Source organism: Bordetella bronchiseptica, assembly GCF_900636925.1.
Classification (GTDB): Bacteria; Pseudomonadota; Gammaproteobacteria; order Burkholderiales; family Burkholderiaceae_B; genus Bordetella; species Bordetella pertussis.
Genome location: NZ_LR134326.1, coordinates 2,387,445 through 2,499,378, shown reverse-complemented (window position 1 = coordinate 2,499,378; position 111,934 = coordinate 2,387,445). Strand labels below are relative to the sequence as shown.

General features: G+C 69.7%; 111 protein-coding genes (2 of these 111 only partly in view). 57 read left to right on the top strand and 54 right to left on the bottom strand.

Translation table 11 applies throughout. The annotated features are described in order from the left end of the window. A protein-coding gene (locus EL288_RS11680) for a type II toxin-antitoxin system HipA family toxin (protein WP_126621935.1) crosses the window boundary here: on the top strand, positions 1–1,170 show its 3' portion. It extends 177 nt beyond the left edge of the window; 1,170 of the gene's 1,347 nt are visible here — the last part of the coding sequence; the start codon falls outside the window, past its left edge; its stop codon occupies positions 1,168–1,170. 46 nt (positions 1,171–1,216) lie between these two features. Here the strand turns inward: EL288_RS11680 and EL288_RS11675 are convergent, their stop codons facing one another. After that, a complete protein-coding gene (locus EL288_RS11675) occupies positions 1,217–1,909 on the bottom strand; it encodes a GntR family transcriptional regulator (RefSeq protein WP_003811568.1) in 693 nt (230 codons plus the stop codon). A gap of 159 nt (positions 1,910–2,068) precedes the next feature. On the opposite strand from EL288_RS11675, the gene EL288_RS11670 reads away from it, so the two are divergent. The 9 genes from EL288_RS11670 (at position 2,069) to EL288_RS11630 (ending at position 10,948) form a co-directional block, all read left to right on the top strand. After that, a complete protein-coding gene (locus EL288_RS11670) occupies positions 2,069–2,908 on the top strand; it encodes an alpha/beta fold hydrolase (RefSeq protein WP_010926606.1) in 840 nt (279 codons plus the stop codon). An 8-nt stretch (positions 2,909–2,916) separates the two neighbouring features. Next, positions 2,917–4,269, top strand: coding sequence for a metal-dependent hydrolase family protein (locus EL288_RS11665; RefSeq protein WP_010926605.1), 1,353 nt, complete (start codon positions 2,917–2,919; stop codon positions 4,267–4,269). A 56-nt stretch (positions 4,270–4,325) separates the two neighbouring features. Further along, positions 4,326–4,745: a RidA family protein gene (locus EL288_RS11660; protein WP_003811574.1), complete on the top strand. Its 420-nt coding sequence runs from the start codon at positions 4,326–4,328 to the stop codon at positions 4,743–4,745. Positions 4,746–4,769: 24 nt separating this feature from the next. After that, positions 4,770–5,654: a fumarylacetoacetate hydrolase family protein gene (locus EL288_RS11655; protein WP_003811576.1), complete on the top strand. Its 885-nt coding sequence runs from the start codon at positions 4,770–4,772 to the stop codon at positions 5,652–5,654. Between the two features lie 39 nt (positions 5,655–5,693). Beyond that, a complete protein-coding gene (locus EL288_RS11650) occupies positions 5,694–7,247 on the top strand; it encodes a sugar ABC transporter ATP-binding protein (protein ID WP_003811578.1) in 1,554 nt (517 codons plus the stop codon). Next, a complete protein-coding gene (locus tag EL288_RS11645; RefSeq protein ID WP_003811581.1) occupies positions 7,237–8,202 on the top strand; it encodes an ABC transporter permease in 966 nt (321 codons plus the stop codon). The genes EL288_RS11650 and EL288_RS11645 overlap by 11 nt, the downstream gene beginning before the upstream one ends. A gap of 40 nt (positions 8,203–8,242) precedes the next feature. Then, entirely contained in the window at positions 8,243–9,328 is a 1,086-nt protein-coding gene (locus EL288_RS11640; protein WP_003811583.1) for a TMAO reductase system protein TorT, read from the top strand. 100 nt (positions 9,329–9,428) lie between these two features. After that, positions 9,429–10,166, top strand: coding sequence for a hypothetical protein (locus tag EL288_RS24530; RefSeq protein WP_003811584.1), 738 nt, complete (start codon positions 9,429–9,431; stop codon positions 10,164–10,166). Next, complete coding sequence (locus EL288_RS11630) at positions 10,163–10,948, top strand: hypothetical protein (protein WP_003811586.1); 786 nt, start codon at positions 10,163–10,165, stop codon at positions 10,946–10,948. The genes EL288_RS24530 and EL288_RS11630 overlap by 4 nt, the downstream gene beginning before the upstream one ends. Before the next feature lie 7 nt (positions 10,949–10,955). Here the strand turns inward: EL288_RS11630 and EL288_RS11625 are convergent, their stop codons facing one another. Then, positions 10,956–11,858, bottom strand: a complete 903-nt coding sequence (locus tag EL288_RS11625) for a LysR family transcriptional regulator (protein ID WP_003811588.1) — start codon at positions 11,856–11,858, stop codon at positions 10,956–10,958. A gap of 175 nt (positions 11,859–12,033) precedes the next feature. Here EL288_RS11625 and EL288_RS11620 point away from each other — a divergent pair, with 175 nt between their 5' ends. From EL288_RS11620 to EL288_RS11585, 8 genes are all read left to right on the top strand, one after another. Continuing rightward, positions 12,034–13,029 (top strand): tripartite tricarboxylate transporter substrate binding protein, encoded by a 996-nt coding sequence (locus tag EL288_RS11620; protein WP_010926603.1) that lies wholly within the window; start codon positions 12,034–12,036, stop codon positions 13,027–13,029. A gap of 65 nt (positions 13,030–13,094) precedes the next feature. After that, the gene (locus EL288_RS11615; protein ID WP_003811592.1) at positions 13,095–14,078 is read left to right on the top strand and encodes an agmatinase; all 984 of its coding nucleotides are present in this window, start codon (positions 13,095–13,097) and stop codon (positions 14,076–14,078) included. 112 nt (positions 14,079–14,190) lie between these two features. Beyond that, complete coding sequence (locus EL288_RS11610) at positions 14,191–15,192, top strand: TRAP transporter substrate-binding protein (protein ID WP_003811594.1); 1,002 nt, start codon at positions 14,191–14,193, stop codon at positions 15,190–15,192. Positions 15,193–15,202: 10 nt separating this feature from the next. After that, positions 15,203–15,718 carry a TRAP transporter small permease subunit gene (locus tag EL288_RS11605; RefSeq protein ID WP_003817345.1) on the top strand — a complete coding sequence of 172 codons (516 nt, stop codon included), beginning with the start codon at positions 15,203–15,205 and terminating at the stop codon, positions 15,716–15,718. Between the two features lie 19 nt (positions 15,719–15,737). Beyond that, positions 15,738–17,024, top strand: a complete 1,287-nt coding sequence (locus tag EL288_RS11600) for a TRAP transporter large permease (protein ID WP_033452280.1) — start codon at positions 15,738–15,740, stop codon at positions 17,022–17,024. 14 nt (positions 17,025–17,038) lie between these two features. Then, positions 17,039–17,773, top strand: coding sequence for a GntR family transcriptional regulator (locus tag EL288_RS11595; RefSeq protein ID WP_232018728.1), 735 nt, complete (start codon positions 17,039–17,041; stop codon positions 17,771–17,773). A gap of 53 nt (positions 17,774–17,826) precedes the next feature. Then, positions 17,827–18,516 (top strand): dienelactone hydrolase family protein, encoded by a 690-nt coding sequence (locus EL288_RS11590; RefSeq protein WP_033458611.1) that lies wholly within the window; start codon positions 17,827–17,829, stop codon positions 18,514–18,516. A gap of 11 nt (positions 18,517–18,527) precedes the next feature. Further along, positions 18,528–19,307 (top strand): SDR family NAD(P)-dependent oxidoreductase, encoded by a 780-nt coding sequence (locus tag EL288_RS11585; protein WP_003811603.1) that lies wholly within the window; start codon positions 18,528–18,530, stop codon positions 19,305–19,307. Positions 19,308–19,317: 10 nt separating this feature from the next. Here the strand turns inward: EL288_RS11585 and EL288_RS11580 are convergent, their stop codons facing one another. Further along, positions 19,318–20,112, bottom strand: coding sequence for an IclR family transcriptional regulator (locus tag EL288_RS11580; protein WP_033454723.1), 795 nt, complete (start codon positions 20,110–20,112; stop codon positions 19,318–19,320). A gap of 148 nt (positions 20,113–20,260) precedes the next feature. On the opposite strand from EL288_RS11580, the gene EL288_RS11575 reads away from it, so the two are divergent. The 7 genes from EL288_RS11575 to EL288_RS11545 are packed head-to-tail and all read left to right on the top strand — an operon-like array spanning position 20,261 to position 27,996. Next, entirely contained in the window at positions 20,261–21,349 is a 1,089-nt protein-coding gene (locus EL288_RS11575) for an ABC transporter ATP-binding protein (protein WP_003811606.1), read from the top strand. Between the two features lie 25 nt (positions 21,350–21,374). Continuing rightward, positions 21,375–22,427, top strand: coding sequence for an ABC transporter substrate-binding protein (locus EL288_RS11570; protein WP_003811608.1), 1,053 nt, complete (start codon positions 21,375–21,377; stop codon positions 22,425–22,427). A gap of 10 nt (positions 22,428–22,437) precedes the next feature. Further along, on the top strand, positions 22,438–23,277 hold the full coding sequence (locus EL288_RS11565; protein WP_003811610.1) for an ABC transporter permease: 840 nt from the start codon (positions 22,438–22,440) through the stop codon (positions 23,275–23,277). 1 nt (position 23,278) lies between these two features. Next, a complete protein-coding gene (locus tag EL288_RS11560; RefSeq protein WP_003811613.1) occupies positions 23,279–24,070 on the top strand; it encodes an ABC transporter permease in 792 nt (263 codons plus the stop codon). 26 nt (positions 24,071–24,096) lie between these two features. Then, positions 24,097–24,405 carry a small subunit of N,N-dimethylformamidase gene (locus EL288_RS11555; RefSeq protein WP_003811614.1) on the top strand — a complete coding sequence of 103 codons (309 nt, stop codon included), beginning with the start codon at positions 24,097–24,099 and terminating at the stop codon, positions 24,403–24,405. Between the two features lie 56 nt (positions 24,406–24,461). Continuing rightward, positions 24,462–26,702: a N,N-dimethylformamidase beta subunit family domain-containing protein gene (locus tag EL288_RS11550; protein ID WP_126621934.1), complete on the top strand. Its 2,241-nt coding sequence runs from the start codon at positions 24,462–24,464 to the stop codon at positions 26,700–26,702. 7 nt (positions 26,703–26,709) lie between these two features. After that, positions 26,710–27,996: an NAD(P)/FAD-dependent oxidoreductase gene (locus EL288_RS11545; protein ID WP_126621933.1), complete on the top strand. Its 1,287-nt coding sequence runs from the start codon at positions 26,710–26,712 to the stop codon at positions 27,994–27,996. 73 nt (positions 27,997–28,069) lie between these two features. On the opposite strand, the gene EL288_RS11540 is transcribed toward EL288_RS11545, so the two are convergent. After that, positions 28,070–28,525 carry a MarR family winged helix-turn-helix transcriptional regulator gene (locus EL288_RS11540; protein WP_225665643.1) on the bottom strand — a complete coding sequence of 152 codons (456 nt, stop codon included), beginning with the start codon at positions 28,523–28,525 and terminating at the stop codon, positions 28,070–28,072. A gap of 229 nt (positions 28,526–28,754) precedes the next feature. Here EL288_RS11540 and EL288_RS11535 point away from each other — a divergent pair, with 229 nt between their 5' ends. The 5 genes from EL288_RS11535 to EL288_RS11515 are packed head-to-tail and all read left to right on the top strand — an operon-like array spanning position 28,755 to position 34,198. Beyond that, the gene (locus EL288_RS11535) at positions 28,755–29,735 is read left to right on the top strand and encodes a Bug family tripartite tricarboxylate transporter substrate binding protein (RefSeq protein ID WP_003811621.1); all 981 of its coding nucleotides are present in this window, start codon (positions 28,755–28,757) and stop codon (positions 29,733–29,735) included. A gap of 52 nt (positions 29,736–29,787) precedes the next feature. After that, the gene (locus EL288_RS11530; protein ID WP_003811623.1) at positions 29,788–31,320 is read left to right on the top strand and encodes an acyl-CoA carboxylase subunit beta; all 1,533 of its coding nucleotides are present in this window, start codon (positions 29,788–29,790) and stop codon (positions 31,318–31,320) included. 9 nt (positions 31,321–31,329) lie between these two features. Next, positions 31,330–32,694, top strand: coding sequence for an acetyl-CoA carboxylase biotin carboxylase subunit (locus EL288_RS11525; protein WP_003811625.1), 1,365 nt, complete (start codon positions 31,330–31,332; stop codon positions 32,692–32,694). Between the two features lie 20 nt (positions 32,695–32,714). Continuing rightward, positions 32,715–32,939, top strand: coding sequence for an acetyl-CoA carboxylase biotin carboxyl carrier protein subunit (locus EL288_RS11520; protein WP_003811628.1), 225 nt, complete (start codon positions 32,715–32,717; stop codon positions 32,937–32,939). A gap of 47 nt (positions 32,940–32,986) precedes the next feature. Next, on the top strand, positions 32,987–34,198 hold the full coding sequence (locus EL288_RS11515) for a CaiB/BaiF CoA transferase family protein (protein WP_003811630.1): 1,212 nt from the start codon (positions 32,987–32,989) through the stop codon (positions 34,196–34,198). 28 nt (positions 34,199–34,226) lie between these two features. On the opposite strand, the gene EL288_RS11510 is transcribed toward EL288_RS11515, so the two are convergent. The 4 genes from EL288_RS11510 to EL288_RS11495 form a co-directional block, all read right to left on the bottom strand. Beyond that, a complete protein-coding gene (locus EL288_RS11510) occupies positions 34,227–34,637 on the bottom strand; it encodes a VOC family protein (RefSeq protein WP_003811632.1) in 411 nt (136 codons plus the stop codon). A gap of 105 nt (positions 34,638–34,742) precedes the next feature. Further along, complete coding sequence (locus EL288_RS11505; protein ID WP_126621932.1) at positions 34,743–35,597, bottom strand: amidohydrolase family protein; 855 nt, start codon at positions 35,595–35,597, stop codon at positions 34,743–34,745. Beyond that, positions 35,590–36,552, bottom strand: a complete 963-nt coding sequence (locus EL288_RS11500; protein ID WP_003811636.1) for a tripartite tricarboxylate transporter substrate binding protein — start codon at positions 36,550–36,552, stop codon at positions 35,590–35,592. The genes EL288_RS11505 and EL288_RS11500 overlap by 8 nt, the downstream gene beginning before the upstream one ends. Positions 36,553–36,597: 45 nt before the next feature. Then, complete coding sequence (locus tag EL288_RS11495) at positions 36,598–37,722, bottom strand: mandelate racemase/muconate lactonizing enzyme family protein (RefSeq protein ID WP_003811639.1); 1,125 nt, start codon at positions 37,720–37,722, stop codon at positions 36,598–36,600. Positions 37,723–37,827: 105 nt separating this feature from the next. Here EL288_RS11495 and EL288_RS11490 point away from each other — a divergent pair, with 105 nt between their 5' ends. From EL288_RS11490 to EL288_RS24445, 5 genes are all read left to right on the top strand, one after another. Next, positions 37,828–38,706: a LysR family transcriptional regulator gene (locus EL288_RS11490; protein WP_033446846.1), complete on the top strand. Its 879-nt coding sequence runs from the start codon at positions 37,828–37,830 to the stop codon at positions 38,704–38,706. 125 nt (positions 38,707–38,831) lie between these two features. Then, positions 38,832–39,611 (top strand): SDR family oxidoreductase, encoded by a 780-nt coding sequence (locus tag EL288_RS11485; protein ID WP_003811645.1) that lies wholly within the window; start codon positions 38,832–38,834, stop codon positions 39,609–39,611. A gap of 153 nt (positions 39,612–39,764) precedes the next feature. Further along, positions 39,765–41,219: an MFS transporter gene (locus EL288_RS11480; RefSeq protein ID WP_003811647.1), complete on the top strand. Its 1,455-nt coding sequence runs from the start codon at positions 39,765–39,767 to the stop codon at positions 41,217–41,219. A 434-nt stretch (positions 41,220–41,653) separates the two neighbouring features. Next, the gene (locus EL288_RS11475; RefSeq protein ID WP_033446850.1) at positions 41,654–43,351 is read left to right on the top strand and encodes a sodium:solute symporter family protein; all 1,698 of its coding nucleotides are present in this window, start codon (positions 41,654–41,656) and stop codon (positions 43,349–43,351) included. 28 nt (positions 43,352–43,379) lie between these two features. Continuing rightward, positions 43,380–43,502 carry a putative transporter small subunit gene (locus EL288_RS24445; protein ID WP_003811651.1) on the top strand — a complete coding sequence of 41 codons (123 nt, stop codon included), beginning with the start codon at positions 43,380–43,382 and terminating at the stop codon, positions 43,500–43,502. Positions 43,503–43,577: 75 nt separating this feature from the next. On the opposite strand, the gene EL288_RS11465 is transcribed toward EL288_RS24445, so the two are convergent. After that, positions 43,578–44,519, bottom strand: coding sequence for a S66 peptidase family protein (locus tag EL288_RS11465; protein ID WP_010926590.1), 942 nt, complete (start codon positions 44,517–44,519; stop codon positions 43,578–43,580). A gap of 326 nt (positions 44,520–44,845) precedes the next feature. Between EL288_RS11465 and EL288_RS11460 the strand changes: the two genes are divergently transcribed. Next, positions 44,846–45,592, top strand: coding sequence for an aldolase (locus EL288_RS11460; RefSeq protein ID WP_003811654.1), 747 nt, complete (start codon positions 44,846–44,848; stop codon positions 45,590–45,592). A gap of 7 nt (positions 45,593–45,599) precedes the next feature. On the opposite strand, the gene EL288_RS11455 is transcribed toward EL288_RS11460, so the two are convergent. Then, a complete protein-coding gene (locus EL288_RS11455; protein ID WP_003811656.1) occupies positions 45,600–46,526 on the bottom strand; it encodes a LysR family transcriptional regulator in 927 nt (308 codons plus the stop codon). Between the two features lie 121 nt (positions 46,527–46,647). Between EL288_RS11455 and EL288_RS11450 the strand changes: the two genes are divergently transcribed. Genes EL288_RS11450 through EL288_RS11440 form a run of 3 tightly spaced genes read left to right on the top strand, consistent with a single transcriptional unit; the run spans position 46,648 to position 49,161 of the window. Further along, positions 46,648–47,565, top strand: a complete 918-nt coding sequence (locus EL288_RS11450; protein WP_003811657.1) for an NAD(P)-dependent oxidoreductase — start codon at positions 46,648–46,650, stop codon at positions 47,563–47,565. Between the two features lie 39 nt (positions 47,566–47,604). Next, entirely contained in the window at positions 47,605–48,558 is a 954-nt protein-coding gene (locus EL288_RS11445; RefSeq protein ID WP_003811660.1) for a Bug family tripartite tricarboxylate transporter substrate binding protein, read from the top strand. 24 nt (positions 48,559–48,582) lie between these two features. Further along, positions 48,583–49,161 carry an amino acid synthesis family protein gene (locus EL288_RS11440; protein ID WP_003811662.1) on the top strand — a complete coding sequence of 193 codons (579 nt, stop codon included), beginning with the start codon at positions 48,583–48,585 and terminating at the stop codon, positions 49,159–49,161. 14 nt (positions 49,162–49,175) lie between these two features. On the opposite strand, the gene EL288_RS11435 is transcribed toward EL288_RS11440, so the two are convergent. Beyond that, a complete protein-coding gene (locus EL288_RS11435; protein ID WP_003811663.1) occupies positions 49,176–50,768 on the bottom strand; it encodes a TerC family protein in 1,593 nt (530 codons plus the stop codon). 245 nt (positions 50,769–51,013) lie between these two features. Here EL288_RS11435 and EL288_RS11430 point away from each other — a divergent pair, with 245 nt between their 5' ends. Further along, a complete protein-coding gene (locus EL288_RS11430) occupies positions 51,014–51,445 on the top strand; it encodes a hypothetical protein (protein WP_023852951.1) in 432 nt (143 codons plus the stop codon). Between the two features lie 77 nt (positions 51,446–51,522). Here EL288_RS11430 and EL288_RS11425 read toward each other — a convergent pair whose 3' ends face one another. From EL288_RS11425 to EL288_RS11405, 5 genes are all read right to left on the bottom strand, one after another. Beyond that, the gene (locus EL288_RS11425) at positions 51,523–51,891 is read right to left on the bottom strand and encodes a YgiW/YdeI family stress tolerance OB fold protein (protein ID WP_126621930.1); all 369 of its coding nucleotides are present in this window, start codon (positions 51,889–51,891) and stop codon (positions 51,523–51,525) included. Between the two features lie 83 nt (positions 51,892–51,974). Then, positions 51,975–52,964, bottom strand: coding sequence for a M14 family metallopeptidase (locus EL288_RS11420; protein WP_003811668.1), 990 nt, complete (start codon positions 52,962–52,964; stop codon positions 51,975–51,977). 100 nt (positions 52,965–53,064) lie between these two features. After that, complete coding sequence (locus EL288_RS11415) at positions 53,065–53,502, bottom strand: universal stress protein (protein WP_003811678.1); 438 nt, start codon at positions 53,500–53,502, stop codon at positions 53,065–53,067. 193 nt (positions 53,503–53,695) lie between these two features. Further along, positions 53,696–54,487, bottom strand: coding sequence for a transmembrane regulator (locus EL288_RS11410; RefSeq protein ID WP_232018727.1), 792 nt, complete (start codon positions 54,485–54,487; stop codon positions 53,696–53,698). A gap of 126 nt (positions 54,488–54,613) precedes the next feature. Further along, a complete protein-coding gene (locus tag EL288_RS11405; protein ID WP_033448014.1) occupies positions 54,614–55,264 on the bottom strand; it encodes a DUF2325 domain-containing protein in 651 nt (216 codons plus the stop codon). A gap of 172 nt (positions 55,265–55,436) precedes the next feature. Between EL288_RS11405 and EL288_RS11400 the strand changes: the two genes are divergently transcribed. Beyond that, positions 55,437–56,648 (top strand): EAL domain-containing response regulator, encoded by a 1,212-nt coding sequence (locus EL288_RS11400; RefSeq protein WP_003811684.1) that lies wholly within the window; start codon positions 55,437–55,439, stop codon positions 56,646–56,648. 178 nt (positions 56,649–56,826) lie between these two features. Here EL288_RS11400 and EL288_RS11395 read toward each other — a convergent pair whose 3' ends face one another. From EL288_RS11395 to EL288_RS11380, 4 genes are all read right to left on the bottom strand, one after another. Continuing rightward, positions 56,827–57,549 (bottom strand): TerC family protein, encoded by a 723-nt coding sequence (locus tag EL288_RS11395; RefSeq protein ID WP_003811686.1) that lies wholly within the window; start codon positions 57,547–57,549, stop codon positions 56,827–56,829. 88 nt (positions 57,550–57,637) lie between these two features. Beyond that, the gene (locus EL288_RS11390; protein ID WP_225665651.1) at positions 57,638–58,444 is read right to left on the bottom strand and encodes an anti-sigma factor family protein; all 807 of its coding nucleotides are present in this window, start codon (positions 58,442–58,444) and stop codon (positions 57,638–57,640) included. Continuing rightward, on the bottom strand, positions 58,434–58,985 hold the full coding sequence (locus tag EL288_RS11385) for a sigma-70 family RNA polymerase sigma factor (RefSeq protein WP_003811690.1): 552 nt from the start codon (positions 58,983–58,985) through the stop codon (positions 58,434–58,436). The genes EL288_RS11390 and EL288_RS11385 overlap by 11 nt, the downstream gene beginning before the upstream one ends. A gap of 104 nt (positions 58,986–59,089) precedes the next feature. Then, entirely contained in the window at positions 59,090–60,592 is a 1,503-nt protein-coding gene (locus EL288_RS11380; protein WP_126621929.1) for a GGDEF domain-containing protein, read from the bottom strand. Between the two features lie 112 nt (positions 60,593–60,704). On the opposite strand from EL288_RS11380, the gene EL288_RS11375 reads away from it, so the two are divergent. From EL288_RS11375 to EL288_RS11365, 3 genes are all read left to right on the top strand, one after another. Beyond that, complete coding sequence (locus tag EL288_RS11375; protein ID WP_003811694.1) at positions 60,705–62,558, top strand: MFS transporter; 1,854 nt, start codon at positions 60,705–60,707, stop codon at positions 62,556–62,558. 405 nt (positions 62,559–62,963) lie between these two features. Then, positions 62,964–64,337, top strand: coding sequence for a glutamate decarboxylase (locus EL288_RS11370; RefSeq protein ID WP_003811696.1), 1,374 nt, complete (start codon positions 62,964–62,966; stop codon positions 64,335–64,337). A 104-nt stretch (positions 64,338–64,441) separates the two neighbouring features. After that, on the top strand, positions 64,442–66,139 hold the full coding sequence (locus EL288_RS11365) for an aspartate:alanine exchanger family transporter (protein ID WP_003811697.1): 1,698 nt from the start codon (positions 64,442–64,444) through the stop codon (positions 66,137–66,139). A 12-nt stretch (positions 66,140–66,151) separates the two neighbouring features. Here the strand turns inward: EL288_RS11365 and EL288_RS11360 are convergent, their stop codons facing one another. Next, positions 66,152–66,634 carry a c-type cytochrome gene (locus EL288_RS11360; protein WP_003811698.1) on the bottom strand — a complete coding sequence of 161 codons (483 nt, stop codon included), beginning with the start codon at positions 66,632–66,634 and terminating at the stop codon, positions 66,152–66,154. Between the two features lie 54 nt (positions 66,635–66,688). Between EL288_RS11360 and EL288_RS11355 the strand changes: the two genes are divergently transcribed. From EL288_RS11355 to EL288_RS11315, 9 genes are all read left to right on the top strand, one after another. Then, positions 66,689–67,072 carry a DUF488 domain-containing protein gene (locus EL288_RS11355; RefSeq protein ID WP_003811700.1) on the top strand — a complete coding sequence of 128 codons (384 nt, stop codon included), beginning with the start codon at positions 66,689–66,691 and terminating at the stop codon, positions 67,070–67,072. A 116-nt stretch (positions 67,073–67,188) separates the two neighbouring features. After that, positions 67,189–67,908, top strand: coding sequence for a FadR/GntR family transcriptional regulator (locus EL288_RS11350; RefSeq protein WP_003811701.1), 720 nt, complete (start codon positions 67,189–67,191; stop codon positions 67,906–67,908). A gap of 172 nt (positions 67,909–68,080) precedes the next feature. Continuing rightward, a complete protein-coding gene (locus EL288_RS11345) occupies positions 68,081–69,067 on the top strand; it encodes a TRAP transporter substrate-binding protein (protein WP_014905641.1) in 987 nt (328 codons plus the stop codon). Further along, on the top strand, positions 69,068–69,550 hold the full coding sequence (locus EL288_RS11340; protein WP_003811705.1) for a TRAP transporter small permease: 483 nt from the start codon (positions 69,068–69,070) through the stop codon (positions 69,548–69,550). Positions 69,551–69,553: 3 nt separating this feature from the next. Continuing rightward, positions 69,554–70,837, top strand: a complete 1,284-nt coding sequence (locus EL288_RS11335) for a TRAP transporter large permease (protein ID WP_003811706.1) — start codon at positions 69,554–69,556, stop codon at positions 70,835–70,837. Beyond that, positions 70,834–71,772: an HpcH/HpaI aldolase/citrate lyase family protein gene (locus EL288_RS11330; protein WP_003811709.1), complete on the top strand. Its 939-nt coding sequence runs from the start codon at positions 70,834–70,836 to the stop codon at positions 71,770–71,772. Before EL288_RS11335 ends, EL288_RS11330 begins: the two co-directional genes overlap by 4 nt. Beyond that, positions 71,769–73,478: a thiamine pyrophosphate-binding protein gene (locus EL288_RS11325; RefSeq protein WP_003811710.1), complete on the top strand. Its 1,710-nt coding sequence runs from the start codon at positions 71,769–71,771 to the stop codon at positions 73,476–73,478. The genes EL288_RS11330 and EL288_RS11325 overlap by 4 nt, the downstream gene beginning before the upstream one ends. A gap of 9 nt (positions 73,479–73,487) precedes the next feature. After that, positions 73,488–74,735 (top strand): Zn-dependent hydrolase, encoded by a 1,248-nt coding sequence (locus tag EL288_RS11320; protein WP_003811711.1) that lies wholly within the window; start codon positions 73,488–73,490, stop codon positions 74,733–74,735. Between the two features lie 49 nt (positions 74,736–74,784). Beyond that, positions 74,785–76,281: an aldehyde dehydrogenase gene (locus tag EL288_RS11315; protein WP_003811714.1), complete on the top strand. Its 1,497-nt coding sequence runs from the start codon at positions 74,785–74,787 to the stop codon at positions 76,279–76,281. A gap of 75 nt (positions 76,282–76,356) precedes the next feature. On the opposite strand, the gene EL288_RS11310 is transcribed toward EL288_RS11315, so the two are convergent. The 11 genes from EL288_RS11310 to mltG form a co-directional block, all read right to left on the bottom strand. Beyond that, positions 76,357–77,646: a Glu/Leu/Phe/Val family dehydrogenase gene (locus EL288_RS11310; protein WP_003811716.1), complete on the bottom strand. Its 1,290-nt coding sequence runs from the start codon at positions 77,644–77,646 to the stop codon at positions 76,357–76,359. Between the two features lie 192 nt (positions 77,647–77,838). Next, positions 77,839–78,792, bottom strand: a complete 954-nt coding sequence (gene hutG, locus EL288_RS11305; protein WP_033459856.1) for a formimidoylglutamase — start codon at positions 78,790–78,792, stop codon at positions 77,839–77,841. After that, positions 78,789–79,562 carry an amino acid ABC transporter ATP-binding protein gene (locus EL288_RS11300; RefSeq protein WP_003811719.1) on the bottom strand — a complete coding sequence of 258 codons (774 nt, stop codon included), beginning with the start codon at positions 79,560–79,562 and terminating at the stop codon, positions 78,789–78,791. The genes hutG and EL288_RS11300 overlap by 4 nt, the downstream gene beginning before the upstream one ends. Then, positions 79,559–80,227, bottom strand: coding sequence for an amino acid ABC transporter permease (locus EL288_RS11295; protein WP_003811721.1), 669 nt, complete (start codon positions 80,225–80,227; stop codon positions 79,559–79,561). Before EL288_RS11295 ends, EL288_RS11300 begins: the two co-directional genes overlap by 4 nt. Next, positions 80,224–80,967 carry a glutamine ABC transporter substrate-binding protein gene (locus EL288_RS11290; RefSeq protein WP_003811722.1) on the bottom strand — a complete coding sequence of 248 codons (744 nt, stop codon included), beginning with the start codon at positions 80,965–80,967 and terminating at the stop codon, positions 80,224–80,226. Before EL288_RS11290 ends, EL288_RS11295 begins: the two co-directional genes overlap by 4 nt. A gap of 74 nt (positions 80,968–81,041) precedes the next feature. Beyond that, on the bottom strand, positions 81,042–81,779 hold the full coding sequence (locus EL288_RS11285) for an IclR family transcriptional regulator (protein WP_003811724.1): 738 nt from the start codon (positions 81,777–81,779) through the stop codon (positions 81,042–81,044). 315 nt (positions 81,780–82,094) lie between these two features. Further along, complete coding sequence (locus EL288_RS11280; RefSeq protein WP_010926577.1) at positions 82,095–82,931, bottom strand: ankyrin repeat domain-containing protein; 837 nt, start codon at positions 82,929–82,931, stop codon at positions 82,095–82,097. A 50-nt stretch (positions 82,932–82,981) separates the two neighbouring features. Then, positions 82,982–83,752 (bottom strand): TatD family hydrolase, encoded by a 771-nt coding sequence (locus EL288_RS11275; protein ID WP_033448020.1) that lies wholly within the window; start codon positions 83,750–83,752, stop codon positions 82,982–82,984. Positions 83,753–83,801: 49 nt separating this feature from the next. Further along, complete coding sequence (holB, locus tag EL288_RS11270) at positions 83,802–84,854, bottom strand: DNA polymerase III subunit delta' (RefSeq protein WP_003811729.1); 1,053 nt, start codon at positions 84,852–84,854, stop codon at positions 83,802–83,804. Then, a complete protein-coding gene (gene tmk, locus EL288_RS11265; protein ID WP_003811733.1) occupies positions 84,851–85,477 on the bottom strand; it encodes a dTMP kinase in 627 nt (208 codons plus the stop codon). Before tmk ends, holB begins: the two co-directional genes overlap by 4 nt. Further along, positions 85,474–86,508 (bottom strand): endolytic transglycosylase MltG, encoded by a 1,035-nt coding sequence (gene mltG / locus EL288_RS11260; RefSeq protein ID WP_033446696.1) that lies wholly within the window; start codon positions 86,506–86,508, stop codon positions 85,474–85,476. Before mltG ends, tmk begins: the two co-directional genes overlap by 4 nt. 178 nt (positions 86,509–86,686) lie before the next feature. Here mltG and ygfZ point away from each other — a divergent pair, with 178 nt between their 5' ends. Continuing rightward, positions 86,687–87,703, top strand: a complete 1,017-nt coding sequence (ygfZ, locus tag EL288_RS11255; protein WP_010926575.1) for a CAF17-like 4Fe-4S cluster assembly/insertion protein YgfZ — start codon at positions 86,687–86,689, stop codon at positions 87,701–87,703. Between the two features lie 9 nt (positions 87,704–87,712). Here the strand turns inward: ygfZ and EL288_RS11250 are convergent, their stop codons facing one another. The 7 genes from EL288_RS11250 to EL288_RS11220 form a co-directional block, all read right to left on the bottom strand. Next, the gene (locus EL288_RS11250) at positions 87,713–88,402 is read right to left on the bottom strand and encodes a VIT1/CCC1 transporter family protein (RefSeq protein ID WP_003811740.1); all 690 of its coding nucleotides are present in this window, start codon (positions 88,400–88,402) and stop codon (positions 87,713–87,715) included. A gap of 59 nt (positions 88,403–88,461) precedes the next feature. Next, complete coding sequence (locus EL288_RS11245) at positions 88,462–88,899, bottom strand: PaaI family thioesterase (protein WP_003811741.1); 438 nt, start codon at positions 88,897–88,899, stop codon at positions 88,462–88,464. A 45-nt stretch (positions 88,900–88,944) separates the two neighbouring features. Beyond that, the gene (gene mmsB, locus EL288_RS11240; protein WP_033459854.1) at positions 88,945–89,838 is read right to left on the bottom strand and encodes a 3-hydroxyisobutyrate dehydrogenase; all 894 of its coding nucleotides are present in this window, start codon (positions 89,836–89,838) and stop codon (positions 88,945–88,947) included. A gap of 47 nt (positions 89,839–89,885) precedes the next feature. After that, on the bottom strand, positions 89,886–91,058 hold the full coding sequence (locus EL288_RS11235) for an enoyl-CoA hydratase/isomerase family protein (protein ID WP_003811746.1): 1,173 nt from the start codon (positions 91,056–91,058) through the stop codon (positions 89,886–89,888). After that, the gene (locus EL288_RS11230; protein WP_003811748.1) at positions 91,055–92,209 is read right to left on the bottom strand and encodes an acyl-CoA dehydrogenase family protein; all 1,155 of its coding nucleotides are present in this window, start codon (positions 92,207–92,209) and stop codon (positions 91,055–91,057) included. The genes EL288_RS11235 and EL288_RS11230 overlap by 4 nt, the downstream gene beginning before the upstream one ends. 196 nt (positions 92,210–92,405) lie before the next feature. Beyond that, positions 92,406–92,756 carry an RnfH family protein gene (locus EL288_RS11225; RefSeq protein ID WP_003811750.1) on the bottom strand — a complete coding sequence of 117 codons (351 nt, stop codon included), beginning with the start codon at positions 92,754–92,756 and terminating at the stop codon, positions 92,406–92,408. Beyond that, positions 92,746–93,180 carry a type II toxin-antitoxin system RatA family toxin gene (locus tag EL288_RS11220; protein WP_003811752.1) on the bottom strand — a complete coding sequence of 145 codons (435 nt, stop codon included), beginning with the start codon at positions 93,178–93,180 and terminating at the stop codon, positions 92,746–92,748. The genes EL288_RS11225 and EL288_RS11220 overlap by 11 nt, the downstream gene beginning before the upstream one ends. 65 nt (positions 93,181–93,245) lie before the next feature. On the opposite strand from EL288_RS11220, the gene smpB reads away from it, so the two are divergent. Continuing rightward, complete coding sequence (gene smpB, locus EL288_RS11215; RefSeq protein WP_003811754.1) at positions 93,246–93,713, top strand: SsrA-binding protein SmpB; 468 nt, start codon at positions 93,246–93,248, stop codon at positions 93,711–93,713. On the opposite strand, the gene EL288_RS11210 is transcribed toward smpB, so the two are convergent. The 3 genes from EL288_RS11210 to EL288_RS11200 all read right to left on the bottom strand — a co-directional run bounded on the left by EL288_RS11210 (position 93,694) and on the right by EL288_RS11200 (position 96,322). Then, complete coding sequence (locus EL288_RS11210) at positions 93,694–94,851, bottom strand: GGDEF domain-containing protein (RefSeq protein ID WP_033459852.1); 1,158 nt, start codon at positions 94,849–94,851, stop codon at positions 93,694–93,696. The two genes, smpB and EL288_RS11210, sit on opposite strands and share 20 nt — an antisense overlap. A gap of 65 nt (positions 94,852–94,916) precedes the next feature. Next, positions 94,917–95,843, bottom strand: a complete 927-nt coding sequence (locus EL288_RS11205; RefSeq protein ID WP_003811759.1) for an SPFH domain-containing protein — start codon at positions 95,841–95,843, stop codon at positions 94,917–94,919. Positions 95,844–95,896: 53 nt separating this feature from the next. Then, positions 95,897–96,322: an NfeD family protein gene (locus EL288_RS11200; protein WP_003811761.1), complete on the bottom strand. Its 426-nt coding sequence runs from the start codon at positions 96,320–96,322 to the stop codon at positions 95,897–95,899. 123 nt (positions 96,323–96,445) lie between these two features. Here EL288_RS11200 and EL288_RS11195 point away from each other — a divergent pair, with 123 nt between their 5' ends. Beyond that, a complete protein-coding gene (locus tag EL288_RS11195; RefSeq protein WP_003811762.1) occupies positions 96,446–97,165 on the top strand; it encodes a glutamine amidotransferase in 720 nt (239 codons plus the stop codon). 67 nt (positions 97,166–97,232) lie between these two features. Here the strand turns inward: EL288_RS11195 and ppsA are convergent, their stop codons facing one another. Further along, the gene (ppsA, locus tag EL288_RS11190) at positions 97,233–99,596 is read right to left on the bottom strand and encodes a phosphoenolpyruvate synthase (RefSeq protein ID WP_003811764.1); all 2,364 of its coding nucleotides are present in this window, start codon (positions 99,594–99,596) and stop codon (positions 97,233–97,235) included. Positions 99,597–99,756: 160 nt separating this feature from the next. Here ppsA and ppsR point away from each other — a divergent pair, with 160 nt between their 5' ends. Continuing rightward, on the top strand, positions 99,757–100,584 hold the full coding sequence (ppsR, locus tag EL288_RS11185) for a posphoenolpyruvate synthetase regulatory kinase/phosphorylase PpsR (protein ID WP_003811765.1): 828 nt from the start codon (positions 99,757–99,759) through the stop codon (positions 100,582–100,584). Between the two features lie 11 nt (positions 100,585–100,595). On the opposite strand, the gene EL288_RS11180 is transcribed toward ppsR, so the two are convergent. The 11 genes from EL288_RS11180 to EL288_RS11130 all read right to left on the bottom strand — a co-directional run. Next, complete coding sequence (locus EL288_RS11180; RefSeq protein WP_003811768.1) at positions 100,596–101,369, bottom strand: TrmH family RNA methyltransferase; 774 nt, start codon at positions 101,367–101,369, stop codon at positions 100,596–100,598. Then, positions 101,366–101,971: a ribonuclease HII gene (rnhB, locus tag EL288_RS11175; RefSeq protein WP_003811770.1), complete on the bottom strand. Its 606-nt coding sequence runs from the start codon at positions 101,969–101,971 to the stop codon at positions 101,366–101,368. Before rnhB ends, EL288_RS11180 begins: the two co-directional genes overlap by 4 nt. After that, entirely contained in the window at positions 101,958–103,139 is a 1,182-nt protein-coding gene (lpxB, locus tag EL288_RS11170) for a lipid-A-disaccharide synthase (protein ID WP_003811772.1), read from the bottom strand. The genes rnhB and lpxB overlap by 14 nt, the downstream gene beginning before the upstream one ends. Beyond that, on the bottom strand, positions 103,136–103,930 hold the full coding sequence (gene lpxA, locus EL288_RS11165; protein WP_033459849.1) for an acyl-ACP--UDP-N-acetylglucosamine O-acyltransferase: 795 nt from the start codon (positions 103,928–103,930) through the stop codon (positions 103,136–103,138). The genes lpxB and lpxA overlap by 4 nt, the downstream gene beginning before the upstream one ends. Beyond that, positions 103,931–104,386: a 3-hydroxyacyl-ACP dehydratase FabZ gene (fabZ, locus tag EL288_RS11160; RefSeq protein WP_003811776.1), complete on the bottom strand. Its 456-nt coding sequence runs from the start codon at positions 104,384–104,386 to the stop codon at positions 103,931–103,933. It abuts the gene before it with no gap. A 71-nt stretch (positions 104,387–104,457) separates the two neighbouring features. Beyond that, positions 104,458–105,549, bottom strand: coding sequence for a UDP-3-O-(3-hydroxymyristoyl)glucosamine N-acyltransferase (gene lpxD / locus EL288_RS11155; RefSeq protein ID WP_033449665.1), 1,092 nt, complete (start codon positions 105,547–105,549; stop codon positions 104,458–104,460). Positions 105,550–105,557: 8 nt separating this feature from the next. Continuing rightward, entirely contained in the window at positions 105,558–106,121 is a 564-nt protein-coding gene (locus tag EL288_RS11150) for an OmpH family outer membrane protein (RefSeq protein WP_003811782.1), read from the bottom strand. A 125-nt stretch (positions 106,122–106,246) separates the two neighbouring features. Then, positions 106,247–108,583 carry an outer membrane protein assembly factor BamA gene (gene bamA, locus EL288_RS11145; protein WP_003811784.1) on the bottom strand — a complete coding sequence of 779 codons (2,337 nt, stop codon included), beginning with the start codon at positions 108,581–108,583 and terminating at the stop codon, positions 106,247–106,249. A 52-nt stretch (positions 108,584–108,635) separates the two neighbouring features. After that, the gene (rseP, locus tag EL288_RS11140) at positions 108,636–109,970 is read right to left on the bottom strand and encodes an RIP metalloprotease RseP (RefSeq protein ID WP_003811786.1); all 1,335 of its coding nucleotides are present in this window, start codon (positions 109,968–109,970) and stop codon (positions 108,636–108,638) included. A gap of 39 nt (positions 109,971–110,009) precedes the next feature. After that, on the bottom strand, positions 110,010–111,209 hold the full coding sequence (locus EL288_RS11135; protein ID WP_003811788.1) for a 1-deoxy-D-xylulose-5-phosphate reductoisomerase: 1,200 nt from the start codon (positions 111,207–111,209) through the stop codon (positions 110,010–110,012). Continuing rightward, positions 111,206–111,934 carry the 3' portion of a phosphatidate cytidylyltransferase gene (locus tag EL288_RS11130; RefSeq protein ID WP_003811790.1) on the bottom strand. 129 nt of this gene lie beyond the right edge of the window, so 729 of the gene's 858 nt are visible here — the last part of the coding sequence; its start codon lies beyond the right edge, outside the window; it ends in the stop codon at positions 111,206–111,208. Before EL288_RS11130 ends, EL288_RS11135 begins: the two co-directional genes overlap by 4 nt.

The following is a 111,934-nucleotide window of genomic DNA, read 5'->3' as shown; positions in this document are numbered from 1 at the left end:
AGCCTGCCCGAGGGATTTCTTCTCATGCTGCTCAAGGAGCAGCTCGGTCCCCAACTGGGCGCCAGGCAGCTGGATCTGCTGGCAGTCGTCGGCCCGAACATGATCGGCCGCGTCCAGGTCAGCGCGGGCGCGACGCTCGAGCCCGCGATGGCACTCGAGAGCCTGGATCCGCTGCTGCACGGGCCGGCATCGCAACAGGTCTTTCTGGAACTGATGGCCCAATACGCCGCCTCCGGCGTCTCGGGCGTGGTCCCCAAATTCCTCACGCCGGCAACCCAGGCGCTCTTTCGCAAGGGCACCATCGCCACCGAGCGGCATATTGTCAAGGGCAGCTCCCAGCATCAACCCTTCGTGGCCCTCAACGAGCATCTTTGCATGACGGCCGCGCAAGGCACCGGCATCCCGGTGGCACGCACCAGAGTGTCCGACGACGGACAAGTGCTGGTGGTCGAGCGATTCGACATCGATCCGGCTACCGGCCGCCGCCTGGGCTTCGAGGACTTCTGCAGCCTGCTGGGCCTGTCGGCCGACGAAAAATACGACAGCACCTGGGAGCGCGTGGCCCGCGTGGCCAGCGATTACGTGCGGCCGGAAGGACGGCTGCAAGCCCGCACCCAATTGGCGATCACGCTGCTGCTGAGTTTCGCATTGGGCAACGCGGATTGCCACGCTAAGAATCTTGCCCTCGTCTATGACACGATCGACGACGTGCGCATCGCACCGGTCTATGACATGTTGACGATTCTTGCCTACGACCGCTATGCGGCCAATCCGCCCGGCATGGCCCTCGATGGCCGCAAGTCATGGACCATGTCCAAGGCCTTGTGGCGTTACCTGCAGCAGCACCTCGGTTTCGCGCCCGCTGCGCAGCGCGAGCTGGTCGACCGGGTGTGTTCGGCGATCGCCGACACCGTGCCGCAACTCAAGGCGCACATCCGCCATACGCCGGGTTTCGAGCCGGTCGGCTTGCGCATGCTGTGGGAATGGAACGAGGGTATGAAGCGGCTGAGCGAACGCCGGCAGATCGCCGTTCCCGACTGGGTCGCAACGGCGCGCGACGAGGGGCTGCCACGGCCCGCTCCCGCCGCGCACTTTGCCGCGCAACGCATCGGCGAGTCGCCGCTGCTGGCGCCACGCAGGCGCCGCCAGCCGGCGCGGCCGCCATCCTGAGCGGCGTTGCGGGTTCAATGCATGGAATGCCCGCCAGGCCGCTTTCTCAGGCCTGCCCGGCGACTTCCTGCTGGACCAGGAAAGGCAGCATGGCGTCGCGGGTCTGTTCCATGTGCTTGAGCAGCACGCGCACCGCGCCATCGGCGTCGCCGTCCAGGATGCGCTGCAGCAGGTCGTCGTGCTCGGTCTCGAGCTCCGCCGCCACGGCCGCCAGGGGCAACAGCGCGCGCTGGTAGATGGCCGAGGCCTCGGCCAGCTGGCGCACGATCTGCAGCAGCCGGGGGCTGCCGCAGGCGCGCATCATGACGAGGTTGAACTCCTCGTGGCGCGCCAGCCATTCCGGGTTCAGCTTCTGCGGGTCGTCGGGCGAGACCACGGCGGTGCCGCCCAGGCGATGGTGCGCGGCCACCACGTCCGACTGCCAGTTGAGGTCGCCGCGCGCGATCGACTGGCGCAGCGCCAGGCTCTCGACCACGCCGCGCTGCTCGAACAGATCCACCAGATCCTCGGCCGACAGCCCGCGCACCGCGAACCCGAATTGGGGCTGCAGCTCGACCAGTTGCTCGCCGGCCAGGCGATTGAGGGCCTCGCGCACGACATTCAGGCTGACGCCGTGCTGCTCGGATAGCTGGGAAACCTTGAGCCGCTGGCGCGGCATGAATTGTCCGGTAAGGATCTGCGCGCGCAATTGCGCGTAGACCTCGGCATTGAGTGTGCGCCCGTTCTTCGCGTTTTTCATGATGTGGCTGACCAATAGTGCGGCAATGGTAGCACACGCGGCACCCATAACTGATTTTCAATGCAAGTATAGATTCTACTGTACGGGTTTACGCGGTGTTGTTTTGATCGATTTGAATACATAGAATCCATTTTAATTCGAAACAACCATTGCCATGCCATGTCCCTACCCGACGGATACACCCTCTCGCATCTCCCCTTCGAAGGCACGCAATGCGCCTACCTGCGCGGCGGCAGCGGGCCGACGCTGCTGCTGGTGCATGGCTCAGGTCCGGGCGCGTCCAGCCTGGGCAATTGGCGCGCGGTGCTGCCGGCGCTGGCGCGCCGCTTCGACGTGGTCGCCATGGACCTGGTCGGTTTCGGGCAGAGCGGCCGCAAGCCCGCCGCGCCGTATTTCGATTTCGACATGTGGGTTCGCCAGGTACGCGCCATGATGTCCCACCTGGGCGAGGGGCCGATCGGGCTGGTCGGCCACTCGCTGGCCGGCGCCCTGGCGCTGACGGTGGCCAGCGGCAATCCGGCGGTGCGCGGCGTGGTGGCCACCGGCACCATGGGCATCCCCTTCGCGCCGAACGACGCGACGCGCCGCACCTGGAAGTGCCCGCGCAGCCGCCCGGAACTGGTGCGGGCGCTGCAGGGGTTGATCCACGACCATTCGGTCATCGACGAGGCCTATCTCGCCGTGCGCGAGCCGGTCATCTTCGCGCCGGGCTATGCCGATTACTTCGACGCCATGTTCGACGCCGCGCCCGCAACCTATATCGCCGCGGCCACGCTGTCGGAACGGACGCTGCGCGGCATCCGCTGTCCGGTGACGCTGCTGCACGGGCGCGACGACGCCGCCTTCCCGCCCGCCGCCTCGCAACGGATCGCAGAACAGCTGGCCGATGCCGACCTGGTGCTGCTGGCCGGTTGCTCCCATTCGGTGGCCTTCGAGCGGCCGGACGTTTTCCTCGCCATGGTGCACCAGCGGTTTGGCGCACTTCCCTACTTTCTCTGAATATCCCCATGAAAACAGGCTACGTACTCAAAGGCAGGGTCATCGACGGCACGCTCGGTCCGGCGCTGGAGCAAGGCGCCGTCGTCACCGAGGGCGAGCGCATCGCCTGGGTCGGCCCGCAATCGGGCTTGCCCGCGCAATACGCCGGCGACCGCCATACGGTGGTGGATCTGCCCGGGCGCACCATCATGCCCGGCCTGATCGACGCCCATACCCATATCTCCTTCGGCGAGTCCCGCTCGGAGGAAGAGAATGCGCTTTATACGCCGGTCGAGTTCCGCACCGCCAAGGCGCTGTGGTATGCCCGCAAGGTGCTGCAGGCCGGCGTGACCAGCGCCTTCGACGCGGCCACCAGCTACAACATCGCCCAGGCGGTGCGCGACGCCATCGACACCGGCATGTTCGAGGGCCCGCGCTTCACGGTCTCGGGCAAGCAGCTGACCAATCACCAGGGGCTGGAGGATTCGTTCCCCAACGAAATGGCGTTTCCGCCCGGGCAAAGCGCGGTGCTGGTCAAGACGCGCGAGGACCTGGTCGAGGCGATCCGCTACCAGGTCAAGGACGAGGTCGACGCCATCAAGGTATCGGGGTCGAACGACAACCTGATCACGCCCGATGCGCTGGGGTCGTCGGCGTTCACCTACGAAGAATTCAAGATCATCGCCGACGAGACCCATCGCCTGGGGCGCCTGTGCAGCGTGCACGCCCGCTCGCGCGACGCGGCGCTGTATGCCGCGCAGGCCGGCTTCGACAATCTGTTCCACGCTTCGTACATCGACGACGAAGGCATCGAGGCATGCCTGAAGAACGGGTGCGTGATCACGCCGACGCTGACCCTGCTGGTCAACCTGGTCGAAGCCAAGCAATCGCACGCGGGGGCGTCCAGCGCCCAGGCCTTCCGCCAAGAGATCGAGGCGGCCAGCGTGAATCTGCGGCGCGCCTACGACGCGGGCGTGCCCCTGCTGGCCGGCAGCGAGAGCGGCTGGTCGCCGGTGCCGTACGGCCACTGGCACGCGCGCGAGATGGAGATCTTCGTCAAGCTGCTGGGCCTGACGCCGCTGCAGGCCATCCACGCCAATACGCTGGCCTGCACACGCCTGCTGGCGCGCCACGGCCACGAGGTCGGCAAGCTGGAGGCCGGCCGCCTGGCCGACGTGCTGGTGCTGCCGGGCAATCCGCTCGAGGACATCACCTTGTTGCAGCGGCCCAGCCGCTTCGACTACATCTTCAAGGGCGGCACGCCGGTGGACCGCACCGCGCCGGCGCCGCGCGTGCGCAAGTGGTACGAACGCACCAAGATCTTCCTGGCCGGCGTCTATGAGTACGACCAGGAGAACGCCTGCGGGCGCCTGGTGCAGTGACCTTCCGATTCTTCCCAACCGGGCGCCGCGCGGCGCCTTCCCCCAAGGACATGAACATGAGTCAAGCAGCCGTGCAGTATCTCAACCCCGAAGGCGCCGCGCCGGCGCAGGGCCTGTACTCGCACGCCACGCGCGTGCGCGCGGGCGACCTGTACTTCGTCGCCGGGCAACTGGCGGTGGGCCGCGACGGCGCCGTGGCCGGCGTCGGCGATTTCGAGGCGCAATTCGACCAGGTGTTCGGCAACCTGCGCGATGTGCTGGCCGGCCTGGGCGTCGATTTCAACGACGTGGCCAAGTTCACGACCTACCTGGTGCACTCGCAGGACATCCCGCGCTTCATGCGCAAGCGCGCCGAACTGTTCCCCACGCTGTTCGCCGGCAAGGCCTATGCGCCCAACACCCTGCTCATCGTGGACCGGCTGGTCAAGGAAGAGTTTCTCATCGAAGTCGAGGCGGTCGTGCGCGCGCGCGACTGATCCCCACCCGCAACGGAATCCAACGTGAAATACATCAGCTTCGAACTGCCCGACGGCCGCCGCCATGCCGGCGTCATGACCGGCCCGGACACCCTCGTCGACCTCACCGACGCCATGGACCTGCCCGACCTGCTGACCTTGCTGCAACGGCACGGGCAACTGGCCGGCGACGTCGCCCGGCTGGCCGCGCAGGCGCGCCATACGGTGGCGCTGGACGCGGTGCGCGTGCTGGCGCCGCTGCCCAATCCGCCGCGCAATGTGTTCTGCGTGGGCAAGAACTACCACGAGCATGCCCGCGAGTTCGCCCGCAGCGGCTTCGACTCCAGCGCGGCGGCCGGCGCCGTTCCCGCCGCGCCCATCATCTTCAGCAAGCCGCCCTCGTCGGTCAGCGGGCCGGGCGACGCCATCGACACCGCGCTCGATCCGTGCGATTCGGTCGATTACGAAGCCGAGCTGGCCGTGGTGATCGGCAAGGCCGGGCGCGTCGCCCCGGACGACGACCCGTGGTCTTTCGTGTTCGGCTACACGCTGGTCAACGACGTGACCTCGCGCGGCCTGCAGAAACGCCATAGCCAATGGCTGCTGGGCAAGGGCATCGACGGGTACTGCCCGATGGGCCCCGCCCTGGTCAGCGCCGACGAGATCGGCGACATCGGCGCCCTGGAAATCACCTGCGAGGTCAATGGCGAACTGCGCCAGTCCGCCCGCCTGTCGGACCTGATCTTCGACATTCCCACCCTGGTGCGCGCCATCGGCGCATCCATCACGCTGCAGCCCGGCGACGTGATCGCCACCGGCACGCCCGTGGGCGTGGGCATCGGCTTCACCCCGCCCAAGTACCTGCGCCGCGGCGACGTGGTGCGCGTGCGCGCCGAACCGATCGGCGTGCTGGAAAACCCTGTCATCTGACCCTGCGCCGCCCCTGACGGCCATTCGGGAGTTGCCGCCATGATGCATTCCGAAGGCGCCGCCAGCGCGGCGCCCTCCCCCCAGCCGCCGCCGCTGTTGCGCTTGCGGCAGATCAGCAAGCGCTTCGGCGCCACCCAGGCGCTGGACGATGTGTCCGTATCGTTCGAGGCCGGCAAGGTGCACTGCCTGCTGGGCGAGAACGGCGCGGGCAAATCGACCATAGGCAAGATCGTCGCCGGGCTGTTTGCGCCGGACAGCGGCGCGCTGCTGCTCGACGGCCACGAAGTGCGCCTGGCCGACGCCAGCGAGGCGCGCCGGCGCGGCATCGCCGTCGTGTACCAGGAGCTGTCGCTGGCGCCGGACCTGTCGGTGCGCGCCAACCTGTGCCTGGGCGCCGAGGCCGGGCGCCGGCCCTGGTCGCCCTTGCGGCGCGGCGCCGAGACCGCGCAAGTCGGCGCCGTGCTGGCGCGGCTGGGGCTGGACCTGGACATGGAAGCGCCGGTGCGCCAGCTGCCCGCCGGCGTGCAGCAGCTGGTGGAGATCGCCAAGTCGCTGATGAGCAGCCCGCGCATCGTGATCTTCGACGAGCCGACCGCCATGCTGGGCGCGGCCGAGAAGCAGCGCTTCTTCGAGGTGGTGCGCGGCCTGCGCGCCGACGGCATCGCCTGCATCCTGGTCACCCACCACATGGACGACGTCGAAGCGGTGGGCGATTGCGTCACCATCATGCGCAATGGCCGGCGCGTCGACTCGTTCGACCTGCACGCCGGCATCACCAGCGACGCGGTGCTGGAGAAACTGACCGGACGCCGCGAAGTGCTGGCGGCCGCCGCCGAGGCGCCGCGCCGGCTCGGCGCCACCCGGCTGCGCATCGCGCTGCCGGCCGGCGGCGGGCTGGCCGGCATCGAAGCGCGCGCCGGCGAGGTGGTGGGCTTCTATGGCGTGCTGGGCTGCGGCGCGGGCGAACTGATGTACGGCCTGGTGGGCCTGGACGGACCGCCGCGCGCCGACTACTACCTGGACGACGCCCCTTATCGGCCGCGCAATCCGGCCGCGGCCTTGCGCCAGGGCGTGGGGCTGCTGCCGGCCGGCCGCCAGAGCCACGGCGTGCTGACCGGCCGCTCGATCCGCGAGAACCTGATGCTGACCCAGCTCGACCGCGTCAGCCGCTGGCAATGCATCGATCCGGCCCGCGAGGCCGCCTGGGCGCGCGAACAGCTCGAACGCGCCGGCGTCAAGCACGGCGACCCCGCCGACCCGATCGAAAGCCTGAGCGGCGGCAACCAGCAAAAGGCCTTGCTGGCCCGCGCCCTGGGCGCGGCGCGCCGGCTGTTGCTGCTGCACGAACCCACGGCCGGCGTGGACATCCTGGCCAAGCAGCACATCCACGAACTGGTGCGCGCGGCGGCCGCGCAGGGGTTGACCGTCGTGGTGCTGTCCAGCGACCTGCCCGAGGTGATCGCCCTGTGCGACACCGTCTACACCTTCTTCCACGGCGCGGCCGTCGCGCGCTACGCGCAGCCCGGCCCCGATTGCCAACCCCACATCCTCGCCGATGTCCTCGGCCAACGGGAGTCCCAGCATGCTCACTAAGACCCTGGCCGTATCCCGCGCCGCGCGCCCCGCGCCGGCCGCGCGCCTGGCCGACGCCATCCTGCCGCTGATCATCGCGTTGATCGCGCTGGTCGCCAGCCTGATCGAACCGCGTTTCGCCTCGCTGGACAACCTGACCAACCTGGCCTGTCAGCTGGTGCCGCTGCTGATCCTGTCGGTCGGGCAGGCGTTCGCCATCCTGCGCGGCGGCCTGGACCTGTCCATGTCGTCCGTGCTGTCGCTGGCGGGCGTGGCCGGCGTGCTGGCCATGCCCGCCTGGGGCGTCGCGGCGGGGCTGGCGGTGATGCTGGCCGTGGGGCTGGCCGCCGGCGTCGTCTCGGGCTTCATCATCGCGCGCTTTCGCACCACCCCGCTGGTGGTCACCCTGGGCATGCTGTCGGTGACCCAGGCCATCGCGCTGATCCTGTCCGGCGGCGTTCCCATCTACGACGTGCCGGCGCCCTATGTGAACGCGGTGGGCTTCGGCAGGACCCTGGGCCTGCCCAACATGGTCTGGATCGCCGCCGCCGTGACGCTGGCCGCCGCCTTCGCGCTCAAGCGCACCGTGTTCGGCCGCTACGTCTACGCGCTGGGTTCGAGCGAGTCGGCGGCGTCCAAGGCCGGCGTGAACGTGCAGCGCTACACGGTGATGGTGTATGCCGCCAGCGGCCTGTGCGCCGCGGTGGGCGCCGTGGTGCTGACCGCCTGGACCAGTTCGGCCCAGCCGGTGGCCGTGCCCGGCCTGACGCTGCAATCGATCGCCGCCGTCGTGCTGGGCGGCGTCGCGCTGACCGGCGGCAGCGGCAGCATCGTGCAGGTCTTTCTGGGCGTGCTGGTGCTGTCCGTGCTCTCCAATGCCATGAACATCACCGGCGTATCGGCGTACTTCCAGACGCTGGTCGTCGGCGTGGTCATCATCATCGCGGTCATCCTGGACCGCTTTCGTCGAAGCTGAACCGGGCCCGCGCCCGTCACACCACAAGGGGAATACAACCATGACACTCTTCGGCAAAACCTCGCGCAGGCCGGGCCTGCCGCGCCAGGCCGCCGGCCTGGCCCTGGCGGCGTGCGCCCTGGCCAGCCTGCCGGCGCAGGCCAAGGAATCCGACGGCGACCGCCTGCAGGGCATCGTCGAACCCATCGTCGCCAGGCAGCCTCTCAAGCTGGGCGTGACCGTGGTGCACCTGCTGGACAATTTCTACAAGGGCATCGCCTACGGCATCGTCGACGAAGCGCGGCGCAGCAACGTGGAAGTGGTGCAGGTGGCGGTGGCCGGCGCCTACGGCAACGTGCAGCAGCAGTTCGCGCAACTGCAGTCGTTCAAGACCCTGGGCGTGGACTACGCCGTGCTGTCGCCGGCGGCCTATTCGGGCTACGACCCGGTGGTCGCCGACCTGGCTAGGTCCGGCATCAAGACCATTTCCGCCGGCATCCCGGTCAACAGCGACAAGATCGCCTTCGGCGTGCTGCAGGACGACACCCTGATCGGCAAGGTGCTGGGCAAGGCGCTGTGCGACGACGGCGCGCAGGGCAAGCAGGTCATCGTCGTGCCCGGAGCCGCCGGGCTGGAATGGTCGCGGCTGCGCTACGAAGGCTTCAAGGAAGTGGCCTCCGCCTGCGGCGCCAAGCTGACGCCGGCGGCCTTCCGCGGCGAAATGAGCCTGGCCGACGGCATGGCGCAGACGCAGGACCTGCTGATGCGCACCCCGGACGCCGAATACGTGTTCACCCCGGTCACCTTCCTGGGCATGGGCGCGGTGCGCGCGGCCCGCCAGGCCAACCGCCCCGTCAAGGTGCTGACCTCGGCCATGGTCAAGGAGAACGAAGCCATGATCCGCGAGGGCCGCCTGCTCGCGGTCGCCTCCGAGCCGGGCGTCATCATGGGGCGCCTCATTGTCCAGTACGCCATCCGCGAACACGAAGGACTGCCCATGCCGCCGCTGGACAAGCCGACCCGCAGCGTGCCCTACCCGCACTTCAACGTCCCCATCACCGTGGTGGACAAATCCAACGTCGACACCCACCCGTACGCGTTCTACGACTATCCGCCGCAGGGCTGGAGCATCGAGACCGCCAGATAGCGGATGCGCCCGCCCCCCAAATGGGGGGCGCGCGCGCGCCGGCGCGGCCTCACAATCGTTCCCGAAAGCGTCGCGCCGGGCGCACATACGGGAGACGAACATGTGGACCTTGCTGCGCAACAGGCTGCCTGCGCTACTGCTCGGGTTCTGGCTGGCCGCGCCAGCGCAGGCCTTCGACGCCTTCGAATGCGATTGCGCGCAGCAGGTCGGCACCTGCAGCGCCACGGTCAGGATCCTGAAAACGGGGGGCAGCGCGCCATCCTACTCGGCCGAGCTGCTGGTGCAAAGCTCCGCCCCCGCCTGCTCGCGCGTGTCGTACCTGATCGACCAGACGCCCTACACCACGGTGCTGACACGGCGCAACCAGGACACCGAATCGACCTCCGGCACCTCGCCCATCAAGGCGGCCAACGTCAAGGTGCAAGGCTGCGCCATCTGCGCCCGCAAGAGCGCCTTCGCGGCCAGCGAGTCCGCCCCGGCGCCCGACGATAGCGGCGCGTCCCGGGCGTTCTCCGCCGGCCTGGCACCCGGCGGCTTCGACCCCGCATCGAAGCAGGCCGGCTTCGATGCGGCAGTGTCCGGTGGCAGGGCGCGCGACGCCTCCTTCAACAGCATCATCTCGGGCCTGGGTGCCGCAGCGGCGATCACCTCCGCCGCCGCGCAGGCGCGGCAGGCTGGCGCGCAACAGCCGCCCGCCACGCCGTCGAGATCGGGCTACTCGCCCCAGTACGACCTGCGCTCGGCCGGTCCTCAGGGCGGCGGGCGCTGCCCGGACCCGTCCGCGCCCGGCTGCCCCTACCACCTCGGCACCTACGATCCGCTGGGAGCGCCAAAGTGACCGCCGATCGCATGCGCCGCCTGCCCGGCGCCCTGATGCGGCTATGCGCTCTCTCGTGCGCCCTGCTGCTGGCAGCCTGCGCCGGGGCGCCGCCCATTCCGCCGCAAAAGGACGCCGCCGCCGGCATCTTCCCCGGCGAGCGCCCCAAGTCGCCGCTGGCCAAGGTGCCGGCCGGACCCGACGTCAAGGCGGTGGCGGTACTGAGCGAAAACACCCTGGCCAACGCGGCCTGGAAACGGAAAATCCACGATAACGCGCGCGCCATGGCGCAGGGCAAACGCTTCGGCGACGCCACGATCGCCAGCGCCGGGGCTGAACTGTTCGACCCCGATTACCCGCTGGCCTGGGTCGCGGCATCCCTGAAGCGCTATTTCGGCAGCGTCGAACAGGTAAGCCTGGCCCAACTGCCGCAGGCCAGCGGCGACGTGCTGGCGATCGTCGATGTCTATGCGTATCCGGCGGACGATTCGGTCGCCCGCATCAAGGTCGCCTTCTTCGACCGGGAGCTGCGGCACATTGCCGACGCCAGCGGCGAAGACGCGCAGCATTTCAACATGTGGGCGCGCACCGGCGGCGCCACCGCCATCGCCGAAGGCTATCGCCGCGAGAACGAAGTCCTGATGCGCGCGCTGCGCAAGTTCGATGCGTCGCTGGCGCAACAGGTCAGCGGCCCGCCGGCGCAAGCGGCCGGCGGCTACGACGCCTGCCTGCAGCGCGCCCTCGCCGCGCAGGATCCGCAACTGCGGGTGGCCGCCATGGCTGCCTGCGACGCGGCGCGCTGAGTGCAGGCTAGCCCGGCGCCATGCGCGCCTGGCGTGCGGCCACCACCTCCCGCACGCAGCGCGCGAAGCGGTGCGACAGGTGCGGATGCGCGTCGAACTCCGGATAGGCGACGCAGACCTCGAACCCCACCTCCGGCCGCAGCGCCAGGATGCGCACCCGGCGCAAGTCGGCGCCCAGCGCGGTGAGCGAATCCACCAGGGCCACGCCCAGGCCGGCGGTAGCCAGCTTGAGGGCCACATGGAACTGCTCGATCTCGACGTGGTTGTCCGCGTCCAGCGCCTGGCCGGCGCACAGCTCGGCCAGCCGGCGGCCCATGGGATGGCGCCGCTCCGGCACGAACACAGCGCTGTCGCGCAGGTCGGCCAGCGTGACGTGGTCGCGCCCGGCGTAGCGGTCGGCCGGCGCCACGCAGACCAGCATGCCGCGGCCCACCGTTTCCTGGCGGATCAGCGCCTGCGGCGCGCAGCGGTAGACCAGGCCGATATCGGCATCGCGCAGCAGCAAGGCGGCCAGGATGTCGCCCGAGTAGCCGGTCTTGACCGTCATGCGCGCATTGGGGCTGTCCGCCATGAAGGCGGCCAGCGCGTCCGGCACCACTTCCATCGCCAGCGCCGGCGCGGCCAGGATGCGCAGGCGCGCCGGCCCGTCCTGGCGCAGGTTGACGGCCATCAGCTTGACCGCATCGAGCTGGCTGTTGAGCTTTTCCACTTCGGCGTGCAGCGCGTGCGCCTCGGGCGTGGGCGCAAGCCGGCCCTTGACGCGCTGGAACAGCGCGAAGCCCAGCTGCAGTTCAAGACTGTTCATGGTCTGCGAGACGGCCGGCTGGGTCATGTTGAGCAGCCGGGCCGCCGCGCTCAGCGACCCGCCGACCATCACGGCGTGGAAAACCTCGATATGGCGCAAGCGCATGCGTTCCCCTGGCATGGTGCGGCGCGGCGGGCGGCGCGCGTATAAGCAAACCGCCTGCATGCCCCTTGAATGCTTATAACCGGCGCGCCGCACACCCTCCTACACTCGGTGCCACGGCCGGAGACTGCGCAAAGGGTACTACCGGCTGATGATTCGAACCAAGGGGAAAACCGTCATGCTCCGTACTATGCCCGCCGCCCGGCGCCTGTTCGTCCAATCCACGCTGGCCATCACCGGCCTGCTGGCCGCGGCCGCGGCCTGCGCCCAGCCGGCGACCGACTGGCCCACCCGCCCGATCGAACTGGTGGTGCCCTACCCGGCCGGCGGCAGCTCGGACGTGCTGGGCCGCCTGCTGGCCAAGCCGCTGGGCGAGATCCTCGGCCAGCCCGTGGTGGTCCTGAACAAGTCCGGCGCGGCCACCGCGATCGGCACCACGTTCGTGGCCCGCGCCGCGCCCGACGGCTATACGCTGCTGCTGGCCGACAGCCCGCTGGTGGTCAACGCGGCGGTCAACCCGGCCGTGACCTATGACCCCGTCAAGGACTTCGCCCCGGTCGGCATCATCGGCACCTCGCCCTCGTTCCTCTACGCGCCGGCCGGGCGGGTCAAGGACCTCGACGATTTCATCGCCCAGGCCAAGGCGCACCCGGGCAGGCTGAAGGCCGCCAGCGCCGGCGCCGGCACCTCGACCCACCTGCTGCTCGAACTCATGCAGCACGAAGCGGGCATCTCGCTGAACCACATTCCGTACCGCGGCTCGGCGCCGGCCTTGACCGACACCGTGGCCGGCATCGTGGACGGTTCGTTCTCGACCTATGCCTCGGCGCAGCCTTTCGTCGCCTCGGGCAAGCTGCAAGTGCTGGCCATGACCGCGCCGCAGCGGCTGCCGGCCTTTCCCGGCGTGCCCACCTTCGCCGAGGCCGGCATGCCCGGACTGACCTTCCTGACCTGGTGGGGCATCCTCGGTCCGGACGGACTGCCGCAGCCCATCGTGGACAAGCTGCAGCAGGCGCTGGCCCAGGTCATGAAGGACCCGGCCATCGGCGAGCAGTTCGTGCGCCTGAGCGTGGTCGCGCAGGCCGGCGAACCCCAGGCGTTCGCCCAGACGCTGCAGCGCGACCTGCAGCGCTGGCGCGACATCGCCCGCGCCGCCGGCGTCAGCATGCAATAACGGCGCGCCGCCGCCGCTTCCCCGAACCACCACGGGCGGCGCCACGCCGCCAGGAGACCTCCGCCATGCCATCCCCCAGCGCGCTGCATGACCTGTGCGACACGCCACCTACCTTCATGGGCGTGCCCCATCGCCATGCCATCGACGGCGCCAGGGCAGCCATCCTCGGCATCCCCTTCGATTGCGGCACGCACGCGTTTCGCATCGGCGCGCGCCAGGGTCCGCAGTCGATCCGCGAACAGTCGCGCCTGATGCGCACCTTCAACCCCGAACTGGCCGACTACAACCCGCTGCAGCGGCTCGGGGTGATCGACTGCGGCAACGTGCGCGTGGTGCCCAGCGACATTCTCGATGCCTTCGAGCGCATCGAGCAGGCGGTCGGGGCCATCGTCGATGGCGGCGCGGTGCCGGTCACCATGGGCGGCGACGGCAGCGTGTCGCTGCCGCAACTGCGCGCGGTCGGCAAACGCCATCCGGGCCTGGCCGTCATCCACCTCGACTCGCACACCGACACCAACACCTTCGTCAAGGGCAAGGAATACAACGCCGGCACGCAGTTCACGCACGCCGCCCTGGAAGGCCGCGTGGACACCTCGCTGGCGTTTCATATCGGCACGCGCGGCACCACCTTCACCCAGCATGTGTTCCGCCATGCGCGCCACTTCGGCTACCAGATCATCCCGCTCAACGAGCTGCTGGCGCGCGGCATGGCCGAAGTGCTGCAGGACCTGCGCGCGCGCCTGGGCGAACGGCCGGTCTACCTGTGCCTGGACATGGACGTGCTGGATCCGTCCTGCGCGCCCGGGGTATGCGCGCCCAGCTGGGGCGGCCTGAGCGCGCGCGAGGCGATCGCGTTCCTGCGCGGGCTGGCCGGCCTGAACATCGTCGCCATCGACGTCAATACGGTCAGCCCGCCGCACGACGTCAATGGGACCACGGCATCGCTGGCGGCCGCGCTGATGGTCGAAGGCCTGGTGCTGCTGTGCAAGCGCCTGGGGCTGGACCATCCCGACCCGGCGCCCGACTTCGCCGCCATGTACGCGCGCTGAGCGCGGGGCTGCCCCGCGCGGCCCGTGTTTTCCCTAGTGCCCGGCGGCGCCGTTCGCCAATAAGATTCGGACTTATTGAATAAGTACGAACTTATTAGCCAAGGGAAAACCTATGTCCGCCGCCGTCCGTTTCCTGCTTCGCGCCGCGCTGGGCGCATGCGCCCTGACCGCCGCCGCGACCGCCCATGCCCAGCAGCGCTGGGACATGTCGCTGGCCTGGCCGGCGGGCAACTTCCACAGCCGCAATGCCGAGGCATTCGCCGCCAAGGTGCGCGAGGCCACTGGCGGCCAGGTGCTGATCACGGTGCACGCCGGCGGCGAACTCAACGTCAAGGGGCCCGACACGCTGATGGCGGTGGAGTCCGGCATCGTGCAGGTGGCCGACATGCTGGTGTCGCAACAGGCCGGCGTCGAGCCGCTCCTGGGCATGGACGCCCTGCCCGGGCTGATCGCCGGCCAGGACGACATGAAAACCTTCCTGCGCCACGCCCGGCCGGTCTACGACCGCATCGCCGCGGCCCACAACCAGCGCATCCTGTACGCCGTGCCGTGGCCCTCGCCCGGGCTGTTCAGCCGCAAGGCCCTGTCCACTCCTGAGGACATGAAGGGGCAGAAGCTGCGCGCGCACGACAAGGCCGCCTACGAATTCATGGCCCAGCTGGGCGCGGCGCCCACCCAGATGCCGTGGGGCGAAGTGGTGCCGGCGCTGGCCGCGGGCACCATCGATGGCGTGGGCACCTCCGCGTCCTCCGGCGTGGACGGCAAGTTCTGGGAATTCACCCCGCATTTCCTGCCCCTGAACTGGGCCACCTCGCTCAGCCTGGTCACCGTCAACCTGGACGCCTGGGACAAGCTGAGCGCCGCGCAGCAACAGGCCGTGCAGGCCGCGGCCGCCGAGCTCGAGCCGCGCTTCTGGCAGATCAGCGCGGCGCAGGACGAGAAAGACCTGGCCATCCTGCGCGAGCACAAGGTCGCCATCGCCACGCCCTCGGAAGCGCTCGGCGCGCGCGTGGCCGCCGTGGGCCGCCCGATGTGGGACGCTTTCGCGCGCCAGGCGGGCCCGCAGGCGCGCCAGCTGCTCGACGCCTATCTGCAAGACCGCAAGCAGCCCTGAGCGAGCCGCCATGGACCGCCTGCTACGCCTGATCGACGCGCTGTGCGCCGGCGCCGAGCACCTTGCCATCGCCTTGCTGTACGGCATCGCCGCGCTGATGCTGGCCGAAGTGGGCGCGCGCGCCATGGGGCGCAGCATCCCGTTCTCGTGGGAGTACTGCGCCTACGGCATGGCCGCCGCGTTCTTCCTCGGCATGGGAGCCGCGCTGCGCCATGGCGCCCACATCCGCGTCCTGTTCCTGCGCGATGCGCTGCCCGCGCGGCCGGCCCGGCTGCTGGATATCGCGGCCAGTTGCGCCGGCCTGGCGCTGTCGGCGGTCATCGTCGTCGCACTGGCGCGCCTGACCGGCAAGTCGATCGCGCGCGGCCTGGTGTCGAACACCGTGATGCAGACCCCGCTGGCCATCCCGCAGGCCGTGGTGCTGGCCGGCGCCGCGCTGCTGGCGCTGGCCTTCGTCGCGCGCCTGCTGCGCCAGCTGACCGGCCGCCCGGCCGAAACCGACGGCGGCCGCGCCGCCGGCCATTGACCCGCGCCGCCCCGCCATCATGATCGCCATCACCGTCGTCACCGCCGCCTTGCTGCTGCTGTTCCTGGGCGCCTCGATATGGGTCAGCCTGAGCCTGTTCGGCGCGGCCTACTTCCTGTTGCTGCTGTTCAAGCCCAACCTGCCCCTGGACGTGCTGGCCGGCCAGATCGTCTGGACCGCGTCGACCAGCCAGGAACTGCTGTCGCTGCCGCTGTTCGTGCTGATGGGCGAGGTCCTGGCCAAGACCAGCGTGGGCCGCTCGCTGTTCGCCGGACTGGCGCCCTGGGTGGGACGCCTGCCCGGCGGCCTGACGCACGTCAACGTGCTGGGCTGCACCCTGTTCGCCGCCATCTGCGGCTCTTCGGTGGCCACCACCCAGATCGTCGGCCGCGTCACCCTGCCCGAGCTGCAGCAGCGCGGCTATGACGCGCGCCTGTCGATCGGCTCGCTGGCGGGCGCCGGCACGCTGGGGTTCCTGATCCCGCCCAGCCTCATCATGATCGTCTATGGCGTGCTGGCCGAGCAGTCCATCGTCGAGCTGTTCATCGCCGGCGTGCTGCCCGGCCTGGGCCTGGCGGCCGTCTACATGGCCTACATCGCGCTGCGCGCACAGCGCCCCGACGACGCCGGGCCGGGCTACACGCTGCGCGAGCGCATCGCCGCGCTGGCGCAGATCCTGCCGGTGATCGGGCTGATCGCCGCCATCATGGGCGCGCTCTACCTGGGCATCGCCGGCCCGTCCGAGGTCGCCGCCGTGGGCGTGCTGGGCGCGCTGGCGATCGGGCTGCTGCAGCGATCGCTGACGCGCGCCAGCCTGGTGGCCGCTGGCCGCAGCGCGGTGCGCACCTGCTCGATGATAGGGCTGATCCTGGCCGGCGCGGCGCTGATCTCGGTGGCCATGAGCTACCTCGGCCTGCCCAAGTATGTGGCCGCGCGCATCGGCGAACTGGGCCTGTCGCCGCTGCTGCTGATCGCGCTGCTGCTGCTGTTCTACGTGGTGCTGGGCATGTTCCTGGACGGCACCTCCATCATCGTGCTGACCCTGCCCATCGCCCTGCCGCTGGTGGTGGCGGCGGGCTACGATGCGATCTGGTTCGGCATCTTCCTGGTGGTGGTGGTCGAGATGGCGCAGATCACGCCGCCGGTCGGCTTCAACCTGTTCGTGATCCAATCGATCACGGGGCGTTCGCTCAGTTTCGTGGCGCGCGCCACGCTGCCGTTCTTTTTGCTGCTGCTGGCGTGGGCCATGGCCCTGGCCGTGTGGCCCGAGATCGTCCTGTGGCTGCCCGGCACGCTGCGCAACTGAGATCCTTGCCCGCCATGACCGATTCCGACAAGAAAACGCCGCTGTACCGCCGCGTGGCCCAGGACCTGATGGGCGACATCGCCACCATGCCGGTGGGCAGCATCCTGCCCACCGAGGTCGAGCTGGCCGCGCGCCTAGGCGTGAGCCGCGCCACGATACGCGATGCGATGGAGATCCTGGTCGAGCATCGCATGGTCGAACGCGTCAAGCGCCTGGGTACGCGCATCCTGCGCAATACCCCCGGTCACCGCTACGTGCAGCACATGGACGGCCTGGCGCACGCGCTGGAGTTCGCCGGCCAGTCGCTCATGCGCATCGAAGACACCGCCATCGTCGAGGGCTCGGGCGGCGAACCGGGCCTGGCCGCGCTGCCCAACGCCACTGGCCAATGGCTGCGCGTCACCGGCACCCGGCGCCTGGTCGACGACGACGCGCCCTCGACCTGGACGCGCGTGTTCGTGCCCGGCCGCTACCAGGGCATCGCGCCGCTGCTGCATGGCGAGTTGGATTCCGTCTATGCGGTCATCGAGCGCGTGTACAGTCTGAAGGTGGCTCGGCTGCGCCACCGCGTCACCGCCGTGGCCCTGCCCGGCTACGCCAGCGGCGCGCTGGGCCTGCCGGCCGGCGCGCCGGTGCTGCAGGTCAGCGCCTGGCTGCACGAGGCCGACGGCGCGCTGGTCGAATACGTGCGCTCGCTGCATCATCCCGAGAAAGTCAGCATCGATTTCTCGGCCGCCCAATCTTCGTGACGCCCGCCGCGCGGGCGTTGCCTGTTCCACCGCAACGCAAAGGACTATCCGACATGACCATGATCACGCTCAAGACCCGCGATGGCCAGACCTTCGAGGCCTATCACGCCCCGGCGCCCACGGCCGGCGCGCCGGGCCTGGTGCTGATCCAGGAGATCTTCGGCATCAACCTCGCCATGCGCGCCGCCGCCGACCAATGGGCCCGGCTGGGCTTCGACGTGCTGTGCCCCGACCTGTTCTGGCGCCAGGAGCCGGGCGTGCAGCTGGACCCGACCTCCGAGGCCGATTTCGGCCAGGCCGTGCGCCTGATGCAGGCCATGGACGAGAACCAGGCCATCGCCGACCTGGACACCGCCCGCGCCTGGCTGGCCGAACGCAGCGGCGGCAAGGTCGCCGGCCTGGGCTATTGCCTGGGCGGACGCCTGGCCGTGCGCCTGGCCATGGACACGCCGGTGCAATGCGCGGTCAGCTACTACGGCGTGATGCTGGACCAGCTGCTGCCCACCGTGGACGCGCAGGCCGCGCCCACGCTGCTGCACGTGGCCGAGCAGGACCGCTTCGTGCCGCCCGAGGCGCGCGCCGTCATCCTGGAGGCGGCCGGCAAGCTGCCGCAATGCGAGGCGCACGTCTATGAAGGCTGCGACCACGCCTTCGCCCGCCCCGGCGGCGAGCACTGGGACGCCGCGGCCGCCGCGCTGGCCGAGGAACGCTCGGTGGCGTTCATGCAGCGCCACCTCGCCTGACGCTGCGCGCCATGACGGCAGTACCGTCCATCGCGCCGGTCCTCGACCTGTCCGGCCGCAGCGCGGTCGTCACGGGCGCCGGCGCCGGCATCGGCCGGGCCGCCGCGCTGCGGCTGGCCCAGGCCGGCGCCGCCGTGGCGGTGATCGACATCAACGGCGAAGCGGCGCACGACACCTGCGCGCGCATCGCCGCGCTGGGCGGCGCGGCCGCCGCCTACGCGATCAGCGTCACCGACCAGGACGCCCTGCTGGCCGCCGCGCGCGACGCGCAAGAGCGGCTGGGGCCGTGCGGCGTGCTGGTCAACAATGCGGGGGTGCTGCTGCGCAGCGCCTTCGACGACCCGCGGGCGCGCGACTTCTGGGCCGCCACGCTGGACGTCAACCTGAACGGCCCGTACCTGGCCGCGCAGGCCTTCTATCCGCAGCTGCGCGCCACGCGCGGCTGCATCGTCAACATCGCCTCCATCCATTCGTTCGTGGCGGTGAAGAATTCGGCCGCCTACACGGCGTCCAAGGGCGGCATCAAGCAGATGACGCAGGCGCTGGCGCTGGAACTGGGCGCCGACGGCATCCGCGTCAACGCCGTGGCGCCCGGGCTGACCGTCACCGACATGACGCGCGCCACGGTGGCCGACCCCGAGGGGCTTACCCGCTTCCTGGCCCGCGTGCCGCTGGCGCGCCCCGGTTCGGTCGACGACGTGGTCAACGCCATCTGCTTCCTGGCCAGCGACTGGGCCGCCTACATCACGGGCGTGACGCTGCCGGTCGACGGCGGCTACGTGGCCAACTGAACGCGCCCGCTCAGGTGAAGGCGCGCACCGCGTTGGCGATGCCGCGCGCGCAATCGCGCAACGGCGGCGCCAGCCGCGCGAAGGCCTCTTCCTGGGTCCAGCGGCTGGTGGGCGCGACGATGTGCACGCAGGCCACCGGCGCGCCGCGCCCGCCCACGATGGGCGCGGCCAGCGTCATGTCGCCCAGGAACAGCTCTTCCTTGTTGTGCGCCACGCCGCTCACGCGCGCCTGCTCGATCAGGGCGCGCAGGCGCGCCGGATCGGTCTCGGTCCAGGGCGTGTGGCGCTTGAGCGCGGAGCCGTCGAGGATGGCCTGCACGCGGGCGTCGTCCAGCGCGCTGAGGTAGGCGCGGCCCGACGCCGTGCAATACATGGGAATGCGGCTGCCGATGGGCATGTGGATGGGAATGAACTTGGCCGCCACCACGCGCGAGACGTAGACCATCTCGCGCTCCAGCGGCTCGGTCAGGTTGACCGTCTCGCCGGTGATGTTCGACAGCTCGGCCAGGAACGGATTGGCCGCCTCCACCAGCGCATCGGCCGTGATGTAGTTGCAGCCCAGCTCCAGCACGCGCAGCGTCAGCGAATACTTGCGGGTCTTGGGCGACTTGCTGATCAGGCCCAGGCGCTCCAGCGTGAAGACGGTGCGCTGCACCGAGCTGATGCTGGCGTCGAGCCGCGCGGCCAGTTCGGACAGCGACATGGCGCTCTGGTGGCCCTGGAAGGCGAACAGCGCTTTCAGGCCCTTGGCGAACGACTGGTTGAACATGGCATTGCCGGCCAGCTCCTCGTCGTAATCAAGCATACGCACTCCTCGTTTACCCGAATTTCGGGTGATTATTATCGCTGTACGGTAATTCTAAACCGTTTTACGGGTAAACATTATTGTCAGCACATATCCGTTCCCCTATCCTGCCGACATCGCCTACCCGCAAACCCGAGGCTGTTCGAGCATGGAAGGTCACTCCCCGCAGCGCGACTCCCGGATCCTCGAGATATCCGGCGTCACCAAAACGTTCGGTCCGACCACGGCCCTGGCCGGCATAGACCTGGACGTGCGCGAAGGCGAATTCCTCACCTTGCTGGGCCCCAGCGGCTGCGGCAAGACCACGCTGATCCGCATCATCGCCGGCTTCGAGACGCCCACCGCCGGCGACGTGCGCATCGACGGCCGCTCCATCGTCGCCGCGCCGCCCTACCGCCGCCCGCTGGGCATGGTGTTCCAGAGCCTGGCGCTGTTTCCCCATCTCAACGTGGCCGAGAACATCGGCTATGGCCTGAAGATCCGCCGCGTGCCGCCGGCCCGGCGCCAGGCCAAGGTGGCGCAGGCGCTGGAGATGGTGGGCCTGGCCGGCTACGGCGAGCGCTACATCGGCCAGATATCCGGCGGCCAGAAGCAGCGCGTGGCGCTGGCCCGCGCCATCGTGACCGAGCCGCGCGTGCTGCTGCTCGACGAGCCGCTGGGCGCGCTGGACATGAAGATCCGGCGCCAGATGCAGACCGAACTCAAGCAGATCCAGGAGTCGCTGGGCACGACCTTCATCTTCGTCACGCACGACCAGGAGGAAGCCCTGACCATGTCCGACCGCATCGCGGTGTTCCGCAACGGCGCGATCGAGCAGGTCGACACGCCGGCCGCCGTCTACGAACGTCCGGCTACCCGCTTCGTGGCCGAGTTCGTCGGCGACACCAATTTTCTCGAAGGCACCGTCGACCGCCAGGCCGGCGGCGCGCCGCGCGTGCGGCTGGCCGACTGGGATTGCAGCCTGCAGCCGCCCGCCGCGCAGTGGGCCGAGGGCGCGCGGGTCGGCGTCTCGCTGCGCCCGCAACACTTGCGCATCGCCGCGCTCGAGCAAGGCCGCCTGCGCGCCACCGTGCTGCGCCGCGTCTATGCCGGGCAGAACACACGCCTGTGGCTGGCCGTGGGCCAGCGCAAGCTGCTGGCCGACTGGCACGGCGCCGAGGACGGCGCGCCGCCCGAGCCGGGCGCCACCGTCGGCCTGACCTGGGACGACCGGCGCGTCTGTGTCGTTTCCCTTTGACTCGCAGCACTCTCCAGGAGCCAACATGAACATCACGCAGCGATTTGCCAAGTGGGCGCTGGCCGCCTCGATGCTGGGGGCCTCGGCCGCCGTGCCCGCGCAGGACATCACCATGGCGACCTGGGGCGGCGGGGTCGGCAAGGCCTGGCGCGAGGCGTACGCCGAGCCCTTCATGAAGGCCAGCAAGCTGGAGGTGAAGATCGTCGAGGTGCCCACGCCCGAGGCGCAGGTGCGGGCCCAGAAAGGCGCGCCCAAGTTCAACGCGGTGCTGTCCTCGCTGTTCGAGGCCGCCCAGATGTACGAGGACGGCCTGCTCGAGGATTTCGACATGGCCGATTTCCCGGCGCTCAAGAACGTGCCGGACAAGTACCTGCTCAAGGCGCCCAATGGCCGCCTGATCGGCGTCAGCACCTACTTCGCCTACTACGGCATTGCCGTCAACACCGACCTGGCCAAGCCGGCCGACTTCGCCTCGTGGAAGAACCTCGCCGATCCCAAGTGGGCCGGCAAGCTGTCGGTCACGCGCCCGGTGTACAGCTCCGCCTACGACCTGACCATCATGTCGGTGGCCGAGGGCGGCAGCGAGCGCGACACCGCCAAGGGCCTCGAACTGCTGACCGCGCTGGGCAAGAACGCGCTGACCATGTACAGCTCGATGGCGCAGATGAACCAGCTGCTGCAGCGCGGCGAGGTGGCCGCGGCGCCCTATTACTCCACCCGCATCTGGCAGATGCAGCGCGACGGGCAGCGCAATGTCGAACTGGTGGTGCCCAAGGAAGGCGCGCTCATGCTGCCGTACCTGGTCGTGGTGCCCAAGGGCGCGCAAGGCCGCGAGCACTACATGAAGTGGCTGGAATACGTCGGCCAGCCCGAGGGCCAGCAACGCATCGCCGAGATCGCCGGCTACATGCCGCTCAACAGCCAGGCCAGGCTGTCGCCCGCGGCCGAGAAGGAACTCGGCCAGCCGCTGGACAAGCTGCGCGACCAGCTGTACCAGCCCGACTGGAACCTGATCGCCAAGACGCGCAAGACCCGCATCGAAGCGGTCGAGCGCGCCATGGCCGGCGCGGCGCGCTGAGGCGCGGGCCATGATGCGGGCGATCCGGCCTCCCCTGCTGCTGCTGGCGCCGCCGGCCCTGCTGGTGGCGCTGTTCGTGGTCGGCGTCGGCTACCTGGTGGTCGAATCGCTGCACACCGGCGCGGGCTGGGGGCTGGACAACTTCGTGCGCTTTTTCGAGCGCCCCGACTATGTGGCGGTGCTGGTGCGCACCATCGTCATCGCCGTGGCGGTGACGGCGTGCGCGGCCCTGGTCGGCTATCCGATCGCCTACGCCATCGCGCGCTACCGCGGCAACCGCAATTTCCTGATGATGCTGGTCATCATGCCCTGGCTGGTCAGCGTGGTGGTGCGCACGTATGGCTGGATGGTCATCCTCGGCCCGCGCGGCACGCTCAACTCCATGCTGCTGTCGGCCGGCGTCATCGATACGCCGCTGCGCCTGATCTTCAACATGACCGGCGTGGTCATCGGCCTGGTGCACGTGTTCTGTCCGTTCTTCATCGTGTCGGTGCTGGCGGTGCTGCTGTACCTGGACCGCTCGCTGGACGAGGCCTCGCAGACCCTGTCGGCCGGCCCCTTCAAGACCTTCTGGCACGTCACGCTGCCCTTGAGCATGCCCGGGGTCATCACCGGCGCCATGCTGGTCTACCTGCTGTCGACCGGCGCCATCGTCACGCCCCTGCTGCTGGGCGGCGTGCGCGACGGCATGCTGGCCACGCAGATCTACCAGGATGTGCTGCAGGTGTTCGATTACCCCAAGGCCGCCAGCATGGCCGTGGTGCTGCTGCTGACCGCGTTCACGCTGGTCATTCCGCTGCAATGGCTGGAACGGCGCGTGGCCGCCCGCGTATCGGGAAGGGGCGCCTGAGATGAAGACCGCCCGCCTGCTGCTGCTGTGCCTGCTGTTCGGCTTCCTGCCGCTGCCCATCGTCATCGTCGCCATCTCGTCGTTCACCCAGAGCGGCTATTTCTCGGTGCCGCTGGATGCGCTGTCGCTGCGCTGGTATGTCGAGTTCTTCACCGACTGGCAATGGATCTCGCTGCTGCTGGTCAGCGCCGCGGTGGCGCTGGGGGTGGCGCTGATCAGCACCACGGCGGCCCTGCTGGCCGCGCTGGTGCTGGCGCGGCGCCGCTTCGCCGGCAGCGGGCTGCTCGAAACCCTGATCATGCTGCCGCTGGTGTTTCCCAACGCCGCGCTGGGCGTGGCCTTTCTCGGCGTGCTGGGCCTGCTGGGCATCGGCGGCACCTACCTGGGTATCGTGCTGGCGCATTGCATCATCACCCTGCCGTTTGCCTACCGGCCCATCCTGAACGCGCTGCGCAAGCTGGACCCGGCGCTGGAGGAAGCCAGCATGAGCCTGAGCGCCACGCCGCTGCAGGTGCTGCGCACCGTCACGCTGCCCATGCTGCGGCCCGGGCTGATCACGGCCTTCCTGTTCTGCTTCATCGTGTCGTTCGACGAAGCCACGGTGACGATCTTCCTCATCGCCCCCGACGTCAACACCCTGCCGGTGCGCATCCTGACGCAGATCCAGGAAAGCGCCAGCCCGGTCATCGCCGCCATCGCCACCTTCCTGATCCTGTTCACGCTTTCGCTGGTGCTGCTGCTCGAGCGCACCGTGGGGCTGGAGCTGTTCGCCGCCCCGCAGCGCGAGCGCTGACATCGCCCCCCTACCGGAGACCGTCCATGTATGAGATCCAGCCCGAGGATGCCGAACTGCTCAGGCACTTCCGCACCACCACGACCAAGACGCGGCCGCTCAAGCTGAACCGGCTGCTCAACCGCCTGCGCATGGAGCCCATGGCGGGCAAGCAGGTCATCGTGTGCACCCGGCCCTACAGCGAGTACGCCATCGGCACCCTGGGCGAGCGGCGCGGCGACCCCGTGGCGCTGCACGCCGAACGCTACGCCACGCTGGCCGAGGCCCAGTGGGCCATTCTCAAGATCCGCTGGGCCATCCACTCGCCCTATCCCTGGCCGGTGGGCCTGGACTAGTCCCGGCCCGCCGCCGCCGCTGCGCCATCGAATCCAACGCCTCTTCCGGAACCCCTATGTACGAGATACTTGGCTACCCCAGCACCTGGACCGTCGCTCCCGGGGAAACCATCGAATTCAAGGTCAGCTGCGCCCGCGCGCTGCGCTACGACGCCGACCTGGTTCGCATCCGCAGCGGCGATGTCTCGCCGGGCGCGCCCGGCCTGAAGGAGACCGTCGCACTGGCCGGCATCGCGCGCGGCGTGCAAGGCCGCCCGCAACACACCGAGACCGGCTCGCGCGCGGTCGCGCCGCCCTTTGCCGAACCGGCGCGCGGCGCCAGGAGCTGGGTGCTGGCCATCATGCCCACGCTGCCGCAAAGCGGCCATGAGCAGATCATCCTGGCGCGCCACGACGGCGCCGCCGGCACCGGCTACGCCCTGGGCCTGGACAAGGCCGGCTGCCTGTTCTGGGAGCAGGCGCAGGCGGGCAAGGCTCGCCGCCTGACGCTGGCGCGCGCCGTGGTGGCCCGCCAATGGTATCTGGTGGCCGTCGACATCGACGCCGACAGCGGCGAGGTGACGCTGCGCCAAGTGCCGGCCAACCCGCTGCTGGCGGCCAACAGCCACGACCAGGCCAGCGTCCGCTGGAGCCCGTTGCCCGCTGGCGCCACCGACGCGCTGCCCGTGGTGTTCGGCGCCCGTCCCAGCGGCGGCCGCGCGCCGGCCTACCTGCACCACTACAACGGCCGCATCGATTCGCCCACCTTGCTGCCGTGCCGCGCCGGCGACGCCGACCTGGCCCAGTTGCGGGTGGAAGCGGCGCGGCGCCGCCACGGCGCGCCGCCGCTGGCCGCCTGGGACTTCGGCCTGCGCATCGACAGCGACGTGATCGTCAACACCGCCATCCCCTGGGCCGAGGGCCGCATCGAGAACCTGCCCGCGCGCGCCGTACCCGGCCTGCGCTGGGACGCCAGCATCATGCGCTGGCAGGACGGCCCCGACCACTACGGCGCGCTGCACTTCCATGACGACACGCTGGAAGACGCCAACTGGGACACCGATTTCAGCCTCGAGATTCCCGCCAACCTGCCCAGCGGCCTGTATGCCGCGCGGCTGACCGGCGCCCAAGGCGAACAGGAGCGCATCACCTTCGTGGTGCGCCCGCGCGCCGGCGCGCCGCGCAAGCGCATCGCCTTTCTCGCCTCGACCGCCACCTACATGGCCTACTCGAACTCGCACTACCGCCTGGACGAGGAAGGCATGGAAATGAAATCGGGCAACTTCATGGTGCTCTATCCCTGGGAGACCTACCTGGGCGAACACCGCGAGCTTGGCCTGTCCATGTACGACACCCACTCCGACGGCTATGGCGTGTACTACGCCACACGCCGCCGGCCGGTGTTCAGCATGCACCTGCAGTGCCGCACCTGGTCGCTCAACGGCGACACCCACTTCCTGGACTGGCTCGACGAAAAGGGTTTCGAGTACGACGTCATCACCGACGACATGCTGCACGCCGAGGGCCTGGCCGCGCTGCAGGGCTACCGCGCTGTCATGACCGGCGCCCACCCCGAGTACTGGAGCACGCGCATGTGGCAGGCCATGGTCGCCTACCAGGCGCAGGGCGGGCGCCTGATGTACATGGGCGGCAACGGCTTTTACTGGCGCTGCGCCTACCACCCCGAAAAGCCCTGGCTGATGGAGCTGCGCCGCACCGAAACGGGCGCGCGCTACAGCGAGACCCCGGCCGGCGAAAGCTACCACAGCTATAACGGCGAATACGGCGGCACCTGGCGGCGCATCGGCATCGCGCCGCAGACGCTGGTGGGCATCGGCACCACCGCCACCGGCTTCGACGCCTCGTCATATTACCGCCGCCGCCCGGAAAGCCATGACCCGCGGGTCGCCTTCATGTTCGACGGCGTGAGCGAGGAGATCATCGGCGACTTCGGCAGCAGCGGCGGCGGCGCCGCCGGCGACGAAATCGACCGCGCCGATTTCCGCCTGGGCACGCCGCCGCACGCGCTCATCGTGGCGCGCTCGGAGAAGCACACGCGCTACTACAACGTGGTGCCCGAGGAGACCACCTACCACCACCCCACCATCAACGGCGAGGAAGCCAAGTACTGCTACGCCGACCTGCTGTTCTACGAATGCCTGAACGGCGGCGCGGTGTTCTCCACCGGCTCGATCACCTGGGGCGCCTCGCTGGCCTGGAACGGCTACGACAACAACATCTCGCGCATCACCGCCAATGTGCTGAGCCGCTTCGCGCACGACACGCCTTTCGACTTCCCCACGACGCCACAGGCCTGATCCCGCCATGCCCCCGCCCCTGCCGTACGACGCCATGCGCTCCGTGTGGACGGACACTGCCGCGCCCGCGATGGCCACGGTGCCGCTGGCCGGCCACGCCGACTGCGACGTGGCCATCGTCGGCGCGGGCATCACCGGCCTGTCGGCCGCCCTGCACCTGGCCGAACGCGGCCTGCGCGCCTGCGTGCTGGAGGCGCGCGACCCCGGCTGGGGCGCTTCCGGGCGCAACGGCGGCCAGGTCATCCCGGGCATCAAGCACGATCCGGACGAGATCCTGGCGCGCCATGGCCGCGAACGCGGCGAGCCGCTGCTGCACATGGTGGGCACTGCCGCCGACACGGTGTTCGACCTGATCGACAGATACGGCCTGGACTGCCATCCGGTGCGGCGCGGCTGGATCCAGCCGGCGCACTCGCGCCAGGCGCTCGATGCCGTGCTGGCCCGCGCGCGCCAGTGGCGCGCGCGCGGCGCCGACGTGGCCGAGCTGGACGCCGGCGACGTGGCGCGGCGCCTGGGCACCGGGCGCTTCCTGGGCGGCTGGATCGACCGGCGCGCCGGCAGCATCCAGCCGCTGCGCTACACCCGCGGCCTGCTGCGCGCCGCGCTGTCGCTGGGCGCGGCCGTGCACGGCCAGTCGCCGGTGGTGGCCCTGCAGCGCGAGGGCAGCCGCTGGCTGGTGCGCTGCGCGCAAGGCGCCAGCGTGCGCGCCGAGCACGTGCTGATCGCCACCAACGCCTACACCGACGACCTGTGGCCCGGCCTGCGGCGCACCGTCATCGCCGCCAACAGCTTCATCGTGGCCACCAGCCCGCTGGATCCCGCCCTGGCGCCGGCCATCCTGCCCGGCGGCGAAGTCGCCTCGGACTCGCGGCGGCTGCTGCTGTACTTCCGCCGCGACGCCGACCGCCGCTTCATCCTGGGCGGACGCGGCCGCTTCGCCGACCCCGTATCGGACGCCGACTGGAACCATCTGGTGCGCGGCGCGCGCCTGCTGTATCCGCAATTGGCCGACACGCCGTTCGTGCACCGCTGGAGCGGGCGCGTGGCGCTGACGCGCGACTTCGTGCCGCACGTGCACCAGCCCTCGCCCAACCTGCGCATCGTGCTGGGCTACAACGGCCGCGGCGTGGCGCTGGCCACGCAGATGGGCAACTACCTGGCGCGCGAAATCAGCGGCGGCGAACCGCTGCCCTATCCCGTCACCCCCATCGCGCCGATCCCGCTGCACGGGCTCAAGCGCCTGTACATCGGCCTGGCCGTGGCCTACTACGGGCTGTGCGACCGGATTTCCTGAACCTGCCCCGGCGGTGTGCCTGTCCCAGCGGGGACAGGCACACCGCCGCGGCCCCATGCCGCCACGGCCGCGCTCAGGCTCCGTACGCGATGCGCGCCAGCGTGCGACGCACGATTTCCATGTCGCCCTCGCCGCTGGCCTGGGCGAACTCGTTCTCGACCCGGTCGATCACGTCGTGCATCTTGATCAGGTAGCGCACCCCGGCGTCGGTGAAGGACACCACCGCCGCGCGCTTGTCGGCCTCGTCGGGCCGTTTCTCGACCAGGCCCATGGCTTCCAGCGTGGCCACCACCTGGCCCACCGCCTGGCGCGTGGTGCTGGCGCGCTGCGCGATCACGGTGCTGCGGGTGCCTTCCAGGTCGATATAGGGCAGGATCATCACGCAAGCGTCGGGCATGGGCTGCAGGCCCGAGGCCGCCATGGCCTCGGCGACGCGCTCCAGGAACACCCGCCTGGCCAATAACAGCAGGCGGCTGAGTCCGCGCTGCCGGGAGGCCTGCAGGGTGGCGAACTGTTTTTTGCTGATCATGGGTATACGTGGGATGGCGACCGCGCCATTATCCCCCAAGCGGCGGCCAATCCCCGGCCCCACCCCCCTGCCCGGACCTGCGTCTGCCTCTCGCATGGGCTTTCTCCTTGGCGGCAAGAATGCCACAATAGTAAATCTGCTTTACTATTTTTAGTAAAGTAACTTGACTAATATAGCGAGGCTTCGTATTGTCTCCTCACCAGAAGAGCACATGACATGAGGAGACAACATGTCGGATCGCAGATTGGCCCGCTACGCGGGCACCCTGGCCTGCTTCCTGGCGCTGGCCACGCCCACCCCGCAAGCCGCCGCGCAGCCGCGCGCCTGGCCCGCCGAGCCGATCACGCTGGTCGTGCCGTATGCGCCGGGCGGCACCACCGACCGCCTGGCGCGCGAATACGCCGACTACCTGCGCGAGCATCTCAAGCAGCCCGTGCTGGTGCAGAACCGTCCCGGCGCTTCCACCAATATCGGCAGCGACTACGTGGTCAAGTCCAAGCCCGACGGCTACACCTTCCTGGTGGGCATCGACGGCCTGGCCACCAACCAGGCCACCGGTCCGGTGCCGCCGTTCGACCCCGCCATGGACCTGGCGCCCATCAGCCTGCTGACGCGGGTGCCCTGCCTGGTGGCCGCCGGCCCCAAGTTCAAGGGCGGCGACGCGGCCGAACTGATCAAGCTGGCCCGCACTGATCCCGAGAAGTATTCGATCTCCAGCGCCTCGCTGATCCTGCAGGTCGGCATGCTCAACCGCGGCTCCGAGATGAGGCTGTCGCACATCCCGTACAAGGGCGGCGCCCAGGCCGCCGCCGACGCGATGGGCGGCCAGGTCGACCTGGTCATCGCCAACGTGCCGGTGCTGGCCTCGTTCGTGCGCAGCGGCAAGCTGCGCGCCCTGGCTGTCACCTCCGGCAAGCGCAGCGATGCCTTCCCCGATACGCCCACCATGCTCGAGAGCGGCATGTCGAAGTCCGACTTCTCCAACTGGTATGGCGTCTTCGGCCCCAAGGGCACGCCACCCGAGGTGGTCGAACGCATGGCGGCGCTGTCGCGCGATTTCGTGCGCGACCCCGTCATCAACAAGCGCCTGAGCGACGAAGGCTACCAGCTGGAATCGTCCACCCCGCAGGCGCTGGCCGAGCTGATCGTCCGGGACGCCCACAACGCGTCCGAGTTCGTCAAGGCCAACCCGGGGCTGTTCAAGCAGTAGGCGGCCGCCGCGCGGCCGATCACGACACACGCATGGAAGGAAAGCGCAGAAGATGGCATTCGAAACCTTGATCGAAGAACTGGCCCAACGCGAGGCGCGCGCGCGCGCCATGGGCGGCGAGGAAAAACTGGCGCGGCGGCGCGCCGAAGGCGTGCTCAACGCGCGCGAACGGATCGACCGCCTGGTCGACGCCGACAGCTTCCTGGAGTCCGGGCTGCTGGCGGTATCGGTGCGCCCGGAGGTGCGCGACCGCACCCCGGCCGACGGCAAGATCGCCGGCTACGCGCAGGTCGACGGCCGCGACATCGCGCTGGTCGCCAATGACTTCACGGTCATGGGCGCCTCCAGCAGCTCGGTCAACACCAGCAAGATCGGGCACATGGTCAAGAACGCCACGCGGCGCGGCCTGCCCATGGTGTTCCTGGGCGAGTCCACCGGCGCGCGCATGCCCGACACCATGGGCGCGCGCGGCATCGGCAGCGGCGACCGTCCCACCCAGTACCGCCGCACCCGCGAGACGCCCTGGGCCTCGGCGGTGCTGGGACATTGCTACGGCTCGTCGAGCTGGTACGCGGTGCTGGCGGACTTCGCGGTCATGCGCAAGGGCGCCATCATGGCGGTCTCCAGCGTCAAGCTGACCTCCATGGCCATTACCGAGGCGGTGGACCCCGAGGAACTGGGCGGCTGGGAAATGCTGACCAGCGGCTCGGGCCTGGTGGACATGGCGGTCGACAGCGACGAAGAGGCACTGGACGCGGTGCGCCGCTTCCTGTCCTACCTGCCCTCGCACCACATGGAAGCGCCGCCGGTGCGGCCGGTTCCCGCCGGCTCGGGCGAACAGGGCCACCGCATCCTGGACATCCTGCCCGAGTCGCGCACCAAGGTGTACGACGTGCGCAAGATCCTGTCGCTGATCGTCGACAACGACAGCCTGTTCGAACTGAAGGCGCGCTACGGCCGTTCGGTGGTCACCGCGCTGGCGCGCATCGACGGCCACACCGTGGGCATCATCGCCAGCAACCCGCAGGCCAAGGGCGGCGCCATCGACGTCGACGCCTGCAACAAGGCCACCAGCTTCATGGTGCTGTGCGACTCGTACAACATCCCGCTGGTGTTCATGGCGGACCAGCCGGGCTTTCTCATCGGCGTGGAAGGCGAACGGCGCGGCGCGGTGGGCCGCGTGATGAACTGGATGAACGCCCTGTCGCTGGTCAGCGTGCCCAAGATCTCGATCATCATGCGCAAGACCTACGGCCAGGCGGTGCTCAACATGGGCGGCGCGGGCAACGCCGACGAAGTCATCGCCTGGGCCACCGCCGAAGTCAACTTCATGGACCCGCGCTCGGGCGTGACCATCGTGCACGGCCTGACCGCCCAGAGCGATCCGGACGCCTACGCGGCGCGCCTGGCCGAGATGGAGCGCGACACCTCGGCCTGGGAGATGGGCGGGGCCTATTCGGCGCACCACGTCATCAATCCGGCCGACACCCGCGACACGCTGATCCGCCTGCTGCGCGTGCACCGGCTGCGCCTGACCAACGGCGTGGGCGAGCACCTGATGCGCACCTGGCCCACCAGCTACTAGGAGCCCGACGTGAACAAGATCCTGATCGCCAATCGCGGCGCGGTCGCCGCGCGCGTGGCGCGCGCCGTACACGAGATGGGCCTGCGCTCGGTCGTGGTCTACTCCGAGGCCGACCGCGATCTGCCCTATGTGCAGATGGCCGACGAAGCCTATTGCATCGGGCCCGCGCCGGCCGCGCAGAGCTACCTCGACCAGGCCGCCCTGCTCGACGTGCTGGCGCGCACCGGCGCCGACGCGGTGCATCCGGGCTATGGCTTCCTGTCCGAGAACGCCGGGTTCGCCCGCGCCGTGGACGCGGCCGGCGCCGTCTTCATCGGTCCGGCGGCGCGCTGGATCGAAGCCATGGGCCACAAGACCCGCGCCCGCGAACTGATGGCGCGCCACGGCATGCCCATGTGCAAGTCGTCGGCGGTGCTGGGCGAGGACGAGGCCGGCGTGCTGGCGGCGGCGCGCGAAGTCGGCTATCCGGTGATGGTCAAGCCGGCCGGCGGCGGCGGCGGCATCGGCATGATCGCCGCCGCGGGCGAAGCCGAGCTGCTGGCCGCGGTGGCGCGCGCGCGCTCGCTGGCCGCGCGCAGCTTCGGCAACGGCGATATCTACCTGGAGCAGCTGTTCGAGCAGCCGCGCCACATCGAATTCCAGATCCTGGCCGACCGCCACGGCAACGCGCGCCACCTGTACGAGCGCGACTGCTCGGTGCAGCGCCGCCACCAGAAGGTCATCGAAGAGGCGCGCGCGCCGCGCGTGCCCACGGCCGAGACGCAGGCGCTGGGCGAGCGCATCGCCGCGCTGCTGGCCGAGCTGGGCTACGACGTGATCGGCACGGTGGAAATGCTGCGCGACCAGCAGGGCCGCTACAGCTTCCTCGAAATGAACACCCGGCTGCAGGTCGAGCACGCCGTCACCGAGGCCATTACCGGCCTGGACCTGGTGCAGGCGCAGATCCGCCTGGCCGCCGGCGAGCGGCTGGACCGCGTGGTGCCGGCGGACCTGCAGCCCTCGGGCCACGCCATCGAGCTGCGCGTGTACGCCGAAGACCCGGTGCGCTTCATCCCGTCGCCGGGCACGCTGGCCGTGTTCGAGCTGCCGCAAGGGCCCGGGGTGCGCACCGAGACCGGCTACCGCGCCGGCAACGCGGTAAGCCCGCACTACGACCCCATGATCGCCAAGATCATCGTGCACGGCGCCGATCGCGCCCAGGCCATCGCGCGCGCCGAGCAGGCCCTGGCCGACACCGAGATCGCCGGCGTCAAGACCAACCTGCCCTTCCTGGCGCGCGCGCTGGCCTTCGAACCCTGGCGCCAGGGCCGCCTGCACACCGGCATCGTGGCCCGGACCCTGGCCGAGCCCGCGCCGGCCGCGCTCACTGCTTGATAACCCTCTCAGGAATAGACATGAAGAAAATCCCCGTGAAATCCGAAGTCACCGGCAACGTCTGGGAAGTCCTCAAGGCCGGCGATGACCGGGTCGAGGAAGGCGAAACGCTCATCGTGGTGGAGTCCATGAAGATGGAAATCCCCGTGGACGCGCCGGCCGCCGGCCGCCTGGTGGAAATCACCGTGCAGAAAGGCGACGCCATAGGCGAAGGCGACGTGGTGGCGATGCTCGAAGTGCAGTAGCCCGCGCGCCGCACCGCCCCCCGATACCTGGCAAGGAGACACCACTCATGACCCAACCCGCAGCCGGCGCCGGACCGTTGGCCGGCTACACCGTGCTGGAGCTCGGCTCCACCATCGCCGGCCCGTTCTGCGGCCGCTTGCTGGCCGATTTCGGCGCGCGCGTCATCAAGGTCGAGGCGACCGAGGGCGACGCGCTGCGCTCCATGGGGCGCCACAAGGGCGGCCATTCGCTCTATGCGCTGTCCCTGCTGCGCAACAAGGAACTGGTCAGCATCGACCTGCGCCAGCCCGACGGCCAGGAACTGGTGCGCGAACTGGCCGCCCGCGCCGACATCCTGATCGAGAACTTCCGCCCCGGCGCGCTGGAGAAATGGAATCTCGGCTACGACGTGCTGAGCCGCGCCAACCCCGGCCTGGTGATGGTGCGCATCAGCGGCTACGGCCAGGACGGCCCCTACAGCGGGCGGCCCGGCTATGGCGTGATCGGCGAGGCCCACAGCGGCCTGCGCTCGGTCACCGGCGACCCCGACCGGCCGCCCTCGCGCGTGGCGACCTCGCTGTCCGACTACATCACCGGCCTGTATGGCGCGTTCGGCGCGCTGCTGGCCCTCGAATCGCGCCGCCGCACCGGGCGCGGCCAGGTGGTGGACACGGCGCTGGCCGAATGCGCCTTCAGCTTCATGGAGCCGCACGTCATGGCGTACGACCAGTTGCGCGAAGTGGCCAACCGCGCCGGTTCGCGCCTGCCCGGGTCGGCGCCCAACAACCTGTACCGCTGCGCCGACGGCGCCTATGTGCACGTCACGACGCTGACCAATGCCTTGTTCCGCCGCCTGGCCGCCGCCCTGGATGCGCCGGAGCTGGCCGACGATCCGCGCTTTGCCGAGCCCGGCCAGCGCGCCAGGCATGACGCCGAACTGGACGCGGCCATCCAGGACTGGTTCAGCCGCCACGACTGCCCCACGGTGCTGGCGCGCCTGACGCAGGCCGAGATTCCGCACGCCAAGATCTACGGCGTGGACGACGTGTTCGCCGATCCGCACTTCCAGGCGCGCGGCGCGCTGGCGCGCCTGCCGCATCCGCAGCTGGGCGAAGTCACGGTGCCCAACGTGGTGCCGCGCCTGTCCGAAACCCCCGGCGCCGTGCGCAGCCTGGGCAAGGACGCCGGCGCCGACACCCTGGCGGTGCTGCGCGACGAACTGGGCCTGGACGCCACGCGCCTGGACGCGCTGCGCCAGCGCGGCGCGATCCGCGCCTGAAGCGCCCGCCCGCCCCGCGCCGCCGCGCCTAGCCCGCGGCGGCCGGGCCGCTGCGATGCACGACGTGCAGCTTGTTGCCGTCGGGATCGCGCAGATAGGCGCCGTAGTAGCCCGGCCCATAGCGCGCCCGCGGTCCCGGCGCGCCTTCGTCGCTGCCGCCGGCGGCCAGGCCGGCCGCGTGGGCCTGGTCGACCTGCTCCGACGTCTCCGCCAGGAAAGCCACCATGGCGCCGTTGCCCGGGCTGGGCGGCCGGCCGTTGAACGGCATATAGGCGAAAAAGCGCGGCAGGCTCGTGCCGGCCCGCACCCAGCACAACGAAGGCGGCCCGCCATCGGGCTGCGTCTGCCGCTGGCGCAGCCCCAGCGGCTGCAGCAGCGCATCGTAGAAACGTCCGGCGCGCGCCAGATCGCTGACGCCCACGGTCACATGACTGAACATGGCATTCGCTCCATCGAAGCCCGCGTCCGCGGCGCAGGGCCGCGGCCGGGCGGGTGTATGTGCCGCTCCAGTGTAAACAACCCGTCTGCCGCGCCGCGCTGGCGCTCAGCGCCCGGCGGCGCGCGTCCCGCCGTACAGGCGCAGCGGATTCAGTTCCATGACCTGGCGGCGCAGTTGCGCGTCCGGCAGCCATTGCGCGATCGTCGCGCCGATCGCCGCCTGGTCCGGCGCCGGGAACGGATGCCGGTGATCGGGCGGGTGCGGCCAGTCGCTGCCCCACACGAGCTGGCGCGGATTGGCCTGTACAAGCTGGTCCACCAGCGCCTGCGCGCCCGGCCAGGCCGGGCCTTGCGCGCCCACCCGGTACGGCGCCGACAGCTTGACCCAGGCCGCCCCCTCCCGCACCAAGGCAAGCAGGTCCTGCCAGCCCGCGCTGCGCAGCAGCTGCGCATGCGGGTGGTGCCCGAAATGGTCGACCACCACGGGCACATCGCGTGCGGCGATGCGCCTGACCAGGCCGATGTCCTCGACGATGTCGGTCAGCACCTGGACATGCCAGCCGAAGGGCTTGACGCGCTCGACGATGCGTTCGGGATGTTGCGGCGCGCCGGGAAACAGGCGGTTGATCCGCGTGCCGGCGGTGCCCAGCAGGTCCCAGTGCTCGATCCGGGCGTCGGGCGTGCTCGCCTCGTCGGGATAGACCACCGCCACGCCGCGCAGCCAGTCGCCGTTGGCTGCCAGCGCGTCTTCATAACTGCTGTGGTCGGCGCCGTACACACTCGGATGGACCAGCACCGCCCGGCCGATCCCGCGGGCGCGGCACACGCCGCGAAAGGCGGCCAGGCTGGCGTCCTCGGGCTGGTACGCGCTGCCGGCCGCCAGCGTGTAGCGGCTGGCGTCGAAGACATGGAAATGGCAGTCCCAACCGCCGCCCTCGGCCAGGCGCGCGCGCTCAACCATCGATCAGCCTGCCCTGCTGGATCATCGCCTTGGCCAGGTCCTCGTCGGCCTGCAGGATCCGGGCGAAATCGGCCGGATCGGCGTAGAACGCCCCGCTGCCGATTTCCCGCAGCTTGCTGTCGAAGGCCGGGTCGTCGGCCACCTGCCGGATGACCGACGTCAGCTTTGCCACGGTCTCGGCCGGCACGCCCTTGGGGGCCAGCACGCCGATATAGGTGCTGGCGTCGAACTCGGGCAGCCCCGCTTCCTTGAGCGTGCGCACCTGCCCGATGCTCGGGTCGCGCGTCGGGCCCAGTATCAGCAGGGCCGACAGCTTGCCTGCCTTCAGATGCGGCAGGGAGCTGCTCACCTGGTCGAATATGACGTCGATCTGGCCCGACAACAGGTCGATCAATGCCGGTCCGGAACCCTTGTACGCGATGGGCGTGAAGCGCGTGCCCGTCGCGTTCTCGAACTGGAGCATGGCCAGGTGATTGGGCGAGCCTGGTCCGGCATGGCCCACGTTGAGCTTGCCCGGGTTGCGCCTGGCGTACGCGATGAACTCCTCCGTGGTCTTGAAGCGCGCGTCGTCGTGCTTGACGACCAGGGCGATCGAGGTCTTGCTCACCACGCCCACCGGCACGAAGTCCGCCGACTTGTAGCCGGTCTTGAACATGTGCGGCAAGGTCCCCAATTGGCCCGGCGTCGCCGAAAGCAGCGTGCTGCCATCCGCGGGCGCCTTGGCCACGATGGCCGTGCCGATCGCGCCGCCCCCCCCGCCGCGGTTGTCGACCACGACGGTCGCGCCGATCAGCCGGGCCATGGGAACGGCGTATGAGCGCGCCACGATATCGGCGTTGCCGCCCGGGGCGAACGGCACCACCAGGGTCAGGGGCTTGCCGCCCAGGTCCTGGGCCAGGACCGCGCCGCAGGCCAGGGCGGCGGCCAGCGCGCAGGCCGCGCGAAGTTTCATCATTTTCTTGTCTCCGATGAGGGTTGGGTACAGGGTGCGGCGGCCGGTTCAGGACACCGTCGTCCAGCGCCCGTACCTGGCGACCGCATTCTCGTCGAATCCGAAGCCCAGGCCGGGGGTTTGATGCAGGATGACGCGTCCGTCCTTGTGCTCGAGCTGGCGGTCCACCAGCCGGCGGAAGTTCAGCACCTGGTCGTCCCAGAAGAATTCCACGTACCGCGCGTTGGGCGTGGCCGCGACCAGCGGCGCATGCACATCGTGGAACCAGTGCGGGCACATCTGGATGCCGTAGCCGGCCGCCATCGCCGCGATGCGCTTCCACTCGGTGATGCCCCCGCAGACCGCCGCGTCCGTCTGCAGGATGGCGGCCGCGCCCATGTCCAGCAGCTGCTTGTGGTACCAGCGGCCGTAGCCGATCTCGGCGGTGGCCACGGGAATGCGGGTCAGCCGGGCCAGGCGCGCGTGGCTTTCCACGTCATCGGGGCTGAACGGCTCCTCGATGAAGTACGGGTTGTACGGCTCCATGCGCCGCAGGTATTCCATCGCCTGCACGGTATCCACCCAGCCGTTGTTGCAGTCCAGCATCAGCTCGACGTCCTCGCCGATGGCCTCGCGCGCGGCCCGCACGCGCGACTCCTCGCCCTGCGGCGACCAGCGGCCGGTCTTCATCTTGACCGCCTTGAACCCCAGCTCGACGTAGCTGGCCATCTCTTCGCCCAGCTGCCCGGCGGTCTTGCCCTCCACGTAATAGCCGCCGCTGGCGTAGGCCGCCACGCTGTCGAGCTCGACGGCGCCCAGGTACTTGTGCAGGGGCAGGTTCGCGGCGCGCGCGTTCAGGTCCCACAGGGCGATATCCAGCGCGCTGAGCGCGCGCATGACCGTGCCCATGCGGCCCTGCAGCAGCGCTTCCTGGTACATCTCGCGCCACAGCCCTTCCACGGCCAGCGAATCGCGCCCGATCAGCACCGGCCCGAGCAATTGCTCGACGGCGACCCGGAAGATCTCCCCGGCCTGGTTGCCGACGTAGCAGAAACCGATGCCTTCGACGCCGTCGGCGCTGCGCACTTTCACCAGCCCGTAGTGGCGGTCCACGACGGTGCGGTTGGACAGATAGGTGACCTTGTCCATCGGGACGCGCGCCACGCAGACTTCGATGGACTTGATGATGGCCATGATCGTCTCCTGATGCCTGTTGAATGGGAAAACGCGATGTTGCGCGTCTTCAATAAATAAAAAAAGGCGCACTCCCAAGTTTCATAAAACGTAAAATACGTGTTTATGGACATGCGATTCCTCCACAGCTTCGTCACGGTGGCCGAGTCCGGCTCGATCGCCGACGCCGCGCGCCGGCTCGGCCTGGCGCCCACGACGCTCGCGCAGCAGATACGCGCCCTCGAGGCCGACCTGGGCTCGCGGCTGCTCACGCGCGCGGGACGGACGGTCCGGCCGACCGTGGCCGGCGCGCGCATCGTGGACCGCGCCCGCGAATTGCTGCGCGGCGAGCGCGACCTGCGCTCGGCCGCCTCGGACACCGGCCTGCCGGCCGGCCCCATGCGGCTGGGCGCAACGCCCACGGCGCTGATGGGGCTGGTTCCGCCCCTGCTGCGCCGCTGGATGCGGGCGCATCCGGACATCCAGATCTACATCGAGCCCGGCACCTCGTCCGTCCTGCTGGAGCGCGTCATGGCGGGCCAGCTCGACGCCGCGATCCTGGTGCACCCGAATTTCGAGCTGCACAAGACCTGCGCCTGGAGCCTCATCCGGGAAGAACGCCTGGTCCTCCTGGCTCCCAGCGCCCTGCGCGTCGGGAACGCCCTGCGCGTCGCGGCGCGCGAACCTTTCATCCAGTACGACCGCAAGGTGGTCGCCGGCAAGATGGCCGACGAATACCTGCGCGCCCATGGGGTGCGCCCGAAGGTGCAATTCGAGCTGGACGGCATCGAACACATTTCGGCGCTGGTCGCCGAAGGCTTCGGCGTCTCCGTGCTGCCCGACTGGCCAACCCTGGGCCCCGCGGATGCGCGGGTCAGGCGCTGGCCGCTGCCCGATCCCTGCCCATCGCGGCAGGTCGGCATGGTCTGGCTGCGCTCGTCCGTGCGCTCCCCGCTCGCTCAGGCCTTCCACGCCTACCTCGGCGCCGCGGCCGGCGCGCCTTGACGGGCGCTGCCCCGACGATTTTGCCTGCTGTTCCTGCCCGCGGCGATGACAGGCCCGCGCTGGCGGGCGAGAATGTCCCCCGCATCGAACCGACACCCGCCAACCTCGCAACCGGAGCTCGCAGCATGAATCAAGTCGCCACTCAATCGTCCCTGGCCGGCAGGACCGCCCTGGTCACCGGCGCCAGCCGCGGCATCGGCCGCGCGATCGCCCTGGCGCTGGGCCGGCGCGGCGCGACGGTCGCGGTGCATTACAACGCGGCGCGGGAACAGGCCGACGAGGTCGTCCAGGCCATCGGCGCGGCCGGCGGCAGGGCCTGGGCGCTGCGCGCCGACCTGGCGCACCCCGACGGCGCCGGCGCGCTGGCCCGCGACCTGCGCGCCAGCCTGCGCGAACAGACCGGCGACGAAGGCCTCGACATCCTGGTCAACAACGCCGGCGTAAGCCTGCGCGCGCGCCTGCCCGAGGTCTCCCCGCAGGACTTCGACCGGATCATCCAGGTCAACCTGAAAACGCCGTTCTTCCTGATCCAGCACCTGCTGCCGCTGCTGCGCGACGCCGGGCGCATCGTCAACGTCTCGTCGATGGGCACGCGCGCCGCCTACCCCGAAATGAGCGTCTACGCGCCGGCCAAGGCCGGCCTGGAAGCGCTGACCCTGTTGCTGGCCAGCGACCTGGGCGCGCGCGGCATCACCGTCAATGCCGTGCTGCCCGGCGCCACCGCCACCGACATGAACACGCGCGCCCGCGATCCCGCCATGGCCGACGCGCTGGCGCGCGACATCGCGCTCGGCCGCGTGGGCCAGCCCGAGGACATCGCCGACATCGTGGCCTTCCTGGCCTCGGACCAGGCGCGCTGGATCACCGGGCAGCGCATCGACGCCACGGGCGGCCAGCGCCTGTAGCCGCCGTCGATCCCCGCAGGCATTGCCATACGCACTGGGCACGAGTGGGATTTTTAATTTCACGCGGGCAGCGGCGGCCGCTACCATGTGCCATCCCCCGGCCTTGCCGCTGCCCGCGCAGCCTCGCCAGCCCCGCGGCGGCGCCGCGGCCCGATGCCGCCGTCCCGCCACCTCCCTCCGATAACCGCTTTGCTCAGTTTCAGACTCAACCAGCTTGCGCAGGCCGGTGCCGGCCTGCCGCACCCGACCCGCGCCATCGCCGTCGCGGCCATCCTGATCAACGTCTTCATGGCGACGCTCGAATCGGCCATCGCCAACACGGCGCTGCCGGCCATCGCCGCCGACCTGGGCGTAAGCGAAGCCAGTTCGATCTGGGTCATCAGCGCCTACCACCTGGCCATGGTGGCGGCGCTGCTGCCCATCGCGTCGCTGGGCGAGATCATCGGCCATCGCCGCATTTCCATGGCCGGCCTGGTGCTGTTCACCCTGGCCTCCCTGGCGTGCGGCCTGGCGCCTTCGCTGCCGTGGCTGATCGCCGGACGGCTGGCGCAGGGCGTGGGCGCGGCCGGCATCCTGGGCGTGGCGCTGGCCATGACGCGCTTTGTCTATCCGCGCGAACAGCTCGGGCGCGGCCTGGGCCTGAACGCGCTGGTCGTCAGCCTGTCGCTGGCGGCCGGCCCCACTGCGGCTTCGCTGATCCTCAGCCTGGGCAGCTGGCACTGGCTGTTCCTGATCAACGTGCCGCTGGGCCTGCTGGGCCTGGCGCTGGGCGTATGCGCGCTGCCGCCCACCCCGCGCAGCGCACGCCGCTACGATGCCGTCGCGGGCCTGCTGTGCGCGCTGTTCCTGGCCTTGCTGGTCTATACGCTCAATGCCTACGCGCACGATGTCGGCGCCGGCGGCAACACCGCCTACGCGCTTGCCACGCTGGCAATGCTGGCGCTGCTGCTCAGGCGCCAATCGGGCCGCGGCGCGCCCATGCTGGCCACCGACCTGCTGCGCCGCCCCATCTTCGCGCTGTCGGCCGCCGCCACGCTGGGCGCTTTCGCGGCCCAGACGCTGGCCTTCGTCGCGCTGCCCTTCATGCTGCAAAGCCTGCTGGGCTACACCCAGGTGCAGACCGGCTTCCTGATCACGCCCTGGCCGGCGCTGGCCGCGCTGAGCGCGGCCAGCGCCGGCGCGCTGTCGGACCGCCATCCGCCCGGCCTGCTCGGCGGCATCGGCATGGCCGTGCTGGCCGCGGGCCTGCTGTCGCTGGTGGCGTTGCCGGCCGCGCCGGACGCCTTCGACCTGGGCTGGCGCATGGCGCTGTGCGGGGCCGGCTTCGGCTTCTTCCAGGCGCCCAACATGCGCGCCATGCTGGCCGATGCGCCGCCCGAACGCAGCGGCGGCGCCAGCGGCATGACCAGCTCCAGCATCATGCTGGGCCAGTCGCTGGGCGCGGCGCTGGTGGCCGGCCTGTTCACCCTGCGCGGCGCGGCCGCAGCGCCCGCCGCGCTATGGCTGGGCGTGGCCTTCGCCGTCATCGCGGGCATCGCCAGCCTGCTGCGTTTGCGCCATGCCGCAGCCGCCGGCGCCGGCGCGCGGCTGGACCTGACGCGCGTTTGACCCTATACTTGCGGTCTATTCTTACTGTCACCAGGCATCAAGACGTTCACCGGCCTTGATGTCCAGCACCAGGCTGCGCACAGCGGCCCGGCATTCGTGCCGAAACACCCCTCCCGGCCCCACGGCCGCGGAACCAACATGCCGGCCCACAAAGCCGGTTCATTGCTACACCGTATCGGGCAGCGCCAGACGCCCACAAATCCAACCCGATCCGGTAGCAAGACACCATTGCGGTGTGTCTTGATGCTTGCCTGACGCCGGGCCTCGCCGATCGCGACCCTGTCGGGCGTGCATGCGATCGCGCGTACGTCATCGATCGTCCGGTGTTTCGGTCTGCCATGGGTAATTGCCGCCCATCGCACTTCCGCGGAAACGGCACTCATGCGGCCATGAACGGTGAATCATGCGCCCAGCGGGGGAAAAGGACCCATAAGATGCAAGAGTCTGAATTTTTCCAACTCTCAGGGACCACAGCCGTCCTGCTCCTGGTGGCCTTCTACGGCGCCACTTTCCTGATGTCGTTGATGATCGGGCAGAAGAAGGAGAACGTCGATGGCTACATGGTCTCCAACAGCTCGGTCGGTTTCGGGCTGTCGGCGGCCAGCATGATCGCCACCTGGATCTGGGCCGCGTCGTTCTACGCCAGCGCCACCTCCGGCTTCAAGTACGGCCTGTCCGGCCCCATCCACTACGGTTTCTGGGGCGCGCTGATGATTCTGTTCATCTACCCGTTCGGCAAGCGCTTCCGCCAGCTGGCGCCCAAGGCCCACACCCTGGCCGAGGTCATCCACGCCCGCCACGGCGCGTCCAGCCAGATGATCATGGCCGTCTCCAACATCGTCGGCAGCTGCATCAGCCTGATGGTCAACTTCACCGCCGCCGGCGCGCTGGTCTCGGTGCTGAGCCCGCTGTCGTTCATCCAGGGCGTGCTGATCGCCGGCCTGGGCGTGCTGTCGTATACGCTGTGGTCGGGGTTCCGCGCCTCGGTGATGACCGACTTCGCGCAACTGGTGGCCATGATCCTGGCCGCGGTCATCATCATCCCGCTCATTTTCTTCAACGCCGGCGGCCCCGACATGCTGCAGGCCAACATGTGGCGGCTGAGCAGCGAGCAGGCCGACTTCTTCTCGACCACGGCCATCCTGGAGCAGGGCGCGCCCTACTTCGTGGCGGTACTGGCCTATGCCATCGGCAACCAGACCATCGCCCAGCGCCTGTTCGCGGTGCGCGAGGACCTGATCAAGCCGACCTTCCTGACCGCCACCATCGGCTACGGCGCGGTGGTGATCGGACTGGGCATGCTGGGCCTGCTGGCCTTGTTCGTCGGCCTGGAGCCGGTCAACGGCAACATGAACAACATCATCCCGCAGATGGCCTCGACCTACCTGCCGCCCGTCGGGATCGCGCTGTTCTTCATCCTGGTGGTGGGCTCGCTGTCCTCCACCGCCGACTCCGACCTGGCCGCGCTGTCGGCCATCGTGATGACGGACATCTACGCCAAGAACCTGGCCGGCGGCCGCCCCGATCCGCGCCGCATGCTGTGGTGGGGCCGCGCGACCATGATCGTGGCCACCATGGTCGGCGTGATCTTCGCCAGCCTGCGGCTGGACATCCTGGTCATGCTGGTGTTCGTCGGCGCGCTGTGGGGAGCCATCGTGTTTCCCGTCATCGCCAGCTTCTACTGGGACCGCGTCAGCAACAGCGCCTTCTTCTGGTCGGTGATCTCGGCGGTGGTGCTGTTTACCATCGTGCGCTTCGAACTGGTGCCGATCGAAGGCGCCGTGGCGGTGTTCTATGAAATCTGCGCGGCCATCGGCGGCGGCGTGGTGATCGGCCTGATGAGCTTCGCCTTCTTCGGCCGTGTCACCGCCCTGACGCTGGGCACGCTGGCGACCCTCATCCTGCTGCCCTGCTTCGTCGGCACGCTGCGCGAATACATCGTGCTGCTGGGTTCGCTGACGGCCTACGGCGTCAGCACCGTGGTCTGCGTGGCCCTGAGCCTGCGCAACCAGGAGCGCTTCGATTTCAGCCTGCTGGCCGAGCGCGTCACCTCGTTCCACTACGAGAAGGCGCGCATGATGGGCGCCAAGCCTGCGGCCCCCGCCGCCCAACCCCAGCCTGCCCGCGGCTGAGCCGCCGTTCCAATCAGGAGATTCCATCATGCTATTGACGCTTTACTTTCTGGCCTGGCCCGTCGTTTCGGCTGCCGTCCTGCTGGTGCTGATCGTCACCCTGTGGCGTGACATCCGCGACGCGCGCGCCACCGGCAAGTCCATGATCTAGGACCGCGATCACGGCTCATGCCCGTACTGCGAACGCCGCGCCCGCCGCGGCGTTCGCGCGTTCGGGCCGCGCGGCTCAGACGGCGACTGGCTGCTCCAGCCGCAGCGCGCCGCGCCCGGCATCGAGCGTGACGCGCGCGCCCAGGGGCAAGGTGAGATTGGGGTCGCCGTGGCCGCTGGGCCAGCCGGCCAGCACCGGAATGCCGCGCGCCTGGAAATGCTCGCGCACCAGCGGGTACAGCGCCGCCTGCGCCGCTTCGCCGTCGCCCGGCACGCCCAGCAGCCGGGTGAAGCTGCCCACCAGCACGCCGCGCACCCCGTCGAACGCGCCGGCCCGCCGCAGTTGCGCCAGCATGCGGTCCACGCGCGGCAAGGCTTCGTTGACGTCCTCGAAGAACAGGATGCCGTCGCGCGCATCGATGGCGTAGCGCGTGCCGGTCAAGGCGGCCAGCAAGGCCAGGTTGCCACCGATCAGGCGTCCCGTGGCCACGCCGCTGGCCAGGGTGGCCAGCCGCGCCTGCGGCGGCGCCGCGATCCATGAGCCCGCGCCCAGCCGGCCGCTCACCATGTCCAGCAAGGCCTGCTCGGTGGGCGCCTGGCGCCCGGCCAGCAGGTCCTGCGCCAGCATGGGCCCGTGGAAGGTCACGAAGCCGGCGTAGCGCTGGATCGCCAGGTGCAGCGCGGTGACGTCGCTGTAGCCGATGAAAGGCTTGGCGTGCCGGCGCAGCAGGCCGTAGTCGATCTGGTCGAGCACCCGCCACGAGCCGAAGCCGCCTTGCAGGCACCATACCGCGCCCACCGCCGGATCGGCGAAGGCCGCATGCAGGTCGGCCAGGCGCGCCGCGTCGTCGCCGGCCAGGTAGTCGAACGGCGGCGCCAGCCGCGCCCGCGCCGCCGGCATGACCTGCGGCTCGTAGCCGCGCTCCAGCAGCCATTCGGCCGCCTCGTCGGCCGCCCCGGCGATGGCCGAGGCCGGCGCCACGATGGCGATGCGCGCGCCGGCCCGCAGCGCCGGCACCGGCTGGCCAGCCGGCGGCGCGGCCGGCGCCGCAGGCGTGCCGCCGGCCGCAGGCGCGGCCGGGCCCGGCGCCGCGGGCCGGCGCGCGGCGCAACCGCCCAGCAGCGTGCCCGACAGCAGCAAGGCGCCGGCGCGCTGCAAAAAATCCCTGCGACGATGTATGGGTTCCATGGCGCCTCATCCGATGCGCGGGCCGGCGACGTGCCGGACGCGGTGGCGTGGCTGCATGGTAGCCAGCGCTTTCCCTTGACGCAACGCGCGCCGCCCCACGCAACTGCTAGACTCTGCGCAATCCCTCGTCCCCACCCGCTTTCGCCGAGACCGCCATGCCCCCCTCCGCCCCGACCGATTCCGCCCGATCGCTGTACCAGGACACAGCCGTGGCCGCGCTGCGCGACGACCTGGCCCTGGCGCTGCGCGCGGCGGCGCACCATGGCCTGGGCGAAGGCGTATGCAATCACTTCAGCGTCGCGCTGCCGGGCCAGGCGGGCGCCTTCCTGCTCAACCCGCGCGGGCTGATGTGGTCGGAGGTGCGCGCCGAGGACATCGTGCTGGTCGACGCCGCCGGCAACAAGCTGGCCGGCCGCCATGAAGTCGAACCCACGGCCATGTTCATCCATGCCGCCATCCACCAGGTCGCCGGCAAGGCCTGCGTGCTGCATACCCACATGCCTTATGCCACCGCGCTGACCCTGACCGAGGCGCGCATGCTCGACACCACGCTGTCGCAGAACGCCATGCGCTTCCATGGCCGCGTGGCCGCCGACCGCCGCTACAACGGCCTGGCCCTCGACGCGGCCGAAGGCGAACGCATCGCGCGCGCCATGGACGGCGCGGATATCGCCTTCCTGGGCAACCACGGCGTGGTGGTGTGCGGCGAACGCATCGACTACGCGTTCGATGACCTCTACTACCTCGAGCGCGCCTGTTGCGCGCAGGTGCTGGCCGAATCGACCGGCCGGCCGCTCGTGCCGGTGGACGCCGCGCTGGCCGCCAGCGTGGCCGGCCAGGCCCGGTCCGAACGCCTGCAATCGACGCTGTTCTTCGAGGCGCTGCGCCGCGCCCTGGGCTGAAGCCGCCTCACTGCACGGCGGCGGCGCGCCGCTGGGCGTGCTCCTTCAGCAGCTTGACGAAGCGCTGCGCCTGGCGGCCGGGCCGCTCGAAGCGCGAGCGCACCAGGCTCAGGGCCAGCGGAATGGGTTCGCGCAGCGGCCGCACCTCGATGCCCGGCCAGCCGCCGCCGGCCACCGAGAACTCGTCGACGATGGCCACTCCCACGCCGCTGCGCACCAGCGCGCAGGCCAGTTCCGCGCGCACGATATCGACCGTGGCGCGCCATGGCACATTGGCGCGCTGGAACGCCGCCGCCACCAGCTGGCCGAACGGAATATTGCGGCTGTACAGCACCAGCCGGTTGCGGGCCAGCTCGGCCAGCCCCACGCTGTCCTGGCGCGCCAGCGCATGGCCTTGCGGCAGGATGCAGACCATATGGCCGGTGGCGAACGGCTCGACCACCAGATTGGGGTTGTCGATGGGCAGCACCGAGACGGCCAGCTCGACCTTGCGCCCCAGCAACTCGTGCGCCATGTCCGAAAGCAGCGTGGTGTGGTATTTCAGGCGCACCCGGGGGTGCTCGTTCACATAGCGGGCGATCACCGGCGGCAGGAAATTCAGCGCCAGGCTGGGACTGGAACACAGCTTCAGTTCGCCCTCGGGACGTTCGGCCAGGTCGCGCGCCAGTTCGTCGATGCGCAATGCCTCGTCGAACAGCTGGCCCACTTCCTCGAACAGCCGCTGCGCCTCCGCGGTGGGCGTCAGCTTGCCCTTGTCGCGCTCGAACAGGCGCAGCCCCAGGCTTTGCTCGGCATGCGCGATCAGGCGGCTGACCGCCGGCTGCGAGACGAACAGCAGGCGGGCCGCGCCGTTCATCGAGCCGGTCAGCATCACCGCCCGGAACGCCTCCATCTGCCTGAGCTTGAAACGCACCCTTGCCCTCCGCATTTCCATTGAATCGATAATGGAATGTTATACCCCAGGGCCAACTAAGCATAAGTGCAAAAACCCCGTCATCGGTAGCATTGCCGGGTTGTGCCGGCGATCGATACGGCGCATTCGATAAGGAATATGCATGATGCAGACACTGGGGTTCGTCGGCTTGGGCATGATGGGCTTGCCGATGCTCGAAAACCTGGCCGGCGACGAGCGCTGGCAGATCCTGGCCTACGACCGCTCGCCCGCCCCGTTCGAGCGGCTGGCCGGCCACCCGGCCTGGGGCAAACGCCTGCGCGCGGCCGCCGGCCTGCAGGAACTGGCCGCCTGCGACGCGGTGATCACCATGTTGCCCAACAGCGCCATCACCAACGCGGTGGTGCTGGGCGGCGACGGCCAGCCCGGGCTGATCGACCTGCTCGAGTCCGGCGCCGCCATCGTCGACATGGGCTCGTCCAACCCGGCCGATACGCGGCGCCTGTCCGAACAGCTGGCCGCGCGCGGCCTGACGCTGATCGACGCGCCCGTCTCCGGAGCCGTGGCCAAGGCCTCCACCGGCACGCTGGCCATCATGGCCGGCGCCGCCGAGGCCGACCTGCGGCGGGTGCGCCCCATCCTGGAACGCATGGGCGCGGCCATCATCCACACCGGCGCGGTCGGCTCGGCGCACGCCATGAAGGCCCTGAACAACTATGTCTACGCGGCCGGCCTGCTGGCCGTCTCCGAAGCCATGGTGATCGCGCGCCGCATGGAGCTGGACCTGGAGGTCTTCACCGACGTGCTCAACGCCTCCAGCGGCCGCAACGTCGCCAGCGAAACCAAGCTCAGGCAGTTCATCATCCCCGGCACCTACAACGGCGGCTTCGCGCTGGCGCTGATGGCCAAGGACCTCGGCACGGCGCAAAGCCTGCAGGCGCTGACCGGCGTGCAGGCGGACCAGCTGGCGCTGTGCGCCGAGCTGTGGCGGCAGGCGCTGGCGCAACTGCCCGGCGGCGCGGACAACACCGAGATCCACCGCTTCCTGGCGCAGCGCACGCCAGCCACCGAGCCCGCCTGAAGGCGCGGCCGTCCAACGAATCCAAGGAGACAACCCGACATGTTCAAGCCCCTGTTCGCCACGGCGGCGCTGGCGCTGGCCATCGGCCAGGCCACGGCCGCCTATCCCGAACGCCCGATCCGCATGGTGGTGCCGTTCCCCCCCGGCAGCATTACCGACGTCGTGGCGCGCAGCCTCGGCCAGGGCATGGCCGCCGAACTCGGCCAGCCCGTCGTGGTCGAGAACAAGCCCGGCGCCAACGGCATCATCGGCACCCAGGACGTGGTCAAGGCGCAACCCGACGGCTACACGCTGGTGGTGGTCGGCGTATCGACCGCGGCCAGCGGCGTCAGCCTGTTCAAGAACCTGCCCTACGACCCGGCGCGCGACCTCACGCCCATCGGCGCGGTGGCCGAAACACCGTACCTGCTGGTGGGCGGGCAGGATGTCGCGGGCAAGACGGTGGCCGACCTGTATGACTACGGCCGCCAGCACCCGGGCAAGCTGACCTACGCCTACGGCTCGGGCAGCGCCCAGGTGTTCGGCGCCAAGCTGGCCGCCATGGGCGACATCACCGTCACGCCCGTGCCCTATCGCGGCGGCCCGCAGGCGCTCACCGATGTGATCGGCGGCACGGTGGACCTGACCTTCACCGACCTGGCCAACGGCCTGCAGCAGGCGCGCGCCGGCAAGGTCAAGGTGTACGGCGTCAGCACGCCCGGGCGCTTCGCGCTGACGCCCGACATTCCCACGCTCAACGAAAGCGGCGCGCCAGGCTTCGACCTGACCGTCTGGTTCGGCCTGATGGGACCCGCCGGCCTGCCGCCCGCGGTCACCGAGCGCCTGGCCGGCGCGCTGGACAAGGCGCTGGCCGCGCCCGAGTTGACGCAGACCTACGCGCGCCAGGGCCTGAGCGTGAAAACGCAAGGCCCCGCCGCCTTCGGCGCCTTCGTGCGCAGCGAAATCGACAAATGGGCCGGCATCGTCAAGGAAACCGGCATTGCGCCCCAGTAACCCCTCCGCTCACAGGATCACACCATGTCTTTGATCGAAATCCGCAAGCGCACGCTCATCGTCGAAACCACCTATCACGAGAACGGCCCGGCGCCGGCGCAGCCGCTCAAGCTGGCGGCCTCCTGCGCCGTGATCCGCAATCCCTACGCGGGCCGCTACGAGCCCGACCTGATGCCGTTCATGGCCGAGCTGCGCTCGCTGGGCACCCTGCTCGCCACCGAGCTGGTCGACACGCTGGGCAAGGACAACATCGAGGTCTACAGCAAAGCCGCCATCGTGGGCGTGGACGGCGAAATGGAGCACGGCGCGGTCTGGCACGAAGCCGGCGGCTGGGCGATGCGCAGCGTGCTGGGCGAACCCAAGGCCATGGTCCCGGCGGTCAAGGCCGTGGCCACGGCCGGCTATCGCATGATGGTGCCGGTGCACTACATCCATGCCTCGTACGTGCGCAGCCATTTCAACAGCATCGAGATCGGCATCCAGGACGCCCCGCGTCCGCGCGAAATCCTGTTCGCGCTGGTCATGGGCACCGGGGCACGCGTGCACGCGCGCCTGGGCGGCCTGACCAAGGAAGCCGTCTCGGTGCACGACGGCCAGCGCTGAGCCGGCCGGCGCGCCTACGCCGGGCCGGCCAGTTCGTCGGCCAGCGCTTCGACGCGGCGCGTGGCGCGCACCCGCTCGATGCGCGGCCCGACGCGGCGCTCGACCTCGAAGCGCCACTGCCGCCAATCCATGCCCTGGCCTTCCTCGGGGATGGCGCCGCTGGCGCGCAGCAGGCACCCGGCCAGCGTCGCGTCCGGATAGTCGCGCCGCAGGTCCGGCGCCTGCAGCAGGCGCGCCACTTCCTCGACCGCCAGCCGCCCATCCAGCGACCAGCCGCCGTCGGGCAAGCGGCTGGCGCTCGGCGGGTCGGCGTCGCCGGCATCGGGCAGTTCGCCGGCCACCGCCGTCAGGACGTCCAGCGGCGTGGCCAGGCCCACGCACACCCCGTGCTCATCGACCACCAGCAGCAGATGCTGGCGCAGGTCGCGCATCTGCTGCAGCAATTGCGGGATCGGCGTGGTCTCGCTCACGTAGGCGGCCGGACGCGCCGCGTCGACCAGGTCGACCGGCCCCGGCGCGGACAGCCGCGGCAGCAGGTCGCGCAGATGCACCACGCCCAGCACATTGCCCGGGTCGCCGGCGCACAAGGGCAGGCGCGCATGGCCCAGGGCGAATTTCTCCAGCACCACGTGGCGCGGATCGCGCACGTCCAGCCACACCATGTCGGCGCGCGGCACCATGATCGAGCGCACATCGCGCTCGCCCATCGCCAGCACCCGCTCGATCATGGTGCTTTCCTCCGGCGCGAACAGCGGCCCCTCGCCCGTATCGGCCACCAGCGCGGCGACTTCCTCGGGATGGGCCCGTCCCTCGCGGCCGGCCTGCAGCAGGCGCAGCACCGCGTGCGCGGCGCGCTGGCGCCGGCCCAGCGCATGGGCGCCGCGCGCCAGGTTGCGCCGCGCCAGCTGATTGCAGGCCTCGACCAGGATGGAAAAGCCGATCGCCGCGTACAGATAGCCCTTGGGCACGTCGAAACCCAGGCCTTCCGCGACCAGGCTGAACCCGATCATCAGCAGCAGGCCCAGGCACAGGATCACCACGGTCGGATGGCGAGCCACGAAGGCCATCAGCGGCCGGCTGGCCACCATCATCACGATCATCGCCACCACCACGGCGGTCATCATGATGCTCAGGTCCTGCACCATGCCCACGGCGGTAATCACCGAATCGAGCGAGAACACTGCGTCCAGCGCCACGATCTGCACGATCACCTGCCAGAACGCGGCGTACTGCGTACGCCCGCCGCCGCCCGCGTGCGCGTTGCCCTCGACGCGTTCGTGCAGCTCCATGGTGCCCTTGAACAGCAGGAACAGCCCGCCCAGGATGAGGATCAGGTCGCGGCCGGATATCTGCGCGCCCCACACCGTGAACAGCGGCGCGGTCAGCGTCACCACCCAGGCGATGCTGGCCAGCAGGCCCAGCCGCATCAGCAAGGCCAGCGTCAGGCCTATCATGCGCGCGCGGTTGCGCTGGTGCGCGGGCAGCTTGTCGGCCAGGATGGCGATGAACACCAGGTTGTCGATGCCCAGCACGATCTCCAGCACGATCAGGGTCGCCAGCCCCAGCCAGGCGGTGGGGTCGGTCATCCATTCGAACGGCATCGGCATTCCTTGCGGGCAAACGGCGCGCGCCGCGGCATGCCGCGGCGCGTCATCGAAAACGGGGAGACAAGCGGATGGGCCGGCGCGCGCGCCGGCCCGGGTCTGGACGGAGGTTCTTCGGTCATGGGGGATATGACCCCCGGCATGGCGATTTAATCCGCCTGCCTCTGCACTTTTACAAATTTCCCGCCGCGGAACTTCCGGGCGCCCGGCCCAGACCAACCCTGTACCGCCTGGCCTCGGAGCACGCCATGGAAATCGCCGCCCTCACCTGGTCTACGCCCCTGGCGCGCCTCGCGCCGGTGCCGCCGCGCACCCCGGCCGCGCCGCCGTCGCACGACTGGCCCCACGCGGCGCCGTCCGTCCGGCCGCACGGCGCCGCCGGCCCCGCGGCGGCGCCGGTGGACCTGCTGCGCGACCTGCACGCCCAGGCGCGCATGGCGCGCGCCGTGGCCGCTTACCAGGCGGAACAGGCCGCCAGGCAGACGGCGGCGCGCTCGCCCTGCGCCGCCCAGGACCTCGGCGACATCGATTGCCTGATGGTGCTGCAGGCCTACCGGGTGGCCATGCCCAATGCGCCGGTGCAGGACCTGCAGGGAATGCCGCCCGCGGCGCAACGCGGCAGCCCGGCCGTGGGCCCGATCGCGCGGACCGGCCCTGCCGATCAGCAAATACGTAGATAAATCAGGCAGCTACAGGCAAAAATTAAGGAATAATCTTAAGAAGCGAGACGCTGCCTGTAAGCCGCCGACCGTTGCGGCTATTTGGCCGCGCCGAGGATGCGCAGCGCCTTGGCCTCGACCTCGGAAGTGCCGATGACTTCCTTGTCGAACTCGCCCGACACCTCCACCAGCGTATTGGCGTCGACCGGCTGGTTGGGCGGGAACAGGTGCCGGTCGATCTCGACCTGAACGCGCCCCGTACCGTCATCCAGCAGATAGGTGTCGTCGCTGAGCTGCTTGACCAGCTTGCCGCGCAGGGTCACCACCGCGTCGTCGCGCGCCGTGTCCAGCAATTCCTTCACGCTCATCTGCTGGTTGCTGGACGGGCCGACATACTGGGCCTGCGCCAACCCGGCCTGCGTGGCCAGGGCCACGCAGGCCAGGGTCAGGACTATGGACTTGGACATGAACACCTCCTAGGGAAACCGGCGGCGGATCGCCGCCCACGGAAAAGTCTAGCAACGCATGCCAAGGCGTTCGCCGCGCCGTTTCAATTTCCTGCATCCTCGCCCAGGCGGTCGCTGGCCACGGCGAAATAGAACCACTCGTTGCCCGCCAGCGCGCGCGGGTTGGGGAACACCACATAGCCGTCGCGCGGCGCCAGCACCTGCCGGCCATCGGCGCGCGTGCCCACCAGCTCGCCCTGCCGCACCGGGTCGAAACTGGCCCAGGGCCGCGCGAAGGCGTCGCCGTCGGCCTCGCGGTCCACCACGTCGACCAGGCACAAGGTCTCGAAGTCGCGCCGCGGCGGCTCCAGCGCGATATCGGCCAGGCCCAGCAGCGCCAGCGTCTGGCGGATGGCGCGGTAGGCCACCTCGGGCGCGGCCGGGTCGTCGTGCTGGCCGCATTCCAGCGTCACGCCATAGCCGCCATGCGCGCGGAAATACTCCGTGGAGCCCACGCCATAGGCCGCGTCCAGCAAGGCCGCGGGCGCGCCGGGGTTCTGCTCGCGCCGGCGCCGCACGCCGCGCTCGTAGGCCTGCATCCAGCCCTCGACCACGCGGCGCGGCCCCAGGTGCGCCACCAGCCGCGCCTCCTCCCGGGCATGCGCGAAAGGCTCGAGCGCCTCCTGGTTGTCGCGCGGGCCCAGCATCGCGAAGGGCTGGCCGCCGGTGTGGAAGGAATGCAGGTCCAGCAGCACGTCGTGCGCCTGCAGCAGCGGGCACAGGGCATTGCCGATACGGTCCTCGTAATCGGTCGGCGTCGCGCATACGCGCAGGTTGCGATTGAGATTGCGGTCGCCCTGGCGCTCGCCTTTGCGGTAGGCCAGGGGATTGGTCACCGGCAGCAGCGTCAGCTGGCCGCGCGTGATCGCCAGCGCGCCGCTTTCGAGCTCGGCCAGGATGCGTTCGATGGCGCGCGTGCCACAGACTTCATTGCCGTGCACCGCGCCCAGCACCAGCAACCTGGGCCCCGGCTGCAAACCCAGGAACTGGTGCGCGCGCAGGTAATCGGTGGAAACGGGCGTGGGGGTATTCAAGATGCGGCCTCTGGAAACGACGAATGGGCGGCCCGTCCCGCCGGACGCGGGCCAAGCCGGCCATCATAGCAATGTCGCGGTCCGCCTGGCCGGCGCCGCGCTAGCGGTACACCAGCACCGGCACCTGCGAATGCGCCAGCACCTTCTGCGTCTGGCTGCCCAGCAGCACCGCGGCCACGCCGCCGCGCCCGTGCGAGGCCATGGCGATCAGGTCACAGCCCCGTTCGGCCGCCGTCTCCACGATGGCGCGAAACGCCATGTCGGCGTCGCGCTTGAGCAGCTCGCACGGCACTCCCGCGGCCGCGGCCTTGGCCCCCGCGGGCTCCAGCCATTCGCTGGCGCGCGCATGGACCTGCTTTTCGTATTCCTTGCGCAGGCCGCCCAGCTGCACGGCCTCGGCGGCCATGTGCGGATAGGGCTCGACCACCGTCAGCACCGTGACGCGGGCGCCCAGCGCTTTCGCGAGCGCCAGGCCCTTGTCGATCGCCGTATTGGCCAGGTCAGAGCCATCGATGGGAATGAGGATGTGTTGATACATGGCGAGCTCCAAAGTATGGCCGGGCATGTCGCGGCACGGCGCCGCCAGGCCCGGATGCACAACCATAACGCCCTGCCGGATCCGCCGGCTTGACCCGCGTCAAGCCGGACGGCCGGCATGGGGCTGCGTGTCCGGCCCGCCGCCTGCACGCCGGCCGGACCATCCCATTGTGCGCCGAATCGCGCTTGCTCGCCTACTCGTGCACCAGGGGGGCGTCGGCCAGCCGCTGCGCCAGCGGCCGCAGCGCCGCCTCCGGCAACGCGCCGATCACCGCATAGACCCAAGCGCCGCGCCGCCACCAGAACAAGGCCTCGGCGCCCGCGCCGCGCGCCATCCGCGGCGCGCTGTCGGGGCCTGCCCCGCCTGGCGCGCCATACAGCGAGATCGGGCCCGCGCGCCCGGCCACCAGCGCCACCTCCACGGCCGGCCCGCCGCGCGACGGAAAGACCTGCACATCGCGCGGCAGCCAATCCCACGGCCAGGCCGGCAGCGGCACGCCGGCCTGGCGCGCCAGTTCGGCGCGGTCCAGGCGCGGCGCGGCGGGCTGCGAGCGCATGCCGGCGCGCAACTGCGCCGTACGATGCGCGCGCATCGCCTCGTCCAGGAACACCTGCACGCCGGCGTCGCCGGCCGGCTCGGCCGGCGTCCAGGCCGTCAGGGCCGCATGTCCCGCCCAACCCGCGGCCACCAGGATCGCCACCGCCAGCAGGCGCCGGGCGCGGCGCGCGACCCGCCGCCGGGCGTGGGCCGCCTGCAGGCGGTCGGCCAGGGCCCGCGTATGCGCGTCGCGCGCGCCGGCGCCATGGCGCGTGGCGCCTTGCCGCAGGGCATCGCGCAGGCGCAGGTCGGCGCTTACGCGCGCCGCCGCGCGCGCGTCGCGCGCCAGGAAGGCCTCGACGTCGGCGCGCCGCGCGCTATCGAGCTGGCCGTCGATGTAGGCGTCCAGCTCGACATCCGCGATGGGGTCCGCGGGTCCGCCCTTCACGATCGGAGCCCGGCCGCCTGGCGGCACGGACTGGGCAAGATGTACGAATGCATACCGCAATAGACGCGCCAGCGGCGCGCTTAATCCCTGCGGCCGGCCGGGAAGGCAAGGCTACCGGCGCCGCGCTCAGTCCTGCGGCGCGTCGGCGGGCCTGCGCACCCGCACGATGTTCAGGGCGGCCGGCTGCTCGACCAGCACGCATTGCTTGCCCGTGCGCTTGCAGTGGTCCTGCACGCGCCAGTACGCGCCGTGGCTGACGCAGCCGGTCTGGCAGATGACCAGGTCGGCCGATACCAGGCTGGCTTCCAGCCCGGCGGCATCGCCGACTTCGCCGTCGTGATGCAGAAAGCGGCCGCCGGCGCGCTCGATGGCTGCGCGCGCGGCCCGCGCGGCGGCCCCGCCCGCGCCGACGCACAGCACCGACTTCGCGCTGGCATCGACCATCAGCGCGGGCCCGGGCGTGCCGCCGGAACGCGCGCGCAGCAGGCTTTGCACCCGTTCCATCAGGAAGTCGAGGCGGCGCGCCAGCACGCGGCGACGCGGCAGGCCCGGCAGGGACGCCTCCAGGGCAGCGCGGTCCTCGCGGGCCCAGGCCAGGGCGCTGGTCTGCGCCACCAGCGCGCCGCGCAGCACCATGACCTCCTGGCGCAATTGCGCGATCTGCTCGGCGTGCCGCGACAGCAGGCGGCTGCAGCGCGTCTGCGCGCGTCCGTACTGCGACAGCAAGGCGGCGTATTCCTGTTGCAGCAAGTCGTACTGGAGCGGGATGTGGGGCATGGCGCGAAATGGCTCAGGCGTAGCGAGGCGGCAAGGCCACGATGCATCGATTATAGATAATATCGATTCTCATTTGCAATGAAGGACTGAGCCGCCCAGGCTTGGAAAAACGCAGGCAAAGCGATATAAGCATCAGGGTTGCTCACGCCGATCCGGCGGCCCAGGGATACGCATGAATCTGCCCGACATTCTCGTCGTCGAAGACCATCCCGCCCACCGCCTGGTCGTGGTCCATGCGCTGCGCGCGCTCGGCTACACCCGCATCCTCGAGGCGGCCGACGGCAACGAAGCCTTGCGCCGCCTGGACGAGCACGGCCAGGTCGGCATCGCCATCTGCGACATCAAGATGTCCGGCATGGATGGCGCGCAGTTCCTGCGCGTGGCCGCCCGACGGCAGTTGCTCGGCGCGGTCATCATCAGCAGCGATGTCAGCAGCGACCTGATCGCGGCGGTGCTGGACATGGCGGCGCTGATCGGGCTGCGGGTGCTGGGCGACCTGGCCAAGCCGCTGGACGCCCAACGCCTGAAGGCCCTGCTGGACCGCCACGAGGCCGAGCGCCAGCGCGCCCGGGCCAACGCCGCCCCCACGGCCAGCCGCCAGCCGCCGGCGCCGCCCGCGCGCGAGGTCGCCCGCGCGCTGGCCGCCGGCCAGATCGTGCCCTACTTCCAGCCCAAGGTCGACCTGCTGACCCTGCGCCCCTGCGGCGCCGAAGTCCTGGCGCGCTGGCGCCATCCCGACCTCGGCGTGCTCGGTCCCGCCTCGTTCCTGGAGGCGCTCAAGGAGCAGGACCTGCTCGACCGCCTGATCTGGCACCTGACCGACGCCGCGCTGGGACAGGCCCGCCTGCTGGCCACGGCCGGCGCCACGCAGGACCTGGCGCTCAACTTCGAAACCTCGCAGCTCGGTTCGGCCGAGCTGTTGCCGACCCTGGCGCAGGCGCTGCGCAAGCACGCCCTGCCCGCCTCGATCGTGACCATCGAAGTCACCGAAAACGGGCTACTCGACGCGCCCGCGGCCACGCTCGAAAACCTGGTGCGCCTGCGGCTGATGGGCTGCACGGTGTCGATCGACGATTTCGGCACCGGCTTTTCGTCGATGCAGCGGCTGTGCCACCTGCCCTTCAACCAACTCAAGATCGACGCCTCGTTCGTGCGCCGCCTGCCCGGCGACGCACGCAGCGAAAGCGTGGTCGCCGCCACCCTGGCCATGGCCGAGCGCCTGGGCATCACGGTGGTGGCCGAGGGTATCGAGAACCCGCCGCAGCACCAGGCGCTGCTGCAGCTGCACTGCCGCCAGGGACAAGGCTACCTGTTCGCCCGCCCCATGAGCGGACCGGACTACGCGCGCTGGCTGGACGGCGCGGCATCCGCCGCGGCCGGGTGACACGCGGCGGCGCATTCATCCACAAGCGCGGTGGAAAAGCTGTGGATAACCCACCCCGCCGCCGCGCCACGCCTGCCCGCGCATCGGCATGGGCATTTCTTGCGCAATAAAGAAACCGGCGCCACCAGGGCGCCGGTTCGTTCGCCGGGCGGGCGCGCGCCCGCCCGCTGCCATGCCGTCAGGCGCTTTCGCGCGCGGTCTGCGGCGCGGCCGCGGCCTTGCGACGGGCGAACCAGCGGCCCAGGCCCACGATCAGCAGCGCGCCCGCCACCTCGGCGGCGATCTTCGCGACGCCCGAGACTTCGCCGAAGCGCTCGACCACCACCACGTCGGTGACCAGCATGCCGCCGGCGATCCAGCCCAGCAGCGCCGCGCCGAAGGTGACGACCATCGGGAAGCGGTCGATCAGCTTGAGCACCAGCGTGCTGCCCCAGATGATGATGGGCACGCTGACCACCAGGCCGAAGATCACCAGGCCCAGCTGATGCTCCTGCGCCGCGCCCTGCGCCGCGCCGGCGATCGCAATGACGTTGTCCAGGCTCATCACGAAGTCGGCGATGATGATGGTCTTGACCGCGGCGGCGATGGACGTGCCGCCCTTGATGTTGCCATGCGCGTCATCCTCGGGGATCAGCAGCTTCACGCCCACCCACAGCAGCAGCAGCGCGCCCACGATCTTCAGGTAAGGCACCGTCAGCAGCGTCAGCGCGAAGGCGATCAGCACGACCCGCAAGCCGATGGCGCCGGCCGTGCCCCACAGAATGCCCTGCATGCGCTGCTTGGGCTCCAGGTTGCGGCACGCCAGCGCGATCACGACCGCGTTGTCGCCGCCCAGCAGGATGTCGATCAGGATGATCTGGAATACGGCGGCCCAGCTCAGGGTCTGGAAAAACTCAAGCACGGGCGCCTCCTTCGGCGCCGCGCGCCATAACGTGTTGTGTCATGCGGGGATACTCCTCGGTGGTGAAAACAGAAACACTGGGCGCCCGTCAGGGCGTGGCCAGCATCGCGACGGTCATCTGGCCCGCGGCGCGGCCCAGTTCGGCATCGGGCAAGTCGCCGGTGATCGCGTAAGCCCACTGCCCCTGCTGCCAATAGGCGATCGGGGCGTCCTGGAAGCGCGAGACGACCGGCGCGGCCTCGGCGGCATGGGCGGGCTCGCGCGCGGCGAACACCCACAGCCGGCCCAGGCCGGCGGCCTCGACTTCCATCTCCACGCTGGGCCCGGTGCGGCCGGGGAAGACCTGCACGTCGCGCACGGCCCAGGAAGCCGGCAGGGCCGGCACGCGCACGCCGGTGGCGCGCAGCAATTCGTCGGCATCCAGATGCGGCACGCGCGGCTGCGATGCCATGGCCGCGCGCACCTTGGCGGTGCGGTGCGCCTGCACGGCGTCCTCGACGAAGGACGGCGCGGTCGCGGCCACCACGTGCCGCATGTCCGGGTAGCGCGCCGCGTACCCGACATGCCCGGCCCAGCCGACGGCCACCAGCAGCACCGCCGCGGCGGCCTGGCGCAACCGGTCGCCCAGCCCGCGGCGGACCAGCCCGCGTTCGAGCCGGCGCGCCAGGCGCCGGGTGTGCACGGCCGTGGGGGTGTCCGCGCCGTCGGCCGGCGCCTGCTGCGACGCGCCCAGGGCCCACCGCAGCGCGTCGCGCTGGCGCAGGTCCGCCATGACCCGCATGGCCTCCTCGGGGTGGCGCGACAGGAAGTCCTCCACCTCGATGCGGCGGGCCGGGTCGAGCTGCCCGTCCACATAGGCGTTGAGATCGATCTCGGTCACGGGTTCATGCGGCATCCCGGCCTCCCACGATCCTGAAGCGGGCGCGCCGGTCAGCCGCCGCCTCGCCCATGCCGTCCTCGAAGCGGCGCAGCGCCGCGCGGGCGCGGCCCAGCCGCGACATCAGCGTGCCGATCGGGATCTGCAGCGCGTCGGCGGCTTCCTGGTAGGCCATGCCTTCTATCGTCACCAGGTGCAGCGCGGCGCGCTGGTCGTCGGGCAGCTGCATGAAGGCGCGCTCGATCTGCGCCAGCCGCACGCTGTGCTCCTGGGGCGGCGCCACCGCGGCGGCGTCCTCCATGTCGTGCAGCGGCGCGGCCTGCGCCGGCGCGGCCTGGCGGCGGCGCCATTCGCTGGCGAACACGTTGTGCACGATCGCCATCAGCCACGCCCGCAGGTTGCCGTCGGCGCGCAGGGTATGGCGGCGCTCGTAGGCGCGCGTGAGCGCCTCCTGGAGCAGGTCCTCGGCGTCGTGCGGGTTGCGCGTCAGGGTGCGCGCGTAGGCGCGCAGGGCGGGCAACTGGGCGGCGACGGGAAAGGTTGGCGAATCGGAGGTCATGGAGGGCTAGACGCGCCAGCGGCGCGCATAATCCCCAACCTTACCATTTCTTACAGATTCCTGAACATCCGGTCGGCCCCGGCCTGCCCGCGGCTCGCGCCGCGCTAGGGGCCGCCCGGCTCCTGCGCCATTTCGCGCTCCGCCCCCTGCCCCGCGGTGCTCGGGTCGCCGATGCGCTCGACCCGGTTGCGGCCGCGCGACTTGGCCAGGTACAGCGCCGCATCGGCGCGTTCGACCAGCACCGCGGCCTCGCTGCCGGCCAGCGGCGTCATGGCCGTGCAGCCGATGCTGACCGAGACCACGCCGCCCCGGTTGCCGCGGTGCGGCACGGCCAGCCCCAGCACGCGGGCGCGCACCCGCTCGGCCAGCCACGCGGCGCTGCGCAACCCCATGCCGGGCAGCAGCACCACGAATTCGTCGGCGCCGTGGCGCGCCACCACATTGGCGGCATACGGCACGCAATCGCGCACCGCATCGGCGACGCGCCGCAACAGCACATCGCTGGCCGAACGGCCATAACAGTCGTAGTAGGCCTTGAAGTGGTCCACATCGACCAGCAGCAGCGCCAGCGGCGTGCGGCCGCGCAGCGCGGCCTCCCACTCCAGCGCCAGCACCTGCGCGAAGGCGCGCCGGTTGAGCAGTCCGCTGAGGGTGTCGATGCGCGCCAGTTGCGCCAGCTCGGCCTCGGCGTTGCGGCGCCTGCGCAACTCGCGCTCGAGCGCCGCCAGCAGCGCCACCAGCAACGCGCACAGCAGCAGCACGGCGCCGGCCAGCATCCAGGCGTGGCGGCGCCATGGCGTCATCATGTCGTCGGTGGACAGCGCCACCACCATGATCAGCGGCAGCTTGCCCACCCGCTCGAACTGGTAGAGCCGTTCCACCCCGTCCAGGATGGCGGTGCCGACGAAGGCGCCCCTGCCCTCGCGCCGGAACCGGCTCACGTTGGCGGACTCGCTCAGGTCCACGCCGATCTGCGCCTCCACGTACGGCTTGCGGCTGATGACGATGCCGTCGTCGCGGAACAGGGTCATCGAGCCGCGCGGTCCCACGTTCAGCTGGACCACGCGGTCGCGGAAATACGACAGGCTGACCGCGGCCACCACCACGCCGGCGAAGCTGCCGTCCGGATGCGCGAGGCGGCGGCTCAGCGCGATGCTCAGCTCGCCGTTGCGGTTGCGGCTGCGATAGGGCTTGCTGATGAACAGGCCGGCCTGCGGGTTGTCGACATGCGCCTGGAAGTAATCGCGCCTGGAGCGGTTGCGGGGTGCAACGACGGCCGTGCGCGAATCCAGGATCACCTCGCCGCGCTCGTCGAGCACCAGCAGGACCGCCAGGTTGTCGGGCCGCGCGCCCTGCTGGAACAGCAGGCGATGCAGCGCCTCGGGCCCCATCGCCGCCACCGCCGGCTGGGCCAGGTCGCCGATGACGCCGCGGATGACCAGGTCGTAGGCCGTCACCGTGCGCTCGAATTCGCCGGCCAGCGCCTGCAGCACATTGCGGGCCGAACGGGCTTCGCGCTCCCAGACCTGTTGCCGGTCCTGGGCCAGGATGGATGCCACCGCGATCACGATGCCGAGCGCCGCCACGATGCCCAGTGCGGTCACCATGCCGATACGGCTCAGTAAGCGTGCAGGCCGGGAAAGCGCCAAGATAGTCAGCTCCAGACAGAGGCGTCATGCGCCGCCGGCCATTTCCTTGCCGCGTGGGGCGGGCATACGGATGCTACACCAGGAGGAACGCCGCCGCATCCGTTTCTACCCGCGCGCGCTTGACAGGGTCGGCGCGGCGCGAGAAGGTACCAGGCACCCGACGGCGTCGCGCCGCGCCTTCCTTGCTCCCATGCTGCAAGCCCCCGCCTCCGCCCCCGAAGACCTGCCGCGCGCCAGCGCCGAAGCCGCCCCGCCGCCGTCCCGCCCCGGGGTGCTGGCGCCGTTCGGCTATCCGGCGTTCCGCATGATCTGGATCGCCAACCTGTTCGCCAATCTGGGGATCTGGGCCCAGTCGGTCGCCGCGGCCTGGATCGTGACCGAAGCCCAGAGCGGCCCGCTCATCGTCGCCATGATCCAGGTGGCCGCCGCCCTGCCCCTGGTGGCCCTGTCCATCGTGACCGGCGTGGTCGCCGACAACCACGACCGGCGCAAGGTGATGCTGGTGGGCATGGGCCTGGAGCTGGTCGTCGGCACCCTCATCACGGCGCTGGCCTTCCTCGGGCTGCTGCACCCGGTCACCCTGATCGTGGCGGTGTTCGTGGTCTCCATCGGCAGCGCCATCGTCACCCCGGCCTGGCAGGCCGCCGTCAGCGAGCAGGTGCCGCGCCAGTACGTAGGCAACGCCGTCCTGCTCAACAGCGTGAACTACAACGTCGCGCGCGCCATCGGGCCGGCCATCGGCGGCGTGCTGCTGGGCGCCCTGGGCGCCCCCTGGGTCTTCCTGCTGAACTGCTTCTGCTATGGCGCGCTGATCTGGGCGATCTGGCGCTGGCGCCGCGAAACGCCGCCGCGCACCCTGCCGCCCGAGCGCATCTACGAAGGCGTGGTGGCGGCGCTGCGCTTTACCGAGTACTCGAACGTGACCCGCCTGGTCATGATGCGCGCCTTCTCGTTCGGCCTGTCGGCCAGCGCCCTGTGGGCGCTGCTGCCGGTGCTGGCGCACGAACACGACAACGGCAGCGCCTCGCTGTACGGCTACATGCTGGGCGCCCTCGGCCTGGGCGCCATCGCCGGCAGCCTCGGCATCCGCGCGGTGCAGCGGCGGCTCGGCGTCAGCCGCCTGATCAGCGTGGCCGCCGCCTTGCTGGCGCTGGGCCTGATCGCCCTGGGCGTGACCGAAAACCTGTGGGTGGTGTTCCCGGCGCTGCTGCTGTCCGGCTCGTGCTGGATCGCCGTGCTGGCCACCTACAACGCCACCGTGCAGCTACTGGTGCCGGACTGGGTCAAGGCGCGCGCGCTGGCGCTCTACCAGACCGCCATTTTCGGCGGGCTGGCGCTGGGCTCGTTCATCTGGGGCCACTTCGCCGGCAGCATGGGCACCCGCGGGGCGATGGCGGCGGCCGGCGTGGCGCTGCTGTTCACCGTGGCGCTGCTGTACCGCTCGCGGCTGCCCGACCACGTCGACGACAAGTGCCTCTCGGTGCTGCCGCGGGCGGCCCTGCCCGCCGGACAGTCGGACTTCGACGCGCGCCATGGCGTGGTGCTGGTCTCGATCGAGTACCGCATCGCCGCCGAACGCGCGCGCGCCTTCATCGACGCGGCCGGCCCGCTGCGGCTGATGCGCATGCGCAACGGCGCCGACCAATGGCAATTGTTCCGCGACCTCGAGGACGCCGAACGCTGGTCGGAGATGTTCGTGGTCGACTCCTGGCTGCAGTACCTGCGCATGAACGACCGCATGACGCTGGCCGACAAGATGGCCATCGACGCGGCCCAGGCCTTTCACAGCGGGCCCAACCCGCCGCAGGTCACGCACGCCGTCAGCTACATCTCCGTCAGCGCCGCGGGCGGGCGCGGCCATGCCGCGCCACCGGCTCCGGCCGGCCCCGCGCAGGCCGCCATGGGGCCCGTAACCGCGGATTAGGAAAGCCCCCGGATCGCCGAACATTCGTTACTTTACGTTGCAAATTTCATTGTGCTCCGTATCGACATCAGGCATCATCCTACGCATGTGGCCCAGGGGCATTCTCCATACTGAGTCACCGCCGCGTCGAAAGTCGGCCCGCTGCCGCAAGTAGGCAACGGTTTGCATAAATCATCATTTATGTGAGCTCGTCCATGTCCTGCAACACCTTCCGCCCCCCTGCCGCCGCCACCGCCCCGCCGGCGCGTCCCGCGCCCCGCTCCCGCTTCCTGCCCGTCCCGCCGCGCCGTCCGCGCTAGCGCGACGCGCAACGCCGCGCCCCAGCCATTCCAGTCTTAGCGTACGCCGGCCGCGTTCCCGCCGGCTCTGTCCTTGTTCCCCGCCAGTTCACTTCGGAGATCCAGCATGAGCAAATCGCCAGAACAGATGACGCCTTACGACCAGTTCAACATCGAAGTCCCGGAAGACCACTTCCCGGTCGAGGGCATGTCGGCGCGCGCCGCCCAGGCGCTGGTGCTCAGCGACGAATGGACCGATACCAACCCGATGCTGAACATGTCGTCGTTCGTGACGACGTTCGCCGAGCCGGAAGCCGTCCGGATCGCCGAAAAGAACATGTACAAGAACTACATCGACCATGACATGTACCCGCAGCTGTTCGCCATGGAACAGCGCATGGTCAGGTGGCTGCACCAGCTGTGGAACGGCCCCAAGGACGCCGAACCCTACGGCACGGCCACCGTCGGCTCGTCCGAGGCGTGCATGCTGGCCGGCCTGGCGCACAAATGGAACTGGCGCCAGCGCCGCGAACGCGAAGGCAAGGACGCCACCCGGCCCAACATGGTCACCGGCGGCAACGTGCAGATCGTGTGGAAGAAATTCCTGCGCTATTTCGACGTCGAGCCGCGCATCGTGCCGCTCAAGCCCGGCCAGTACTGCCTGACCGCCGAAGACCTGGACAAGTACGTCGACGAGAACACCATCGCGGTGGTCGCCATCGCCGGCCAGACCTTCACCGGCGAGGACGACGACATCCAGGGCATCCACGACTGGCTCGACGCCTACGAGAAGAAGACCGGCGTTTCGGTGCCCATGCACATCGACGGGGCCTCCGGCGGCTTCGTCAATCCGTTCCTGTATCCCGACTACAAATGGGACTTCCGCCTGCCGCGCGTGCAGTCGATCAACGCCTCCGGCCACAAGTACGGCCTGACGCCGCCCGGCCTGGGCTGGGTGATCTTCCGCGAACGCAAGGTGTTCAACGAAGACCTGGTCTTCTACGTCAACTATCTGGGCGGCGAGATGCCCACGGCCACGCTCAATTTCAGCCGCAACTCGTTCCAGGTGGCGGTGCAGTACTACCAGTTCCTGCGCCTGGGCTTCGACGGCTTCAAGCGCGTCATGCAGCGCACGCTGGACAACGCCATCGCGCTGCGCCAGCACCTGGTCGACAGCGGCTACTTCACCATCATGAACGATACGCAGCGCATTCCCGTGGTGGCCGTCACGCTGGACCCCAAGGTCAAGAAGTTCAACGAGTTCGACGTGTCCAACAAGGTGCGCGAACGCGGCTGGGTGATTTCCGCCTACACCATGCCGCCCGACGCGGAGTCGGTGCGCAGCCTGCGCGTGGTGGTGCGCCCGCACATCAACCGCAACGTCGCGCTGTTGCTGGCCGAAGACATCGTCAAGGCGTGCAAGTACCTGGAGCAGCACGGCGGGACGGCCACGCCGCCGGCGCTGCACGACACGCACAAGTCCTCGCCGGCCAAGTGCTAGGGCCGCGCGGCGGGCCCGGCCGGGTCCGCCGCCATGCGCGCAAGGCGTGCGATGCGCCGGCCGGGCATCGCACGGTTGACTGGACGAATCGCGGAGCATAGACCATGCAGGCTTTCGTGCAATTCCTGGGCAGCAACCCCTACATACTGCTGTTTCTCACCATCGGCCTGGCGGTCTGGGTCGGCAAGTTTTCCATCAAGGGCTACGGGCTGGGCGCGGTCGCCGCCGCCATCGTGGTCGGCTGCCTGGTCGCCACCGTGGGCGCGGCCTACGGCGTCAAGTTCCACCTGGACGAGTTCGCCAAGTCGCTGCTCTATTACCTGTTCATGTACGGCGTGGGGCTGCGCGTGGGTCCGTCCTTCGTCAACGCGCTGAACAAGGAGTCCATCAACTACGCCATCCTGGCCATCATCGCGCCGATCCTGGGCCTGGCCATCGTGGTGCTGGGCACGCAGTTCTTCGGCCTGCCGCTGGGCGCGGCCGGCGGCATGCTGGCCGGCTCGCAGACCATGTCGGCGGCCATCGGCTCGGCCGAACAGGCGGTCAGCGCCGGCGTGCTGTCGCTGGGTTCGGAGAGTCCCGAGCAGATCAGCGCCATGATCGCGCTGTCCTACGGCATCACCTACATCTGGGGCACGGTCGGCATCATCCTGCTGTGCAAGTACCTGCCGCGCATCTGGGGCGTGGACGCCAAGGCCGCCGCGCTCGAGTTCGAGAAGGCGCATGGCGTGCCCAACGTGGACGACGCCGGGCTGACGGCCTTTCATCCGTTCGACCTGCGCGCCTACCGGGTCGAGAACCCGGAATCGATCGGCAAGACGGTCCAGCAGTTCCGCACGCGCTTTCCCCAGTACCAGGTGGTCAATGTCGAGCGCGGCGACCAGCTGCTCGGCCCCTCGGCCGAGACCGTGCTGCAGCAGGGCGACGTGGTGGCGCTGGGCGGCCGCCTGGAGGAAATGACCGCCAACATGGGGGTGCTCGGCCCCGAGGTGCCCGACGCCCGCGCGCTGAACATACCGCTGGACCAGGCCGAGATCCTGGTGACCAACAAGGAGGTGACCGGCCGGCCGCTGAAGACCTTCCGCGGTTCGGAGCTGGCCGGGCAGATCCAGCTGCAGCGCGTCGAGCGCAGCGGCGTGCCGCTGCCCATCGGCCTGGAAACCACGCTGCAAAAGCGTGACGTGCTGTTCGTGACCGGCCTGCAGCCGGCCGTCAGCAAGGCCGGCGAGATCTTCGGTGTGATTGCGCGCCATAGCTCGGCCACCGACCTGCTGACCCTGTCGTTCGGCATGATCCTGGGCTTTCTGATCGGGCTGATCGAAGTGCCGGCGTTCGGCGCCAAGGTGGGGCTGGGCAACGCGGGCGGCCTGCTGCTGTCGGGCATCATCGTGTCGTCGATTTCCTCGCGGCTGCGCTTTTTCGGCAACACCCCCAACGCCGCGCGCAACATCCTCGAGGACCTGGGCCTGATCGGCTTCGTGGCCATCGTCGGCATCAACGCCGGCGCCGACCTGCTCACCCAGCTGACCGGCGCGATCGCGCTGAAGATCTTCATCGTGGGCTTTCTCGCCTCGACCATCCCGCCCATCATCGTGTGGGCCATCGGCTTTCACATCATGAAGATCAACCCCGCGCTGCTGATGGGCGCCACCGCCGGCGCGCGCAGCCACTCGGGGCCGGCGCGCGAAGCCGCCAAGGAAGTCGGCTCCAGCGTGCCCTGGCTGGGATTCCCGGTCGGCTACGCCGTCTCCGGCGTGCTGCTGACCGTGTTCGGCTACTTCGCCATGGTCCTGGCGCACTGAGGCGCCGCCACGCTAGCGCGGCGTCATCTGCTGCGTGGCGGCCCGCTGGTCCTGCTGCACCTGGCTCGGCCAGGTGCTTTTTATATAGGCGAGCACCAGTGCGATCTCCGCGTCCGACAGCACGCCCGCGTAGGCCGGCATGTCGCTCTGGTAGCCGTCCGGCGCGTGGCGGCCCGGCACCATGCCGTGGCGGATGATGTCCAGCAGCACCGCGTCGGGGTGGTGCCAGGTGTGGCCGCTGGCATCGTGCGGCGGCGCCGGCAGCCGCCCGCTGGCCAGCCGCTGGCGCCAGTCGGGCTGGCCCTCGAGCCGCGCGCCATGGCAGGCGGCGCAGTTCGCCTGGTAGATGGCCTGGCCGCGCAGGCGGTCCTGCCCGGCCGCAGGCGCGATATAGTCGGAAGACGGCGCCAGCCGCCAGGCGAGCAGCCCGGCCGCCGTCGCCAGGCCGCAGGCCAGGACCAGCCACTTCAGCATCCGCCCAGGAAACCGCCTCATGAAAACTCGCTTTCGATCAGGCCGCCCAGTGTATGCGCAAACGCGCCCGCGCCCATGAAGCCCGCCATCCATCTCAAGCGCGCCTATGAGGCCGCCGCGCCCGCCGACGGGCGCCGGGTGCTGATCGACGGGCTGTGGCCGCGCGGCCTGCGCAAGGACGCCCTGCCGCTGGACGACTGGATCAAGGACCTGGCGCCCAGCGCTGCGCTGCGCCAGTGGTTCGGCCACCAGACGCCCCGCTGGCCGGCGTTTCGCGAACGCTATCTGGCCGAGCTGCGCGGCCCGTCGCATCAGGCGCAGCTGCGCGCCCTGCTGGCGCAGGCCGGGGCCGGCCCGCTTACGCTGGTCTACGGCGCGCGCGACACCGAGCACAACAACGCGGTGGTGTTGCGCGAGGCGCTGCTGGCGCTGGCGGCGGGCGGACGCGGCGCGGCCTAGTGGTTTTCCCTAGAAAGCCCGGATTCGCCATCGCCCGCTATTTTTATTCGCCGGGCGCTTCGGTATATTAGTGGCCTGACCACTGGGCCACCAGATAACCGGACACGCCACCAGCCATGGGATCCTTCCAAGCCGTCGCCCCCACGCGCCTGTACCGCATGATTGCCGACCAGATCGCCGGCCGCATCCGCGCCGGCGATTTTCCCGCCGGCGGCCGCCTGCCCGCCGAGCGCGAACTGGCCGAGCAACTGCAGGTCAGCCGCGCCTCGGTGCGCGAGGCCCTGATCGCCCTCGAAATCGAAGGCTATGTCGAAGTCCGCGTGGGCACGGGCGTGTTCGTGGCGGCGCCGCGCGCCGATGGCGACTATGGCGTCGCGCCGGCGCCCCAGCCCGGCCACACCGACATCGGTCCGTTCGACCTGCTCGACACGCGCCTGCTGCTGGAGCCCGAGTGCGCGTCGCTGGCGGCCCAGAAGGCCTCGCCCGCGCAGATCGCCGCGATCTCGTCGGCGCACGCGGCGATGTCGCTGAGCGACTCGCCCGGCGCCCACGACCAGGCCTTCCACGGCGCCATCGCGGCAGCCTGCGGCAACGCCGCGCTGGCCGCCGCCATCTCGCATATCTGGCACCTCAGCGCCACCAGCCCGGTGTTCAGCCGGCTCGAACAGCATTTCGTCACGACCAAGGTCTGGGAAGCCGCCGAGCGCGAACACGAACGCATCCTCGCGGCCATCGTCGACCGCGATCCTATCCGGGCCCGCCATGCCATGCACGACCATCTGGTCGGCATCCTGGCGCGCCTGCGCGAAGACTTTGGCAGCGGAGCCATCCGATGAATTGATTCCGGCGGCCCGTCCGCCTCCCGCGCCCGACGCTGGCGCCCTGCTTGCCGATTTCCCGCCTTGCCGCCGACACGCTCGCGCGTCGGCCTGGGCCCGCTTGCGCCGGCGGTTTCCGGCTTCGTTCCTCCCGACGTTTCACAAGCCAGAACATTTCAAGGTGAAAACCATGCAGCTGACCCGTACCCTGACCTCCCTGTTCGCCGCCGCCGGCCTGGCGCTGGCAGTCGCCCCGGCCGCCCACGCCCTGGACATCAAGCTGGGCCACGTGCTGGCCCCCAGCCACAGCTGGAACAAGGCCGCCGAAGGTTTCGCCGCCGAAGTCAAGGAAAAGACCGCCGGCCGCGTCAACTTCATCCTGTTCCCCAGCGGCCAGCTGGGCAATGAGAAGACCATGCTCGAGGGCCTGCAGATCGGCAGCCAGGGCGCGGCCATCATCGGCTCGGGCTCGCTGCAGCCGATCGAACCGAAGTTCGGCATCGTCGAGCTGCCCTACACCTGGACCACCTCGCAGCAGGCCTACAAGGCCTACGACGGCGAACTGGGCGCGGCGCTGGCCAAGCTGGCCGAGAAGAAGAACCTGGTGATCGTGTCGTGGTGGGAAAACGGCTTTCGCCACCTGACCAACAATCGCGGCCCGGTCAACACGCCGGCCGACCTGAACGGCCTGAAGACGCGCGTCACGCCCGACAAGATGCGCCTGGACACCTTCACCGCCCTGGGCGCCAACCCCGCGCCGCTGGCCTTCGGCGAGCTCTACTCGGCCCTGCAGCAGAAGGTGTTCGACGCGCAGGAAAACCCGCTGTCGATCATCTACACCTCGTCGTTCTTCGAGGTCCAGAAATATCTGTCGCTGACCGGCCACGTGTGGGGTCCGGCAAGCCTGATCGTCTCCAAGCCGATCTGGAACCGCATCTCTGCCGACGACCGCAAGATCGTCCAGGCCGCCGCCGACAAGTGGCGCGACGCGCAACGCCAGATGATCACCGAAGGCGACCTGCAGTTCGTCGCGCAGCTCAAGGAAAAGGGCATGCAGGTCAACGAAGTCGACAAGGCCCCCTTCGCCGCGGCCGTCGCGCCGATCTGGAAGACCTACGAAACCGCCTATGGCCCCGAGCTGATGGGCCTGTTGCAGAAGTACCGCGAGGCCAAGTAAATGCTGGGCCGGATCTCGCACGCGCTGTCCGGCCTGAGCAAGGCCATCGCCGCCCTGGCGGTGGCCTTGCTGGCCGCACTGATCACCTACGTTGTGTTCGAACGCTTCGTGATGCACACCACGCCGCACTGGGCCGAGGAATTGCCGCGCCTGGTGCTGGTGTGGGCGGCCTTCATCGGCGGCGTCACCTGCAGCCATGAACGCACCCACCTGATGGCCGGGCTGCTGCCCTTCGTCGTGCGCAACCCGCGCGCGCTGGCCATCTGCGACCGCGTCAACCAGGCATTGATCATCGTCGGCCTGGCCGCGCTGGGTTATGCCGGCTGGCAGCTGGCCGAACTGACCATGGACCAGACCCTGCCCGCGCTCGACGTATCGGCCGGCACGGTCTACCTCGCCCTGCCGGTGGCGTGCGCCATCACCATCGTGGTGCACCTGGCGCAATTGTTCCAACCGGCCGACCCCGTCGCGGCAAAGGATTAAAAGATGTCTACCGGTGCCCTTTTCCTGATGGGCGTATTCACGGTCACGGTGCTGATCGACATGCCGATCGCCTTCGGGCTGGTGCTGGCGTGCCTGGCGTACCTGGCCGTCTACGACGCCGCCCCGATGATGGTGGCGGCCCAGCAATACGTGGTCGGCCTGGACAGCTTCACGCTGCTGGCCATTCCCCTGTTCATCCTGGCCGCCCAGCTGATGAACGGCGCGGGCCTGACGCAGCGCATCGTGCGGCTGTGCGCGGCCATCGTCGGCGATATCAAGGGCGGCCTGGCCGTGGTGGCCGTGCTGGCCTGCCTGATGTTCGGCGCGCTGTCGGGTTCGGGCGTGGCCGACGTGATCGCCATCGGCAGCCTGCTGCTGCCCGCCATGGCACGCAGCGGCTACGACAAGGGGTTCAGCTGCGCGCTGATCGGCAGCGCCGGCGCCACCTCGACCATCATCCCGCCCAGCATCGTGCTGATTGTCTACGGCACTATCACCGACACTTCGGTGGGCAAGCTGTTCCTGGCCGGCATCATCCCCGGCATCCTGCTGGGCGCTTCGCTGATCGTCGTGGCGATCTGGCAGGCCCGCAAGCACAACTGGGCCGGCGGCCAGCCGTTCTCGTGGGGCGAGCTGCGCGCCGCCGCCATCGACGCCCTGCCCGCGCTGATGGTGCCCGTGCTGATCATCGGCGGCATCCGCTTCGGCATCTTCACCGCCACGGAGGCCGCCTCCAGCGCCATCGTCTATGCGCTGCTGGTGGGCTTTTTCTGGTACCGCACGCTCAGCCTGAAGTCCCTGTGGGAGAGCCTGAAGTCGACCGGCGAAGGCAGCGCGTCCATCCTGCTGCTGATCGGCGCCTCGGGCCTGTTCGCCTGGGTGCTGGTGGCCGAGCAGGTGCCGCAGGCCCTGTCCGGCCTGCTGGTGGACTGGACCGACAGCAAGATCGCCGTACTGCTGGTGCTGACGGTGGTGCTGCTGCTGCTGGGCACCTTCATGGAAGCCATCCCGGTCATCATCATCGTGGCGCCGGTGGTCATGCCGGTGCTGGCCCACTACAACATCGACCCGGTGCATTTCGGCATCCTGCTGTCGATCAACATGGCGATCGGCGCGAACACCCCGCCGGTGGGCGTGGACCTGATGGCCGCCTGCAAGATCGGCGGCATCAACATGATGCAGACCCTGCGCCCGCTGAGCTGGATGATGCTGGCCATGACCGCCGTCATGCTGCTGCTGACCTTCGTCCCCGAACTGGTGCTGTTCCTGCCGAGGCACGTGCAATGACCCCCATCTCCAACCCGGGCGGCCAACGCCGCCCCGCCAGCCTGCGCCGCAGCTGGATGTTCGTTCCCGGGCTGCTGGAGCAGGCCCAGGCGGCCGGCCTGGCCAGCGGCGCCGACGCGCTGGTGGCCGACCTGGAAGAGTTCACCGCGCCGGCCGACCGTCCGGCCGCGCGCCGCCGCATCGTCGCGCTGCTGGCGCAATGCCGCGCCGCCGGCGTGATCGGCGCGGTGCGCATCAACAAGCTGGAAGAAGACGGCCTGGACGACTTGCGCGGCATCATGGCCGGCGCGCCGGACGCGATTTTCCTGCCGCATGCCGAAAGCGCGGCGCAGATCGCCGCGCTCGACCGCGCCATCTCGGCCTGCGAGGCCGAGGCCGGCCTGGCGCCGGGCAGCACCGAGATCGTGCCCACGCTGGAGTCGGCGCTGGGCGTGACGCGCGCCTGCGAAATCCTGACGGCCAGCCCGCGCGTATCGGCCTGCCTGCTGGCCGCCGAGGACCTGACCGCCAGCCTGGGCGCCGAGCGCGGCCCCGACGGCATCGAGCTGCACGCCCTGCGCGCGCGCTTCCTGGTCGATTGCGTCGCGGCCGGCTGCCTGCCGATCGACTGCCCGTTCAACTACCGCGACCCCGCCGCCCAGCAGGCCGACCTGCTGTGGGCGCGCCGCATCGGCCTGAAATCCAAGTGCGCCGTGTTCGCCGAACAGGTGCCCGCCATTCACGCCGCCTTCACGCCGGACGCGGACCGCGTGGCGGCCGCGCGCGACCTGGCGGCCCGCTTCGAGGCGCAACGCGACGGCCGCGACGCCGGCGGCGCGCGCGTCGACCCGCCCGACTACAACACCGCGCGCCGCCTGCTGGCGCGCCACGCCGAATTCGAACAATGGGCCGCCCGCGCGGCGCGCCCCCGCGAGTCCCAAGGAGAGCAGTCATGACCACGCCAGCCCTGCCCGAGCGCAACGGCGGCCAGATCCTGATGCAGCAGCTGCGCGTGCACGGCGCGCGGCGCGTGTTCATGATTCCCGGCGAGAGCTACCTGCCCTGCATCGACGCCCTGAACGAGCATCGCGGCGCCATCGACGCCATTGTCTGCCGCCAGGAAAGCGGCGCGGCCTACATGGCCGAGGCCTATGGCAAGCTGACCGGCGAGCCGGGGATCTGCTTCGTCACCCGCGGCCCCGGCGCCACCAACGCCAGCATCGGCGTGCATACGGCCTACCAGGACTCGACCCCGATGATTCTGTTCATCGGCCAGGTCGGCAACGACTTCATGGAGCGCGAGGCGTTCCAGGAAATCGACTACCGCCGCATGTTCGGCCAGATGGCCAAGTGGGTCGCGCAGATCGACCGCACCGAGCGGATTCCCGAATTCATCGCGCGCGCCTTCGCGGTGGCCACCAGCGGCCGGCCCGGGCCGGTGGTGCTGGCGCTGCCCGAGGACACGCTGTGGGGCCGCGCCCGCGTGGCCGACATGCCGCGCTACCGGCGCGCGCGCTGCCTGCCCGGCGCGGCCGACCTGGCGCGCATGGTCGAATTGCTGGACCAGGCCGAGCGGCCCTTCATGCTGCTGGGCGGCACAGGCTGGAGCGCCGAGGCCATCGGACAGGCCGCCGCGTTCGCCGAACGCTTCGAGCTGCCGGTAGGCACGGCCTGGCGCCGCCTGGAATGCTTCGACCAGCGCCATCCCAATGCCGCCGGCCACGTCGGCTGGGCCATGGCGCCGGAACTGCGCCAGCGCATCGCCGGCGCGGACCTGGTCCTGGCGGTGGGCACGCGCATGGGCGAGGCCACCACCGAAGGCTACACCGTGATCGAGAGCCCGCTGCCGCGCCAGCGGCTGGTGCACGTCTACCCCGACCCCAACGAACTGGGCCGGGTGTTCGCGCCGACCCTGGGCATCGTGGCCGACCCGGCCGGGTTCGCGGCCGCGCTCGACGCGCTGCGGCCGGGACACCGCGCCAGCCGCGCGCAGGCCGTGCGCGCCGCGCACGACGAATACCTGGCCACGCTGGCCCCGCTGCCCTCGCCCGGCCCGCTCAACCTCGACAGCGCCGCCGCCTACGTCAACCAGCACATCCCGGCCGACGCCTGCATCACGGTGGGCGCGGGCAATTACGCCCTGTACCCGCACCGCTACCGCCAGTTCAGCGGCCCGGGCACCAGCCTGGCGCCCACGGTCGGCTCGATGGGCTACGGCCTGCCGGCGGCCATTTCGGCCAAGCTGGAAAACCCCGCCCGCACCGTGGTCTGCTACGCCGGCGACGGCTGCTTCCAGATGAACATGCAGGAACTCGGCGTGGCGCTGCAATACCGCGTCGGCGTGGTCGTGCTGGTGTTCAACAATGGCATCTGGGGTACCATCCGCGCCCACCAGGAACGCGAATTCCCGGGCCGCGCCATTGCCCTGGACTTCCAGAATCCCGATTTCACCCAATTCGTGCGCGCCTACGGCGGCTACGGCGAAGCGGTCGAGCGCACCGAGGACTTCGGCCCGGCCTTCGAGCGCGCGCGCGCCTTCGCCGAACGCGAGCAATTGCCGGCGCTATTGGAAATCCGCTACGAAGCCGACGGCATCGCGCCGGGCCAGACCCTGACGGAAATCCGCCAGGCGGCCCAGGCCCAGGCCGCCGGCGTGCAATGAGGTAAAGACATGAGCAACAACTCCCCGATCTCCATCGACGGACAGCGGCTGTGGCAGTCGCTGATGGACCTGGCGCGCATCGGCGCCACGCCCAAGGGCGGCAATTGCCGCCTGGCGCTGACCGCGCTCGACGGCCAGGGCCGCGACCTGGTCACCGGCTGGATGCGCGACGCGGGCCTGACCGTGCGCGTGGACCAGGTCGGCAATATCTTCGCGCGCCGCGCCGGACGCGATCCGTCGCGCGCGCCGGTCATGACCGGCAGCCACATCGACACCCAGCCCACCGGCGGCAAGTTCGACGGCTGCTACGGCGTGCTGGCCGGACTGGAAGTCATGCGCACCCTCGATGACCACGGCGTGCAGACCGACGCGCCGCTGGAAGTGGCGATCTGGACCAACGAGGAAGGCTCGCGCTTTCTGCCCGTGATGATGGGCTCGGGCGTATTCGCCGGGAAATTCCCGCTCGAGACCGCGCTGACCGCGCGCGACGCCGAGGGCAAGTCGGTGGCCGACGAGCTGCGCGCCATCGGCTATGCCGGCGCCGACCCGGTGGGCGGACGCGCGGTCGACGCCTACTTCGAGGCGCACATCGAGCAAGGCCCCATCCTGGAACACGAAGACAGGATCGTCGGCGTGGTGACCGGCTCGCTGGGCGTGCGCTGGTACGACGTGGTGGTGCAAGGCATGGAGATGCATGCCGGCCCCACCCCGATGCCGATCCGCAAGGACGCGCTGTACGCGGCCAGCCATCTGCTGCAGGCGGTGGTCGAGATCGCCAACGCGCACCAGCCGCACGGCCGCGGCACGGTGGGCGAGATCCACGCCTACCCCGGTTCGCGCAACGTGATCCCCGGCCAGGTGCGCTTCACGGTGGACCTGCGCCACGAGGACGAAGCCACGCTCGCCACGATGGACGCGCTGTGGCGCCAGGCGTGCGCCGACACCGCCGCGCGGCATGCCGTATCGGTGCAGTGCGAGCAGGTGCAGTACTTCGCGCCGACGCCCTTCCATCCCGACCTGGTCGGCAAGGTGCGCGACGGCGCGCAGCGCCGCGGCCTGCCGGCCATGGACATCGTGACCGGCGCCGGCCACGACGCGGTGTACATGGCCGCGGTCGCGCCCACGGCGATGATCTTCGTGCCCTGCAAGGACGGCATCAGCCACAACGAGATCGAGGACGCCCAGCCCGCCCACCTGGAGGCCGGCTGCAACGTGCTGCTCGACGCCATGGTGGCGCGCGCCAACGCGCCGCGCTGATTCACCCCGCCCGGCGGCGCGCCGCCGGGCCTGCCCGCATCCGACTCCCATGACCCTGCACGATTCCGCCTACTGGCGCGCGCAAGCCGCCGCCCTCGCCCCCGAAGGCCGCGCCTATATCGACGGCGCCTATTGCGACGCCGCCGATGGCGCCACCTTCGCCGCGCACAGCCCGATCGACGGCCGCAAGCTGGCCGATGTCGCCGCCTGCGGCGCGGCCGACGTGGACCGCGCGGTGGCCGCCGCGCGCCGCGCCTTCGAGGCCGGCGTCTGGAGCGGCCTGGCCCCGCGCGAGCGCAAGCACCGCCTGCTGCGCCTGGCCGCGCTGATCACCGAACACCAGGAAGAGCTGGCGCTGCTCGAAACGCTGGACATGGGCAAGCCGATCCGCGACGCCCTGGCCTTCGACCTGCCCGAGACCGCCCGCTGCTATGCGTGGTACGGCGAAGCCATCGACAAGCGCTACGACGAGATCGCGCCTACCGGCGCCGACGCGCTGGCCACCATCACGCGCGAGCCGCTGGGCGTGGTGGCCGCCGTGGTGCCGTGGAATTACCCCTTGATGATGGCGGCCTGGAAAGTGGCCCCGGCGCTGGCCGTGGGCAACAGCGTCATCCTCAAGCCTGCCGAGCAGGCCTCGCTGTCGGCGCTGCGGCTGGCGGCCCTGGCCGAACAGGCCGGCATCCCGCCCGGCGTGTTCAGCGTGGTGCCCGGCCTGGGCGCGCAGGCCGGCCAGGCGCTCGGCCTGCACCCGGACGTCGACTGCATCGCCTTCACCGGCTCGACGGCGACCGGCAAGCGCTTCATGACCTACTCGGGCCAATCCAATCTCAAGCGCGTCTGGCTGGAGTGCGGCGGCAAGTCGCCCCATATCGTGTTCGCCGACTGCCCCGACCTGGACCGCGCGGCCCAGGTCGCCGCGCTGGCGATCTTCTCCAACCAGGGCGAGGTCTGCATCGCCGGTTCGCGCCTGTACGTGCAGCACGGCATCTACGACGCCTTCATGGAAAAAGTGGCCGCCTTCGCCGCCACCCTGCGCCCCGGCAATCCGCTGGACCCGGACAGCGCGCTGGGCGCCATGGTCGACGAACGGCAGACGCAGGCGGTCATGGCCCGCATCGCCGCCGGCGCCCAGGAAGGCGCGCGGCTGCGCCTGGGCGGCCGGCAAGTGCTGACCGACAGCGGCGGCTACTACATCGAACCGACCATCTTCGATTGTCCCGGCCAGGACAACTCGCTGGTGCGCGAGGAAATCTTCGGGCCGGTGCTGGCCGCGCAAGGCTTCGCCGACGAGGACGAGGCCGTCGCGCTGGCCAATGATTCCATCTATGGGCTGGGGGCCGGGCTGTGGACCGCCGACCTCGGCCGCGCGCACCGCCTGTCGCGCCGCCTGCGCGCCGGGCTGGTATGGGTCAACTGCTATGCCGACGGCGACATCACGGTGCCCTTCGGCGGCGTCAAGCAATCCGGCTTCGGGCGCGACAAGTCGCTGCACGCGATGGACAAGTACAGCGACCTCAAGACCACCTGGATCAGCCTGCGCTGAAAACGGCGCCGGCCCCTTGCGGGGCCTGCTGCCTGGTACGCCGATGCGGGCCCTGCGGGGCCCGCCGCGCAGCGGTCAGGGATACAGGCCGCGCACCTGGCGCGCCTGCAGGATGCGGGTGCACGCCACGATGAAGGCCGCGGTACGCAGGGTGACCTTGTGCTCCTTGGCCACTTGCGACACGGCGCTGTAGGCCTCGCGCATCAGGCGCTCGAGCCGCTGGTTGATCTCCTCCTCGCTCCAGAAGAAGCTGGAGAAGTCCTGCACCCACTCGAAGTAGCTGACCGTCACGCCGCCGGCGTTGGCCAGCACGTCGGGCACCACGTAGACGCCGTTCTCGCGCAGGATATCGTCGGCTTCCGGGGTGGTCGGGCCGTTGGCGCCCTCGACCACGACCTTGGCGCGCACCCTGGCGGCGTTGTTTTCGTTGATCTGTCCCTCAAGAGCGGCGGGGATCAGGAAATCGGTCTCCAATCCCCAGAAATCGTCGTCGGCCAGTTGCTGCGCGCCGGTGAAGCCGGCCACGCCGCCCTGGTTGCCGACGTGCGCCAGCAGCTTGTGCACGTCCAGCCCGCCGTCGTTGTGGATGGTGCCGGTGTGGTCCTGCACCGCGATCACCTTGGCGCCGGCCTCATGGAACAGGCGCGCCGCGGTGCCGCCGACGTTGCCGAAACCCTGCACCACGATGCGGGCCTTGGATACGTCGAGGTTCAGGTCGCGGGCCGCCTCGCAGCCGACCACGAAGACGCCGCGGCCGGTGGCCTCGACCCGGCCCAGGCTGCCGCCCAGCGCGATCGGCTTGCCGGTCACCACGCCGGTGGCGGTGGCGCCTTCGTTCATGGAGTACGTGTCCATCATCCAGGCCATGGTCTGGGCGTTGGTGTTCACGTCCGGGGCCGGGATGTCCTTGGACGGCCCGATGATGACGCCGATCTCCGAGGTGTAGCGGCGCGTCATGCGCTCGAGCTCGGAGTGCGACAGCGTGCGCGGGTCGACCCGCACGCCGCCCTTGGCGCCGCCGTACGGCAGGTTGACGGCGGCATTCTTGATCGACATCCAGGCCGCCAGCGCCATCACTTCCGACAAGGTCACGTCCTGGTGGAAACGCACGCCGCCCTTGCCCGGGCCGCGCGACGTATTGTGCTGGACGCGGTAGCCCTCGAAGTGGGCGATGCTGCCGTTGTCCATCTCGATCGGCACGTCCACGATCAGCGCGCGCTTGGGACGCTTGAGCGTCTCGACCCAGCGGGCCAGCGGACCCAGGTACGGCGTGACGCGGTCGACTTGCTGCAGGTAGATCCCCCAGGGGCCCAGATGCTCGGCATCCAGGTATGAGGGCAAGGAATGGGCGGGAGCTTGAGACATAGGGAGGATCTCCGGGCTGAGGTTGCGCTTATTTTTCCACGAAACCAGCTGCGGCCCCAATAAAAAGAGATAAATATTTATTAGGGCCGCATCAAAAAAGCGCGCCTTGCAACAACCTTCGGGCAGGCCGCCCGGATCGGGCCGATCCGGGCGGCCAACGCCTACATCCTAAGCCCGTGGCGGGCCCGCCGTCTACCGCGCCGCGCCGCCCAGCAAGCGCCACGCCAGGCGCGCCGCCACGCGCGCGGTGCGGTGGTCGATGTCGTAGGCCGGGTTGCACTCGGCCAGGTCGGCCAGGCGCAGCTTGCCGCTGGCGCGCACATGCATCGCCACCTCCTCGACCACCGCCAGCGGCACGCCATAGGGCGCAGGGGCCGAGACCCCCGGCGCGGTCGCCGCCGGCAGCACGTCCAGGTCGATCGTGAGATAGACGTGGCCGGCCGCCGCCAGCAAGGTATCGAGCTGGGCCAGGCGCTCGCCCAGATGGGCCTCCTGCATGTGGCGGTCTTCCACCCAGACGGCGCCGGTCTCGGCCGCCCGCGCGTAGAGCGCGGGCGTGTTGCCCAGCGGCGAGACGCCCAGGCAGGCGTACTGCAGCGCGTGGCCGCGCGCCGCGCAATACTCGGCGATCTGGTCGAACGGCGTGCCCGAACTGCCCGGCCGGCCGGTGCGCAGGTCGAAATGCGCGTCGAGGTTGAGCACCAGCACCGGTTCGCGGTCGCCGCGCGCGTCCAGCCAGCGCCGCAAGCCCTGGAAACTGCCCCAGGCGATCTCGTGCCCGCCGCCCAGCACCACCGGATGCGCGCCGGCCTGCAGCAGCGCGGCCACGCGGCCGGCCAGCGCATCCTGCGCCGCCTCGAGCTGGTCGTCCTCGCACACCACGTCGCCGGCGTCGACCAGGCGACGCAGATTGTGCGCCGGCAGGCCGGCCATCATGCGCCGGATGGCGCGCGGCGCCAGCGCCGCGCCGCGCCGCCCCTGGTTGCGCGCCACGCCGGCATCGCAGGCAAAGCCCAGCACCGCGGCGTCGCCGGCGCCGGCGTCCTGCCCCAGCGCGACGATGTGGGCCAGGCGGCGCGTATCGCCGCGCTCGCCGCTGTCGTCGCGCGCGGTCCAGATGGACGCGGAATCGTTGGCCACGCTCATGCCGCCCCCTGCGATGCGCTGAGGACGGCCTGCAGGAAGGCGCGGGTACGCGCCTCGCGCGGCTGGCTGAAAATCAGCTCGGGCGGACCGGACTCGACAATGCTGCCGCCGTCCATCACCGCCACCACATCGGCCACTTCGCGCGCGAAACCCATTTCGTGCGTGACCACCATCATGGTCATGCCTTCGCGGGCCAGCAGCTTCATGACCTGCAGCACCTCGCCCACCAGTTCCGGGTCGAGCGCCGACGTGGGCTCGTCGAACAGCATCACGCGCGGCTGCATCGCCAGCGCGCGGGCGATCGCCACGCGCTGCTTCTGGCCGCCCGACAGCGAGCCGGGCATGGCCGCCATCTTTTCGCGCAGCCCCACCTTGGCCAGCAGGTCGCCGCCCAGCTCCTCGGCCTGCGCCCGGCTCATGCCGCGCAGCGTGCGCGGCCCGACGGTCACGTTGTCCAGCACCGAAAGGTGCGGGAACAGGTTGAAACCCTGGAACACCATGCCGACCTGCATGCGCAGGCGATTGAGCTCCGCCTCGGGCAGCAGCCGGCCATCCTTGAGCAGGTTGTGGCCGCAGATATCGATGGTGCCGCCCTGCGCCACCTCCAGGCCGTTGCAGCAGCGCAAAAGCGTGCTCTTGCCCGAGCCGCTGGGCCCGATCACCACCACCACCTGCGAGGCCTCGACATTGAAATCGATGCCGCGCAGCACTTCGTGCTCGCCATAGGCCTTGCGCAGTCCGCGGATGCGGATCATCTCTTGCGTACTCATTGCACCATCCCTCCCGCGCGCAGGCGATGCTCGATCCGGCGCAGGATCGTCGTCGTCGCGGTCGTCAACACCAGGTAAATCAGGGCCACCACCAGATAGGTCTCCAGCGAGCGATACGACACGCTGATGATCTTCTGGCCTTCGTGCATCAGATCGTGGATCGTCAGCAGCGAAACCAGCGCGGAATTCTTGATCAGGGCGATGAACTCGTTGCCCAGCGGCGGAATCATGCGCACCACGGCCTGCGGCAGGATGATGATGCGCATCGCCTGCGCCGAGGACATGCCCAGCGAGCGGGCCGCTTCCATCTGGCCGCGGTCGACCGACTGGATGGCGCCGCGCACGATCTCCGAGACGTAGGCGCCGGAATAGATGCCCAGGCCGAGCACACCGCAGGCGAACGCCGGCAGCGTGATGCCGAACTGCGGCAGCCCGAAGAACCAGATGAACAGCTGCACCAGCAGCGGCGTGCCGCGAAAGAACAGCAGGTATACGCTGCACAGGTTGTAGATGAAGCGGCGTTGCGGGTTGAGGCGGCCGACCCCGACCAGCAGGCCGATGACGCAGCCCAGCAGCAGCGCGCAGGCCGTCACCTCCACGGTGACGACCGCGCCGCGCAGCAATGCGTCGAAGTCGGCAAAGACAGGCGCGAAATCCAGCATCATTTGGCCTGCGCCTCGAACCACTTGTTGACGATGCGCTCGTAGGTACCGTCAGCCTTCAGCTTCTTGAGCGCCTCGTTGAGCTCGCGGGTCAGTCCGGACTTGGACTTCGGCACGGCGATGCCGTATTCCTCGGTGGTGATCTGCTCGCTCAGCACGGCCAGGTCCTGCGTGCTTTGCGCGAACAGCTTGGCCGCCGGCTTGCCGGTCACCGCCGCGTCGGCGCGGCCGATCTGCACCAGGTTGAACATCTCCTGGTTCTTCTCCACCTCGACGCGCTGCACCTTGGGGAAGTGCTCCTTCAGATAGTTGACCGACTTGGTGCCCACCTGCACCGACACCTTGCGGCCCTCCAGGTCCTTGAGCGACTTCACCGGACCATCCTTCTTGGTCAGCACCACCAGGCCGCCCGCATAGTACGGGTCGGTGAAATCCACCACTTTCTGGCGCTCGGCGGTGATGTAGATGGCCGACACGGCGATGTCGGCGCGGCCGGCCTGCAGCGCCGGGATCAGGCCCTTGAAGTCGATGTCGATCCATTCGATTTTCTTGCCCATGGCCTGGGCCAGCGCCTCGACCAGTTCGATATCGAAACCGGTGCGCTTGCCGTCCTTGACGAATTCCATGGGCGGGAACGTCGCGTCGGTCACGGCGCGAATGGTCTCCTGGGCATGCGCGGCGCCGGCGCCCCAGGCCAGGCTCAGGGTCAGGGCGGCGGTCAGCAGTTGGCGGCGAGTCGTCATGATGCTTCCTTTGGTGATGGGTACGGCATTGGAGTGAAGAAAACCGTATGGATGGATACGGCCACAGGGATACGTCAGGAATGCTGCAGGCGGCTGGAAATGCGTTTGGCGGCCGCCAGCGTCAGGTTGATCAGGGTCGCGGTGCGTTCGGCCACGCGCGTGGAAGGCGCCATCAGGGTGACCGAGCCGGCTGCCTGGTGCGGCCGCTCGAACACCGGCGCGCTGCAGCCCCACACGCCGGCGTCGACCTCGCTGTCGCTGACCGCGTAGCCGGCGGCGCGGATCGCCTCCAGGTCGCGCGCCAGCGCGGCGGCGTCGACGCCCTGCCCGGCCAGCTCGTGCAGCCGGCCCTGCAGGCGCGCCGGCGCCATGAACGCCATCAGCGACTTGGCCGAGGCCCCGCGCGCCAACGGCAGGCCGCGGCCCTTGACGAACGAACAGCGCAGCGGATGCCGGCTTTCGACCATCTCCAGGCAGACCGCCTGGTCGGACATGGCCACCAGCAAGCCCACCGTCTCGCCCGAATCGGCGGCCAGGCGGGTCATATCGGGCAAGGCTTCCTGGATCAGATAGGACGATTGGTCGAAGCCGCGCGCCAGCTGCACGCACAGCGGGCCCGGCGTATAGGCGCCAGCCTGCTCCAGCACGAACCCCCAGCGCTTGAGCAGGGCCACCTGCCGGTACAGCGTGCTCTGGGCCAGGCCGGTGCGCTCGGCCAGCGCCGCCACGGTCAGCGGGGCTTCCTCGCGCGCCAGGGTGGCCAGCACATACAGCACGCGCTCGGCGCCACCCGCGATGGCTTGTTCTTGCATGTCGATCGTTCCTTGATATTGCGTGCGCAGATTATTCAGTTTTTCCCATTTTTTCAGAATTCATTCTCAATTTATGAGAATTTCAGGGAAAACCCCGAGCAAAAAAATGCCGCCCCGGTGGGCGGCACGTGATCAGGTGGAGGAGCAGGAACAGGGAGGCCCGGGTGCCTGTCCCTGTGGGGACAGGCACCGAGACGTTGGCGGGCGCCAGTCCCCATGCGGGGACAGGCACAGGAGTTGGCGGGTGCCTGTCTCCATGCGGGGACAGGCACAGGAGTTGGCGGGTGCCTGTCCCCGCGGGGACAGGCACCCGGGTTAATCGTAGGAGTTCAGCCGCACGCCCGAGACGCCGGACAGGGAGCGGCCTTCGCCGGGTTGCGACGCCGCGGCAGGGGCTGCCGCGGGCTGTGCCGTGGGCGGCGTTTCGGCGGCCGGCGCCAGCTTGGGCGTGGCCACTGCGCCATGGCGGGCCTGCCGTTCGGCCTCGGCGCGGGCGATCATGGGCTTGAGCTCGCGCGCCAGCGCCTCGGACTTGCCGAAGGCGGCCCAGTCAGCCGCGCTCATGCCCTTGAGGTTGCGCGTGGTGATATCGGCGCCGGCATCCAGCAACAACTGCACCATGCGGCGATCGCCCGAATACGCGGCCATCATCAGCGGCGTGGTGCCGTCGGGCGACGGCGCATTGACCAGCGCCTGCTTGCCCAGCAGCATGCGCGCGGTCTCCAGCCGGCCCTTCGAGGCCGCATAGTGCAGCGGCGTCCAGCCCAGCCGGTTGACCTGCGCGCCGCGCGCGATCAGCGCCTGCGCGCGTTCGGTCTGCCCCGCCACCGCCAGGTACATCAAGGGCGTCTCGCCCGCGGGATTCTCGGCGTTGAGATCGGTGCGGCGGTTGGCGGCCAGCACATCGAACACCTCCCAGGCGTTGTCGACCACCGCCCGCATGATGGCCGGCTGGCCATTGTCGTAGCGCACATTGGGATCGGCGCCCGCCGCCAGCAAGGCGCCGATGTCGCGGGCCTTGTCGTTATGGACATACACCCACCAGTCGGCCTGCTTGGCCGCCCAGGCGGGGCTGGCCAGCAAGGCGCCGGCGAGCAGGCCGCCGGCCGCGGCGCCGCGCCAGCGCAGAAAACGGGTACGCAAGGGTTTCATGGTGGAATACCGCCAAAATCTAGAATTCACTTTAAATAATTCAAATTAGATTATCGTTTTATCTTATTGAAAAGTTTGAAGAAATTCTCGGTAGAGGCATGCGCCACCTCGGCCACCGGAATACCCTTGAGCTCGGCGATCTTCTCGGCAACGTGGATCACCTTGGACGGATCGTTCAGCTTGCCGCGGTATGGCACCGGCGCCAGGTAGGGCGAGTCGGTCTCGATCAGCAGCCGGTCCAGCGGCATATTGGCGGCCACCTCGTGCACGAGCTGCGCGTTCTTGAACGTCACGATGCCCGAAAGCGAGATATGGAAATTCAGCGCCATGGCCTGCTGGGCGATCTCCCAGGACTCGGTAAAACAGTGCATCACGCCGCCGACCTCGTCGGCGCCCTCTTCGCGCAGCAGGCGCACCGTGTCCTGCGCCGAGGCGCGCGTATGCACGATCAGCGGCAGGCCGGTCGAGCGCGCCGCGCGGATATGGCGGCGAAAGCGCTCGCGCTGCCAGTCCAGCGGCTCGCTCAGGCGGTAGTAGTCCAGCCCGGTCTCGCCGATGGCCACCACCTTGGGGTGCGCGGCCAGGCGCTCGAGCTCGGCGGGCTCGGGATCGGGCGTGTCTTCATAGTCGGGGTGCACCCCCACCGACGCCCAGAGATTGCCGTGCGGCTCGACCAATTGCATCAGGCCCGGCCAGTCGGGCATGTTGACGCTGACGACCAGCGCATGGGTGACCTGGTTGGCGGCCATGCGATCCAGCACGGCCGGCAGGTCTTGCGCCAATTCGGGAAAATTCAGATGACAGTGGGAGTCTACGTACATACGGACCACAGAATACGGATCACAGGAGAAACGGGCCGTGGCCCGATCGTCACTGGCAGGATAGCACCACGCGCTGCAGGGCCGCGTGCACGAACAGCTTGGCGTTGAGCGGATGCGTGGCCAGCCCGCGCTGGCGGCTCAGCCAGCGCGCGGTCTCGGCCAGTTGCGCGGGCTGCGCGCGCGCGGCGGCTTGCCGCACCGGCTCGGCCAGCGAGGGATAGTAGCGGCTGGCCGCGCCATGGGCGGCCAGCGTCAGGTCGGTGAACAGGCGCTGCAGGGCGTCGATCCACTCGGCCGCCGCCACCTTTTCCAGGTTTTCGGTCAGCGTGCCCACATCGGGCGCCTTGCCCGCGGCCAAGGGCTGCACCAGTTGCGCCAGCCAGGCCGGGCACGGCGCATCGCCCCGGGCCGCCAGGCGCTGCGCCGCCAGCGGCGCGCCGCCGGCGGCAGCCAGCCAGTCGGCCGCCGGCTCCACGCCCTGCTCGCCCAGCCATTGCAGCGCCTGCCCGGCCGACGGCGTGGGCAGCGGCAGGCGCCGGCAGCGCGACACCAGCGTGGGCAGCAGGCGGTCGGGCGCATCGGCCACCAGCAGGAACACCGTATGCGCGGGCGGCTCCTCCAGCACCTTCAGCAAGGCGTTGGCCGATATCACGTTCAGCGCATGTGCCGGATACAGCAGCGCCACGCGCCAGCCGCCCCGGTGCGTGGCGGTGTTGAACCACGGTTCGAGCGCGCGGATCTGGTCGATGCGGATGTCCTTGGACGGCGCGCGCTTGGCCGCCGCGCCGCCGGAACCGGCCTCGGCCTCCTCGGCGCCTTCGGTCTGGTCGGCGCCCTCTTCCAGCGCGACCGCCTCCGGACGGATGCGCCGCAGATCCGGATGGTTGCCGCTGGCCACCCAGGCGCAGGCCGCGCACTCGCCGCACGCCAGGCCCTGGCGCGGCGACTCGCACAGCAGGCTGGCCGCCGCGGCCGCCGCAAAGTCCAGCTTGCCGATGCCGCCATTGCCATGGATCAGCCAGGCATGCGCGAAGCGGTCGCGCCCGCTCAGCCAGGAGCGGGCGATCTCCGTCTGCCAGGGCAGGAAGCGACCGAGGCTCATGCCGCTTGCGCCACCAGCTCGCGCACCTCGCTGTCGAGCTGCGCGCGCACGACCTCGAGCGGCCGGCTCGAATCGATGATGCGGATACGTCCATCCGAGCTGCGCGCCCGCTCGTGGTAGGCGGCGCGGGTGCGTTCGAAGAAGGCATCCTCCTCGCGCTCGAAGCGGTCGAGCTGGCGCGAGCGCGCCAGCCGGGCGCGCGCCACGTCCAGCGGCACGTCGAACAGCCAGGTGCGGTCGGGCTGCAGATCGGGATGCACCCACTGCTCCAGCGCCGCCACGCGCGCCGCGCCCAATTGGCGTCCGCCGCCCTGATAGGCATAGGACGCATCGGTGAAGCGGTCGCACACCACCCACTCGCCGCGCGCCAGCGCCGGCGCGATCACTTCGCGCACGTGCTCGCAGCGCGCCGCGAACATGAGCAAGGTCTCGGTTTCCAGGGCCATGGGTTCGGACAGCAGCAACTCGCGCAGCTTCTCGCCCACCGGCGTCCCGCCGGGCTCCCGGGTGGCCAGCACCGTCAGGCCCAGGTCGCGCAGCGCCTGCACCATCCATGCGGTATGGGTGCTCTTGCCGGCGCCATCGACGCCCTCCAGCGTAATGAAACGTCCACGCGGGGTCATTGCTGCGATCCTTGTTGCGGTTGCCCTTGTCCCAATATGTAGCGCGACACATTGCGGTTGTGGTCGTTCAGGTTGACCGAGAACTCGCTGGTGCCGTTGCCGCGCGACACGAAGAACAGGTATTTGTGGCGTTCGGGCTGCACCGCCGCCAGCAGCGCGGCGCGCCCGGGCGCGGCGATGGGCGTGGGCGGCAGGCCCGGACGGGTGTAGGTGTTCCATGGCGTGTCGGTCTGCAGGTCGCGCTTGCGGATACGGCCCTGGTAGGCCTCGCCCATGCCGTAGATCACGGTCGGATCGGTCTGCAGCAGCATGCCGATGCGCAGCCGGTTGGCGAACACCCCGGCCACGCGCGCGCGCTCCGGCCCGTGGCCGGTCTCCTTCTCGACGATGGAGGCCAGGATCAGCGCTTCGTAGGGCGTGCCCACCGGCAGCCCATCCTGGCGCTTGGCCCAGGTCGACTCCAGGATGCGCTGCCCTTCCTGGTAGGCGCGCCGCAGGATGTCGAAATCCGTGCTGCCCGGAGTGAACACATAGGTGTCGGGAAAGAACATGCCCTCGGGATGGGTCACCGTCGAGCCCAGCCTTTCCATCAGGGCCTCGTCGCTGGTCTCGCCCAGGGTCTGCTTGACGTCGGGATGTTCGCGCAGCGCCTGGCGCATCTGCCGGAACGTCCAGCCCTCCAGGAAAGTGATCTGGCGCTGGCTCATGTCGCCGCGCGCCAGCCGTTGCAGCAACTGCCAGGGCGAGTCGCCGTCGATGGCCTGGTAGCCGCCGGCCTTGATCTGCTTGTCCAGCTCGGACAGGCGCGCCATCCAGACGAAGCCCGGCTCCCAGACCGCCACGCCGGCCTGGTTGAGGGTGCGCGCGATGGCGCGCGGCGTGCTGCCCGGATCCACCACGAAATCGATGCGGTCGGACTTGAGCGCCACCGGCCTGTGCATCCAGGTCCAGGCGCCGCCGGCCGCCAGCGCGGCGCCGAGCAGCGCCACCAGCACGAGCAGCAGAAAATAGAAACGAATGCGTTTTCTCATAAGTGTGCGCAAGTTTAATGGATCGCGGGCGCGGCGGCTGGCCCGCCCACGCCCCCGCGGTCAGCCGGGTCATAGGGGCCGGCGCGGGCCGCCCCGGGTATCATCGGGGTTTGTTCGACGCCGCGCGGCCCACGCCGGTTCGCGCGTGCGCGTCATCCGCCCCTTTTAGAATTCCGCCATGCACGCTTTCTACGATTCGATTCCCGCGCGCGCCGATGGTTCGGCGCAATGCGCGCCGCTGGCCAGCCTGCGCGTCATCGGCGCGGCCGGCGCCGACGCGCTGGCTTTCCTGCATGGGCAACTGACCCAGGACGTCACCGGCCAGCCCGCCGACCACGCCCGCCTGGCCGGCTACTGCACCGCCAAGGGCCGCCTGCTGGCCACGCTGGTCATGTGGCGGGCCGCCGCGGCCGACGAAAGCGCCCCGGTATGGCAGGCGCTGGTGCGCGCCGACGTCGCCGAGGCGGTGCTCAAGCGCCTGTCCATGTTCGTATTGCGCGCCAAGGCGCGGCTGGCTCCGGTGCCGGCGTGGGCGGCGGGCGTGCAATGCGCCCCCGCCGCGCTGGCCGCGCTGCAGGACGCCGCCGGCGGCGCCCTGCCCGCCGCGCCCTGGCAGCGCGCCGAATTGCCCACCGGCACCTGGATCGGCGCGCCCTCGGCCGATGCGCAGCCGCGCTGGTGGTGGATCGCCACCGAAGCGCAGCTGGAGCGGGCCGGCGCGCTGGCCGCGCACCTGGGCCGCGCGTCCGAGTCCGCCTGGCAGGCCGCCGACCTGGCCGCCGGCCTGCCCTGGATCGGCGCGGCCACGCAGGACGTCTTCATTCCGCAGACCGTCAATCTCGACCTCATCGGCGGCGTCAGCTTCACCAAGGGCTGCTATCCGGGCCAGGAGGTAGTGGCGCGCAGCCATTACCGCGGCACGGTCAAGCGCCGCATGGCCCATGGCGTGATCGCCGAGGCCCCGGCCGACCTGCCCGACCCCTTGGCCGGCCAGGACATCTACGACAGCGCGCGGCCGGACGAACCCTGCGGACGCGTGGTCGACGCCGCGCGCAGCGACGGGCAGCTCGCGCTGCTGTTCGAAACCACCCTGGCCAGCCTGCCCGACGGCGACCTGCGGCTGCTCAGCGCGCAGGGCCCGCGCATCGCCCTGGCGCCCCTGCCCTACGAACTGGCCGGCAACGCCGCCGGCTAGGCTGTCCGGCTATACCGCCACGCCGAACAAGGCCCCCACGCCCGCGGTCAGGGCCATGGCGGCCGCCCCCAGCAACACCACCCGCACGGCGGCCGGCCCCACCGGCGCGCCGCCGGCGCGCGCGGCCACCGCGCCCAGTATGCCCAGCCCGGCCACCGACCCGGCGATCACCACCGGCATCAGTTGCGCCAGCGGCGCCGCCATGGCGATGGCCAGCGGCAGCGCCGCCCCGACGGCGAACGACGCGGCCGAGGCCAGCGCCGCCTGCACCGGCTGGGCGCGGTTGTGCACCGAGATGCCCAGCTCGTCGCGCGCATGCGCGTCCAGGGCGTTGTGGCGCGTCAGCTGCCGGGCCACCTGCCCCGCCAGGTCGGGCGACAGGCCGCGCTCGACATAGATGCCGGTCAGTTCTTCCAGCTCTTCGCGCGAATTGCGCTTGAGCGAACTCTGTTCCAGCCGCAGATCGGCCGCCTCGATATCGGCCTGGGACTTCACCGATACGTACTCGCCGGCGGCCATGGACAGCGCTCCGGCCACCAGGCCGGCCAGGCCCGAAGTCAGGATGGCGGCATGGCTGGCTTGCGCGGCCGCCACCCCGGCGATCAGGCTGGCGGTGGAGACGATGCCGTCATTGGCGCCCAGCACCGCGGCGCGCAGCCAGCCGGAACGGAAGATGCGATGGTGGGATCGGGCGGGCATGGGCAGGCGTCACTCGTGGCGGCCGGGATTGGCGCGCCAAGTATAGGCCGCCGCGCCGTTCAACGCGGCGTCACCCGCACCGCGGTCATCAGCCCCACCAGGCACAGCGTGCTGCGCTCGCCGCGGCAGGCGCGCAGCTCCACCTGGCAGATGCTCAGCCGCCTGCCGGGCTTTAGCACCTTGCCGCTGGCGACAAAGTGCTCGCCATCGGCCGGCGCCAGGAAGTTCATCTTGAACTCCGATGTCAGCACGTCTTCGCCGGGTCCGAACAGCGTATAGGCGGCATAGCCCCCCGCGCTGTCGGCAATGGTGGTGGAAATGCCGGCATGCAGGAAACCGTTCTGCTGGCACAGGTCGGCGCGATACGGCAACGCGATCTCGACCTCGCCAGGTTCGACGGCGCCCAGGCGCGCGCCGATCAGCGCCATGACGCTCTGGCGGGCAAAGTTGTCGTGCACGCGCTGGCGCGCCGCCTCGAAAGCCTCGGTATCAGGCATGCAAGCCTCTCGCGGAATGGCCCTGGCCGCCCGGCCAGGGCGGGATCAGTTGCGCTCGCCCGGCGAATACAGATTGACGATGCTGGAGAAGTCCAGCCCGCCGCTGCCGCCCTGGCTGTGCAGCGAATACAGGTTGCGCGCCAGCTCTCCCAGCGGGATGGACGAGCGCGTGCCCAGCGCCGCCTCGGCCGCCAGCCCCAGGTCCTTGAGCATCAGGTCCACGCCGAAGCCCCCGGCATAGCCCTTGGACGCCGGCGCATGCTCCATGACGCCCGGCCAGGGGTTGTAGAGCTCGGTGGCCCAGTTGCGGCCCGAGCTCTTGCTGATGATGTCCGACAGCACCTTGGGGTCCAGGCCGTTGGCCACGCCCAGCGCCAGCGCCTCGGACGTACCGGCCATGAGGATGCCCAGCAGCATGTTGTTGCAGATCTTGGCCACCTGCCCGGCGCCGGCGCCGCCGGCATGGAAGATGTTCTTGCCCATGCTGGCCAGTACCGGCCGCGCGCGCTCCAGTGCCGGCGCCTCGCCCCCGACGATGAACGTCAGCGTGCCGACCGCGGCGCCGCCCGTGCCGCCGGATACCGGCGCATCGATCATGGCGATGCCGCGCGCCTGCGCGGCGGCGGCCACCTTGCGCGCCGAATCGGGCGCGATGGTGCTGCACTCGATGACCAGCGCGCTGGCGCCGATGCTGGCCAGCAGGTCCTGGCCCAGGTACAGGCCTTCGACATGCTTGCTGGCCGGCAGCATGGAAATGACGAGTTCGGCGCCCTGCACCGCCTCGGCGGCCGAACCGGCCGCGCGCGCGCCAGCGTCGGTCAGCGTCTTGACCGCCGCCGGCACCAGGTCGAATACCGTCAGGTCGTGGCCCGCCTTGACCAGGTTCAGCGCCATGGGCGCGCCCATGTTGCCCAGACCGATGAATGCAATGCTGCTCATGATGGTTGTCTCCTGTGCGTCATAGGGGAACGAGCGAACCGGCGCGCCTAGGCGCCGTGGCCCAGGTCCGCCAGCGGGTGGGGCTGGCCGGCCGGCCAGGGCTCGTCAAAGAACTTGCGCACCCAGTCGTCGCTGGCCTCGGACAGGGTGGCGGGATTCCAGCGCGGCTGCCTGTCCTTGTCGACCAGCAGCGCACGGATGCCTTCGGCGAAATCGCCGTGCGCCGCGCAGGCCAGCGCGGCCACGTACTCGATGCGGAACACATCGGCCAGCGAACGCAGCCGCGTATGCTGCTGCAGGGCATACGCCAGCCGCGCCGAACCGGGCGAACCGGCCAGCATGGTGGCCGCGGCCCTGGCCAGCCAGGGATCGGCGTGATCCTTGAGCTCGGCGATCTCGGCGTAGATGTCGTCCAGCCGCTTGCCGCTGCACAGGCTGTTCACCAGGAACGAATGCTGGCGCAGGGGGCCGGGCTCCAGCTGCGTGGCCGGTTCGTGCGCCAGCAGCGCCTGGCGCAGCAGGCCGTCGTTGATCGAGCGCGGCGCCGCGTTGCCGGTGCCGGGCCCGCCCGGCTGGCCGGCCCACGGCAGGCTCAGCAGGGAGGCGCAGAAATCCGGCCACTGCGCCGAATCGAGCCGGAAATCGGCCAGCCCGGCGAAGAAGGCGTCGGAGGCGTTCACGTGCGCGCCGGTCAGCGCCAGGAACAGCCCGGTGCGCCCCGGCATGCGGTTGAGCAGCCAGCTGCCGCCCACGTCGGGAAACAGCCCGATGGTGATCTCGGGCATGGCCATGCGCGTGGTCTCGCTGACCACGCGGTGGCTGGCGCCCATCATCAGGCCCACGCCGCCGCCCATGACGATGCCATGGCCCCAGCACAGCACCGGCTTGGGGTAGGTGTGGATCAGGTAGTCCAGCCGGTACTCGTGCTCGAAGAAGCGGCGCGCATGGGTATTGGCCCAGGGATCGCCGCCGGTGTTCTCGCGCATGCTGCGGTACAGCCCGTGCAGGTCGCCGCCGGCGCAGAACGCCTTCTCGCCCGCCCCCTGCAGGATGACCATCGCCACGGCCGCGTCGGCGGCCCAGGCGCGCAGGCGCGCGTCGAGCAGCTCGACCATCTCGAGCGACAGGCCATTGAGGGTCTGCGGCGCATTGAGCGTGGCCACGCCCAGGCGCACGCCATTGTCGGCAATTCGTTCTTCAAACAGCACGGGCGCATTCATCGGATATCGGCTCCTTTTTCAAGCAATTGTCGGGCGACGATGACCCGCATGATCTCGTTCGTGCCCTCCAGGATCTGGTGCACGCGAGTATCGCGCACCAGGCGCTCGAGCGGATAGTCGCGCAAATACCCATATCCGCCATGGATCTGCTGCGCGTCCAGGCAGATCTGGAAACCCATGTCGGTGGCGAAGCGCTTGGCCATGGCGCAATAGGTGCTGGCGTCGGCCGAGCCGGCGTCCAGCTTGCAGGCGGCCAGCCGCACCATCTGGCGCGCCGCCACCAAGTGCGTGGCCATGTCGGCCAGCTTGAACTGCAGCGCCTGGAACTGCGCCAGCTTGCGGTTGAACTGGCGCCGCTCGTCCATGTAGCGGCGCGCCGCGTCCATGGCGCCCTGGGCCGCGCCGACCGAGCAGGTGCCGATGTTGATGCGCCCGCCGTCCAGGCCCTTCATGGCGATCTTGAAGCCCTCGCCGGGCTCGCCCAGCATGTGCGAGGCGGGCACGCGCACCTGCTCGAACGTGATGGGCCGCGTGGACTGGCTGTTCCAGCCCATCTTCTCTTCCTTGCGGCCATAGGCGATGCCCGCGGCGTCGGCGGGCACGGCAAAGGCGCTGACCCCGCCGGGCCCGTCGCCGCCGGTGCGCGCCATCACCACCAGCAGGTCGGTATCGCCGCCGCCCGAAATGAAGGCCTTGGCGCCGTTGAGCACGTAATCATCGCCCTGGCGCTCGGCCCGCGTGGCCAGCGAGCCGGCATCCGAGCCCGCATTGGGTTCGGTCAGGCAGTACGACGCCAGCTTCTCGCCGCTGGCCAGCAGCGGCCCCCACTGCTCGCGCACCGCCGGCCGGGCCCATTGCCCCACCATCCAGGTGGCCATGTTGTGGATCGTCAGGAACGCCGTGGTCGAGGGGTCCACGGCCGCCATCTCCTCGAAGACCAGCGTGGCGTCGAGCCGGGGCAGCCCCAGTCCGCCGATCTCCTCGCTGGCATAGATGGCGCAAAAGCCCAGTTCGCCGGCGCGGGCGAAGGCCTCGCGCGGGAAAATGCCCTCGGCGTCCCAGCGCGCCGCGTGCGGGGCCAGTTCGCCCTGTGCATAGTCGCGCGCGGCCTGCGCGAACGCGCGCTGCTCGTCGGTGAGTTCGAAATCCACGGCCAGTCTCCAGATGTTCTCGGTATGGTCATGCGGCTGCGTGGCGATCTTGTGAATCGCCGGCGGCCGCTCGACATGACGTTAACGTAAACGTAAGTCGTTGGCGAGTATGTTACGCCCGAAACGGCCGCGCACTGTCTTGCCGGCGACAATGTGGGCGCCTGGACGCCGCAATCGCCCCGGGAAGCCCGCGGCCTTACAGCAGGCCGGCCGGACGCGCCTTGCCGCCGCGCGCGGCCAGCGCACGCCGGTGCTCGGCCCGCCGCCGGCGCGACTCCTTGGGATCGAAGCTGAGGCCCCGGTAGATTTCCACCCGGTCGCCATCGGCCAGCGGCGCGTCGGCCGCCTGCGCCTTGCCGAACACCCCCACGCCATGCGCCCAGGGATCCTGGCCGCGGTGCGCCGCGGCAAAGCCGCTGGCGGCCACCGCGTCGGCCACCGTGGCGCCGGCCGGCAGCGTGACGGCGCGCTGCCATGCCCCGTCCGGGCATGCATGGCAGACCGTCACGCGCAGCGAACCGGCGGGCGCCGGCGTGTCATTCGCCATACTTGGCCTGCGCGCGCTTGGTGAACGAATCGATGAAGCTGGCCGCGATACGGTTGAACACCGGGCCCACCACCATTTCGAGGGCGCGGTTGGAGAACGCGTACTCCAGCGTGAACAGCACCTTGCAGGCATCCTCGGCCAGCGGCTGGAATACCCAATGGCCCACCAGCATCGAGAAAGGCCCGTCGACCAGCTCGAGATCGATGCGCTGCGGATAATCGTGCGTGTTGCGCGTGCTGAAGCGCTGTTTCAGGCCCGCGAAGCTGATCAGGATCGAGGCCTGCATGCCGTGCTCGGAGCGCGAGTGCACCTCGGCGCCGCCGCACCACGGCATGAATTCGGGGTATTTCTCGACATCGGCCACCAGGTCGAACATCTGGGCGGCCGAATACGGAACCAGGACGGATCGTTGGACTTTGTGCATCAGCTATCGCAAATGGCTAGAATGCTAGGATTTTACCGGCACCGCGCGCCCTTACCATTGCCTCCATGAGTATTATCGATAACCGCAAGGCCACGCACGACTATTTCATCGAGGACCGCTACGAAGCTGGCATGGTCCTGGAAGGATGGGAAGTGAAGGCTATCCGCGACGGCCGCGTGCAATTGAAGGAAAGCTACGTCATCGTGCGCGATGGCGAAATCTACCTGCTGGGCATGCACGTCAGCCCGCTGCCTACCGCGTCCACCCACATCCGCCCCGACGCCACGCGCACCCGCAAGCTGCTGCTCAAGGCCGAGGAAATCCGCAAGCTGATCGGCAAGGTCGAACAGCGCGGCTACACGCTGGTTCCGCTCAACCTGCACTACAAGAACGGCCGCATCAAGCTGGACTTCGCGCTGGGCCGGGGCAAGAAGCTGTACGACAAGCGCGACACCGCCCGCGAAAAGGACTGGCAGCGCGAAAAGGAACGTGTCCTGAAGCACGACACGCGCGTCAACCAGCGCGATTCCTGATGCGGTCGCGGCCGGCCTGCTTGGCCGCGTACAACGCCGCGTCCGCCCGCTCCACCAGCACCGGCAGCGTATCGCCCGCGCGGTATTGCGCCACCCCGCCGCTGAACGTGTAGGTCAGCGCCTTGCCGCCGTGCGAGCACGGCGTGGCGCGCACACTGGCCAGCAAGCGCTCGGCCACGCTCACGCCCGTGTCGCCGTCGGTATCGGGCAACAAGGCCACGAATTCCTCGCCGCCCAGCCGGCCGATGACATCGCCGCTGCGCAGCAGCGCGGTGGCCAGCGAACCGAAATGCCGCAGCACCACATCGCCGGCGGCGTGGCCGTGCTGGTCATTGACCTGCTTGAAGCGGTCGATGTCCAGCGCCAGCAGGGTCAGCGGCCGGCCCGTGCGCAACGCGCGCGCGCACAGGCGCTCGCCCTCGCGCCACCATGCCTTGCGCGACAGCAGGCCGGTCAGGAAGTCCTGGTTGGCCTCGCGCTCGCGCTCGGCCAGCATGCGGTCGTGGATCATCATGATCATGCCCAGCGTCATGCTGGGCATGACCAGCACGCCGATCGCCAGGAAGGCCACGTTCCATACCGATGACTGCAACAGCCCCTGGGTCTGCTCGATCTGCAGGCCGTAGACGGCCGTGCGCAAGGCATGGCCCAGGGCGGCCACGGTGGCGGTCACCCCGGCGAACCAGTAGCTGTAGCGCGACCGCCGCAGCGGCATGTTGCGATAGATGGTCCATGCGCTGCCGCCCCACAGCAGCGCATGCAGGCCCGAGGCCGCGACCACCCGGGCGTTGACCGAGGGGTCGACATAGTGGAACCAGATGTTGGCGCCGATCGACAGCGCCAGTCCCAGCAGCAGCAGGCGCCACGGCGGGCGCTGTTGCATGAAGCGGAAGACGCCGGCGCAAAACAGCACGACGCCGGACGAGATCAGCACGTTGGGCGCCTGGATCGCCAGCCACGGCGGCATGGCGGGGTTGGCCTGCAGCGTGAACAGCAGCAGCGAGCACAGCACCAGCACGTTGGCCCACATCAGCTCGCGGATGCCCGCGATGGCGCTGCGCAGCAGCGAACCCAGGACTCCCAGCGTCACCAGGCTCGACAGGGTGGAAATCACCAGCAGGGTGACCGGAGCCAGCATGAGGGCGGGACGCTATGGCGCGGACGCGAAAGGACGCGCCGCGGCCGGCGCGCCCGGGTCGAACCTCACGCGCTCTTGGTCGACTTGACGATCGTCATGGCCGAGGCGATGAGCCCGCCCACATCGGACAGGTTGGACGGCAGGATGAGCGTATTGCCCTCCTTGGCCACATTGCTGAAGGCATCCACGTAGCGTTCGGCGACCTTGAGGTTGACGGCTTCCATGCCGCCGGGCTGGCGCACGGCCTCGCCCACCTGCTCGATCGCCTTGGCGGTCGCCTCGGCGATGGCCAGCACGGCCGCGGCCTCGCCCTGGGCCTGGTTGATCTGCGCCTGCTTCTCGCCTTCGGAGCGCGCGATGGCGGCCTCGCGCTCGCCGGTGGCGATGTTGATCTGCTCCTGGCGGCGCCCCTCGGAAGCCGCGATCAGGGCGCGCTTCTCGCGCTCGGCGGTAATCTGCGCCTGCATCGCGCGCAGGATCTCGTTGGGCGGCGTCAAATCCTTGATCTCGTAGCGCAGCACCTTCACGCCCCAGTTCAGCGCGGCCTCGTCCAGCGACGCGACGATGGTGCTGTTGATGAACTCGCGCTCCTCGAACGTGCGGTCCAGCTCCAGCTTGCCGATCACCGAGCGCAGCGTCGTCTGCGCCAGCTGGGTGATGGCGGAAATGTAGTTCGACGAACCGTACGAAGCGCGCATCGGATCGGTGACCTGGAAGTACAGCACGCCGTCGACCTGCAACTGCGTGTTGTCGCGCGTGATGCAGACCTGGCTCGGCACGTCGAGCGGGATTTCCTTGAGCGAATGCTTGTACGACACCCGTTCGATGAAGGGAATCACGAAGCCGGCGCCCGGCGACAGCACGCGGTCGAACTTGCCCAGCCGCTCCACCACCCAGGCATGCTGCTGCGGCACGATGGCGATGGCCTTGACCACGATCATCAGCGCCAGGATGACGATGACAATCAGGACCACAGTGGAAACGTCGATCATGATAAATACCCTCTGCTAGTGAAGCCTGCCGTCGCCGGCGGGCAAGGTCATGGTTACGCGGCCGGCGCGGGCGCCAGCACCAGGCGCGTGCCGCGTATTTCGGCGATGATGTGGCGGCCGGCCTGGCGCGGCTGGCCGTGGGCGAGCTCGGCCTGCCATTGCGCGCCCCGGTAATACACCTGGGTCGTGCCCGCGTCGGACCACGCATCCACCATGACGGACTGGCCGATATCCAGGTTGACGTCGGCGTTGCGCGCGGCGTTGACCTCGCGCTTTTTCAGCACGCCGGTGCGGCGCAGCGCCAGCAGCCCCAGCAGCGCCACCAGGCCGCACGCCACCAGTTGCCATGCCAGGTCCGCCCCCAGCCAGGCCGCGATACCGCCGGCGGCCAGGCCCAGCGCCACCAGCAGCAGGTAAAACGTACCGGAGCCCACCTCGCCGATCAGGGCAACGGCGGCCAAACCGAACCAAATCCACATAGCGTTCCGTCCCGAGTTTCAATATATGGCAACGATTGTACGTATTTCCCGCCACTCGCGCCTGTCACGCCGTGCCTTTATCATGGCGTTTCCCCTCTCCCGCCACCGGCCCGATCCCCCGCCATGACCGCCGCCCTGCCCGTTCTGATCCTGCATACCGGCAATCCCGCCGCCGCCCTGCGCGCCGCGCACGGCAGCTACGCCGAGATGCTGCGCCAGGCCGCCGGGCTGGATGCCGCCGGCACGCACGTGGTGGCCTCCTACAAGGACGAGGCGCCGCGCGCGCCCGGCGCGTACCGGGCCGCGCTGATCACCGGCTCGCCGGCCATGGTGACCGACCGCGCGCCCTGGAGCGAGGCGGCCGCCGACTGGCTGCGCCAGGCCGCCGGCGCCGGCCTGCCCATGTTCGGCATCTGCTACGGGCACCAGTTGCTGGCCCACGCGCTGGGCGGCGTGGTGGGCGACAACCCGGCCGGCCGCGAACTGGGCACCCTGCCGGTCGAATTGCTGCCCGCGGCCGCCACGGACCCCTTGCTGGCCGGCCTGCCGGCCGCCTTCGACGCCCAGATGATGCACGAGCAGGCCGTGCTCGCCGCGCCGCCGGGCGCCGCCGTGCTGGCGCGCTCGGCCCAGGACGCGCACCAGATGCTGCGCCTGGCCCCGCGCATCTATACAGCCCAGTTCCACCCCGAGTTCACGCCCGGGTTCGTCGCCGCCCATCTGCGCCACCACGCGGCGCTCTACGCCGCCCACGGGCTGGACGTCGAAGGCCTGGCGCGCGCGGCCGGCCCCACGCCGCTTGCCGCCTCGCTGGTGCGCCGCTTCCTGGCCTGCTGCGCCTAGCCGCCCGCGCCGCCCGGCGAAAAAAAGCCTCGCCGCAAGGGCGAGGCTTTTTCCTGCTGCCGGGCGCTTACTTGGCCAGTTGCTGCCAGGTCTCCACCACCGTATCCGGGTTCAGGGACATGGACAGGATGCCCTCGTCCTTGAGCCACTGCGCGAAATCGGGGTGGTCGCTGGGCCCCTGTCCGCAGATGCCGACGTACTTGTTGGCCGCCAGGCACGCCTTGATCGCGCGGCGCAGCATGAACTTCACCGCATCGTCGCGTTCGTCGAAGTCGGCCGCCAGCAGCTCCATGCCGGAGTCGCGGTCCAGTCCCAGCGTCAGCTGGGTCATGTCGTTCGAACCGATGGAGAAGCCGTCGAAGTACTCGAGGAACTGTTCGGCCAGGATGGCGTTGGACGGCACCTCGCACATCATGATCAGCTTCAGGCCGTTCTCGCCGCGCGCCAGGCCGTGGGCGGCCAGCAGCTCGACGACCTTCCTGGCCTGGCCCAGGGTGCGCACGAACGGCACCATGATCTCGACGTTGGTCAGGCCCATTTCGTCGCGCACTTTCTTGAGCGCCTCGCATTCCATGCGGAAGCACTCCTCGAAATCGGCGGCGATATAGCGCGACGCCCCGCGAAAGCCCAGCATGGGGTTCTCTTCCTCGGGCTCGTAGCGCGAACCGCCCACCAGCTTGCGGTACTCGTTGGACTTGAAGTCCGACATGCGCACGATCACCGGCTTGGGCCAGAACGCCGCGCCGATGGTCGCCACGCCTTCGGCCAGCTTCTCGACGAAGAAGGCGCGCGGGCTGGCGTGGCCGCGGGCGGCCGACTCGACCGCCTTCTTCAGCTCGCCGTCGACGTTCGGATAATCCAGCACCGCCTTGGGGTGGATGCCGATGTTGTTGTTGATGATGAATTCCAGGCGGGCCAGGCCCACGCCGGCGTTGGGGATCTGCGCGAAGTCGAACGCCAGCTGCGGATTGCCCACGTTCATCATGATCTTGACGTCGATCGGAGGCATCTCGCCGCGGCGCACTTCCTCGACCTCGGTCTCGATCAGGCCGTCGTAGATACGGCCTTCGTCGCCCTCGGCGCACGAGGCCGTCACGGCCTGGCCGTCCTTGAGCAGGTCGGTCGCGTCGCCGCAGCCGACCACGGCCGGAATGCCCAGTTCGCGCGCGATGATGGCCGCGTGGCAGGTGCGTCCGCCGCGGTTGGTGATGATCGCCGAGGCACGCTTCATGACCGGCTCCCAGTTGGGATCGGTCATGTCGGTGACCAGCACGTCGCCGGCCTGGACCTTGTCCATTTCGGAGATATCGGCCACCACGCGCACCTTGCCTGCGCCGATCTTCTGGCCGATGGCGCGGCCGGTCACCAGCACCTGGCCGGTGGCCTTGAGGCGGTAGCGCTGCTGCACGTCATTGACGCCCTGCTGCGATTTCACCGTTTCCGGACGCGCCTGCAGGATGTAGATCTTGCCATCCACGCCATCGCGGCCCCACTCGATGTCCATCGGACGCTGGTAGTGCTTCTCGATGATGACCGCGTAGCGCGCCAGCTCGATGACTTCGTCGTCGGTCAGCGAATAGCGGTTGCGTTCGGACACCGGCACATCGACGGTGCGCACGGCGCGGCCTTCGGGACGCTCGGGGTCGAATTCCATCTTGATCAGCTTGGAGCCGATGCGGCGGCTGACGATGGGATAGTTGCCGCGTTCGAGCGACGGCTTGAAGACGTAGAACTCGTCCGGGTTGACGGCGCCCTGCACCACCGTCTCGCCCAGGCCGTACGACGAGGTGATGAACACCACGTCCTGGAAGCCCGACTCGGTGTCGATGGTGAACATCACGCCGGCGCTGCCCTTGTCGGAACGGACCATGCGCTGGATGCCGGCCGACAGCGCGACCTCGGCGTGGGCGTAGCCCTTGTGCACGCGATACGAAATGGCGCGGTCGTTGTACAGCGAGGCGAAAACGTGGCGGATCTTGTCGAGCACGTCGTCGACGCCCACCACGTTGAGGAAGGTCTCCTGCTGGCCGGCGAACGAAGCGTCGGGCAGGTCTTCGGCGGTCGCCGAGGAGCGCACCGCGAACGAGCCCTTGCCGTCGGCGTCGAGCTCGGCGAATGCGGTGCGGATCGCCTGTTCGAATTCAGGCGAGAAAGGCGCATCGATCACCCATTGACGGATCTCCGCGCCGGCGCTGGCCAGCTCGCGTACGTCTTCGGGGTTGAGGGTGGCGAGACGGTCAGCGATGCGCTTGTCCAGACCGGAAGCCTGCAGGAAGTCCCGGAAGGCCTGGGCGGTCGTGGCAAAGCCGCCGGGCACGCGTACCCCCGCGCCGGCCAGCTGACTGATCATTTCACCTAATGATGCGTTCTTGCCTCCTACCGAGTCCACGTCCGTCATGCGGAGCTGCTCGAACGAAACCACATACGACATTGAAGTCACCTTTTACAATGGAATGAAAGCGAGTTTGGTCAATGCAGCTCAACTGCGCTGACCAAACTGGCCTTGGACCGCCCCTTGGGGTGACTTATTAGGGGGCGATTGTACTCGCTTGGGCACAAGCCTCCCGGTACCTGGTTGGAATTTTTTACATATGACTTCTACCCCTATTGAACGTGCGGTCTACATCGTTTCGGACAGCACCGGCATCACCGCCGAGACCTTCAGCCACTCCGTGCTATCGCAGTTCGACGAGGTCAATTTCAAGCCCGTGCGCCTGCCCTTCATCGATACGCTGGACAAGGCGCGCGAGGTGGTGGCGCGCATCAACCGCAACGCGCTCGAGGCCGGCGTGCCGCCGATTGTCTTCAGCACCCTGGTCAACCCCGAGATCCTGGCGCTGGTTCGCCAGTCGAACGGCGTTTTCCTCGATCTTTTTGGAACATTCGTCAGCCACATCGAGCAGGCCCTGGGCTTGAAGTCCAGCCACTCCATCGGACGCTCGCACATGGCGGCCAACTCCGAGAAATACCGCAACCGGATCGACGCCATCAACTTCAGCCTGGCGCACGACGACGGCCAGTTCGTCAACCAGCTGGACCAGGCCGACGTGATCCTGGTGGGCGTGTCGCGCTGCGGCAAGACCCCGACCAGCCTCTATCTGGCCATGCAGTACGCCGTCAAGGCCGCCAATTTCCCGCTCACCCCGGACGATTTCGAGCGCGGCGCGCTGCCCAAGACCATCGCGCCGTACCGCGGCAAGCTGTTCGGCCTGTCGATCCAGCCCGAGCGGCTGGCCGAGGTGCGCAACGAGCGCCGCCCCAACAGCCATTACGCGCGCCTGGAGCAATGCCGCTACGAAGTGGCCGAGGCCGAGCGCATGATGCGCCGCGAGGGCATTTCGTGGCTGTCGACGACCACCAAGTCGATCGAGGAAATCGCCACCACGGTGCTGCAGGAGGTCGGACTGGAGCGCGTCTAGGCGCGGGCGGGTCAGCGGCGCTGGCGGCGCTGCTCGAACAGGCAGATGGCGGCGGCGGCGCCCACATTGAGCGACTCGACCGCCGCCGACTCGTGCGGAATGTGCACGCGCAGCGCGGCCGCCCGCAGCAGCGCCTCGGCCACGCCCTGCCCTTCGTGGCCGAACACCCAGGCGCAGCGCGCCGGCAGGTCCGTGTCGTAGAGCGAGCCGGACCGCGCCAGGGTCGTGGCCACCAGCGGCACGTCCAGCCGCGGCAGCACCGCCTCCAGGTCCAGGTGTTCGTGGATATGCAGCGCGAAATGCGCGCCCTGGCCGCTGCGCAACACCTTGGGCGACCATGCCGCGGCCGTGCCGGCCGCCAGCAGCACCCGGCGCACGCCGGCCGCCGCGCAGGTCCGCAGCAAGGTGCCGACATTGCCCGGGTCCTGGATCCGGTCGAACAGCACGCAGTTCTCGTCGATGCGTTCAGGCAGCGCGGGTTCGGGCGCGCGCGCCACGAACACCACGCCCTGGCCGCTCTCGACGCTGGCCAGCCCCTGCAGCAGGCGCGAATCCAGCGCCAGGCAATGCTGCGGCGGCACCTGGCCGGCCAGGGCGCGGATCTCGGGATGGTCCAGCCGCGCGACATCGAACAGCGCCTGCAGCGGCGTGCCTTGGTGCGCCAGCCAGGCCTGGCACAGATGCACGCCGTCGAGCAGGATCCGTCCGTCGCGGCGGCCGCCGCCGGCGGCCAGCTTGTGCAACGCCTTGACCGCCGGGTTGTCGCGCGAACTCAGGTGCTTCATGGCGCGCCGTACGCCTTGATCGGCGCGAAGCTGCGCCGGTGTTCGGGGCACGGGCCGTGCTCGCGCAGCAAGGACAGGTGCTGCGGCGTGCCGTAGCCCTTGTGCTGGTCGAAGCCGTATTGGGGATACAAGGCATGCAGGCGCAGCAGGTCGGCGTCGCGCGCCGTCTTGGCCAGGATGGACGCGGCGGAGATCGCCGGCACCAGCGCATCGCCCTTGATCACGGTCTGCACGGCGCAGCGCAGCTTGGGCGCCTGGTTGCCGTCGACCATGGCCAGTTCCGGCGCCATGGCCAGGCCGGCCACGGCGCGCTGCATCGCCAGCATGGTGGCGCGCAGGATGTTCAGGCTGTCGATTTCCTGCACGCTGGCGCTGGCCACGAACCAGGCCAGCGCCTGGGCGCGGATCTGCACCGCCAGCGCTTCGCGCTGCTCGGCCTTGAGCACCTTGGAGTCGGCCAGGCCGTCGACCGGCCGGTCCGGGTCCAGGATGACGGCGGCCGCATAGACCGCGCCGGCCAGCGGTCCGCGACCGGCTTCGTCGACGCCGGCAATGATGGCGGGCAGCGGTGCCAGCGTGCCGAACAGGTCAGGCTGCTCCATCGGCCACCTCCAGAATCGCCTGGGCGGCCAGCGCCGGCGTATCGCGCAGCAAGTCCTGGTGCAAGGCGGTAAAGCGCGCCTCGATGCGCGCCGCGCCGGCCTCGTCGGTCAGCGCCTGCCAGGTCGCCTCGGCCAGCGCGGCCGGCGTGGCCTCGTCCTGCAGCAGCTCCGGCACGGCGAAATCGCGCAGCAGCACATTGGGCAGCCCCACCCACGGCAGGTAGGGACGTTGCTGCCCGGATTTCCAGGCCATGATGCGCCGCATCCACGGCGACAGCACGTACGAAATGACCATGGGCCGCTTGTACAGCGCCGTTTCCAGCGTGGCCGTGCCGCTGGCCACCAGGACGGCGTTGCTCGCCTCCATGACGGACCAGGCCACCGGCGTCTCGCCCTGCCCCTCGGCGGCGGTCACGCAACGCAGGCCCGGCACCGGATGCTGGGCCGCGATAGCCTCGAACTCGGCGCGCCGCTGCGGGTTGACCATGGGCACCACGCACTGCAGGCGTGGATCGCGCCGGACCAGCTCGGCCGCGGCCTGCAGGAAACGCGGCGCAAGCAGGCGGATCTCGGACGAGCGGCTGCCCGGCAGGATGGCCAGCACCCGCGCGTCGGCGTCGATGCCCAGCCGCGCGCGGGCCGCGGCGCGATCGGGCTGCATGGGAATCACCCCGGCCAGCGGATGGCCGACATAGGTGACCGGGATTCCTTCCTTGCGATAGAGCGCTTCCTCGAACGGAAACAGCACCAGCATGTGGGAGACGGCGGCGCGGATCTTGTTGATGCGTTCGTAGCGCCAGGCCCAGATCGAGGGACCGACGAAATGCACGGTGGGGGTGCCGGCCTGGCGCAACTGGTGCTCCAGGCGCAGGTTGAAATCCGGCGCGTCGATGCCCACGAACACCGACGGCGGCTCGGCCAGCAGGCGCCGCTTGACGTCGCCGTAGGTCGACAGCAGGCTGGGAATCCGCTTGAACGCATCGATGTAGCCGAACACCGTGAGCGCATGCATGGGGTGCCAGGCCTCGAAGCCGCGCGCCGCCATCTGGGGCCCGCCTATGCCGGCGCAGTGCACGCCGGGTGCCCGGGCCTGCAGGCCGGCGATGATGCGCCCGGCCAGCAGGTCGCCCGAAGGCTCGCCGGCGACCATGCCTATGCGCAGGCTCATGGCCGGATGATGCCGCGCGTCGAAGCGTCCAGGAAGTCCAGCATGGTCTGCAGATGCTCGGCGACATCCGGCTCGACCTGCTGGCGCGCGCGCAGCTCGGCGCGCGCCTCGTCCAGCGACAGTCCGCGCCGGTAGATCGACTTGTACGCATCGCGCAGCGCCGAGATGGCCGCCGCCGAGAAACCGCGCCGCTTCAAGCCTTCGACATTGACGCCCACGGGCCGGCACGGATTGCCCGCCGCCAGCACGAACGGGGGCGCATCCTGCATCAGCGAGCTGTTGCCGCCGGTCATGCTGTGCGCGCCGATCTTGGCGAACTGGTGCACGCCGGTCAGGCCGCCCACGATGGCCCAGTCGCCCACCTGCACGTGGCCGCCCAGCTGCACCGAGTTGGCCAGGATGGTGTTGTTGCCGATATGGCAGTCGTGCGCGATGTGCACGTAGGCCATGATCCAGTTGTCGTCGCCGATGCTGGTCACGCCGCCGTCCTGCACCGTGCCGGTGTTGAACGTGGTGAACTCGCGCACCGTGTTGCGGTCGCCGATGACCAGTCGCGTCGGTTCGCCGCTGTACTTCTTGTCCTGCGGCATGCCGCCGATGGAGCAAAAGCGGTAGAAGCGGTTGTCGCGCCCGATGCTGGTCACGCCGTCGAGCACGCAGTGCGCGCCGACCTCGGTGCCCGCGGCAATGCTGACTCCCGGCCCCACCACGCTGTATGGGCCGATCACGACCGAACTGTCGATCTGTGCCGCCGGATCGACCACGGCGGTGGGATGGATGTTTCCTGACATTTACTCTTCCAGGCTACGGATCGCGCACATCAGCTTGGCTTCGGCGACCAGTTGGCCGTCGACCAGGGCCCGGCCCTGGTACTTGCAGATGGTACGCGACAGGCGCTCGGCCTCGACTTCCAGCCGCAACTGGTCGCCCGGCACCACGGGTTTACGGAACCGCGCGCCGTCGATGCCCACCAGGTAGTAGGCGGTCTTGGCGCCGTCGCACTTCAGCCCGCCGTTCTCGTCGGTGAACGAGAACAGGGCCGAAGCCTGCGCCATGGCCTCGACGATCAGCACGCCCGGCATGACCGGATGATGCGGAAAATGGCCCGTGAAAAACGGCTCGTTGATCGAGACGTTCTTGATGGCAACGATGGATTTGCCGGGCACCATCTCCAGCACACGGTCGATCAGCAGCATCGGGTAGCGATGCGGCAGCCGGTCCATGATCCCCTTGATGTCGAGTTCCATTTGTTTTCCTGCAAAGCAAAAATAGATTATGTTGCAATGCGCCGCCAACCGGGCACACGGGCCGTGCGGGATTATTCCCGCTCGAGGGCCCGCAAGCGCCGGCGCAGCAGCGCCAATTGCTGAATGACCGCGGCATTGCGCTGCCATTCGCTGTGTTCGGCGTAAGGATACACGCCGGTGTAGCGGCCGGCCTTCGCGATGTTCGATGTCACCGCGGTGCCGCCCGAGATATTGACGTCGTCGGCGATGGCCAGGTGCCCGGACAGCATCGATGCGCCGCCGATGGTGCATCGCTCGCCGATGGTGGTCGAGCCGGCGATGCCGACACAGGCGGCAATGGCGGTATGCGCGCCGATCCGCACGTTGTGCGCCACCATGATCTGGTTGTCCAGCTTCACGCCGTCGCCCACGATCGTGTCGTCCAGCGCGCCGCGGTCGATGGTGGTGTTGGCGCCGATTTCGACATCGTTGCCCACCCTCACCCCGCCCAACTGCGGGATCTTGCCCCAGGCGCCGCGGCCCAGCGTGGGATCGGGCGCGAAACCGAAACCGTCGGCGCCCAGCACGGCGCCGCTGTGGATGATGGCCCGCTCGCCCACGTGCACGCCCGCGTACAGGGTGACGCGCGGATGCAGCAGGCTGTCGGCCCCTACCGTGGAGCCGGCGCCGATCACACAGCCCGGCCCCAGCCTGACGCCGCGCCCGATGCGGGCGCCCGCCTCGATGACGCACTGCGCGCCGACGCGCGCATCGGCGTCGATCTCGGCGCTGGGGTCGACCACCGCGGACGGATGCACGCCGGCGGGCCCGGCCGGCCGGCTGGCGCGCTCGAACCACTGCGCCAGGCGCGCATACAGCAGATAGGGATGCTTGCACACCACCAGCACGTGGCCCGACGCGCCCTGCTCCTGCCGGGCCTGCGCGACGTCGGGCGTCACGATGACCGCGGCGGCGCGCGTGGTGGCCAGCTGATTCTGGTAGCGGGGATTGGACAGGAAGCTGATTTCCTCGCTTCCCGCCGAAGACAGGGTGCCGATGCCGCGGATCCTGGGCAGATCGGCGGCATCGGGGGCGCTCAGGTGCCAGTCCAGCCCCTGGGCATCGGTGCCGGCCAGCAGGACATCGAGAGCGAGCGCGTTTTCAGGGTCCAGCAGAACCGGCATGGGCGTGCTTATCGGCCCAGGCTCTGGATCACCTTGTCGGTGATATCGATACGGGGGTTGACCGTAACGGCGTCCTGGATGATGAGGTCGTAGTTCTCTTGCTCGGCAATGCGCTTGATGGCGTCATTGGCCTTGGTGACGATGCTCGAGAACTCTTCGTTGCGGCGGCGGTTGAAATCCTCCTGGAACTCGCGGCGCTTGCGCTGCAGGTCCATGTCGAGGTTGCTCAGCTCGCGCTGGCGCTTGACACGGTCCGATTCGGACAGCACCGGGGCATCCTTGTCGAACTTCTCGGCCTGCGAGCGCAGGCTGCTGCTCAGGCGCTGCAGTTCGTCGTCGCGGCGCTTGAATTCGGATTCGATCTTGCTTTGCGCCGCCTTGGCCGGACCCGATTCGCGCAGGATCCGCTCCGTGTTCACGAAGCCGATCTTGGTGCCTTGCGCCTGCGCGGTGACCGCCGCGGACGACCCGAACAGCAAAGCACCCGCCAGCGCCAGCGATACGCCCAGCTTGCCGGCCCCTCGTTTGGCGCGCTTGGAACCCGAGGTATTAAGTGCGAAATCAGACATCATGAAAATCTCACCTTCCAATGAGGTAAAGCAAAGACGATATTGTGCCACTAAACTGCGGGACGGCCGGGCAACCGGCCATTTCCCATGTTTTCATGCGTAACGGCTCGCAGGCTTCCCCGCAGCGATCAGAAACCCGTGCCGATCTGGAACTGGAACGCCTGCGTGTCGTCGCCGGACTTCGAATTCAGCGGGCGAGCGTACGACAACTGCAGCGGACCCAGCGGCGACTGCCACGACAGGCCGATACCGGCCGAGAAGCGCCAGCCGCACGGATCCTCCACTTCGCTGCCCGGCTTGCCGGCCGTGCACGACATGCCGCTGCCGGCCGCGACCTGGCCCGCATCGGTGAACACGAACCAGCGCAGCGTGCGGTCCTTCGAGGCGCCCGGGAACGGCAGGTACAGCTGGGCGTTGGCCACCATGCGGCGCGAACCGCCGATGTAGTCGCCCGTGAGGCGGTCGCGCGGGCCCAGCGAGGCGCCCTCGTAGCCGCGCACCGTGCCGATGCCGCCGGCGTACACGTTCTTGATCACCGGGTAGTCCAGGCCGCCGTAGCTGCGGCCGTAGTCGATCATGCCGTTCAGGGCCAGCGTGTAGCTGCGGCCCAGCGGCAGGTAGTACTGCTGCTGCGCCGTCAGCAGGTAGTACTTCAGATCCATCGTGGAGAAGTCGCCCTTCAGGCGCGTGTACGCGCCCTTGGTCGGCGCCAGCGCGCTGTCGCGCGTGTCCTTGGACCAGCCGGTGTTGAAGATCAGCGCGTTGGTCGAATCGCCGTACTGGTCGACGAAGTCGCGATAGGCCTGCGGCGAGTTGTTGTACAGATCGATCTGGTTGCGCTCGAACGTGCCGCCCAGGAAGATCCGGTCGTACTCGGAGATGGGCACGCCGAAGTTCATGCCCAGGCCCATGGCCTTCACGCGGTAGTCGCCGTCGTTGTTGTCCCACGGCTCGGTGACGCGGTAGTACGCCGAGGTGGTGCGGCTGATGCCGTCCTTGGTGAAATACGGATCGGTGTGCGAAAGCACCACGGCGCGGTTGGTCTTGCTGGTATTCAACTGCAGCGTCAGGTTGGTGCCGCTGCCGAAGACGTTGTCTTCGCTGATACCGGCCGACAGAATCGCCTTTTCGGACGAACCGTAGCCCACGCCCAGGTTGATGATGCCGGTGGGCTTTTCCTTGACGTCCACGTTGACGTCGACCTGGTCGGGCGAGCCCGGCACCGGATCGGTCTTGACGTTGACCTCGTTGAAATAGCCCAGGCGGTCGACGCGGTCGCGCGACACCTTGATGTCGCCCGCGTCGTACCAGGCGGCTTCCTGCTGGCGCATTTCGCGCCGCACCACTTCGTCGCGGGTGCGCGTGTTGCCGCCGATCTGGATGCGGCGCACGTAGACGCGGCGGCTCGGGTCGACGTAGAACGTGACGTCGGCCTCGTGCTTGGCGCGGTCGAGCTGCGGGTTGGGGTTGACGTTGGCGAATGCGTAGCCCAGGTCGCCCAGGTAGTCGGTAATGGCCTTGGCCGAGTTGTTGGCCTTGGCGGCGGAGAAGACCTCGCCCGGCTTGATCTCGACCAGGTTGTTGATTTCGCTGTCCAGCCCCATCAGGTTGCCGGCCAGCTTCACTTCGCGCACCTTGTAGGGCTCGCCCTCGTGCACGGTGATGGTGATGTAGATGTCCTTGCGGTCGGGCGAGATGGTGACCTGGGGCGGCTCGACCGTGAACTCCAGGTAGCCCTGGTCCAGGTAGAACGAGCGCAGCCGCTCGATGTCGCCTTCCAGCTTCTCGCGCGAGTACTTGTCGGTGTTGGTGTACCAGGTCAGCCAGCCCGGCGTGGTCAGGTCGAACTGGTCGAGCAGCTCGCCTTCCGAGAAAGCCTTGCTGCCGACCACGCGGATTTCGCGGATCTTGGCCACTTCGCCTTCGAACACGTCGAAACTGACGCCCACCCGGTTGCGCGGCAGCGGCGTGACCGTCGCGGTGACTTCGACGCCGTACTTGCCCTTGGCCAGGTACTGTTCTTTCAGCTCGTACTCGGCGCGTTCGAGCATGGACTGGTCGAAGATGCGCCCTTCGCCGAAACCCACCTGAGCCAGCGACTTGGTAATGGCCTTGGAGTCGAACTCGCGCATGCCATTGAAACTGATCGAGGCGATCGTGGGGCGCTCCTGCACCACGACCACGACGACGTTGTTGTCGGTCTGGATCTGCACGTCGCTGAAAAAGCCCGTGCCGTACAGGCGGCGCACCGCCTCGGTGGCCTCCTCGTCGGTGAACTTCTCGCCGACCTTGACCGGCAGGTAGCCGAACACCGTGCCGGCGTCGGTACGCTGAATGCCCTCCACGCGGATATCCCGCACGACAAAGGGCTCGAAGGCATGGGCCAGCGCGGGCGCAAGAAGCGCGGCGGCTAACAAACCCGGTATAACGCCCTTTTTGTGATGAAACATCCGGCGTAGAGACATCCTTGGGTATCCTTGGTCGTGCAAATGGCGGGGGATTTTATTCTATTCGTGCCTAAGTGAACAGGCGCGCAAAATCATTGAACAGTGCCAAGCCCATCAATCCTGCGAGCAGGCCGATGCCGGCTCGCTGGCCGATGTCTATCCAGCGATCGGAAACGGGACTGCCTTTTACAATTTCGACGAGATAGTACAGCAGATGCCCTCCGTCCAACATGGGTATCGGCAGCAGGTTCAATACGCCCAGGCTGATACTGATCAGCGCCAGGTAGGCAATATAGGCTTCCAGGCCGATCCGGGCGGTCTGGCCGGCATAATCGGCGATCGTGACCGGGCCGCTGATATTGCGCCAGGAGACCTCCCCCAGCACCATGCGGCCCATCATGCGCAACGACAGCCAGGCCGTGTCCCAGGTGCGCTGGGCGCCGCGCCAGACGCTGTCGATCACCCCGTAGCGCACCGTGACCATGGGGATATCCCCGCCCAGCTGCACGCCGATGCGGCCCACCTCCTGGCCCTGCACGGATTCGGCCCGCGGCACCACCGTCAGGGTCAGGCGGTCGGCGCCGCGCTGCACCGTCAGGGCCAGGGGCTGGCCGGCATGGCGCTGGATCAGGGCCACCAGCGCGCCCGCGTCCAGGTCGGCGGCCTGGCCGGCCGCCACGATCAGGTCGCCGCCACGCAGGCCGGCCTGCTCGCCGGCGCCGCCGGCGATGACCTCGCGCACCACCGGCTTGGGCTGGGCCAGGCGCAGGCCGGTCTCGGCCAGCGGGTCGCCGTCGGCCGGATCCAGGCGGTTGCCGCCCGGCACCTGCAGCACGAGACCGCGCGCCGCGCCGCCGGGGCCGCGCACTTCCAGCTGCGCCTCGCCCTGGCTGGAAAGCACGTCCAGCAGGCGCCAGCGCGCGTCATTCCAGGAATCGACCGCGCGCCCCTGCACCGCCTCGATGCGGTCGCCGGCCATCAGGCCGGCCTGCGCGGCCGGCGTGCCGGCCGCCGGCTGGCCCACCACCGGCGCGGGCACTTCGGTGCCGGCCAGGTTCAGGCCGGCATACAGGACCACGGCGAGAAAAAGATTGAACAGCGGCCCAGCGGCCACGATGGCGATGCGGCGCCCGACCGGCTGGGCATTGAAGGAGCGCGCCGCCTCGGCCGCGCTGGCGCCTGCCGGCGGATCGTCCTGCATCTTGACGTAGCCGCCCAGGGGGATCGCGGAAATGGCCCACTCGGTGCCGTGGCGGTCGGTGCGGCGCGCCAGCACCCGGCCGAACCCGACGGAAAAACGCAGCACGCGCACGCCGCACAGCCGGGCGATCCAGTAGTGGCCCAGTTCATGGAACGTAATCAGGGTGCCCAGGGCGACGACAAAGGCCAGCAGCGTGAAAAGCATGGATCAGACTCGGGTGGACGCGAAAGGCGGCCCGGCGCGTCACGCCAGGCCGAGATTGCCGGCGAATGAGCGCGCGCGCGCATCCAGGTCGAGCACGTCATCCAGGCTGGTCAGGGTAACAGATGCCTGCTTGGCCTGCCACTCGAGCACCGCCTCGATGACCCGGGCGATCCAGGTATAGCGCAGGCGCCCTTCCAGGAACGCGGCCACCGCGACTTCGTTGGCCGCGTTCAGGGCCACGCAGGCCGGCTGGCCGGCGCGCAGCGCGGCGAACGACAGCGCCAGGCACGGGAAGCGCTGCAGGTCGGGCTGCTCGAAATCCAGCCGCCCCCAGCGCGTCAGGTCCAGCAGCCCCACCCCGCTGGCCAGGCGCTCCGGAAAGCCCAGCCCGTAGGCGATGGGCGTGCGCATGTCGGGCTGTCCCAGTTGCGCCAGCACCGAGCCGTCGTCGTACTCGACCATGGAATGGACGACGCTTTGCGGATGGATCAGCACGTCGATGCGTTCGGACGGCATGGCGAACAGCCAATGGGCCTCGATGACCTCCAGTCCCTTGTTCAGCATGGTGGCCGAATCGACCGAAATCTTGCGCCCCATGCTCCAGTTGGGATGTGCGCAGGCCTGGGCCGGCGTCACTTCGTGCAGGTCGGCCGGGTCCTGGCGCCGGAACGGGCCGCCGGAGGCGGTCAGCAGCAGGCGCCGCACGCCGGGCGCGGGCGCGGTGGGCGCGGCCGCCCGGGCGCCCTGCGGCATGCACTGGAAGATGGCGTTGTGTTCGCTGTCGATGGGCAGCAATTCGGCGCCGTTCTCGCGCACGGCCGCCATGAACAGCGATCCGGCCGCCACCAGCGCTTCCTTGTTGGCCAGCAGCACCCGCTTGCCGGCCTGCGCCGCGGCCAGGGCCGCCGGCAGGCCGGCGGCGCCGACGATGGCGGCCATGACCGTGGTGCACTCGGGCGCGGCGGCCGTCTCGGCCAGCGCGCGCGGCCCGACCCGCACCTCGGGCATGGCGGCCTTGCCGCGCCAGGCGGCGCGAAAGCGCGCAGCCGCCGCATCGTCGGGCACGACCACCACGGCGGCGCCGCAGGCGGCCGCCTGGGCGGCCAGCTTGTCCATGCGGCTATAGGCCGACAGGGCATACACGCCCAGCCGATCCGGGTGGCGCGCGATAACGTCGAGCGTACTGTCGCCGATCGATCCGGTCGATCCCAGGACGGCGACGCGTTGAAAACGGGTCAAAACAACACTCCAGACATGAGCAACGCCAGCGGCGCCACCGGCAGGATGGCGTCGATGCGGTCATAGACGCCTCCGTGGCCGGGCAGCAGCGCGCTGGAATCCTTGCGGCCGGCGCGGCGCTTGAGCAAGGACTCGAACAGGTCGCCGACGATGGAGACGACGCCCAGCAAGGCGGCCGCCGGCAACGCCAGCCACCAGGACCAGCGTTCGACCAGCGCCTGGCCATAAGTTCCATCCCATTGGCTGCTCAGGGCGATCCACGCGACCGCGCCCAGCACGCCGGCCACCGCGCCGGCCACCGTCTTGCCCGGGCTGACCCGCGGCGCCAGCTTGCGCTTGCCGAAGGCGCGGCCGGCGAAATAGGCGGCGATATCGGCCACCCACACCAGCGCCAGCAGCGACACCACATAGGCGCCGCCGCGCGACAGATACATCAGCGCCAACACCGACCAGGCGGCCAGCACGGCGGGAATGGCGAACAGCGTCCAGCCCAGGCTGGCCGCCGGCGCGTCGGCGCGGCCGCGCGCGACCGCCGTGCCCGCGCCCAGCAGCCAGACGGCCACGACCGCCGGGGTGAGCCAGTAGCCGACCCAGACCTCGAGCCGCAGGCCGGACACGCCTCCCTGGATCCAGGCCTGCGCCATGGCCAGCATCGCCGCCAGCAGCGCCGCCGCCAGGCCGACGCACAGCGCACCCGAGGGGGGCTGGCGCACCGTCAGGCGCAG

Coding starts and splice junctions, on each gene's coding strand:
- EL288_RS11220 (WP_003811752.1), bottom strand. CDS start 93,180: ATGCACAAAGTCCAACGATCCGTCCTGGTTCCGTATTCGGCCGCCCAG.
- EL288_RS11575 (WP_003811606.1), top strand. CDS start 20,261: ATGGAAGGTCACTCCCCGCAGCGCGACTCCCGGATCCTCGAGATATCC.
- EL288_RS11400 (WP_003811684.1), top strand. CDS start 55,437: ATGAATCTGCCCGACATTCTCGTCGTCGAAGACCATCCCGCCCACCGC.
- EL288_RS11315 (WP_003811714.1), top strand. CDS start 74,785: ATGACCCTGCACGATTCCGCCTACTGGCGCGCGCAAGCCGCCGCCCTC.
- lpxB (WP_003811772.1), bottom strand. CDS start 103,139: ATGAGCCTGCGCATAGGCATGGTCGCCGGCGAGCCTTCGGGCGACCTG.
- EL288_RS11640 (WP_003811583.1), top strand. CDS start 8,243: ATGACACTCTTCGGCAAAACCTCGCGCAGGCCGGGCCTGCCGCGCCAG.
- holB (WP_003811729.1), bottom strand. CDS start 84,854: ATGAGCCTCGGTCGCTTCCTGCCCTGGCAGACGGAGATCGCCCGCTCC.
- EL288_RS11460 (WP_003811654.1), top strand. CDS start 44,846: ATGCCCCCCTCCGCCCCGACCGATTCCGCCCGATCGCTGTACCAGGAC.
- EL288_RS11595 (WP_232018728.1), top strand. CDS start 17,039: ATGACCGATTCCGACAAGAAAACGCCGCTGTACCGCCGCGTGGCCCAG.
- EL288_RS11650 (WP_003811578.1), top strand. CDS start 5,694: ATGATGCATTCCGAAGGCGCCGCCAGCGCGGCGCCCTCCCCCCAGCCG.
- EL288_RS11530 (WP_003811623.1), top strand. CDS start 29,788: ATGGCATTCGAAACCTTGATCGAAGAACTGGCCCAACGCGAGGCGCGC.
- EL288_RS11320 (WP_003811711.1), top strand. CDS start 73,488: ATGAGCAACAACTCCCCGATCTCCATCGACGGACAGCGGCTGTGGCAG.
- mmsB (WP_033459854.1), bottom strand. CDS start 89,838: ATGAGCAGCATTGCATTCATCGGTCTGGGCAACATGGGCGCGCCCATG.
- EL288_RS11200 (WP_003811761.1), bottom strand. CDS start 96,322: ATGTGGATTTGGTTCGGTTTGGCCGCCGTTGCCCTGATCGGCGAGGTG.
- EL288_RS11405 (WP_033448014.1), bottom strand. CDS start 55,264: ATGCCCCACATCCCGCTCCAGTACGACTTGCTGCAACAGGAATACGCC.
- EL288_RS11590 (WP_033458611.1), top strand. CDS start 17,827: ATGACCATGATCACGCTCAAGACCCGCGATGGCCAGACCTTCGAGGCC.
- EL288_RS11425 (WP_126621930.1), bottom strand. CDS start 51,891: ATGTCCAAGTCCATAGTCCTGACCCTGGCCTGCGTGGCCCTGGCCACG.
- smpB (WP_003811754.1), top strand. CDS start 93,246: ATGAGTATTATCGATAACCGCAAGGCCACGCACGACTATTTCATCGAG.
- EL288_RS11445 (WP_003811660.1), top strand. CDS start 47,605: ATGTTCAAGCCCCTGTTCGCCACGGCGGCGCTGGCGCTGGCCATCGGC.
- EL288_RS11355 (WP_003811700.1), top strand. CDS start 66,689: ATGAAGCCCGCCATCCATCTCAAGCGCGCCTATGAGGCCGCCGCGCCC.
- EL288_RS11195 (WP_003811762.1), top strand. CDS start 96,446: ATGACCGCCGCCCTGCCCGTTCTGATCCTGCATACCGGCAATCCCGCC.
- EL288_RS11605 (WP_003817345.1), top strand. CDS start 15,203: ATGGACCGCCTGCTACGCCTGATCGACGCGCTGTGCGCCGGCGCCGAG.
- EL288_RS11455 (WP_003811656.1), bottom strand. CDS start 46,526: ATGGAAATGCGGAGGGCAAGGGTGCGTTTCAAGCTCAGGCAGATGGAG.
- EL288_RS11390 (WP_225665651.1), bottom strand. CDS start 58,444: ATGCCGCATGAACCCGTGACCGAGATCGATCTCAACGCCTATGTGGAC.
- EL288_RS11235 (WP_003811746.1), bottom strand. CDS start 91,058: ATGAATGCGCCCGTGCTGTTTGAAGAACGAATTGCCGACAATGGCGTG.
- EL288_RS11370 (WP_003811696.1), top strand. CDS start 62,964: ATGAGCAAATCGCCAGAACAGATGACGCCTTACGACCAGTTCAACATC.
- EL288_RS11290 (WP_003811722.1), bottom strand. CDS start 80,967: ATGACGACTCGCCGCCAACTGCTGACCGCCGCCCTGACCCTGAGCCTG.
- ygfZ (WP_010926575.1), top strand. CDS start 86,687: ATGCACGCTTTCTACGATTCGATTCCCGCGCGCGCCGATGGTTCGGCG.
- EL288_RS11495 (WP_003811639.1), bottom strand. CDS start 37,722: ATGGCCATCATCAAGTCCATCGAAGTCTGCGTGGCGCGCGTCCCGATG.
- EL288_RS11610 (WP_003811594.1), top strand. CDS start 14,191: ATGTCCGCCGCCGTCCGTTTCCTGCTTCGCGCCGCGCTGGGCGCATGC.
- EL288_RS11225 (WP_003811750.1), bottom strand. CDS start 92,756: ATGGCGAATGACACGCCGGCGCCCGCCGGTTCGCTGCGCGTGACGGTC.
- EL288_RS11660 (WP_003811574.1), top strand. CDS start 4,326: ATGAGTCAAGCAGCCGTGCAGTATCTCAACCCCGAAGGCGCCGCGCCG.
- EL288_RS11330 (WP_003811709.1), top strand. CDS start 70,834: ATGACCCCCATCTCCAACCCGGGCGGCCAACGCCGCCCCGCCAGCCTG.
- EL288_RS11430 (WP_023852951.1), top strand. CDS start 51,014: ATGGAAATCGCCGCCCTCACCTGGTCTACGCCCCTGGCGCGCCTCGCG.
- EL288_RS11245 (WP_003811741.1), bottom strand. CDS start 88,899: ATGCCTGATACCGAGGCTTTCGAGGCGGCGCGCCAGCGCGTGCACGAC.
- EL288_RS11665 (WP_010926605.1), top strand. CDS start 2,917: ATGAAAACAGGCTACGTACTCAAAGGCAGGGTCATCGACGGCACGCTC.
- EL288_RS11600 (WP_033452280.1), top strand. CDS start 15,738: ATGATCGCCATCACCGTCGTCACCGCCGCCTTGCTGCTGCTGTTCCTG.
- mltG (WP_033446696.1), bottom strand. CDS start 86,508: ATGAGAAAACGCATTCGTTTCTATTTTCTGCTGCTCGTGCTGGTGGCG.
- fabZ (WP_003811776.1), bottom strand. CDS start 104,386: ATGGAACTCGACATCAAGGGGATCATGGACCGGCTGCCGCATCGCTAC.
- EL288_RS11385 (WP_003811690.1), bottom strand. CDS start 58,985: ATGACCTCCGATTCGCCAACCTTTCCCGTCGCCGCCCAGTTGCCCGCC.
- EL288_RS11535 (WP_003811621.1), top strand. CDS start 28,755: ATGTCGGATCGCAGATTGGCCCGCTACGCGGGCACCCTGGCCTGCTTC.
- EL288_RS11475 (WP_033446850.1), top strand. CDS start 41,654: ATGCAAGAGTCTGAATTTTTCCAACTCTCAGGGACCACAGCCGTCCTG.
- EL288_RS24445 (WP_003811651.1), top strand. CDS start 43,380: ATGCTATTGACGCTTTACTTTCTGGCCTGGCCCGTCGTTTCGGCTGCC.
- EL288_RS11645 (WP_003811581.1), top strand. CDS start 7,237: ATGCTCACTAAGACCCTGGCCGTATCCCGCGCCGCGCGCCCCGCGCCG.
- EL288_RS11300 (WP_003811719.1), bottom strand. CDS start 79,562: ATGAGTACGCAAGAGATGATCCGCATCCGCGGACTGCGCAAGGCCTAT.
- EL288_RS11625 (WP_003811588.1), bottom strand. CDS start 11,858: ATGCGCTTGCGCCATATCGAGGTTTTCCACGCCGTGATGGTCGGCGGG.
- EL288_RS11415 (WP_003811678.1), bottom strand. CDS start 53,502: ATGTATCAACACATCCTCATTCCCATCGATGGCTCTGACCTGGCCAAT.
- EL288_RS11335 (WP_003811706.1), top strand. CDS start 69,554: ATGTCTACCGGTGCCCTTTTCCTGATGGGCGTATTCACGGTCACGGTG.
- EL288_RS11555 (WP_003811614.1), top strand. CDS start 24,097: ATGTATGAGATCCAGCCCGAGGATGCCGAACTGCTCAGGCACTTCCGC.
- EL288_RS11450 (WP_003811657.1), top strand. CDS start 46,648: ATGATGCAGACACTGGGGTTCGTCGGCTTGGGCATGATGGGCTTGCCG.
- EL288_RS24530 (WP_003811584.1), top strand. CDS start 9,429: ATGTGGACCTTGCTGCGCAACAGGCTGCCTGCGCTACTGCTCGGGTTC.
- bamA (WP_003811784.1), bottom strand. CDS start 108,583: ATGTCTCTACGCCGGATGTTTCATCACAAAAAGGGCGTTATACCGGGT.
- EL288_RS11490 (WP_033446846.1), top strand. CDS start 37,828: ATGGACATGCGATTCCTCCACAGCTTCGTCACGGTGGCCGAGTCCGGC.
- EL288_RS11365 (WP_003811697.1), top strand. CDS start 64,442: ATGCAGGCTTTCGTGCAATTCCTGGGCAGCAACCCCTACATACTGCTG.
- EL288_RS11620 (WP_010926603.1), top strand. CDS start 12,034: ATGCTCCGTACTATGCCCGCCGCCCGGCGCCTGTTCGTCCAATCCACG.
- EL288_RS11210 (WP_033459852.1), bottom strand. CDS start 94,851: ATGCTGGCTCCGGTCACCCTGCTGGTGATTTCCACCCTGTCGAGCCTG.
- EL288_RS11285 (WP_003811724.1), bottom strand. CDS start 81,779: ATGCAAGAACAAGCCATCGCGGGTGGCGCCGAGCGCGTGCTGTATGTG.
- rseP (WP_003811786.1), bottom strand. CDS start 109,970: ATGCTTTTCACGCTGCTGGCCTTTGTCGTCGCCCTGGGCACCCTGATT.
- EL288_RS11360 (WP_003811698.1), bottom strand. CDS start 66,634: ATGAGGCGGTTTCCTGGGCGGATGCTGAAGTGGCTGGTCCTGGCCTGC.
- EL288_RS11345 (WP_014905641.1), top strand. CDS start 68,081: ATGCAGCTGACCCGTACCCTGACCTCCCTGTTCGCCGCCGCCGGCCTG.
- rnhB (WP_003811770.1), bottom strand. CDS start 101,971: ATGGAGCAGCCTGACCTGTTCGGCACGCTGGCACCGCTGCCCGCCATC.
- EL288_RS11310 (WP_003811716.1), bottom strand. CDS start 77,646: ATGTCTCAAGCTCCCGCCCATTCCTTGCCCTCATACCTGGATGCCGAG.
- EL288_RS11250 (WP_003811740.1), bottom strand. CDS start 88,402: ATGCCCGCCCGATCCCACCATCGCATCTTCCGTTCCGGCTGGCTGCGC.
- EL288_RS11325 (WP_003811710.1), top strand. CDS start 71,769: ATGACCACGCCAGCCCTGCCCGAGCGCAACGGCGGCCAGATCCTGATG.
- EL288_RS11515 (WP_003811630.1), top strand. CDS start 32,987: ATGACCCAACCCGCAGCCGGCGCCGGACCGTTGGCCGGCTACACCGTG.
- EL288_RS11565 (WP_003811610.1), top strand. CDS start 22,438: ATGATGCGGGCGATCCGGCCTCCCCTGCTGCTGCTGGCGCCGCCGGCC.
- EL288_RS11205 (WP_003811759.1), bottom strand. CDS start 95,843: ATGATCGACGTTTCCACTGTGGTCCTGATTGTCATCGTCATCCTGGCG.
- EL288_RS11435 (WP_003811663.1), bottom strand. CDS start 50,768: ATGCCGATGCCGTTCGAATGGATGACCGACCCCACCGCCTGGCTGGGG.
- lpxD (WP_033449665.1), bottom strand. CDS start 105,549: ATGCCGGTTCTGCTGGACCCTGAAAACGCGCTCGCTCTCGATGTCCTG.
- EL288_RS11580 (WP_033454723.1), bottom strand. CDS start 20,112: ATGCTTGATTACGACGAGGAGCTGGCCGGCAATGCCATGTTCAACCAG.
- hutG (WP_033459856.1), bottom strand. CDS start 78,792: ATGAGCGTGGCCAACGATTCCGCGTCCATCTGGACCGCGCGCGACGAC.
- EL288_RS11520 (WP_003811628.1), top strand. CDS start 32,715: ATGAAGAAAATCCCCGTGAAATCCGAAGTCACCGGCAACGTCTGGGAA.
- EL288_RS11500 (WP_003811636.1), bottom strand. CDS start 36,552: ATGATGAAACTTCGCGCGGCCTGCGCGCTGGCCGCCGCCCTGGCCTGC.
- EL288_RS11150 (WP_003811782.1), bottom strand. CDS start 106,121: ATGATGTCTGATTTCGCACTTAATACCTCGGGTTCCAAGCGCGCCAAA.
- EL288_RS11675 (WP_003811568.1), bottom strand. CDS start 1,909: ATGAAAAACGCGAAGAACGGGCGCACACTCAATGCCGAGGTCTACGCG.
- EL288_RS11295 (WP_003811721.1), bottom strand. CDS start 80,227: ATGATGCTGGATTTCGCGCCTGTCTTTGCCGACTTCGACGCATTGCTG.
- EL288_RS11275 (WP_033448020.1), bottom strand. CDS start 83,752: ATGTACGTAGACTCCCACTGTCATCTGAATTTTCCCGAATTGGCGCAA.
- EL288_RS11585 (WP_003811603.1), top strand. CDS start 18,528: ATGACGGCAGTACCGTCCATCGCGCCGGTCCTCGACCTGTCCGGCCGC.
- lpxA (WP_033459849.1), bottom strand. CDS start 103,930: ATGTCAGGAAACATCCATCCCACCGCCGTGGTCGATCCGGCGGCACAG.
- EL288_RS11180 (WP_003811768.1), bottom strand. CDS start 101,369: ATGAAGCACCTGAGTTCGCGCGACAACCCGGCGGTCAAGGCGTTGCAC.
- EL288_RS11380 (WP_126621929.1), bottom strand. CDS start 60,592: ATGGTGACCGCACTGGGCATCGTGGCGGCGCTCGGCATCGTGATCGCG.
- EL288_RS11375 (WP_003811694.1), top strand. CDS start 60,705: ATGCTACACCAGGAGGAACGCCGCCGCATCCGTTTCTACCCGCGCGCG.
- ppsR (WP_003811765.1), top strand. CDS start 99,757: ATGACTTCTACCCCTATTGAACGTGCGGTCTACATCGTTTCGGACAGC.
- EL288_RS11615 (WP_003811592.1), top strand. CDS start 13,095: ATGCCATCCCCCAGCGCGCTGCATGACCTGTGCGACACGCCACCTACC.
- EL288_RS11540 (WP_225665643.1), bottom strand. CDS start 28,525: ATGATCAGCAAAAAACAGTTCGCCACCCTGCAGGCCTCCCGGCAGCGC.
- tmk (WP_003811733.1), bottom strand. CDS start 85,477: ATGACCCCGCGTGGACGTTTCATTACGCTGGAGGGCGTCGATGGCGCC.
- EL288_RS11340 (WP_003811705.1), top strand. CDS start 69,068: ATGCTGGGCCGGATCTCGCACGCGCTGTCCGGCCTGAGCAAGGCCATC.
- EL288_RS11570 (WP_003811608.1), top strand. CDS start 21,375: ATGAACATCACGCAGCGATTTGCCAAGTGGGCGCTGGCCGCCTCGATG.
- EL288_RS11480 (WP_003811647.1), top strand. CDS start 39,765: ATGCCGCCGTCCCGCCACCTCCCTCCGATAACCGCTTTGCTCAGTTTC.
- EL288_RS11505 (WP_126621932.1), bottom strand. CDS start 35,597: ATGGTTGAGCGCGCGCGCCTGGCCGAGGGCGGCGGTTGGGACTGCCAT.
- EL288_RS11280 (WP_010926577.1), bottom strand. CDS start 82,931: ATGAAACCCTTGCGTACCCGTTTTCTGCGCTGGCGCGGCGCCGCGGCC.
- EL288_RS11550 (WP_126621934.1), top strand. CDS start 24,462: ATGTACGAGATACTTGGCTACCCCAGCACCTGGACCGTCGCTCCCGGG.
- ppsA (WP_003811764.1), bottom strand. CDS start 99,596: ATGTCGTATGTGGTTTCGTTCGAGCAGCTCCGCATGACGGACGTGGAC.
- EL288_RS11350 (WP_003811701.1), top strand. CDS start 67,189: ATGGGATCCTTCCAAGCCGTCGCCCCCACGCGCCTGTACCGCATGATT.
- EL288_RS11545 (WP_126621933.1), top strand. CDS start 26,710: ATGCCCCCGCCCCTGCCGTACGACGCCATGCGCTCCGTGTGGACGGAC.
- EL288_RS11485 (WP_003811645.1), top strand. CDS start 38,832: ATGAATCAAGTCGCCACTCAATCGTCCCTGGCCGGCAGGACCGCCCTG.
- EL288_RS11510 (WP_003811632.1), bottom strand. CDS start 34,637: ATGTTCAGTCATGTGACCGTGGGCGTCAGCGATCTGGCGCGCGCCGGA.
- EL288_RS11440 (WP_003811662.1), top strand. CDS start 48,583: ATGTCTTTGATCGAAATCCGCAAGCGCACGCTCATCGTCGAAACCACC.
- EL288_RS11560 (WP_003811613.1), top strand. CDS start 23,279: ATGAAGACCGCCCGCCTGCTGCTGCTGTGCCTGCTGTTCGGCTTCCTG.
- EL288_RS11670 (WP_010926606.1), top strand. CDS start 2,069: ATGTCCCTACCCGACGGATACACCCTCTCGCATCTCCCCTTCGAAGGC.